The organism is Chryseobacterium sp. JAH, from assembly GCF_001507335.1.
GTDB lineage: Bacteria > Bacteroidota > Bacteroidia > Flavobacteriales > Weeksellaceae > Chryseobacterium.
The window spans coordinates 634,386-749,728 of the sequence record NZ_LMAH01000001.1 but is presented as its reverse complement, the minus strand read 5'-3'; the positions used below and the strand labels follow the sequence as shown (position 1 = coordinate 749,728).

Annotated in this window: 113 protein-coding genes and 1 tRNA gene (1 of these 114 only partly in view); 76 read left to right on the top strand and 38 right to left on the bottom strand. The window is 34.9% G+C overall.

Going from position 1 to position 115,343, the window contains the following annotated elements; genetic code table 11:
• Together AR685_RS03510 and AR685_RS03505 are read left to right on the top strand one after the other, a co-directional pair.
• Positions 1-742: the 3' end of a membrane dipeptidase gene (locus AR685_RS03510; protein WP_117584614.1), read on the top strand. The gene continues 833 nt to the left of window position 1, outside the view; the window shows 742 of its 1,575 coding nt (coding positions 834-1,575); the start codon falls outside the window, past its left edge; the stop codon is at positions 740-742.
• Between the two features lie 79 nt (positions 743-821).
• Entirely contained in the window at positions 822-1,613 is a 792-nt protein-coding gene (locus tag AR685_RS03505; protein WP_047446021.1) for a patatin-like phospholipase family protein, read from the top strand.
• Between the two features lie 13 nt (positions 1,614-1,626).
• On the opposite strand, the gene ade is transcribed toward AR685_RS03505, so the two are convergent.
• From ade to AR685_RS03480, 5 genes are all read right to left on the bottom strand, one after another.
• Entirely contained in the window at positions 1,627-3,258 is a 1,632-nt protein-coding gene (gene ade / locus AR685_RS03500; RefSeq protein ID WP_059123722.1) for an adenine deaminase, read from the bottom strand.
• A 67-nt stretch (positions 3,259-3,325) separates the two neighbouring features.
• Complete coding sequence (locus AR685_RS03495; RefSeq protein ID WP_059123721.1) at positions 3,326-3,778, bottom strand: hypothetical protein; 453 nt, start codon at positions 3,776-3,778, stop codon at positions 3,326-3,328.
• A gap of 55 nt (positions 3,779-3,833) precedes the next feature.
• The gene (locus AR685_RS03490; RefSeq protein ID WP_059123720.1) at positions 3,834-4,544 is read right to left on the bottom strand and encodes an ABC transporter ATP-binding protein; all 711 of its coding nucleotides are present in this window, start codon (positions 4,542-4,544) and stop codon (positions 3,834-3,836) included.
• An 85-nt stretch (positions 4,545-4,629) separates the two neighbouring features.
• Positions 4,630-5,202, bottom strand: coding sequence for a hypothetical protein (locus AR685_RS03485; RefSeq protein ID WP_047446443.1), 573 nt, complete (start codon positions 5,200-5,202; stop codon positions 4,630-4,632).
• A gap of 187 nt (positions 5,203-5,389) precedes the next feature.
• Positions 5,390-5,463, bottom strand: a tRNA-Arg gene (locus tag AR685_RS03480).
• A gap of 47 nt (positions 5,464-5,510) precedes the next feature.
• Between AR685_RS03480 and AR685_RS03475 the strand changes: the two genes are divergently transcribed.
• The 3 genes from AR685_RS03475 to AR685_RS03465 are packed head-to-tail and all read left to right on the top strand — an operon-like array spanning position 5,511 to position 9,289.
• Positions 5,511-6,557 (top strand): ABC transporter substrate-binding protein, encoded by a 1,047-nt coding sequence (locus tag AR685_RS03475; protein WP_047446025.1) that lies wholly within the window; start codon positions 5,511-5,513, stop codon positions 6,555-6,557.
• Between the two features lie 40 nt (positions 6,558-6,597).
• Positions 6,598-7,242 carry a monofunctional biosynthetic peptidoglycan transglycosylase gene (gene mtgA / locus AR685_RS03470; protein WP_047446027.1) on the top strand — a complete coding sequence of 215 codons (645 nt, stop codon included), beginning with the start codon at positions 6,598-6,600 and terminating at the stop codon, positions 7,240-7,242.
• A gap of 13 nt (positions 7,243-7,255) precedes the next feature.
• Positions 7,256-9,289: a recombinase gene (locus AR685_RS03465; protein ID WP_059123719.1), complete on the top strand. Its 2,034-nt coding sequence runs from the start codon at positions 7,256-7,258 to the stop codon at positions 9,287-9,289.
• Here AR685_RS03465 and AR685_RS03460 read toward each other — a convergent pair.
• The 3 genes from AR685_RS03460 to AR685_RS03450 all read right to left on the bottom strand — a co-directional run bounded on the left by AR685_RS03460 (position 9,267) and on the right by AR685_RS03450 (position 11,483).
• Positions 9,267-9,563 (bottom strand): hypothetical protein, encoded by a 297-nt coding sequence (locus AR685_RS03460; RefSeq protein ID WP_047446030.1) that lies wholly within the window; start codon positions 9,561-9,563, stop codon positions 9,267-9,269. The genes AR685_RS03465 and AR685_RS03460 overlap by 23 nt on opposite strands.
• Before the next feature lie 81 nt (positions 9,564-9,644).
• Complete coding sequence (recF, locus tag AR685_RS03455; RefSeq protein ID WP_047446032.1) at positions 9,645-10,724, bottom strand: DNA replication/repair protein RecF; 1,080 nt, start codon at positions 10,722-10,724, stop codon at positions 9,645-9,647.
• Positions 10,725-10,727: 3 nt separating this feature from the next.
• Positions 10,728-11,483, bottom strand: coding sequence for a hypothetical protein (locus AR685_RS03450; RefSeq protein WP_047446035.1), 756 nt, complete (start codon positions 11,481-11,483; stop codon positions 10,728-10,730).
• A gap of 18 nt (positions 11,484-11,501) precedes the next feature.
• Here AR685_RS03450 and AR685_RS03445 point away from each other — a divergent pair, with 18 nt between their 5' ends.
• The 17 genes from AR685_RS03445 (at position 11,502) to AR685_RS03365 (ending at position 29,116) form a co-directional block, all read left to right on the top strand.
• Positions 11,502-17,405 carry an alpha-2-macroglobulin family protein gene (locus AR685_RS03445; RefSeq protein WP_059123718.1) on the top strand — a complete coding sequence of 1,968 codons (5,904 nt, stop codon included), beginning with the start codon at positions 11,502-11,504 and terminating at the stop codon, positions 17,403-17,405.
• A gap of 42 nt (positions 17,406-17,447) precedes the next feature.
• Positions 17,448-17,939, top strand: coding sequence for a serine protease inhibitor ecotin (gene eco, locus AR685_RS03440; RefSeq protein ID WP_059123717.1), 492 nt, complete (start codon positions 17,448-17,450; stop codon positions 17,937-17,939).
• 165 nt (positions 17,940-18,104) lie between these two features.
• Positions 18,105-18,560, top strand: coding sequence for a DUF1569 domain-containing protein (locus AR685_RS03435; protein ID WP_047446040.1), 456 nt, complete (start codon positions 18,105-18,107; stop codon positions 18,558-18,560).
• A 540-nt stretch (positions 18,561-19,100) separates the two neighbouring features.
• On the top strand, positions 19,101-19,571 hold the full coding sequence (locus AR685_RS03430; RefSeq protein WP_059123716.1) for a hypothetical protein: 471 nt from the start codon (positions 19,101-19,103) through the stop codon (positions 19,569-19,571).
• A gap of 2 nt (positions 19,572-19,573) precedes the next feature.
• Complete coding sequence (locus tag AR685_RS03425; RefSeq protein ID WP_047446044.1) at positions 19,574-19,972, top strand: hypothetical protein; 399 nt, start codon at positions 19,574-19,576, stop codon at positions 19,970-19,972.
• Positions 19,973-20,150: 178 nt separating this feature from the next.
• Entirely contained in the window at positions 20,151-20,522 is a 372-nt protein-coding gene (locus AR685_RS03420) for a VOC family protein (RefSeq protein WP_059123715.1), read from the top strand.
• A gap of 71 nt (positions 20,523-20,593) precedes the next feature.
• A complete protein-coding gene (locus tag AR685_RS03415; RefSeq protein ID WP_059123714.1) occupies positions 20,594-21,040 on the top strand; it encodes a VOC family protein in 447 nt (148 codons plus the stop codon).
• A 192-nt stretch (positions 21,041-21,232) separates the two neighbouring features.
• Positions 21,233-21,907 (top strand): DUF2490 domain-containing protein, encoded by a 675-nt coding sequence (locus tag AR685_RS03410; RefSeq protein ID WP_059123713.1) that lies wholly within the window; start codon positions 21,233-21,235, stop codon positions 21,905-21,907.
• A gap of 20 nt (positions 21,908-21,927) precedes the next feature.
• Positions 21,928-22,932, top strand: coding sequence for a bestrophin family protein (locus AR685_RS03405; RefSeq protein ID WP_059123712.1), 1,005 nt, complete (start codon positions 21,928-21,930; stop codon positions 22,930-22,932).
• 51 nt (positions 22,933-22,983) lie between these two features.
• Positions 22,984-23,460 carry a hypothetical protein gene (locus AR685_RS03400; RefSeq protein ID WP_059123711.1) on the top strand — a complete coding sequence of 159 codons (477 nt, stop codon included), beginning with the start codon at positions 22,984-22,986 and terminating at the stop codon, positions 23,458-23,460.
• A gap of 73 nt (positions 23,461-23,533) precedes the next feature.
• Entirely contained in the window at positions 23,534-25,147 is a 1,614-nt protein-coding gene (locus AR685_RS03395) for a Na+/H+ antiporter (protein ID WP_059123710.1), read from the top strand.
• A 26-nt stretch (positions 25,148-25,173) separates the two neighbouring features.
• On the top strand, positions 25,174-25,599 hold the full coding sequence (locus AR685_RS03390) for an SRPBCC domain-containing protein (RefSeq protein WP_047446056.1): 426 nt from the start codon (positions 25,174-25,176) through the stop codon (positions 25,597-25,599).
• The gene (locus AR685_RS03385; protein ID WP_185113232.1) at positions 25,599-25,982 is read left to right on the top strand and encodes a VOC family protein; all 384 of its coding nucleotides are present in this window, start codon (positions 25,599-25,601) and stop codon (positions 25,980-25,982) included. The genes AR685_RS03390 and AR685_RS03385 overlap by 1 nt, the downstream gene beginning before the upstream one ends.
• 37 nt (positions 25,983-26,019) lie before the next feature.
• A complete protein-coding gene (locus tag AR685_RS03380; RefSeq protein WP_059123709.1) occupies positions 26,020-27,045 on the top strand; it encodes a glutaminyl-peptide cyclotransferase in 1,026 nt (341 codons plus the stop codon).
• A 79-nt stretch (positions 27,046-27,124) separates the two neighbouring features.
• The gene (locus AR685_RS03375; protein ID WP_059123776.1) at positions 27,125-28,030 is read left to right on the top strand and encodes a hypothetical protein; all 906 of its coding nucleotides are present in this window, start codon (positions 27,125-27,127) and stop codon (positions 28,028-28,030) included.
• 38 nt (positions 28,031-28,068) lie between these two features.
• Entirely contained in the window at positions 28,069-28,683 is a 615-nt protein-coding gene (locus AR685_RS03370; protein ID WP_047446061.1) for a deoxynucleoside kinase, read from the top strand.
• An 82-nt stretch (positions 28,684-28,765) separates the two neighbouring features.
• The gene (locus AR685_RS03365; RefSeq protein WP_047446063.1) at positions 28,766-29,116 is read left to right on the top strand and encodes an ArsC/Spx/MgsR family protein; all 351 of its coding nucleotides are present in this window, start codon (positions 28,766-28,768) and stop codon (positions 29,114-29,116) included.
• Positions 29,117-29,166: 50 nt separating this feature from the next.
• Here AR685_RS03365 and AR685_RS03360 read toward each other — a convergent pair whose 3' ends face one another.
• Together AR685_RS03360 and AR685_RS03355 are read right to left on the bottom strand one after the other, a co-directional pair.
• The gene (locus AR685_RS03360; RefSeq protein ID WP_047446065.1) at positions 29,167-29,472 is read right to left on the bottom strand and encodes a DUF493 family protein; all 306 of its coding nucleotides are present in this window, start codon (positions 29,470-29,472) and stop codon (positions 29,167-29,169) included.
• A gap of 38 nt (positions 29,473-29,510) precedes the next feature.
• Positions 29,511-30,194 (bottom strand): DUF4197 family protein, encoded by a 684-nt coding sequence (locus AR685_RS03355; protein ID WP_047446067.1) that lies wholly within the window; start codon positions 30,192-30,194, stop codon positions 29,511-29,513.
• Positions 30,195-30,627: 433 nt separating this feature from the next.
• Here AR685_RS03355 and AR685_RS03350 point away from each other — a divergent pair, with 433 nt between their 5' ends.
• From AR685_RS03350 to AR685_RS03305, 10 genes are all read left to right on the top strand, one after another.
• Positions 30,628-33,444, top strand: coding sequence for a SusC/RagA family TonB-linked outer membrane protein (locus tag AR685_RS03350; RefSeq protein WP_059123708.1), 2,817 nt, complete (start codon positions 30,628-30,630; stop codon positions 33,442-33,444).
• 10 nt (positions 33,445-33,454) lie between these two features.
• Positions 33,455-34,873, top strand: a complete 1,419-nt coding sequence (locus AR685_RS03345) for a RagB/SusD family nutrient uptake outer membrane protein (RefSeq protein WP_059123707.1) — start codon at positions 33,455-33,457, stop codon at positions 34,871-34,873.
• Positions 34,874-34,954: 81 nt separating this feature from the next.
• On the top strand, positions 34,955-36,331 hold the full coding sequence (locus AR685_RS03340; protein WP_059123706.1) for a glucoamylase family protein: 1,377 nt from the start codon (positions 34,955-34,957) through the stop codon (positions 36,329-36,331).
• Between the two features lie 254 nt (positions 36,332-36,585).
• On the top strand, positions 36,586-37,293 hold the full coding sequence (locus AR685_RS03335) for a prolyl oligopeptidase family serine peptidase (RefSeq protein WP_059123705.1): 708 nt from the start codon (positions 36,586-36,588) through the stop codon (positions 37,291-37,293).
• A 99-nt stretch (positions 37,294-37,392) separates the two neighbouring features.
• Positions 37,393-39,720 carry a beta-glucosidase BglX gene (bglX, locus tag AR685_RS03330; protein ID WP_059123704.1) on the top strand — a complete coding sequence of 776 codons (2,328 nt, stop codon included), beginning with the start codon at positions 37,393-37,395 and terminating at the stop codon, positions 39,718-39,720.
• Positions 39,721-40,121: 401 nt separating this feature from the next.
• On the top strand, positions 40,122-41,549 hold the full coding sequence (gene purB, locus AR685_RS03325; protein ID WP_047446080.1) for an adenylosuccinate lyase: 1,428 nt from the start codon (positions 40,122-40,124) through the stop codon (positions 41,547-41,549).
• Between the two features lie 232 nt (positions 41,550-41,781).
• A complete protein-coding gene (locus AR685_RS03320; protein ID WP_059123703.1) occupies positions 41,782-45,480 on the top strand; it encodes a phosphoribosylformylglycinamidine synthase in 3,699 nt (1,232 codons plus the stop codon).
• 118 nt (positions 45,481-45,598) lie between these two features.
• Positions 45,599-45,988, top strand: coding sequence for a ribonuclease inhibitor (locus AR685_RS03315; protein WP_228376380.1), 390 nt, complete (start codon positions 45,599-45,601; stop codon positions 45,986-45,988).
• A 13-nt stretch (positions 45,989-46,001) separates the two neighbouring features.
• Complete coding sequence (locus AR685_RS03310; RefSeq protein WP_047446084.1) at positions 46,002-46,619, top strand: SGNH/GDSL hydrolase family protein; 618 nt, start codon at positions 46,002-46,004, stop codon at positions 46,617-46,619.
• Positions 46,620-46,952: a gamma-glutamylcyclotransferase family protein gene (locus AR685_RS03305; RefSeq protein ID WP_059123701.1), complete on the top strand. Its 333-nt coding sequence runs from the start codon at positions 46,620-46,622 to the stop codon at positions 46,950-46,952. It abuts the gene before it with no gap.
• A 75-nt stretch (positions 46,953-47,027) separates the two neighbouring features.
• Here AR685_RS03305 and AR685_RS03300 read toward each other — a convergent pair whose 3' ends face one another.
• Entirely contained in the window at positions 47,028-47,384 is a 357-nt protein-coding gene (locus AR685_RS03300; protein WP_059123700.1) for a diacylglycerol kinase, read from the bottom strand.
• Positions 47,385-47,529: 145 nt separating this feature from the next.
• Between AR685_RS03300 and dnaN the strand changes: the two genes are divergently transcribed.
• The 3 genes from dnaN (at position 47,530) to AR685_RS03285 (ending at position 51,793) form a co-directional block, all read left to right on the top strand.
• Positions 47,530-48,660 (top strand): DNA polymerase III subunit beta, encoded by a 1,131-nt coding sequence (gene dnaN, locus AR685_RS03295; RefSeq protein ID WP_047446090.1) that lies wholly within the window; start codon positions 47,530-47,532, stop codon positions 48,658-48,660.
• 153 nt (positions 48,661-48,813) lie between these two features.
• Positions 48,814-51,216: a phenylalanine--tRNA ligase subunit beta gene (gene pheT, locus AR685_RS03290; protein ID WP_059123699.1), complete on the top strand. Its 2,403-nt coding sequence runs from the start codon at positions 48,814-48,816 to the stop codon at positions 51,214-51,216.
• Positions 51,217-51,382: 166 nt separating this feature from the next.
• Positions 51,383-51,793, top strand: coding sequence for an META domain-containing protein (locus AR685_RS03285; protein ID WP_059123698.1), 411 nt, complete (start codon positions 51,383-51,385; stop codon positions 51,791-51,793).
• 54 nt (positions 51,794-51,847) lie between these two features.
• Here AR685_RS03285 and AR685_RS03280 read toward each other — a convergent pair whose 3' ends face one another.
• From AR685_RS03280 to AR685_RS03245, 7 genes are all read right to left on the bottom strand, one after another.
• Positions 51,848-52,087: a hypothetical protein gene (locus AR685_RS03280; RefSeq protein WP_027380779.1), complete on the bottom strand. Its 240-nt coding sequence runs from the start codon at positions 52,085-52,087 to the stop codon at positions 51,848-51,850.
• A 37-nt stretch (positions 52,088-52,124) separates the two neighbouring features.
• On the bottom strand, positions 52,125-53,441 hold the full coding sequence (locus tag AR685_RS03275; RefSeq protein WP_047446096.1) for a hypothetical protein: 1,317 nt from the start codon (positions 53,439-53,441) through the stop codon (positions 52,125-52,127).
• Between the two features lie 103 nt (positions 53,442-53,544).
• A complete protein-coding gene (locus AR685_RS03270) occupies positions 53,545-54,435 on the bottom strand; it encodes a 3-hydroxybutyryl-CoA dehydrogenase (RefSeq protein WP_185113234.1) in 891 nt (296 codons plus the stop codon).
• A 24-nt stretch (positions 54,436-54,459) separates the two neighbouring features.
• On the bottom strand, positions 54,460-54,870 hold the full coding sequence (locus tag AR685_RS03265) for a hypothetical protein (protein WP_059123696.1): 411 nt from the start codon (positions 54,868-54,870) through the stop codon (positions 54,460-54,462).
• 78 nt (positions 54,871-54,948) lie between these two features.
• Positions 54,949-55,827, bottom strand: a complete 879-nt coding sequence (bla-A, locus tag AR685_RS03260) for a CGA/CIA family class A beta-lactamase (RefSeq protein WP_059123695.1) — start codon at positions 55,825-55,827, stop codon at positions 54,949-54,951.
• Positions 55,828-55,975: 148 nt separating this feature from the next.
• Complete coding sequence (locus AR685_RS03255) at positions 55,976-57,697, bottom strand: cellulase family glycosylhydrolase (protein ID WP_059123694.1); 1,722 nt, start codon at positions 57,695-57,697, stop codon at positions 55,976-55,978.
• Between the two features lie 488 nt (positions 57,698-58,185).
• On the bottom strand, positions 58,186-59,148 hold the full coding sequence (locus AR685_RS03245) for a Gfo/Idh/MocA family protein (RefSeq protein ID WP_059123692.1): 963 nt from the start codon (positions 59,146-59,148) through the stop codon (positions 58,186-58,188).
• Between the two features lie 136 nt (positions 59,149-59,284).
• On the opposite strand from AR685_RS03245, the gene AR685_RS03240 reads away from it, so the two are divergent.
• From AR685_RS03240 to AR685_RS03195, 9 genes are all read left to right on the top strand, one after another.
• Positions 59,285-59,935 carry a protein-L-isoaspartate(D-aspartate) O-methyltransferase gene (locus AR685_RS03240; RefSeq protein WP_047446110.1) on the top strand — a complete coding sequence of 217 codons (651 nt, stop codon included), beginning with the start codon at positions 59,285-59,287 and terminating at the stop codon, positions 59,933-59,935.
• Positions 59,936-60,382: 447 nt separating this feature from the next.
• A complete protein-coding gene (locus AR685_RS03230) occupies positions 60,383-60,778 on the top strand; it encodes a DUF1801 domain-containing protein (protein WP_059123691.1) in 396 nt (131 codons plus the stop codon).
• A 97-nt stretch (positions 60,779-60,875) separates the two neighbouring features.
• Positions 60,876-61,847 carry a 2-hydroxyacid dehydrogenase gene (locus tag AR685_RS03225; protein WP_059123690.1) on the top strand — a complete coding sequence of 324 codons (972 nt, stop codon included), beginning with the start codon at positions 60,876-60,878 and terminating at the stop codon, positions 61,845-61,847.
• 57 nt (positions 61,848-61,904) lie between these two features.
• Positions 61,905-62,204: a hypothetical protein gene (locus AR685_RS03220; RefSeq protein ID WP_047446118.1), complete on the top strand. Its 300-nt coding sequence runs from the start codon at positions 61,905-61,907 to the stop codon at positions 62,202-62,204.
• Positions 62,205-62,904: 700 nt separating this feature from the next.
• Positions 62,905-64,890 (top strand): urocanate hydratase, encoded by a 1,986-nt coding sequence (locus AR685_RS03210; RefSeq protein WP_059123688.1) that lies wholly within the window; start codon positions 62,905-62,907, stop codon positions 64,888-64,890.
• A gap of 139 nt (positions 64,891-65,029) precedes the next feature.
• Positions 65,030-65,323 (top strand): hypothetical protein, encoded by a 294-nt coding sequence (locus AR685_RS03205; RefSeq protein WP_228376379.1) that lies wholly within the window; start codon positions 65,030-65,032, stop codon positions 65,321-65,323.
• 787 nt (positions 65,324-66,110) lie between these two features.
• Positions 66,111-66,245 carry a hypothetical protein gene (locus AR685_RS18315; protein ID WP_262483871.1) on the top strand — a complete coding sequence of 45 codons (135 nt, stop codon included), beginning with the start codon at positions 66,111-66,113 and terminating at the stop codon, positions 66,243-66,245.
• Positions 66,246-66,564: 319 nt separating this feature from the next.
• The gene (locus AR685_RS03200; RefSeq protein WP_059123775.1) at positions 66,565-67,323 is read left to right on the top strand and encodes an NAD(P)-binding domain-containing protein; all 759 of its coding nucleotides are present in this window, start codon (positions 66,565-66,567) and stop codon (positions 67,321-67,323) included.
• Between the two features lie 84 nt (positions 67,324-67,407).
• Positions 67,408-68,154, top strand: coding sequence for a TonB-dependent receptor plug domain-containing protein (locus AR685_RS03195; RefSeq protein ID WP_059123686.1), 747 nt, complete (start codon positions 67,408-67,410; stop codon positions 68,152-68,154).
• 33 nt (positions 68,155-68,187) lie between these two features.
• On the opposite strand, the gene tpx (AR685_RS03190) is transcribed toward AR685_RS03195, so the two are convergent.
• Positions 68,188-68,760, bottom strand: coding sequence for a thiol peroxidase (gene tpx / locus AR685_RS03190; RefSeq protein ID WP_082002144.1), 573 nt, complete (start codon positions 68,758-68,760; stop codon positions 68,188-68,190).
• Positions 68,761-68,928: 168 nt separating this feature from the next.
• Between tpx (AR685_RS03190) and AR685_RS03185 the strand changes: the two genes are divergently transcribed.
• Positions 68,929-70,557 (top strand): NADP-dependent glyceraldehyde-3-phosphate dehydrogenase, encoded by a 1,629-nt coding sequence (locus AR685_RS03185; protein WP_059123685.1) that lies wholly within the window; start codon positions 68,929-68,931, stop codon positions 70,555-70,557.
• A gap of 172 nt (positions 70,558-70,729) precedes the next feature.
• Here the strand turns inward: AR685_RS03185 and AR685_RS03180 are convergent, their stop codons facing one another.
• The gene (locus AR685_RS03180; protein ID WP_047446133.1) at positions 70,730-71,230 is read right to left on the bottom strand and encodes a hypothetical protein; all 501 of its coding nucleotides are present in this window, start codon (positions 71,228-71,230) and stop codon (positions 70,730-70,732) included.
• 330 nt (positions 71,231-71,560) lie between these two features.
• Positions 71,561-72,391: an alpha/beta fold hydrolase gene (locus AR685_RS03175; protein ID WP_059123684.1), complete on the bottom strand. Its 831-nt coding sequence runs from the start codon at positions 72,389-72,391 to the stop codon at positions 71,561-71,563.
• Between the two features lie 289 nt (positions 72,392-72,680).
• Here AR685_RS03175 and AR685_RS03170 point away from each other — a divergent pair, with 289 nt between their 5' ends.
• Positions 72,681-73,169 (top strand): RNA polymerase sigma factor, encoded by a 489-nt coding sequence (locus tag AR685_RS03170; protein WP_185096010.1) that lies wholly within the window; start codon positions 72,681-72,683, stop codon positions 73,167-73,169.
• 70 nt (positions 73,170-73,239) lie between these two features.
• On the top strand, positions 73,240-73,839 hold the full coding sequence (locus tag AR685_RS03165) for a hypothetical protein (protein ID WP_059123683.1): 600 nt from the start codon (positions 73,240-73,242) through the stop codon (positions 73,837-73,839).
• Positions 73,840-73,897: 58 nt separating this feature from the next.
• Here the strand turns inward: AR685_RS03165 and AR685_RS03160 are convergent, their stop codons facing one another.
• Both AR685_RS03160 and AR685_RS03155 read right to left on the bottom strand, forming a co-directional pair.
• A complete protein-coding gene (locus AR685_RS03160; RefSeq protein ID WP_059123682.1) occupies positions 73,898-74,458 on the bottom strand; it encodes a YdcF family protein in 561 nt (186 codons plus the stop codon).
• Positions 74,455-76,005, bottom strand: a complete 1,551-nt coding sequence (locus AR685_RS03155; protein ID WP_059123681.1) for a S41 family peptidase — start codon at positions 76,003-76,005, stop codon at positions 74,455-74,457. Before AR685_RS03155 ends, AR685_RS03160 begins: the two co-directional genes overlap by 4 nt.
• Before the next feature lie 147 nt (positions 76,006-76,152).
• Between AR685_RS03155 and AR685_RS03150 the strand changes: the two genes are divergently transcribed.
• Entirely contained in the window at positions 76,153-77,244 is a 1,092-nt protein-coding gene (locus AR685_RS03150; protein ID WP_059123680.1) for an MBL fold metallo-hydrolase, read from the top strand.
• A gap of 4 nt (positions 77,245-77,248) precedes the next feature.
• On the opposite strand, the gene AR685_RS03145 is transcribed toward AR685_RS03150, so the two are convergent.
• Positions 77,249-77,536 (bottom strand): GNAT family N-acetyltransferase, encoded by a 288-nt coding sequence (locus AR685_RS03145; protein ID WP_047446458.1) that lies wholly within the window; start codon positions 77,534-77,536, stop codon positions 77,249-77,251.
• A gap of 326 nt (positions 77,537-77,862) precedes the next feature.
• On the opposite strand from AR685_RS03145, the gene AR685_RS03140 reads away from it, so the two are divergent.
• Together AR685_RS03140 and AR685_RS03135 are read left to right on the top strand one after the other, a co-directional pair.
• The gene (locus AR685_RS03140; protein WP_059123679.1) at positions 77,863-78,291 is read left to right on the top strand and encodes a hypothetical protein; all 429 of its coding nucleotides are present in this window, start codon (positions 77,863-77,865) and stop codon (positions 78,289-78,291) included.
• A gap of 136 nt (positions 78,292-78,427) precedes the next feature.
• Positions 78,428-79,618 carry an MFS transporter gene (locus AR685_RS03135; RefSeq protein WP_059123774.1) on the top strand — a complete coding sequence of 397 codons (1,191 nt, stop codon included), beginning with the start codon at positions 78,428-78,430 and terminating at the stop codon, positions 79,616-79,618.
• Between the two features lie 304 nt (positions 79,619-79,922).
• Here the strand turns inward: AR685_RS03135 and AR685_RS03130 are convergent, their stop codons facing one another.
• The 8 genes from AR685_RS03130 to AR685_RS03100 form a co-directional block, all read right to left on the bottom strand.
• Positions 79,923-80,315: a DoxX family protein gene (locus AR685_RS03130; protein ID WP_047446147.1), complete on the bottom strand. Its 393-nt coding sequence runs from the start codon at positions 80,313-80,315 to the stop codon at positions 79,923-79,925.
• Positions 80,316-80,473: 158 nt separating this feature from the next.
• Complete coding sequence (locus AR685_RS03125) at positions 80,474-81,247, bottom strand: DUF1223 domain-containing protein (RefSeq protein ID WP_059123678.1); 774 nt, start codon at positions 81,245-81,247, stop codon at positions 80,474-80,476.
• Positions 81,248-81,399: 152 nt separating this feature from the next.
• Positions 81,400-82,167, bottom strand: coding sequence for a LytR/AlgR family response regulator transcription factor (locus tag AR685_RS03120; RefSeq protein WP_059123677.1), 768 nt, complete (start codon positions 82,165-82,167; stop codon positions 81,400-81,402).
• Positions 82,148-83,164 (bottom strand): sensor histidine kinase, encoded by a 1,017-nt coding sequence (locus AR685_RS03115; RefSeq protein ID WP_059123676.1) that lies wholly within the window; start codon positions 83,162-83,164, stop codon positions 82,148-82,150. The genes AR685_RS03120 and AR685_RS03115 overlap by 20 nt, the downstream gene beginning before the upstream one ends.
• Positions 83,165-83,214: 50 nt before the next feature.
• On the bottom strand, positions 83,215-83,373 hold the full coding sequence (locus tag AR685_RS18055) for a hypothetical protein (RefSeq protein WP_156122551.1): 159 nt from the start codon (positions 83,371-83,373) through the stop codon (positions 83,215-83,217).
• A gap of 11 nt (positions 83,374-83,384) precedes the next feature.
• Entirely contained in the window at positions 83,385-83,825 is a 441-nt protein-coding gene (locus AR685_RS03110; protein WP_047446155.1) for a hypothetical protein, read from the bottom strand.
• Positions 83,825-84,808 carry a heme-binding domain-containing protein gene (locus AR685_RS03105; protein WP_059123675.1) on the bottom strand — a complete coding sequence of 328 codons (984 nt, stop codon included), beginning with the start codon at positions 84,806-84,808 and terminating at the stop codon, positions 83,825-83,827. Before AR685_RS03105 ends, AR685_RS03110 begins: the two co-directional genes overlap by 1 nt.
• Before the next feature lie 194 nt (positions 84,809-85,002).
• A complete protein-coding gene (locus AR685_RS03100; RefSeq protein ID WP_059123674.1) occupies positions 85,003-85,749 on the bottom strand; it encodes an SDR family oxidoreductase in 747 nt (248 codons plus the stop codon).
• Positions 85,750-85,852: 103 nt separating this feature from the next.
• On the opposite strand from AR685_RS03100, the gene AR685_RS03095 reads away from it, so the two are divergent.
• Positions 85,853-86,191 carry a winged helix-turn-helix transcriptional regulator gene (locus tag AR685_RS03095; protein WP_047446160.1) on the top strand — a complete coding sequence of 113 codons (339 nt, stop codon included), beginning with the start codon at positions 85,853-85,855 and terminating at the stop codon, positions 86,189-86,191.
• 199 nt (positions 86,192-86,390) lie between these two features.
• On the opposite strand, the gene AR685_RS03090 is transcribed toward AR685_RS03095, so the two are convergent.
• Positions 86,391-88,610 (bottom strand): NADP-dependent isocitrate dehydrogenase, encoded by a 2,220-nt coding sequence (locus AR685_RS03090; RefSeq protein ID WP_047446161.1) that lies wholly within the window; start codon positions 88,608-88,610, stop codon positions 86,391-86,393.
• 170 nt (positions 88,611-88,780) lie between these two features.
• On the opposite strand from AR685_RS03090, the gene tpx (AR685_RS03085) reads away from it, so the two are divergent.
• From tpx (AR685_RS03085) to AR685_RS02965, 24 genes are all read left to right on the top strand, one after another.
• Positions 88,781-89,278, top strand: coding sequence for a thiol peroxidase (tpx, locus tag AR685_RS03085; protein ID WP_047446162.1), 498 nt, complete (start codon positions 88,781-88,783; stop codon positions 89,276-89,278).
• A gap of 89 nt (positions 89,279-89,367) precedes the next feature.
• Positions 89,368-91,704, top strand: a complete 2,337-nt coding sequence (locus tag AR685_RS03080) for an adenylate/guanylate cyclase domain-containing protein (RefSeq protein WP_052188035.1) — start codon at positions 89,368-89,370, stop codon at positions 91,702-91,704.
• Between the two features lie 11 nt (positions 91,705-91,715).
• Positions 91,716-93,722 carry an adenylate/guanylate cyclase domain-containing protein gene (locus tag AR685_RS03075; RefSeq protein WP_052188036.1) on the top strand — a complete coding sequence of 669 codons (2,007 nt, stop codon included), beginning with the start codon at positions 91,716-91,718 and terminating at the stop codon, positions 93,720-93,722.
• Positions 93,723-93,851: 129 nt separating this feature from the next.
• Positions 93,852-94,436 carry an HD domain-containing protein gene (locus tag AR685_RS03070; RefSeq protein ID WP_047446163.1) on the top strand — a complete coding sequence of 195 codons (585 nt, stop codon included), beginning with the start codon at positions 93,852-93,854 and terminating at the stop codon, positions 94,434-94,436.
• 7 nt (positions 94,437-94,443) lie between these two features.
• Entirely contained in the window at positions 94,444-95,322 is an 879-nt protein-coding gene (locus AR685_RS03065) for a YitT family protein (RefSeq protein ID WP_047446164.1), read from the top strand.
• Positions 95,323-95,400: 78 nt separating this feature from the next.
• Positions 95,401-95,628 carry a hypothetical protein gene (locus AR685_RS03060; RefSeq protein WP_047446166.1) on the top strand — a complete coding sequence of 76 codons (228 nt, stop codon included), beginning with the start codon at positions 95,401-95,403 and terminating at the stop codon, positions 95,626-95,628.
• A 182-nt stretch (positions 95,629-95,810) separates the two neighbouring features.
• A complete protein-coding gene (locus AR685_RS03055) occupies positions 95,811-97,022 on the top strand; it encodes a DUF763 domain-containing protein (protein WP_059123673.1) in 1,212 nt (403 codons plus the stop codon).
• 217 nt (positions 97,023-97,239) lie between these two features.
• Complete coding sequence (locus AR685_RS03050; RefSeq protein ID WP_059123672.1) at positions 97,240-97,830, top strand: Crp/Fnr family transcriptional regulator; 591 nt, start codon at positions 97,240-97,242, stop codon at positions 97,828-97,830.
• A gap of 77 nt (positions 97,831-97,907) precedes the next feature.
• On the top strand, positions 97,908-98,318 hold the full coding sequence (locus AR685_RS03045) for a VOC family protein (RefSeq protein ID WP_059123671.1): 411 nt from the start codon (positions 97,908-97,910) through the stop codon (positions 98,316-98,318).
• A gap of 42 nt (positions 98,319-98,360) precedes the next feature.
• Entirely contained in the window at positions 98,361-98,768 is a 408-nt protein-coding gene (locus AR685_RS03040; RefSeq protein ID WP_059123670.1) for a VOC family protein, read from the top strand.
• A 3-nt stretch (positions 98,769-98,771) separates the two neighbouring features.
• The gene (locus AR685_RS03035) at positions 98,772-99,233 is read left to right on the top strand and encodes a hypothetical protein (protein ID WP_059123669.1); all 462 of its coding nucleotides are present in this window, start codon (positions 98,772-98,774) and stop codon (positions 99,231-99,233) included.
• A 108-nt stretch (positions 99,234-99,341) separates the two neighbouring features.
• A complete protein-coding gene (locus AR685_RS03030; RefSeq protein WP_047446175.1) occupies positions 99,342-99,866 on the top strand; it encodes a hypothetical protein in 525 nt (174 codons plus the stop codon).
• A 49-nt stretch (positions 99,867-99,915) separates the two neighbouring features.
• A complete protein-coding gene (locus AR685_RS03025) occupies positions 99,916-100,353 on the top strand; it encodes a VOC family protein (protein ID WP_047446177.1) in 438 nt (145 codons plus the stop codon).
• A 73-nt stretch (positions 100,354-100,426) separates the two neighbouring features.
• Positions 100,427-100,840, top strand: coding sequence for an SRPBCC family protein (locus AR685_RS03020; protein ID WP_047446179.1), 414 nt, complete (start codon positions 100,427-100,429; stop codon positions 100,838-100,840).
• 33 nt (positions 100,841-100,873) lie between these two features.
• Positions 100,874-101,119, top strand: a complete 246-nt coding sequence (locus tag AR685_RS03015; RefSeq protein WP_228376378.1) for a helix-hairpin-helix domain-containing protein — start codon at positions 100,874-100,876, stop codon at positions 101,117-101,119.
• Positions 101,120-101,141: 22 nt separating this feature from the next.
• On the top strand, positions 101,142-102,065 hold the full coding sequence (locus AR685_RS03010) for a VOC family protein (RefSeq protein ID WP_228376377.1): 924 nt from the start codon (positions 101,142-101,144) through the stop codon (positions 102,063-102,065).
• 113 nt (positions 102,066-102,178) lie between these two features.
• Complete coding sequence (locus AR685_RS03005) at positions 102,179-103,012, top strand: SDR family oxidoreductase (RefSeq protein WP_059123772.1); 834 nt, start codon at positions 102,179-102,181, stop codon at positions 103,010-103,012.
• 31 nt (positions 103,013-103,043) lie between these two features.
• Entirely contained in the window at positions 103,044-103,472 is a 429-nt protein-coding gene (locus tag AR685_RS03000; protein WP_047446184.1) for an SRPBCC domain-containing protein, read from the top strand.
• 106 nt (positions 103,473-103,578) lie between these two features.
• Positions 103,579-104,022 (top strand): SRPBCC family protein, encoded by a 444-nt coding sequence (locus AR685_RS02995; protein WP_047446186.1) that lies wholly within the window; start codon positions 103,579-103,581, stop codon positions 104,020-104,022.
• 179 nt (positions 104,023-104,201) lie between these two features.
• Positions 104,202-106,205 (top strand): alpha/beta hydrolase family protein, encoded by a 2,004-nt coding sequence (locus tag AR685_RS02990; RefSeq protein ID WP_059123668.1) that lies wholly within the window; start codon positions 104,202-104,204, stop codon positions 106,203-106,205.
• 381 nt (positions 106,206-106,586) lie between these two features.
• Complete coding sequence (locus AR685_RS02980; protein WP_117584617.1) at positions 106,587-107,141, top strand: RNA polymerase sigma factor; 555 nt, start codon at positions 106,587-106,589, stop codon at positions 107,139-107,141.
• An 11-nt stretch (positions 107,142-107,152) separates the two neighbouring features.
• Positions 107,153-107,491, top strand: a complete 339-nt coding sequence (locus AR685_RS02975) for a hypothetical protein (protein WP_047446190.1) — start codon at positions 107,153-107,155, stop codon at positions 107,489-107,491.
• A 234-nt stretch (positions 107,492-107,725) separates the two neighbouring features.
• The gene (locus AR685_RS02970; protein WP_047446192.1) at positions 107,726-107,995 is read left to right on the top strand and encodes a hypothetical protein; all 270 of its coding nucleotides are present in this window, start codon (positions 107,726-107,728) and stop codon (positions 107,993-107,995) included.
• Between the two features lie 337 nt (positions 107,996-108,332).
• Positions 108,333-108,980, top strand: a complete 648-nt coding sequence (locus AR685_RS02965) for a DnaJ domain-containing protein (protein WP_047446195.1) — start codon at positions 108,333-108,335, stop codon at positions 108,978-108,980.
• Positions 108,981-109,030: 50 nt separating this feature from the next.
• Here AR685_RS02965 and AR685_RS18050 read toward each other — a convergent pair whose 3' ends face one another.
• Positions 109,031-109,186: a hypothetical protein gene (locus AR685_RS18050; protein ID WP_164998597.1), complete on the bottom strand. Its 156-nt coding sequence runs from the start codon at positions 109,184-109,186 to the stop codon at positions 109,031-109,033.
• 479 nt (positions 109,187-109,665) lie between these two features.
• Here AR685_RS18050 and gcvP point away from each other — a divergent pair, with 479 nt between their 5' ends.
• Entirely contained in the window at positions 109,666-112,524 is a 2,859-nt protein-coding gene (gene gcvP, locus AR685_RS02960; protein WP_059123665.1) for an aminomethyl-transferring glycine dehydrogenase, read from the top strand.
• A gap of 88 nt (positions 112,525-112,612) precedes the next feature.
• Here gcvP and AR685_RS02955 read toward each other — a convergent pair whose 3' ends face one another.
• From AR685_RS02955 to AR685_RS02940, 4 genes are all read right to left on the bottom strand, one after another.
• Positions 112,613-112,975, bottom strand: coding sequence for a DUF1801 domain-containing protein (locus AR685_RS02955; protein ID WP_228376376.1), 363 nt, complete (start codon positions 112,973-112,975; stop codon positions 112,613-112,615).
• Positions 112,976-113,182: 207 nt separating this feature from the next.
• Positions 113,183-114,025 carry a transporter gene (locus AR685_RS02950; protein ID WP_047446201.1) on the bottom strand — a complete coding sequence of 281 codons (843 nt, stop codon included), beginning with the start codon at positions 114,023-114,025 and terminating at the stop codon, positions 113,183-113,185.
• Between the two features lie 31 nt (positions 114,026-114,056).
• Positions 114,057-114,278: a hypothetical protein gene (locus AR685_RS02945; protein ID WP_047446204.1), complete on the bottom strand. Its 222-nt coding sequence runs from the start codon at positions 114,276-114,278 to the stop codon at positions 114,057-114,059.
• 260 nt (positions 114,279-114,538) lie between these two features.
• Entirely contained in the window at positions 114,539-115,312 is a 774-nt protein-coding gene (locus tag AR685_RS02940; RefSeq protein ID WP_047446205.1) for a hypothetical protein, read from the bottom strand.
• Positions 115,313-115,343 lie beyond the last annotated feature (31 nt).

Below are 115,343 nucleotides of genomic sequence, written 5' to 3'. Positions count from 1 at the left end.
ACTTTCATTTAAAGATTGGGCGGGTCATATTCAGCTTAAAAAACCGCTATCCGGAGCGTTATATTTAGAAATTACCAAATCGCTACACACGAAAAATAATCCTAAAAGGCCAGGCTGCCCGACGTTCAACGCTTCCACCATTAACCTTTTTGATGAAGAGATTGTCTGGATTGTCAAAAACGTTGGCGTAATCGGAATTTCTCTGGATCGAAGAATCTTGGGCTATGTTGACAAACACGATGACGATCCAATTGGAATTACCGGAATGGAAAGAATTGTCGATAAAGAATATTTTTCTAAATCTGAATGGAATGCATTAGGAATTAAAGATTCTGAAATCGGAAAGTCAATCGATGATGATGACTGTCTTTTTATGACTGAGTTGGAAGAATGCACCGAAACAAGTATTCCGCAGCGTGACGAGTATTTCTATGACCATCTTTTGAATCATATCAAACATTATTTTCAGGTGTGCAAAAACAATGGGATTTCAATAGGTGTTGCTCAAAAACAGATTACCATTGGAACGGATTATGACGGTTTGATTAATCCATTTCTCAACATGCCGACCGTAAAAAGGATGGCTGATATCAAAAGTTACATTAGAATGAACTTCAATTATTTTCTTAAAGATCTTGATGATTCCGAAAAATGGGCAGAAGAACTGAATATCGATACTTTTGTGGAGGATCTTTTCTATAATAATGGATATCATTTTGTAAAATCAAGATTTCAAATGTAATGGAAAAATAAATAGGTTTACATAATTTTTTGCGCAGATTCATTCTATTTTTATGTTTAGATTTTATTAAATTTATTCAATGAATTTTGAAAAAACGGGTTTGGTTTTATCGGGAGGCGGTACTAAAGGTATTGCTCATGCAGGAGTTTTAAAGTTTTTAAGCGAAAAAAATATCGATGTAGACATTCTTTCATGTTGCAGTGCCGGGTCTATTGTTGGCTGTCTCTATGCCATCGGGAAAAAGCCTGAGGAGATTTTAGATTTCTTTCAGTCTATCTATTTTTTTAACTGGAAACATTTCACCTTCAATCAGCCAGGATTGGTTTCCTCCATCATATTTGCCAATTATTTAAAACCTATTTTTCAGGATATGAAAATCGGTGATTTAGATAAAGAAGTTAGAATTGTCGCAACAGAATTGGTTTCCGGAACCGAAAAAGTTTTTGATAAAGATTTCAAAGTCATCGATGCTATGATTGCATCATGTTCAATTCCCGGAATTACAACACCTTATATTTTGGGAGAGGAAATGTACTGTGACGGAGGAGTTCTTAATAATTTTCCGGCAGATATTATCAGAGATGACTGTGATAAACTGATTGGTGTTTTCGTTTCACCACCGCACGATATTAAAATCAGCGATCTGAAAACAATCAAGTCTATCGTTTCCCGTTCGTTCGATCTGTTTTCTTACCGAGTAGAAAAAGTAAAATTTGAATACTGCGACTGGCTGATCTCTTCAAAAGATCTCTCAGCTTTCGGAAATTTTGAAAGAAAAAAAGACCGTCTCGAACAAATCTACAATATCGGGTATGAAGCTGCCAAAAACAGTTTCGTGGAAAGCGATTTTCTTAACAAAATTGAAAATTAACAAAACAATCGTACTATTTCTTCACAAAAACATCCGTAAACTCAAAACTTTTACCGTTAAATAAACCTTTATCGCTCAGTTTCAGTTCAGGAATTACCAAAAGTGCCATGAAAGATAAACTCATGTACGGTGCTCTCAGCTTGCTTCCCAATTCTTTTGCTCTCCGGTCTAGTTTAATGTATAATTCAGCAACTTTCTCAGCGGGAAGGTCTGTCATAATACCTGTAATCGGTAATTCTAATACTAATTCTTCATTTGCTGTGGCTAAAGAGATTCCTCCTTTGGCTTTGATGATGGTGTTCACTGCTTTGCAGATATCTTCATCATTCGTTCCTACAACGACGATATTGTGGCAGTCGTGGGCCACACAAGATGCGATAGCTCCATCTTTTAAACCTATATTTTTAATAAAAGCGGTGGCTATAGGAGCGTCATGATATCTGTTCACCACTGCGATTTTTAGAATATCTTCGTCTGTATTTGACTCAGCAAAACCATTTTTTACTAAAGATTTTGTCTGAAGTTCGTGAGTGATCAACTGTCCGTCGAGAACCTCTATCACACGAATCAATTCATCTTCACTTTTAATTTTAAAATCTGAAGATTGTTTTAAGCTGCAGTTAAAATTATTGACAATCGGTGCTTCAACCGACTGAATAAATGACTGTCCGCTTTCTGCAACCAGTTTTCCATTGATATAGGTTTTTAAAATATTAAAATCATATAAACTATCAACTTCAATAAAATCGGCATTGTCTCCAACCTGTAACAAGCCAATCGGTAAATTGTAATGTTGAATTACATTGAGAGATGCCGCACGAAGTACATCATACAAATCATAACCTGCTTTCAAAGCACGTTTTACATGATCGTTGATATGAGATTCAATCAGGTTATCAGGATGTTTGTCGTCGCAGCAAAACATAATCTGCTTCGGAAACTCTTTCAGTAAGGGAATTAACGTGTCAAAATTTTTCGCGGCACTTCCTTCTCTGATCATGATTTTTACTCCATGCTTGAGTTTTTCAAATGCTTCAGTATGACCAAAACATTCGTGATCTGTGGTAATTCCTGCGTCGAAATACGTTTTCATACCTTCGCCCATCAATCCTGGAGCGTGACCGTCAATAGGTTTGTTGTGTTTTTTCGCAAATTCTAATTTTTTTAAAACTTCTTCATCTTTATAAATGACACCCGGAAAATTCATCATTTCAGCTAAGTAGACGATTTCTTTTCGGCTTAACAATTGGTCAATATCATCAGAATCAATAACCGCTCCTGCCGTTTCAAAATTTGTAGCCGGAACACAAGAAGGAGCGCCAAAATAAAAATGAAACGGAACCTGTCGAGCATTTTCAATCATATAATCAACACCGGAAATTCCTAAAACATTGGCAATCTCGTGCGGATCGGAAATAGTTCCTACCGTACCGTGCTTCACAGCGATTCGGGCAAATTCTGAAGGGACAAGCATACTGCTTTCGATATGAACGTGGGCATCGATAAAGCCTGGTAAAATATAGGTATTTAGTTGCTCCTCAATTCTTTTTATCGAAGCAATTTTTGCATTGAGTATCGATATTTCTGCGGGAAAAGTTTCTTTGGCAATAATATCGATTAGATTTGCTTTTACTGTAAATTCCATTCTGAATGATTAAAATAAAAAATTCCTAATCGTGAAATTAGGAATTATTATTTGATTTTGTTTTAAATTAATTTTTGACCACCTGCGCATCCTGTCTCACAATCGTTTCACCATTGCTGTCGATGACCACCAATGTATAAGGTGCTTTTTTCGTCGAGTTTGTTAAATAATTTCTCCAAACCTGATAAAGGGTTCCATTGTTATTAAATTCAAAATAATAGTTTCCGCCAGATCCATCAGGAATCACATCTCCGTCAGAGATAATCATGCTTGGTTTGGCAGATATCTTGGTATTGGCTCCCCAGGATTGATAAAGATAGTTTCCGTTGGGTTGCTTATCAATCTTTATTTTAAACTTTTTAGTTTTAATAATAACAGTCTTCGGAATTCTCTCCTGAAATTTCTTATCTCTGCTGTTGGCAATTTTTTCAGTTGGATTGCTGATTTCCGAATTATCTTTTGTATTGCTAAAAGATAAAAGAGGCACTAGGCATGCGCTCAGGATAATTTTCTTAATCATTGTATTGGTGTTATTTAAGATTATTCACCAAAGAGTTATCAAATTTAAAGCCAATTTAAGAAATTGGTTGTGTCTGCGTATAATTAGCAAAAGCCTCTTCCAAACTGTTGAATTTTCCTTTAAATTCTTCAATTGCACAGTCCTGAAGAATATTTCCTTTATGAATTAAAATCACTCTTGAACAAAGTGCCTCAACTTCCTGCATAATGTGTGTGGAAAGTAAAACAGTCTTTTCTCTGCCAATTTCTTTCACAACATTTCTGATTTCAAGAATCTGATTGGGATCTAAACCATTTGTTGGCTCATCCAAAATCAACAGATCAGGCTGATGAATAATTGCTTGAGCCAAACCGACTCTCTGTTTGTAGCCTTTCGAAAGCTGACCGATTTTTTTTGATTTTTCAGGAGTAATTCCTACCAACTCGATTACTTCATTCACTCTCTCCTCAGAAATTTTATGAATGTTTGCAACAAACTGCAGGTATTCTTTCACATACATTTCGAGATACAACGGATTGTTCTCCGGCAGGAAACCGATGTTTTTTTTGCTTTCAATTTCGTTTTCAGAAATATTTTTTCCGTTAAAAATAATTTCACCTTCATCAATTTTCAAGGCACCCACAATAGATTTCATCAACGTTGATTTTCCCGCACCGTTGGGACCGAGAAGACCGATGATTTCATTTTTTTCAATTGAAATGTTGATATTGTTGAGTGCAGTTTGTTCAGCAAACTTTTTGGTTAAATTGATTACTTGAAGAGACATAATTTTTGGATAATCTTTTTACAAAAATAAAATAAAAAAACTCATTCGCATGAATGAGTTGAGTATTGTTTAAAAAAAATAAGAATTATTTTCTTGATTTCTTTTTTGGTGTCGCTGTTTTTGTGGGTGTTGCCCCTTCATTGGTATGATTTTGAGTCGTTGCCATGTTAGAAACAGTATTTGTCTGCTGTCTTGGCTTGTTGTACAAAGCTGCTTTCGAAGTTCCTATTCCGAAAATTTTGTCAATCTGCTTTTTATTTAGAAATTGTGATTTCCCAACGTACTTTCTGTTTTTATTGATGAACTGGATAAACTGTACAGTTGGCTGTCCGTAGTTTTTTTCATAATGAAGCTCAATAATGTCATTTGGAAGTTCCAGTGTTACATTTCCAACTGGCTCATCGATGAAACCGTCGGTTACCATTTTATAAAGCCCAGCTACATCTCCATTTACATCCATAAAAGAGAACGATCTGAAAGTATTGAGATTACTAGTGTTAATATCCTGATAGTTAAATGTAAACCTGTTTTCTTTTTTATAAAGACCTACGGAGTTTTCCTTGCCGATTTCCACCAAGGTTTCATTCTTCAGTACTTTAATCTGCGAAAAAGCAGATATGCTGAACATGCAGGCAAATAGTAGAATTATTTTTCTCATGTGATTGTTTTTTCTATTAATGTGATATGGTAGTGCTAAATTAATTATTCTACCATAAACAACAACTTTTTCTCCGACAAAAATAGATTTTTTTTTTAACTCCAATTTTACAATGTTAAGATTGAGGTAATTTTGATTCTATTTTTAAAGATAAAAAAAACCGCTAATTAAAGCGGTTTAAAATTTGTGACCTCGACAGGATTCAAACCTGTAACCTTCTGAGCCGTAATCAGATGCGCTATTCAGTTGCGCCACGAGGCCTTTTTTAAAGGTTTGCAAATATAAGACTTTTTTGCTTTCTTTGAAAGATGAAAGTCAAATTTTTAGTATTTATTGCATTTTTATCGCTAATCGGCTGTAAACAAGAGCAAAAAAAATCACTCAATAATGTTGTTTCTTTATCTTCAAAAGTCAGCTATAAAGAAGAAGTCGGTAATTTTCATTTTGAGTCAGGAAAATTTAAATATGATTTCAAAGCCGATCAACTTCCTTTAAAGAAAGTTATTTTTCTGAATGCCAGCTTGTTGGGGTTTGTTTCTGAAATTGGGGCAGAAAATGCGGTTGTCGGAGTTGCAAGTCCTGAATATATTTATTCTGAAAAAATTAATAATTTGATAACACAGAGAAAAATTCAGAACATTGGAAACGAGCAAAAATATGATGTTGAAAGAATAATTTCTTTAAAACCCGACGCAATTTTTACAAACTACATCGCAAGTTTTGATAATACCTATCAGCTTTTAAAGAATAACGGTATTCAGGTTGTTTTTTTGGATGAATATCTGGAGCAAAATCCTTTAGAAAAAACTGCTTATATCAAGTTATTCGGAAAGCTTTTAGGAAAGCAGGAAATTGCAGAAAAGAGATATTTAGAGATTGAGAAAGATTATCAGGACTTAAAAAAAATAGCTTTTCAATCAAAGTCAAAACCCAAAGTTTTGGCGAACGAAATGTATGGTGATATTTGGTATATGCCAGGCGGAAAAACGTTTACTGCAAATTATATTGCCGATGCCAATGCAGATTATATCCTGAAAAATAATACTGATGAAAAAGCAGTTACCATGAGTTTTGAAGAAGTGTACTCAAAGTCAAAACAAACTCAATACTGGGTCAACGTTGGAAACCATCTTTCTAAAAAAGAACTGTTGAATATCAATCCTTATTACGATAAGCTTGACGTTTTTCACAAAGGAAAAATTTATGGTGTCACAGCAAAAGAAAAGAAGAAATCAAATGATTTTTTTGAAAGCGGAGTGGTGCGAGCAGATCTTATCCTAAAAGATTATATAAAGATCCTTCACCCAGACCTTTTGCCTAATTATCAGCTGACCTACATGAAAGAATTACAATAGATCGAAGGAATTTTTTATTTTTGCACTAGTTTTTTAGCATATGTGGAAGAAAATAAAGCAAATCATTTTTATCGTTCTTGTTCTGAACGTAGTATTCATCATCTGGGGAAGATTTTTTAATCCACCCATCACCATTACACAGATCGGTGGACTTTTCGAGTATGGAAAGCTGAACCGTGATTATATTTCCTACGACGAAATGGGAAATAATGTGAAGAAAGCGGTGATTGCATCCGAAGACCAAAAGTTTTTTAATCATAACGGATTTGATTATACGGCAATCGAAAAAGCGATGAAGAACAACGAAAAGGGCAAAAAACTCAGAGGTGGAAGTACCATTTCTCAGCAGACGGCAAAAAATGTTTTTCTTTGGCAGGGAAGGAGCTGGATTAGAAAAGGACTGGAAGCGATGTATACTTTCATTATCGAAAAAGTTTGGTCTAAAGACATCATTCTAGAAAGATATCTGAATTCTATTGAGATGGGGCAGGGAGTTTTCGGTGTAGAGGCAGCCTCACAATATTATTTTGGAAAGTCATCAAAAGATCTCAATACCTCAGAAGCAGCATGGATTGCGACGGTTTTACCGAATCCCAAAAAATATGATCCTAAAAATCCTTCAGCCTATCTAAGAAAGAAACATAACTGGATTATGCGACAAATGAGAAATGTGAGTTTGAAATAGTATCTTTGTACTAATGAAATTTCTCAGTTCAAGTACAAAAGATTTTGAATCTGTTCTTAAAAAATATTTTTCTTTTAAGAATGAAACCCTTTCTCTGGAACCTTTTGCAGAGTTTTTGGAGAGCATCAAGAAAGCCGATTTTACCGACGTTCTGAATTGCTTTAAAGAAAATCCTAACTTAGCTGAAAACTTCAGATATTATGTTCACAGCATCTTTGAAGGCCGACCCTTTAATTTATCTCTTACTGAAGCCAATATCTTATCTGAAAATGCCTTTTTCCCGGAATTAAAAAAAAGAATTCTTAATAAAATTCTGCCACCGGTAGAAAATGAGAAAACAGTTTGGTATTTGGTTGACAATATCAGTTTCAGACCTAAAAAAGATCTAGAGTATCTCCACAATCTTCCTGAAAATGAAATGGATGAATTTTTTCAGATTTTGGGGCTTACAGATTTTATCCAAAAACCTAAAGTTAAGAGGGAGCTTATTTTCTCTATGAATATTCTTTCATGGCGGGTTACAGGGATGGCTTTAGAAGTTGAAGTTGTAAGAATGGCACCAGAATATAGGAATTTTGATAACCCATTTTTAGCTTTACAAAATGAGTTGGAGGCTTTGGCTGAACAATTTAAGACTAATCCTGAGATTCAATTAAACTCAAAGGACAGCAGATACAAGCAGATAAAGATCTATATTGAGCAGTGTTTGGATTTTGTAAATATTGCCTTTAAAAACTCATCCAAATATGGTATTTCAGGGAAAATCAATCAGGCTCTTCTGAAAATTCGCCAGCAGACTCAAAGAATTTACGAGATTGTACAATTGCTTGTAATTGATCAGAACGAAGATGTTATCATTAAATCTAAACAGTTAATGTTTAATGTCTTAAGTTATAAATCTCACAAAAATAACATCTCAGAACTTTTCAATGACAGTACGAGGATGATTTCTCACCTCATTACCAATCATACTGCGGAGACAGGAAGTCATTACATCACCTCAAATCGCAAGCAGTACATGAAGATGTTTTATAAAGCAAGTGGGGGAGGCGTCATTGTAGGAGCGCTATGCGTTCTGAAAATGCTCTACGGTTTTATGCCCGGAAGCGACTTTTTCCATGCGTTTTTATATTCTTTAAATTATGCGATGGGATTTGTGATGATTTATTTGATGGGGTTTACGTTAGCAACAAAACAGCCAGCTATGACGGCTGCGACGATGACCAAGGTTCTTTCTGAACAGGGAAATACCAAAAGAAATAATACAGAATTTGCCGATTTGGTATCGAAATTATTCAGGAGTCAGTTTATTGCTTTTGTTGGGAATGTTTTATTTGCATTTCCCGTTGCTCTAGCAATTATTTACGGATTGGATGTGTTTTTCTCCCAAAATATCGCTGTCGAGAAATCCGAAAAACTTTTGAAAGATTTAGATCCTTTTAATTCTAAAGCGATTCTTCATGCAAGTATAGCCGGTTTTTATCTTTTTATCTCTGGAATTATATCGGGTAATATTGGAAATAACTCAATTTTTTTCCAGATTCCCGACAGAATTGCTAAAAATCAGTCAATTAAAAGAGTTTTCGGTGCTAAGTTTGCCAATAATCTCTCAAAATATTATGCTAAAAACTGGGCAGGCATTGTTTCCAATTTTTGGTTTGGGGTGTTTTTAGGAGCGACTGCTCCTGTAGGTCTGTTTTTCGGATTAGATTTAGATATCCGTCATATTACTTTTGCAGCCGGAAACTTTGCTTTAGGACTTTATGGAGAAGATTTCAATGTAGATTCCTACACTTTCTGGATTGCTTTGCTTACGGTTTTTATTATAGGATTCTTTAACTTTCTGGTAAGTTTCAGCCTTTCTATGTTTCTGGCGTTCAGATCTAGAAAGTTGAATTTTGGAGAGGTAAGTGAGATTTACAGAGAGATTTTCAGATATTTCCTGAAAAATCCACTGAAGTTTTTTATACCCTTGCGGTCACGTTTTGATTATAAAACAAATGACATGATGCAGAAGTCAATGCCTACAAAATTTGAAGATCAGTAAATTTATCTTCACCGAATTTATCCTGAAATTTTTTTAAATAAAAGGTTTTACGCATCTGGAAATCGTTCTTTAAAAGGGGAGATTCTATCCGAATGATAATGGTTTTGTCCTCAATATTGACGCTTTCAATTTCATTAAACAAACTTTCATCCAAATATTCTTCAAGAAAATCTTTAATCTCAAAAGCCAATAATTTATCTTCAAAACCATAAATTCTGGCAAAAGACTTTACCAACTCTGAGGATTGAAATTCGCGTTTTTTATTTCGTTTCATGTTAAGAGAAGGGTTTTAAGAGTTGTAAATGAAATTTGAAATTAAATATTAATTTCATAATTCTTTGAAAATCGGTGTGAGTTAAATTTCAAAAATGATACTCTCTTCATTAATCTTCTTTACCACATTTTCAGTACGTTCCCGATGGGTGTCTGTGATGAAAATCTGTCCGAAATTTTCCTGATTAACCAGTTTTATTAATTGTGCAACACGAGTATCATCCAGTTTGTCAAAAATATCATCCAACAAAAGGATGGGCGTTTTTCCGGTAAGTTCTTTTACCAGACTCATCTGAGCTAACTTTAATGAAATTAAAAATGATTTTTGCTGTCCCTGCGAACCTATTTTTTTAATAAGAACAGCATCCATTTCAAAAAGCAAATCATCTTTGTGAATTCCTTTGGAAGTGTAGGTAAGCATTCTGTCGCGTTCTAAACTTTCATTAAGCAGATTTTCAAAAGAGTCATTCAACAGGTGAGACTCATAAATTACTGAAACCGTCTCTTTCCCACCTGAGATAATCTGATAAAAATTCTGAACAATAGGATTTAATTTGGCGACAAACTCCTGTCTTTTATCAAATATTTTAGTCCCTGATTTTGTAATCGGATCGTCGTAAATTTCCAATGAATCTCTATCCCAGGTTCTGTTTTTTGCAAAATATTTCAGCAAAGCATTTCTCTGCTGAATTGTTTTCTGATACTGAATTAAATCAAAAAGATATCCTGAATCGGTCTGAGAAATCATAGAATCCAAAAACTTTCTTCTACTTTCCCCGGAATCTGAAATTAAATTGGAATCGTACGGAGAAATCATCACACTCGGCAAATAACCAATGTGATCAGCCATTCGGTCGTAGCTTTTATCATTTTTTTTAATTACTTTTTTAGCTTCTTTGGGTTGAGATATTTTGATGATGTCTTCGCTGTCATCATTTTGAATTTCAGCGTCAATTGTAAAGAAATCTTCTTCTTTTTTAATGTTATTGGTATCTGTATTTCCCAAAAAGCTTTTTCCAACAGAAAGATAGTGCAAGGCGTCTAGAATATTGGTTTTTCCGGCACCGTTATTTCCAACAAAACAGTTGATTTGCGGCGAAAACTCAAACTTTTTTTCAGAATGGTTTTTAAAATTGTAAAGGGTGAGTTTCCTGATAATCATTCGTCAAAAATACTCCATTATTATTAAAAATAAAAAAGGAAGTACAGAGCAGGTTTCAACCACAAAAGAAAAATAGAGGTCATCTCTTTTACTTTCAGAGAAATAGATGAGAATAAACGTGATGATTGATGTAAAGAAAAAACTAAAAGCAAACTGAGTTTGGAGATGAAAAACAGATAGAATTGTTGAAATAAAAACAAAGATATAGGCAAGGAATTTTGTGTTTTGAACACCAATTAATTTAGGAAAGGTCTGAACGGTATCGCTTTCCATATCCCGAATATCAAATGGCAGAACAAGTGCGGTCACAAAAAAGAAACTGATTAAAAATATTGACAAATTAAACTCAGGTAAAGTCAGCCAAGAGTTGACCAACGCCCAAACCAAGCCCACATAAAACACCTTCAGTAAGGGGATTTTCCGGATGTATGTTTCCAAAAAAAAACTGTTGTAGAGTAAGCCTAACATAACAATGATACTCCATTTAATCAGACGTATTTCATTATGATTAAAGATAATTAAAGCAGCAGAAACCAATCCTGTGATGATATTTAACAGAAAAATGCTGTAAAAATATTTTGTGTTCTGGTACTTGGTATACAGATATCCGCTAAAATAGGTGATAAAGATCAAAAGGACAGAGGGAAATCGGAATGTGTTTTGCTCAAGCATGAAAAATACTGCGAAAAAAGTTCCCATTAAGGATACGTAAAGTTGGCTGTCTATGACAGTTTTTTTCAGTACTTTTAAGCAATTCATTTAGTAAAAATAACACATATGCAAAGATATTCCAAGATTTTGTTCCTATTCCTTTTGTTGTTGAATTTTTCATTGTTTTTTTCACAAAACTACTACGACCAGCAGTGGAAAAAAGTTCAGGAAAATTCAGCCAAGGGAACTTATAAATCTAATCTGCCCATCATTTTAGACATACAGAACCAAGCCATGAAAGAAAATAATGCGCTGCAATTGATCCGCTCCTTAAAAGCAGAATTTATTATTGTCAATCAGATTTCCGATGATGATAAAAACAATTCAGCTTCCCAATTTTTTGTAAAACTTCAAAATGTGGAAAAAAAATTGAAAGGGGATGATCTCTTGTTTTATAAAGTTGTGCTATCGGGTTTTATGTTTGATTACTACAATGAGCATTCCTGGGAGATTAACGGAAGAACGAACATGAATTCTCAGGATGTTTCGCAAATTGAAACATGGAGCAAGCTTGATTTTAAAAATTATTTAAACAAAAATTTTAAAGAGCTCGATGAACAAAGCCAAGCAATGAAAAAAGTATCTTTTGCAAAATATAAAGATGCTTTTTCTAATACAAATGACATTGCATATTTCCCAACGTTGCTGGATTGGTATACGCTTAAAAAAGTGAGCTTTTTATCTGATAATGGATTGTTTACAAAAAATGAATTAGCCGAAAACAGAAGTACGATCAACACTATTTTTGATGAATTGATTACTCAAAATGAGGGAAATGCCAAGCTGTATTTTATGCATCAGAAGTTATCTGAAAACTGTCAGTTTGGTCGATGTAAAGATAAATTAGAGCAACTTCAGAATTTAGCTAAATCCAATATTGATGGCGATTACAAAGTTCTCGTGATGGAAGAAATCATGGGTGAATTAGTCATTAAAAACAAACAGAAAGAGGCGCTCGCAATTGCAAATCAAGCTAAAACTCAGTTTCCGAAATCTGCTTTTTTAGATAATATCAGAAATAAAGAAAATCAAATTATAAATCCATATTTAGGCATTAAATATGAACAGCAAACTCAACCAAACCTGCCTATTCATCTAGTTGCTGAGTTTAAAAATGTTTCTGAATTTTCTTTGAATATCTATGAAGTGAAAGATGATCTTTTATCTTTTATGCAGTATGCGAGAAATCCTTACAACAATGCTTTTGCAAAGGTCAAAAAAACTTTATTGAAAAAAGAAACTTTTAGTTTGTCTGACCCAAAAGATTATCAGATTCACAAAACTTCACTTGAAGTAAAATCTTTGCCTTCAGGAATTTATGTTGCAGAATATTCTGTTGCTGGGTCTGAAAAAAAAGATTTAGATTTTAACCAGAATTTTCTTTTTTTTGTTACAAATCGTAAGATTATCTATCAATCTAAAAATGACAGAAACCACTCATCGAATGAATTAAAATTAGTGAATGCAGAAAACGGAAAGCCAGTAAACAATGAAAATCTGACTTTCTATGAGTTTATAGAAAATAAAACTTTAAATAACATTGCAGGTAAAACTGATGAAAAAGGAGTTTTTAAATTTCCGGCAACAACAAGTACAGATTACTACAGAACATTTTTAATTCAACAACCGAAAACGAATGACTTTCAGATTATGGAAGTGTATGGCAATCGCGGAAATGTAGAAAATTACAACCCAAACAAGGAAACACGTATAAAAGCTCAGATTTTTACTGACAGAGCCATTTACAGACCAGGTCAAACAGTTTATTTTAAAGTCATCAATACCAAAATAGATAGGGAAATTGAATCAGTAGGATCTAATTTAAAGCAGAAAATCACTTTGAAAGATGCCAACAATCAGCAGGTTTCATTTCAGGATTTCACGACGAATGAATTTGGTTCTTATCACGGTAGTTTTGTTTTGCCTAAAGGAAAACTGAATGGTCAATTTTTTATTCAAACCGACGGCGGGACGAATGGTCATAAGTATTTTCAGGTAGAAGAATATAAACGCCCGAAATTTGAAGTCACTTTTGAACCGGTAAAAGAGGAATATAAATACGGACAAATCATTGAACTGAAAGGAAAAGCAATGATGTTTTCCGGAGTTGCATTAAGCAATACAAACGTTTCTTACGAAATCAAAAAGAAAAACATCCGTTGGAGATATTTCCCATGGTATCCCAACGATAGCGATAATGAGAACTCGATTCTTGGAGATGTGAAAACGAATGAGAAAGGAGAGTTTACCATAAAATTAGACCTTAAAAAAGATGAAAAATTAGAAGGGATTCAGATTGATAATTACCAAATCAACGCTTCGGCAACCGACATTAATGGAGAAACGCAAACTGCAGATACTAATCTGAAAGTTGCCTCAGTTTCTCATTACATCAAAGCAGAAGAAATTAAAAACACTTTTGGCGACGAAAGTGTGAAAGTAAAAGTTGAAACCAAAAATTACAACGAACAAAATCTGAAAAAATCTTATCAGGTGAAATTATCAAAACTGGAAGCTCCAAACAGGATTTTCAGAAGCAATTTTAAACATGAAATTCAGAATTTACCAAAATTCTCGAAAGATGAATTCATTAGCAAATTTCCTCATGATTTGTATGATAAAAATGATGAATTAAGAAACTGGAAAACTTCTTCTGTCATTCTGAATGGAGCACAGCGAAATGACGAATCTCTCGATTTAGGAAAACTGGAAGCCGGAGATTATCAATTGGAATTATATAATATTGAAGGTAAAGACACGATAAAATCTACTCAAAATTTCAGTGTTTGGGATAAAAAATCTTTAAAGCCGAATCAAAAAACTTTCTTAACAGTTTTAGAACTTAAAGATGAATTTGTAAGAGGAGAGAAGGCCAAAGTTTTTGTGTATTCTGCAATTCCAGATGCGTTGGTGAATGTTTTTGTACAAGATGGTGTGGGTAAAACAGTTTCTGAAGTGCATAAATTTAAGAATGGAATTTTAGAATATTCTGTTGATATCCCAAAAGATGAAAATGTGAACAGCTTGAATCTTCAGTTTCAGGTTGTTGTTTTCAATGATGTACAAACGGAAACGGTTGATTTAAAAATAAAAGATACCGAACAACCATTAAAAATAGAAACCACAACTTTTAGAGATAAATTAGAACCCAATTCTAAGGAAAAATGGTCGGTGAAAATCTCAGGAAATGAGAAAGAAAAGATCAATGCTGAGGTTTTAGCCAATATGTACGATATGTCTTTGGACCAGTTTTATGTAAATACTTTTTATTGGGAAAAATTGTATATGCCCTATTCTATTATAACTTCTTATGATATGACAGGAAATTTAGAACAAAAATATTATCAGAAAAAAATGAAATATCTGAATGGGAAATATTTAGATGTTCCGCAGTTTACTTGGTTTGATAGAAATGTAGCGTTCTCATTGCAAGGTAGAGTATCAGGGGTTTCTGTGACAAACAGCGCTGCTCCAGCGCCAATGGTCGCAGCAAAAAATTCAAGTTCTCCACCAATGAGATTAGAAGCTGTGAGAGTGGATGATGATGCTGCAATTAATATTTTGAATTCTGGAAGACAGTTGACAGAAGCTGAAAAAATGCAATATACAGATGGATTTGATCCCAATAAATTATTTGAAGCTGAACTTAGTAAAATCCCAGTCCGTCAAAACCTAAACGAAACCGCTTTCTTCTACCCAGATTTAAAAACAGATGCAGAAGGAAACGTCAACTTCGAATTCACTTCTCCTGAAGCTTTAACAAAATGGAAATTAATGTTCTTGGCTCACACAAAAGACGCAAGAGCGGCGACATTGGAAAAAGAAGTGGTAACGCAGAAAGAATTTTCGGTTACTCCAAACTATCCGAGATTTTTAAGAGAAGGAGATGAATTGAATTTGCAATCAAAATTATCAAATTTAACCAGCAAAAAATTAAACGGTTCGGCAAGTTTACAGATTCTTGATGCATTTACGAATGAAGATATTTCTTCAAAGTTTGGTTTAAATTCAAGCATTCAGAATTTTGATTTAAATGAAAATGGAAACTCAGCGTTAACATGGAAAGTCAAAGTTCCGAATAACGTTTCTTCAGTAATTTTAAAAGTGGTTGCAAAAGCCGGTCAATATTCTGACGGCGAACAAAAAGCAATCGCAATTTTGCCAAACAGAATGCTGGTGACCGATGCGGTTCCGATTTTTGTGAAAGAAGGCGAAACGAAAACTTTTGTTTTAGAAAACCTTAAAAATACCAATTCAACAACAATTTCAAATGTTTCAAATACTCTGGAACTGACAACCAATCCGATTTGGGAAATTATGTTTGCGCTTCCAAGTCTGAAAAATGACCAGAACAATTCTGCCGATGTGATTTTCAATAAATGGTTTGCCGATGTTTTGGCTTCGGAAATTTTCAAAGCCAATCCCAAGCTGAAAACGGTCTTTGAAGAATATCAAAGCAAAGGATTATTAAATTCAAATCTTGAAAAAAATCAGGAATTAAAACAACTTTTATTGGAAGAAACTCCTTGGGTTTTGGAAAGTAAAAACGAAGAAGAACAAATACAGAAACTGGCGTTGTTGTTTGATGCCAACACGATGAAAAATTCAATCAATCAGGATTGGGATGATTTCAAAAAACTGCAAAATCCGGATGGTGGTTTTTCTTGGTATCAGGGTTATCCGAGTTCTTACGGAACGTCGCTGTATATCCTTAAAAATTTAGGGAAAATAAACGTTTGGTTACAAGATAATGTGAAAGACTATCAATCTTCCGAACAGAAAGAACTGTTGACAAAACTGATTGGTTATGTTGATAATGAAATCAATAAATACACTGATGTTAAAAAAGAAAATGTAATCAATAACTGGACTTTAGATTATCTTGACACCCGAAATTATTGGGAAAAACAATATCCGTTAAAAGAAAAAGGAGCAACCTTAAAATCTTTGGTGAAACAAAAAGCCAAAACAACGAAAATTACGGAGTTTACATTCTTTGGACTGCATCGTGCAGCTTTATTGATGAGCGATTATGGCGTAAAAGATGTTTCGGATAAATTATTAAATTACTTAAAAGAAACTTCTGTAGACTCAAAAATGCAAGGCGTTTATTGGAAACAAAATCTTGATGATTGGGGTTGGTTTAGCTCAAAAGTAGTGAATCATGCAGGAGCTTTGGAAGCTTTCAATAAATTAAAACCAAACGATCAGAAATTTATCGAAGACATGAAAATCTGGTTGATCACACAAAAAGAAGTCAATTCTTGGGGAAGTTCAAGAGGAACTTCAGAAGTGATATTTACTATTTTAAATTCAGGAAAATCATGGACGTCTGCAGAAAGTGATAAAGCAACAATCATTTGGGGCGGAAAAGAATTGAAACCGGAAACTAAGGCAACTGGTTATGTGAAATCTGCTTTGAAAACTAATGTTTTAGATAAAAATTTAGCCACAGTTACAGTAACAAAATCCGGTGCGGGAATTGTTCAGGGCGGATTATTCTGGCAGTATTATGAAGATTTAGATAAAATAAAATCTTCTGAAAATTATATTTCTGTCGTAAAAGAACTGTATAAAAAAGTTAAAACGGTAAACGGCGAAGAACTGCAGAAAATTTCATCTCAAACGCCATTAAAAGTTGGCGATAAAGTGACTGTAAGAATGATTGTAAACACAGATCGTGCAATGGAATTTATTCATATCAAAGATATGAGAGCTGCAGGATTCGAGCCTTTGGAGGTGATTTCTGGTTATCAGTGGAAAAATAGTTTAGGCTATTATCAATCGACAAAAGATGCATCTACAAATTTCTATATTCAGTCGATGCCGAAAGGGAAATATGTTTTCGAATATGATTATGTTGCCAATGCATCAGGAAAATTCTCAAACGGAATTACAACCATTCAGAATTATTATGCGCCACAGATGAGTGCCCATACGAAAGGAACTCATGTAGAAATTGTGGAATAGTTTTTGACTGTAAGGAAATTGTAAATTTTAAACGAAACAATTATGAAATTTTTAAAAGCAGTATCTGTAGTATTGATGATGTTTGCAGTAAGTAATGTATGTGCTCAGAAAAAGAAAACCGAGAAGTTTGAAAAGCTTCAGATTGATATGTTTCCAAAAGCTAAAGAAGGATATAAACAAGTTTACATTCAATTGCCCATTGCAAAAAACGAAAATGATCTCAAAGTTGAATTTTTTGTTGGTGCGGAAAAATTACTCGACTGCAATAAACATTTTTTGATAGGGAAAGTCAACACGCAAGATGTACAAGGCTGGGGTTACAGCTATTATGAAGTTGAATCTAATGGAGAAACGGGCGGAACTTTGATGGGTTGTCCGGATCAGAAAAAGACCAAGAAATTTGTGTCTCTGCAGCCTGAGATTGTACGATACAACAGTAAATTGCCATTGGTTTTTTACATACCAAAGGATATGGAAGTGCGTTACAGAATATTGCGTCCCGATGCTGCGATGAAAAAAGCGGTTTCTAAATAATTCATCGATAATTAAAATATTCAGCTCCTTACAGATTTTTGTGAGGAGCTTTTTGTTATAATTTAAAAACAGTAACCATTAAAGAATTCGCAATTGAGAATTAAAAACAATTTTTAAAATCATCTGAAATAATATTATATTTGTTTCTATACAATTTGATAAACTATGGAAAACGTATTTGATGCGAAAGACGCTCAGAATTATATCAATAGAATAAATAATTTAGTGGAAGATACTCACGGTTTGTGGGGGAGAATGACGGTTGATCAGATGCTTGCACATTGCTGCATAACCTATGAAATGGTGTATGAGCCTGAAAAACATAAAAAACCAGGATCTATCGCAAAATTTATTTTAAAAAGATTCGTAAAACCTAAAGTGGTCGGAGAAAAAGCCTATCCTAGAGATTCTCCTACAGCACCTCAGTTTGTCATTACCGGAAGAAGAAGTTTTGATGATGAAAAGAAAAGATTGATTGGTTTTATACAGAAAACGCAGCAGTTGGGAGCTTCAGCTTTTCATGAGAAAGAATCTTTTTCTTTTGGCAAATTGAAATCTGACGAATGGAATAATATGTTTGCCAAGCATCTGAATCATCATTTGGCTCAGTTTGGAGTGTAAAGATTTTGATACAATAAAAATATTTCTATTCTTACTTTTTCCATTTTCACTTTCTATGCACAGTCAAATGATTTTCCTTTAAAAAATGAAGATTTCAGCAAAATAATTCTAAATGAAAAATTGGGTTTTGATGGTGAAATGAATAATGCGAAAATGGATGTCAAATTTGTGACAGTCATAAAAGATTCCAAAAAGCCGGAAAATTATCTTGTAAAAGGAGTTTACACATTGAGTGAGAAGCTTTGACGTGTTCAGGAAAACTCACTTTTAATTATGTATTTAATGTAAAAGATTGATCTGATCTAATGTTAGTTTTCGGTGATTTTCAATTAAACGGAACTCAGCCCGATATTGATGATGGTTTTTTAAAGGTAAGTTTAGAATTCAGACAGCAAAAGAAATGAGTGCCGTCCATAAATTTTGCAATACAACTTTTAAAGGAGTGTATGAAAACAATGACAGTGGTAAAAAGACGGACTTTTGGTTTGCTAATTTTTATCATACCAAAATTTCTAAAGTGATATTTAAATAAAAACTACAATGAAAAAACTTTTGTGCCTTCTCATCCTGACAGCCAATTTTGCTTTTGCACAAATGCCCAATATTGCTAATGTCTGGCTCAATCAGTCTGCACCTTATATCGGAACCATTGGAAACGATAATGAAGTAATCAGGCTAAAAGTGGAAATTTCTGAACAAAACAAAAAAAATGACCAGGAATATTTTGTTTCGGGATATTCTGTGGTTGACAATAATACAACGAAGTACGAAGGTAAATTAACCATTACGAAATACAAAGACGGGAAGAAGAAAGGAGTCGTGTACGGTGATTACGAATTGGCTGAAGAGAATAAAGGAAAACATTCAGGAGTTTTTAAAGGAAAATTTATCTACACTTTTAAGTGGAATAAAAAAACTGAAAAAGTAGAAAATCCTTACATAGAATGGATCGGAAACTGGAAAAGCTACGACGGTACTTTAGATTTTAAAACTAATTTAAAAAACCAATAATCATGTTAAGAATTATTTTGGGAGTTATTGCCGGAATTATTGCCGGTTCTATTTGCGTTTGGGGAGTAGAAACACTTAATCATATCTTGCATCCGTATCCGGCTGGGATGAAGGCGAATGATATGGAAGCTTTCAAATCGTATATTGAAAATTTACCTTTCTTGGGCAAATTTATGGTTATTATGGGATATGCTTTGGGTGCTTTATTTTCCGGTTTTATTTCTACAAAAATTGCAAAAAACGGAAAACCTACTGCCGCAATTATTTGCGGACTTATTTTTCTTTCTTTCACAATTTACAATATGATCGTTTTACCAACTCCAATCTGGTTCTGGGTTTTAGGAATCTTGGTTTGGGGATTGGTTTTAGCTGGATATAAATTGGCTTTAAGCAAAAAATAGGTTTTACCGTAAGTGAGACAAAATGTTTTCAATCATTCCGTTTAAAGGATACAAGTGACAACCCTTTGTTCTTTAATAAGTGAAGCGCCTATGCGAATTTAAAAATAGTTAGTTAAAAAAAACTTTCCGAGCTTTGCGTTTAAATTAATTCAACATACAACGAAGAAAACATCAAAATATGAAATTAGGAGCATTTTCCATCAGCTTAAGCGTTAAAGATTTAGAAAAGTCAAAGGTTTTCTATGAGAATTTAGGCTTCAGCACAATGGGTGGAAATACGGAAAGTAATTATCTGATCATGAAAAACGGAACTACTTTAATTGGGCTTTTTCAGGCAATGTTCGATGGGAATATGCTGACTTTCAACCCCGGTTGGGATGAGAATGCTAATAATATTGAAGTCTTTGATGATGTGCGCGATATTCAGAAACATTTAAAAGAAAATCAGGTGATACTGGAAAGAGAAGCCGACGAAGCCACTTCCGGACCTGAACATATTTTCCTCAAAGATCCTGACGGAAATATGATTCTGATTGATCAACATAGATAATAAGTAGCACGTATTGACTAATAACTTTAGCATCCAACATCTAGCATTTAACATTTACACATACTAAAATCATGGCAACAGTAAACATTTATTTGACATTCAACGGAGACTGCAGACAGGCTTTCGAATTTTACAGATCAGTCTTTGGCGGTGAATTTCCATACATCGGAACTTTTGGCGAAATGCCTCCACAGGAAGGAAAAGATTTGCCTGAAGAAGAAAAAGACAAAATTATGCATGTTACGCTTCCGATTTCTAAAGAAACAGTGTTAATGGGAAGTGATACCGGCGGAGAGTGGTCTTCTAATCTGAAAGTAGGAAACAATTTTTCGGTTTCAATCAATGCAGATTCTAAAGAAGAAGCCGATAAATTATTCAACGGATTGTCTCTGGACGGAGAAGTTACAATGCCTCTTGCAGATACATTCTGGGGTGCTTATTTCGGAATGTTTACCGACAAGTTCGGAATCAACTGGATGGTCAATTATGATGATCCGGCTAAAATGCAACATTCTTAATTTTTTACATTTTTATAAATTATCGTTAATAATAACCGACAGATTAATCTGTCGGTTATTATTTTATAATTGTGTATACAAATGAAATTTACGATGAAAGACAAATTAGAGTTCTGATTATTTATTTGTTATTATTGATTTAAAGTATTAATTTTGTTATTTGTGATAGATAATACTAATAAACAATAAAATATGAAGATTTTCGGAACGTTGGTTTTTTTGCTTCTTATCAGTTTTTCTGTACCTTTTAGTGCTCAAAACAGTGATTTGGGTGCATGGTATATGTATTTTGGAAACAACAAAATCAGTAAAAAACTTAATTTTCATAATGAAATTCAATACCGTAATTTTGACGGAATCGGAGATTTGGAACAACTCTTAATACGTACCGGAATTGGTTATGATCTTACAGAAAACAACAATAATATTTTGTTAGGATATGGTTTTATCTTGAGTCAGCCTTACGTGAATGGAGAAAAAACTGAAAATATTGAACATCGTATTTTCCAGCAATTTATTACAAAACAAAAATTCGGTCGTTTTAATATTCAGCATCGTTACCGTTTGGAAGAGCGTTTTTTAGAGGATGATTTCAGGATGAGGTTTCGTTATTATTTAGGTTTTAATGTTCCTGTTACCAGCAAAGAAATGTTGCCAAAAACTTTGTACATTTCAGCTTACAATGAAATTTTCCTGCATCTCGACAGTCCGGTTTTAGACAGAAACAGAGTTTACGGAGCTTTAGGTTTTGTCATCAACAAAAATATGAGAATCGAAGCGGGTTACATGAATCAGATTCAGGAAAACAAAAACCGCGGACAGGTACAGATAGGATTTTACAACAATATTCCATTTATCAGAAATTAAGATATTAAAAAACTAAGAAAATGCATTCAGGAAAAAGATTCGGACCGATAGAATTTATCATGTGGACAAGGAGAAGTCTGTACATTTTGTTTATCATGTCGGCAATTCCGACTGTTCTTTATTATTTAGGATTTACTTTTGTTTCGTTTCCGTGGCAGCCGATTGCCATCATGGGAACAGCCGTTGCTTTTATCGTCGGTTTCAAAAATAATGCGAGTTACAGCAGGCTTTGGGAAGCGCGGCAGATTTATGGCGCAATTATCAATGACAGCCGAAGTTTCGGATATATTCTGAGAGATTCTTTATCAGAAAAAAATTCAGATAAAGTAAAGATCATGTTTAAGCGTCATTATGGTTGGCTTACAGCGCTTCGTTTTCAACTTCGTGAATCCAGAAACTGGGAAAACATGAGTACAGCACAATTTAAAGAATATGCTCAGAAATATGAAATTCCTGAAAGACTTTCAACTCTCGAGACCGATTTAAAAGAATACCTTTCTGACGAAGAACTTCACTATGTATTAAGCAAAAAAAACAGAGCAACACAATTGGTTGCTTTGCAGAGTAAAGATCTGTCTGAGGCCTATAATAAGGGTGAGATCAATGATTTTCAATGGTCGCAGATTAATCATCAGCTTGTAAAATTTACAGATAATCAAGGAAAAGCAGAAAGAATTAAAAACTTTCCGTATCCGAGAAACTTCTCTTCGATTACAACGTATCTTTTGCTTTTGTTTATTGTATTCGTTCCGTTCGGATTGATTAAAGAGTTTGATAAAATGGGAGAGGGTACTGTTTTGGCAGATTACACCTTATGGTTTAATATTCCTTTTTCGTTATTAGTGACTTGGTGTTTTCATACTTTAGACAGCGTTGGTGAAGCTTCGGTAAACCCGTTTGAAGGAAGTCCGAATGACGTTCCGATCACTCAAATTAGCCGCACCATTGAAATTGATATGAGAGATATGCTGGATGAAACTGATCTTCCGGCTGCAATTGTTGCTAAAAATAATATTGTACTTTAAAGTAGCGAAATTTAATAAAATTCATGGTTTTAATTTATTAATCAAAATATTATGGAAGATTTTTATTTAAGTAAAAAACTTGATAACGATCAAATTATAAATACATTGTCCGAAGTTTTTTCTGATCTGACAGTTTTTTATTGTGATTTAAATAATGACCAACCGGAAAAATTAAATTTAGATAATCCAAATCATATTATTTTTAACACGCAAGAAGATTTTGGAATTCAAGAATTTAGTTTTGTCATATCAATATACAGAACTCCTGATACTTACCATGAACAAAGACAGCTTTATTTGGGTAAAATATTTTCAGATAAATATAAAATCAGAACGTTAGTACCATTTACAAAACCTGATGAACCGAATGAGCCATATTATGATATTGTTTTTGAAAATGGAAAAACATATCTAACTGATGATAGTGATATAGATTTTTCAAATAAAACCGGAGTGATTAAAATTCTCAAAGAATATGATTTACCTGTTATTAAATTTGATGAAAAAGCGGAATTTATAGATCACTGATTTAGATCAAGCACAGAAACACAAAGCGAAAAATTATTACTTAGAATTAAATAAAAATATTTAAAAAATTAATATGATTCACACATACGTCATTATATCCATTGCAGTTTTACTTTCTGTAATGATATTGGTAATGATTGGTCAAAAGCTCAAAGTGGCATATCCGATTTTCCTTGTGATTGCCGGATTGATTATCAGTCTCGTTCCGGGAATGCCGCATATAGAGATCGAGCCGGATTTGGTTTTCCTGATTTTCCTTCCGCCTATTTTGTTTGAAGCGGCCTGGTTTACTTCCTGGCAGGATTTTCATAAATGGAGAAAGCAGATTTTTTCAATGGCTTTCGGATTGGTTTTTCTGACCTCGATTGTAGTTGCTTACCTTTCTTCATCAATAATTCCGGGACTTACCGTGGCAATGGGATTTTTGTTGGGTGGAGTCAATTCTCCGCCGGATGCTGTTGCTGCAACTTCGGTTTTAAAACACATGAAAATTCCAAAGAAAATAACAAGTATTTTGGAAGGCGAAAGCTTAATCAACGATGCATCAAGTTTAATTGTATTTAAATTTGCTTTGGCGGCAGTTATTTCCGGACAGTTTATCTGGAGAGAAGCAATCGGTGATTTCTTCAGCATGGCAGTTGGCGGAATCGCAATCGGTGTTGCTGTCGGATTGCTTTTCGGATTCTTTTTAAGACTGATTCCTTCCAATTCAAATATTGATACAGTCATTACACTTATCGTTCCTTATATTTTGTATGTTGGTGCAGAACATTTTCATTTTTCGGGTGTTTTGGCGGTCGTTGCAGGTGGATTGTTGATGTCTTACAATTCGCATTGTTACTTGAGTCACACTTCGAGAATTCAGTCAGGAAACGTTTGGAGCGTCTTGATTTTCGTGATGAATACAATAATCTTTATTTTAATCGGCTTAGAATTACCTGTTGTTGTAGCAGCAATGAAAGATTACACCATTTCAGAAGGTATTTTTTACAGTATCGTCATTGGTGGCGCAATTATTTTGACAAGATTGTTGTATAGTTATTCCATCATGTATTTTCCTTGGTTTTTGTCTAAAAAGTTAAGATCTGAAAATCCGAAACCCGATTGGCGGGAACCGTTTATCATCAGTTTTGCAGCAATGCGTGGGGTGGTTTCATTAGCTGCGGCACTATCAATTCCCGCATTTTTACCAAACGGAGATGCTTTTCCACACCGTAATATTATTTTATTTGTGACTTTTGTGATTATTTTGATAACTTTAGTCGGGCAGGGTCTAATGTTGACTCCGATCCTGAAACTTCTGAAAATAGATGATGCCGGAAGCGATTTACCCGAAGAAAAACAGGAAGTCATTCTGATGAGAAAACTGAAAGAGACGGCTTTAAATAAGTTAGAATCTGACTTTTCTGAATTGGCAGTTACCAACAGCATGGTTCGTCATCAGAAACACAGACTAGAAAATGAAATGTTGATGATGGCAGACAAGTCACAGTGTATGGCTTCTACAGGAGACTATGTCACCGCTATGAATGAAAATAAAGATGTTGTAAGACAACTAATACAGGCGCAAAGAAATGAACTACACCGGATGAAACGTGAGAAAATATTTGACGATCACGTCATGAGAAGCATCGAGATGCAGCTTGATTTTGATGAAGCTAAAATTACAGGATTTGCGCACAGTTAGCTTTATGTAAATTTTAAAAATACAAAATGAAAACTCCAATTGTTGTCACAAAAAAGATCAATGCACCGATAGAAAAGGTTTGGAAAGCACTGGTAGATCAAAATGAAATGAGTTCGTGGTATTTTAATATTCCAGATTTTCACGCGGAAGTTGGAAGATCTTTTGATTTCTACGAACCGGGAGAAGAAAAAAAATATCTTCACAGAATCGAAATTCTAGAGATTATTGAGAATCAAAAATTGAGACATACGTGGTTTTATCCTTCATTTTCAGACCAGAAAACAACAGTAACCTGGGAACTTGAAACTGATGGAAACATGACTAAAGTGACACTGGTACACGAAGGAATAGAAAACCTAAGCGATTTGGGAGAAGGTTTTTCAATTGAAAATTTTACGCAGGGTTGGAATACAATCATTGGTCAAAGCCTGAAACTTTATCTCGAAAACTGATGATAAAATTCAATTCATTTTTTCCGGTAATCTGGACTGAGAATTTTGAGGAAACTATTGGGTTTTACATTCATATTTTAAAATTTGCATTGGTGGATGCAAATTCTGAGATGCAGTGGGCTTTTTTGCAAAAAGACAGTGTGAAAATGATGATTACAAAACCCAATGAGCACGAAAACTTTGATAAAATAGGTTTTTCGGGTTCATTCTATTTTAATGTAAATGACGTAAATGATCTTTGGCAAGACCTGAAAACAATTACCAAAATCTGTTACAAAATAGAAAACTTTGAGTGGGGAATGAGAGAATTTGCGATCTATGATAACAACGGTTATATTTTGCAATTTGGTCAACCCACAGCCGAAATTAGTAAAGAGGAATAAAATTTGCTATTTTTGGGGAAATATTTTAGAAATAATAATGAAAAATAAAATAATAACAGGTTTTGCAGCACTTCTGTTGTTCGTATCTTGTAGTAATGACGAAAAAATACTTAATTCTTTGGCTGATTACAACAATTCTATGGAAACCAAAGGGTATCATTTCGGTGACAAATTGGATCTTCCTAAGGATGTTTTAGATAATGCAGAAAGTATTTCAATCAGTTTTGGAGACAAAGAAACGTCAAGTCTTACCATAGATTCTAAATATTTTACGTTAGGCGATAATGCGGTTACTTTTACTATTAAAACGAAGGGCGGAGAGATTTTAAATCAAGATGCAACAATCAACGTTTTTGCAAAAAATCCTGAAGTGAAAATGGGTTATACTCTTGTGGCAGAATATCCTCATGATCCTAATAGTTTCACAGAAGGTTTTTATATGGAAGGAAATACAGTTTACGAAAGTGTGGGACTTGATGGTGCTTCTAAATTTATGAAATATGATCTTGGTAGTGAATCTGTAATAAAAGAAGCAAAACAACCGGATACCATTTTTTCTGAAGGAATTTCAAGCCTAGGCAATAAAATTTATCAGTTGACTTACAAAGCGAAAAAAGGTTTTATTTATGACAAAAATTCTTTTGAGCTTATTGGTGAGTTTCCTTATCCCAATGTAATCGGTGAAGGTTGGGGGATGACAACCGACGGAAAATATCTGATGGTTTCAGACGGAACTAAAAATATTTACTTCCTAAATCCGAATGATCCCTCAAAAATGGAAAAGTTTATTTCGGTGGCGGGAAATTCTGAAGTTTATGACCAGATCAATGAATTGGAATATCATAAAGGGTTTATCTACTCAAATGTCTGGCATAAAAATATAATTCTTAAAATAAATCCTGCAAATGGTGAAGTTGTAGGCAAATTTGACCTATCTCAAATTGCAGATCAGTACACAAAAGCAAACAGCGAAAATGTACTTAACGGAATTGCTTTTAAGGGTGATAATATGGTGATCACAGGTAAAAACTGGCCGAAGATATATGAACTTACAATCAAATAATTTCGAACAGGTTTTAAAATAAAAAAAATGTAAATTGGTAGCGTTCCCACGGAGCGCTATCGTTGGTAAAATAGATTTTTTGAAAATTTTCACATTCTTATTTGTTTTTATGATCTGTTCACTTTCTGCGCAGAGAGTTCTTCCTTTTGATACGTTGAGAATCAAAGAGGTGAGAGACTTGTTTGCGGATGATTATGGAAATATTTATCTCTATAAAAACAAAGATTTCAGTTTTACGAAGTATGATTCGCTGGGCAGGCAACTGGGTAAGTTAATGTTTACTGTTCCTTTTAAAGTTCAGGGAGTGCAGAACCCTTTGAGTATTGCCCTTTTTTCTGAAAATGCTCAGGAAATGAAATTTGTAGATCAGAATTTAAATGAAATACAAAAGATAGATTTTAAACAGAAATTCACGTACATCAAACATGCGTATGCTGAAGATTTGCAACAGATCTGGCTGCTCGATGAAAGTACTAAACGTCTGCTGCAATATAATTTCAGGAATGATACCACTATCAATTCATACCCATTTGACGCAAGTTTTGATGATTTGATTGATCTTTTGGTTTTTGAAAACAAAGTTTATGTTTTAACCAAAAATCAGTTTAGGATTTATAACCTGAAATTTGAAAAACTTTACGAAACTCCTGTAGAAAACGGAAAGCGCTTGAGGAGGGAAAACGAATTTGTTTTAATCATAGGAAAAAATTCGGTTTTTAAATATATTCCCGAGAAAGAACTCATCAAAATTTTCGAAGATCCAGATGTTCAAATTGTGGAAAAAAACTCCCTTGCATATTTTGAAATCAAAGGCAACAACCTTTATCTTTACAACCTCGAAAATACCAGAGATTCTGAAAAATCCACAGTGATTGAAAGTCCTCAAAATGACACTGAGAAAACTGTAGAAGAATTGATGAAAGAAAAGTCTGAAAAACCCGATATGCTGAAGCTTTTAGACGAGATTCAGAATCTTGGTTTTTAGAATCCATGATGTTTAAAAAATAATACAGAAGACAAAGTATGCACATTGCAGTTACCGGAAATATTGGAGCAGGAAAAACGACCTTAACGACGATGTTGGCAAAACATTACGGTTGGGATGCACAGTTTGAAGATGTAGATCACAACCCTTATTTGGAAGATTTTTACGCAGACATGAGTAAGTGGAGTTTTGCACTTCAGATTTACTTTTTGGGAAGCAGATTTCGTCAGGTAAAAGAAATCAGAGACAGCGGAAAAAATATTATTCAGGATCGTACGATTTATGAAGATGCTCATATTTTTGCGGAAAACCTAAATGATATGAAGCTATTGTCAGACAGAGATTATAAAAATTATGCTTCTCTATTTGATTTGATGAAAACTTTCGTGTCGGCTCCTGATTTATTGATTTATCTCAAATCTGATGTTCCTAATCTCGTAAAGAAAATTTACAAAAGAGGTAGAGAATATGAAGCGTCAATCAGTATCGAATATCTGTCTAAACTGAATCAGAAATACGAAAAATGGATTTCCAATTATACCGAGGGTAAACTTCTTATTATTGAAGTTGATGATCTAGATTTTGTAGAAAAACCTGAAGATTTCGGATTGATTTTAGAGAAGATTGAAACAGAACTAAACGGATTGTTTTAATCTTAGTTAAAAAAAATAATCCCATTGCGTTTTGGTTCTAAAATTGTTTTAGACTCACGAGACAAAATTAAATATAAATATAATGTTGGTAAAAGTTCTGCATAACGGAAACTGCTCAAAATCAAATGCCGTCTTAGAGTATCTGGACGAAAACGGAGTGCCGTTTGAAATCATCAACATCATGGAAGATCCTTTGACTGTTTTAGAACTGAAAACGGTTTTAAAAAAGCTTAATGAAGATGTTTTTCATATCATCAGAAAAGAAGAGAAGCTCTATTTGGAAAAGTACGCAGGGAAAAATTATAGTAATGATGAATGGCTGCAGATTTTATCAGAAAATCCTTCGTTAATTCAAAGACCGATTCTTATTAAAGGTTCCGTGGCAATGCTTGGAAGACCTGTAGAAAATGTAAAATTCTTTATAGAACAGTAATCTTAATAATTAAAAATAAAAAAAGTCAGCAATCGCTGACTTTTTTATTTCTATAATAAGATGACACCTTCTATGGTGGCAACTTCTTTGTAGATTCTTACTACCTGATCTGCATCCAGTACGAACGCATTGATATTGCAGGCAGTATATTTTCCGTTTTTACTCTCGCGGTTGCCCAATGTAAATTTGATTCCGTCAAAAACTTTATATATTTCTGTAAGCTTTGCCTCATCGGTCGGAATGATAAATTTAAAAAGATAATCCTCAGGAAAATCGTGATGATCTTCAAGTTTTTCTTTTAATGAAATGTAAAATTCTTCAGGATTAGCGTGCTGATTTCCTTGTAATATGTCCATTATTGCTACTTATTTATATAAATATAATGAAAAAATAATTATTTTCCAAGTGGTCCTAAAAGTGATGCAGAATTCTGCTTTTCATGATCTTCAATAATATTGAATAAACCATTGACAATCTGTTCTGAAGCCAACATACTCAAGCCACCAGCATTGACGTTGCTGTTGCTATTTCCACTACCCAAAAGACTTCCCAAAAGATTGCTTCCTGATAGAGCGGTATTGATTGTTTTTACAATTCCATATTTATTCAGTTCCTGCTCCACCTTCGGGGCGATCGCTGCAACAAGCTGCTGAGAAGTTTTCTCTTTTAAAATTAAAGTGGCTGTTCCTTTTTCTCCCTGAATAATTCTCGTTACATCCTGTGCATTCAAACTGTTTACAGCATTTTCTAAAATTGGTCTTGAGATATTCACTGTGTAAACCGCAGCATCAGCAATATATTCTCTTTCTTTAGCAACAAGCGAAGGCGCTATTTTCTCTAAAGTGGTATTAATATCACGTAATTGTTTTGGCAAGGCCTTATCTACGAGATTATTCTGCAGAAATGCTTCCTTATTACCATATATACTCATTCCTTTATTTATGCCTCCCAGCAAAACTCTTTTAATTACTGCCAGGCCCAGATCTGAGGTCGCGAGTGTAGAGCATGAGTTTAAGCTTGTAGTGATCACTGCGCCGGTTCCTAAAACCAATGCAATGGCTATGATATATTTTTTCATTTTCAATTTTTTTTAACCTTGTCAAATACTGCACCAAAGGTAAAGACAATTGTGTGTTTAACAAAAATTTACAACAATATTATGCAATCTCTGAAATTTTATTTTTTAAAGCTCCTGTCAATTTTTAGTCAACAAGATTGAGAATGTATGAAAATGAGACATTAAAACAGTTTTTCGGTGGGTATTTCAGTAAAATAAGGCTTTGCTTCAATGTGAAATATTCATTTATATTAAAATATTGTATTGTAGAATTTATTAAAATTTAGTTTTTTTTAAGATATTTCATATTTTAATACGTTGTTAATAAATTATTTAACTAAATTTAACATCATCTGATATTTTTTATATTTTTGAACAAAGTCTTCTTTTGAGAAAATATCTTTCCATTAAAAGATTTAACACATTTGATTTGTACAAGATAAAATTAAACTATATGAAACAAACTAATTTAAAGTATTCTTGTCTTATTGCTGTTCTCTACTTCGGTATGAACGTCAATGGACAGGTGACTCCTCAAGACACTCTTCCAAAAGAACAGAAGATAGAGGAGGTTGTAATGATTGGATATGGCTCTCAGAAAAAGGAAAATGTTACTGGAAGCATAGGGCTGGTTACAGCTAAAGATCTTGCTGATAAACCAAATTCAAATCCACTAAGTTCTATCCAAGGTAAATTGGCAGGGGTCAATGTAATTACTTCTGGTACACCCGGTGGATCGCCTCGAGTAGATATTAGAGGAATTGGCTCATTATCAGGAAATACAGTATTTATTGTTGATGGAATGTTAACGGAAGATATATCTTTTCTGAATCCACAAGATATAGAATCGATGAGTATTTTAAAAGATCCGTCTAGCTTAGCAATCTATGGTGCAAAAGCTGCTAACGGAGCGGTGATTATAAAAACTAAAACAGGAAAAGGAAAACCTATTTTCAATGTTAATTCCTATTTAGGAATTAAAACGGTTACTAACATTCCTGAAATGGTATATGCAGATCAATATATTGAGTTATATAACGAAAAATTAAGGAATGATAAAGTAACCGATCCGACTCAATTTATAACAAAAGCACAATATCCAGGTTCTACTGATTGGTTTAAAGAAATTTTTCGCACAAGCATTATCAATTCTAATGATTTTTCTGCATCGGGAAGTTTAGGTAAATTAAATTATTATGGTAGTATTGGTTATCTTCAAGATGAAGGTAATTTAGATGCTGGGAGGGAAATCAATTCGGGAAGTGGATTCAATAGATTCAATACAAAATTAAATCTGAGCTATAAGATCACTGATAATATTACAATTGGAGATAATTTCTCATTTTCTAAAACACGAACTGACGTTTCAAAAAACCCCTTGTTAGATGCTCGAAATGCACCTCCAGCTTATGATGTAATCAATCCAGCTACTGGAAGTTATCAAAATATTACACTAGTTAACGTGGCTAATCCAAGAGCACAATTAGATTTATATCGTTCTCAAGTACGACAAGAAAGATTACTTAATAATGTATGGGCGGAAGTGAAGTTTTTGAATGATTTTACTTTTAGAACTAGTTATACAAATGATAACTATAGTCCAACTCAATATGAGTATACGCCAACATTTTTTTATGCACCAGTTTCTAATCAAAAAGATCCAGTTTTAATTACTAGATCAAATAGATATAGAAATTATGTATGGGATAATACTATAAATTGGAAAAAAAGTTTAGGTAATCATAACTTAGATTTGTTGGCAGGTTTTACTAGAATTAGAGATTCTAGATCTGAAGAATATTCATCCGCAAACAATGTAATGTATGACGGAACAAATGCATCCTTAAATATTGCAAATGGAACTGATATTTTGTACTATAATGATACTAGAACTAATCCAGATGTGAATCAAGACCAAAAACGTATAGAATCTTTTTTTGGAAGGATTAATTATGATTTCGCAGGAAAATATCTTTTAAATGCGTCAGTTCGTAGAGATGCGACATCACAAATTTCTGTTGATAGATATAAAACTTTTCCAGCTGTAAGTGTAGGATGGGTTGTTTCTAAAGAAGGTTTTATGAGTGAGCAAAATGTTTTCAATCTACTAAAATTTAGAGCGAGTTGGGGTATGTTAGGAAATCCAAATGTTGGAAGAGCGTTTACTCAGAATGTAACTATTATCGGTGGTGGTGCTTACTATGGTAATAATGGCTATCCGGCAGCAACTATTGATACGGTTATAGATCCTACAATTGGTTGGGAAACGACGACAGGTAAAGATTTTGGTTTAGAAATGGCATTCCTCAATAATAAATTAAAAATTGAAGCTACTTATTACGATAAAGATTCGAAAGATGTAGTTTATGGAATTTTTCAAGGAACTATTTCTGGAGCTAGTAATTATAGAAATTTTGTTACAAACGCCTATTCTTTTAATAATAAAGGTTTTGAGGTTTCTGTAAATTATAATAAGGATATAACCGAAAATATAAAACTTGGAGTTTATGGTAATTTTACATCACTCAAAAACAGAATCACAGATGTATATGGAGGGTCCTTTTTAGAAACTGGAGCAAGCTTGTTTAATAATTCTATTATAAGGTTACAGACAGGACAGGCAGTTGGCTCTTATTATGGTTATCAAGTTGCTGGTGTTTTCCAGACTGATGCAGAAGCGGCAGCGTCAGGGCAAACTGATGCAAAAGCAGGCTGGTTCAAATTTGCAGATTTGGATGCAAATGGTGTAATTGATACTAGAGACAAGACTTTCTTAGGGAGTCCGATACCTAAAGGATCTTATGGTTTTGGAATTAATTTAAACGTATATTCAATTGATTTTGGAATTGATTTTCAAGGGGTATTTGGAAATAAAATCTATAACTATAATCGTGAACAGCGTTATGGAAACGAAAGCTGGGATTTAGATATGTATAATAATAGATGGAATGGAGCTGGTACATCAAATACTAATGCTATGATTACTTCAAATCAAGCAGTTATTTTACCTAATAGTTTTTATGTAGAAGATGGTAGCTATATCAGAATCAGAAATATTCAAGTTGGTTACAGTCTGCCTAAAGCACTTGCAGAAGCATTATCGGTTAAAAAATTAAGAATATATCTAAGTGCTCAAAATCCTTGGACAAGTTTTAAATATAATGGGTTCTCACCAGAAATTTTAAATACAGACAGGGTGCAAATGGGAGTTGATAATAATATCTATCCTATCTCTGCTATCTATACAATGGGTATGAATTTAACATTTTAATTAAAAAATCATGAAAAAAATATTTTTAACTCTTTCTATATTTTCATTAGTTACAAGTTGTAGTGATGACTTTGTAGATATAAAACAAGAAGGTGTAACCGTGGGGACAGATTTCTTCCAAACAGAAAATGATGCCATGCGAGCTACAAATGCAATATATAGTTTTCTTAGAAGTTGGGAAAATACAGGTTTTCCAGCTCAAAATATTCTAGGAGTAACAGGTGATGATGTAGTAAAGGGATCTAATCCAGGAGATGCATCATTTATTAATGATTTTGATCAATTTAAATATAACTTAAGCACAGATGGTGTAAATGGTTATTGGATTGGTCAATGGCAGGCAGTAAATAGAACCAACCAAGTAATTACAAAAGTTCCAAGCATAGAAATGGATGCTACACTTAGAAATAGATTAGTTGCTGAAGCAAAAATGCTAAGAGCTTATTTTTATTTTAATCTTGTAAGGGTTTATGGTGGTGTACCAATCTTTGATGGATTACAAACCAATTATAATATTCCGAGAAATTCTGCATCTGAAGTTTATAAATTTATTGTTAAAGATCTTATTGAAGCTTCATCGGTTTTACCTCAAACATATTCCGCCGCAGATTTAGGAAGAGTGACGCAGGGAGCTGCTTTAGGTTTACTTTCAAAGGTATATTTATATATGAAAGATTATCAAAAAGCTTATGATACATCAAATTTAGTTATTGGAATGGGTTATAGCTTAGATCCTGATTTCAATCATTTATTTAGACCGGCAGGTGAATTTGGTTCAGAATCTGTTTTTGAAGTGAATTGTGGCTGTTCGGCAGAATTTGGAGGTAGTCAATATGCAGAAGTACAAGGTGTTAGGAATCAATATGGTTGGGGGTTTTTTACACCATCACCAGCTTTGGAAAGTGCTTTTGAGCCTGGAGATATTAGGAAAGAATTAACGATCCTTCGTAATGGTGAAACAACTATTGAAGGTGATCTAATTGCTAAAGGAGATCCACAATCTGTTGACACTTATAATCAAAAAGTCTATGTACCATCTTCACTAAACAATTCTGCTTGTGGATACGGATCTATACAGAATCTAAGAATTCTTAGATTTGCAGATATTCTATTAATAAATGCAGAAGCAGCAAATGAATTAGGAAATACAGCTGTCGCAATTACAAATGTAAATAAAGTAAGAAATAGGGCGTCATTACCAAACACAACAGCATCTACTCAGGGTACACTAAGACCAGCTATTTGGCAGGAAAGAAGAGTGGAATTAGCTATGGAAATGGATAGGTTTTTAGATCTTGTGAGAACTGGGCAAGCAGTAACTTTCCTGGGGCCATTAGGTTTCACGGCTGGTAAAAACGAATTATTTCCTATACCTTTAAATGCAATTAATGACAGTAATAATATACTGACCCAGAACCCTGGTTACTAAGAGTTTTTATAAATAAAAATAACCAAAGTTTAACTTTGGTTATTTTTTTAACTAATTTTTTATTTTTAAATTGAAACTTATATGAAATCAAATATAATATCAATTTTGTCTTTTTCAGTATTAACTTTTAGTTGTACCACAACTTCATCGACCGCTCAAAACAAAGCTGTTGCGAGTAAGATTTCAGACGAGCAATTACTAGATAAAGTACAAAAAGATGCCTTAAAATACTTCTGGGATTACGCAGAACCTAATTCAAAGTTAGGTAGAGAGCGTTATCATGAAGACAATATTTATCCGGATAATGACAAACACGTCATTACCACCGGTGGTTCAGGATTTGGTTTAGCAACTATTTTAGTGGGTGTGGAAAGAGGCTTCATTTCACGAAAAGAGGCAGTGAAAAGATTGAACACGATGATGGATTTCCTTGCAAAAGCGGATCGTCATAAAGGAGCCTGGTCACATTGGATCAATGGAGAAACTAGGAAAACGGTTCCGTTTGGTAAGAAAGATAATGGTGGAGATTTAGTAGAAACTGCTTTTTTGACAACAGGAATTATTCAGGTTCGTGAATATTTCAAAAACGGAAATACCGAAGAAAAAGCTTTAGCAAAAAAGTGCGATGAGCTTTGGAAAGGAATTCAGTGGAACTGGTACACTAAAGGAGGAGAAAAAGTTTTATATTGGCATTGGTCACCCGACTACCAATGGGAAATGAATTTTCCGCTTCAGGGTTATAATGAATGTTTGATCACCTACATTCTGGCTGCTTCGTCGCCGACGTATTCCATCGATGCCGAAACCTATTACAAAGGCTGGACGAGAAATGGAACTTACCTTTCAGACAAAGAAAAATACGGAGTTCCTATGTATGTAAAGCACAACGGAGCCGAAGAATATGGAGGTCCCTTGTTTTGGGCACACTATTCTTACATCGGTTTAGATCCTACCGATTTATCAGATAAATTAATCAAAAATTACTTCGATTTAAATAAAAATCAGGTACTTATTGACTACAAATATTGTGTAGAAAACCCAAAACATTGGAAAGGCTATGGCGAGAACTACTGGGGATTAACGGCAAGCTACTCAAGGAACAAAGATGGCGGAGTAGGGTATGACGCGCATTTTCCACAAAATGACCACGGTGTCATCACGCCGACGGCTGCTTTGAGCAGTTTCCCATATACGCCAAAAGAATCTATGGACTTTCTAAGATTTATGTATACTAAAAAGCCAGAATTTATCGGTTCTGCAGGTCCTTACGATGCGACATCGATACATTACGACAACTGGACAACTCCAAGGTACCTAGCCATCGATCAGGGAACAATTGCTCCGATGATTGAAAATTACCGCACCGGATTTTTATGGAAATTATTTATGAATGCACCGGAAATCAAGCAGGGACTGAAAAAATTAAGTTTCAAATCAGACAAGTATAGCATAAAATAAGTTTTATACAACAGTCATTAAACGGATGCTTTCTAGGAGCTTAATCCCGCTATCCGCTCTATCTTTTTTGTCATTGCAGACCGAGTGAGAAAATGCGTTGAACTTTTCGCAAGTGCAATAACAAAAAAGGATGCCGCTTCTATCGGGGCTAATTTAGATATTTTGTCCCTACAGAACGAGTTAATAGAGAATAGAATGCAATCCTCTTAAAAAGTGTCCAGCATCAAACGGCTTTAGCCAAAATCTAAAGAAATATGAGTTTAAAACTAAAACATCTCCCACTTTTTCTTCTTCCGCTTTCTCTGGGCTTAAACGCTCAGGAAATGAAAACTACTTTCAGCAAAGAGGTTAAACGAACAGAGAAAATATCCTACATTCTCGATTATCCTCAAAATGTAAAAGGAAAGGTTCCGTTAATCGTTTTTCTTCACGGCTCCGGAGAAAGAGGGAACGATCTTGAAAAAGTAAAAGCGCACAGTCCTTTTACCTATAAGAATTTAATAAAAGGACCTGTTGCGATTCTAGCGCCACAATGCCCTGAAAATACCTGGTGGGATACGGTGACGGTGTATCATCTGATCAGAGAAATTCAGTCAAAATACAAAATTGACGACTCCAGAATTTACCTTACCGGACTTTCAATGGGCGGTTGGGGAACATTAAAATTAGCAATGGAGCATCCCGAAATGTTTGCTGCAGTCGTTTCTGTATGTGCACCGACCGACCGAGTGATGTACGCCAACATTCATCAGTACAAAAATCTCAACATGAAGATTTTTCATGGTGGAATGGACGATGTCGTTTTACCTGAAAATGCTTTTAATTTTTATCAAAAACTTCATCCTATCAATCCATCAGCAGAATTGACGATTTTCCCGAATGACAATCATAATTCATGGGATTCTACCTATTCAAACCCAGCTTTGTACGAATGGATGTTGAATAAAAGAAAAGAGAAATAATTGATTTTAATTATTTAAACAAAATTCTTTTCAGATTTTAAAAGGAAGAATCAGCTATATTAAAACAATAAGAAAAATATAATTTAAGAAGATAGATATATGAGAAAGTTAATTGTAATCGCCACTTTGGCACTTGCGCCAATGTTTTCGGCACAGGAAATGGTCACGAAGCCGGTTCAGTCTTATCAGACGGCCCAATATCAGGCAAAGAAAAAAGCGTTTGTTGATGCGCTTTTAGCTAAAATGACCTTAGATGAAAAAATAGGACAATTAAATTTACCAAGTTCAGGCGATTTTACCACAGGTTTGGCAAAAAGTTCAGACATCGGAAAAAAAGTTGAACAGGGATTAGTCGGTGGATTGTTCAATATAAAAGGTGCTGAAAAAATTAAAGCCGTTCAGAAAGTTGCGGTAGAAAACAGCCGTTTGAAAATTCCTTTGATTTTCGGAATGGATGTTATCCACGGTTATGAAACAACATTCCCGATTCCGTTAGGATTAGCGGCTTCTTGGGATATGAATTTGGTTCAGCAGTCTGCAAGAATTGCGGCAAGAGAAGCTGCAGCAGACGGAATTAACTGGACGTTTTCACCAATGGTAGATATTTCCAGAGAACCTAGATGGGGAAGGGTTTCCGAGGGTTCGGGTGAAGACCCATATTTAGGAAGTGAAATTTCTAAAAACATGGTGTACGGTTACCAAGGGAAAGACTTAGCCAACGGAACGAATATTTTAGCGTGTGTAAAGCACTTTGCATTATACGGCGCTGGTGAAGCGGGTAGAGATTATAATACCGTTGATATGAGTCATGTGAGAATGTTCAATGAGTATTTTCCACCTTACAAAGCAGCTGTTGATGCAGGTGTTGCTTCGGTAATGGCTTCTTTCAACGAAGTTGACGGAGTTCCGGCAACCGGAAACAGATGGCTGCAGACCGAAGTATTGAGAAATCAATGGAAATTCAAAGGTTTCGTGGTGACAGATTATACCGGAATCAACGAAATGGTCGACCATGGAATGGGAGATCTTCAGCAGGTTTCAGCCTTGGCTTTAAAAGCGGGTGTTGATATGGACATGGTAGGCGAAGGATTTTTAACCACATTAAAAAAATCTTTGGCTGAAGGAAAAGTGACTCAGGCTGAAATCGATATGGCAACAAAAAGAATTTTGGAAGCAAAATACGATTTAGGCCTATTTGATAATCCTTACAAACATGGTGATGTAAAACTGGCGGCCAAAGAAGTATACAGTATGGAAAACCGTAACATTGCCAGAAGCGCAGCAGCTCAGTCTATGGTTTTAATGAAAAATGAAAATCAGGTATTGCCATTGAAAAAGTCAGGAACGGTAGCGGTGATCGGCCCATTGGTGAACAACTCAATGAATATGCCGGGAACATGGAGTGTTGCTTCGAAACATGCCAATGCGATTAATTTGATGCAGGGTCTTCAGGCAAACTTCGGAAAAGAAGTGAAATTTATTTCTGCAAAAGGTGCGAATATTGATTACGATGCTAAACTCGAAGAAATCTACGCAGCGCACGGAAAGAAAACCGACAGAGACAACCGTTCGAAAGAAGCTTTATTGAAAGAAGCGGTTGATGTTGCGAATAAAGCGGATGTTATCGTTTTGGCCATTGGAGAATCTGCTGAAATGAGCGGAGAATCTTCTTCAAGAACTGAAATTACCATTCCTCAGTCTCAGGTAGATTTATTGAATGAATTGAAAAAAACCGGAAAACCAATTGCGATGATTCTTTTCACAGGCCGTCCGCTGGCTCTTACAAATGTAAAAGACACTCCAGATGCAATTCTTAATGTTTGGTTCCCGGGTTCAGAAGCAGGAAGCGCTATTTCTGATGTTCTTTTCGGAAAAGTAAACCCTTCAGGAAAACTTCCGATGACTTTCCCGAGAAGTTTAGGTCAGGTTCCGATCTATTACAATGCTAAAAATACAGGCCGACCACTAGACCAGAAATTGGTTGATAAGTGCGAATACCAGAGATTCCGTTCTAATTATATGGATGAATGTAACACACCGTTGTATCCATTTGGTTACGGTTTAAGTTATACTAAATTCAACTATTCAGACGTGACCGTTTCTAATGCGAATCCCAAAGGAAATCAGACCATTCAGGCTTCGGTAACAGTGACTAATTCTGGAAATTATGACGGAGCCGAAGTGGTTCAGCTATACATTAGAGATTGGGTAGGAACCATCACAAGACCTGTGAAAGAACTGAAAGGATTCCAAAAAGTAATGCTGAAAAAAGGTGAATCTAAAAAAGTAACTTTTGACATCACTCCGGAAAATCTTAAATTCTACAACGGAGATTTAAAATATGACTGGGAAGCAGGAGATTTTGACATCATGATCGGCACCAATTCCGAAGAGGTGAAACACTCAAAAATCAACTGGACAAAATAATTTATACACAAAGCCATTCGAAAGAGTGGCTTTTTTGTTATTGCGAGGCGTAAATCTTCACGGAAATCTCATTCTTGTGAAGTTGGTTCACGCTATCCACCCATATTCCTCGCAAGCCAGTCTGTCCTGAGCCTGTCTAAGGGCTTACTGTGGGGTAACCGTTTCTATCGTGGCTAGGATTTTAGTTTGTAATTGCAAGATTTGTCTTTGCGAAAAATGAAGTAAAAGAGTACGCTGATTTTTATGTTTTCTTTTGTAATAGATGAATAGAAATGAGCTTTAACCCATTTAGATAAAAGTAAATTTCCATTTGAATTTATACTAAACCTAAAACCATCCTCACAATTTTTCTCTCTCAATCAAAATCCGTATTTTTGTGCATCTAAAAAGTAAAAGAAAGAATGAATTCCTACAAAAATCCATTGGAAGAGCGTTACTCTAGCCAAGAAATGTTGTTTAACTTTTCTCACAATAACAAATTCCAGAATTGGAGAAAGCTTTGGATTGCTTTGGCTGAGATTGAAAAAGACTTGGGTCTTGACATCACAGATGAGCAAATTGCAGAGTTGAAGGCCAATGTTGATAATATCGATTACGATAAAGCGGCAGAGTATGAGAAAAAATTCCGTCATGATGTGATGGCTCACGTTCACGCTTATGGTGATGTGGCACCTTCTGCAAAGGGAATTATTCACTTGGGCGCAACTTCAGCTTTTGTAGGAGACAATACAGATTTAATTCAAATCCGTGACGGACTTTTAATTTTAAAGAAAAAGTTGGTTAATGTGATGAAAAATCTTGCTGATTTTTCAATTCAGTATAAAGATCTTCCAACTTTGGGATTTACACACTTTCAACCTGCTCAGTTAACGACTGTTGGAAAAAGAGCAACACTTTGGTTACAAAGTTTAGTTCTTGACATTGAAGAATTAGATTTCTTCCTTGAAACTTTACGTTTCAGAGGTGTAAAAGGAACAACCGGAACTGCGGCAAGTTTCTTGGAACTTTTCAACGGAGATTATTCTAAAGTAAAACATTTAGATAAAGAATTATCAAAGAGATTCGGTTTCGAAAAAGTTTTCGGAGTTTCCGGACAGACTTATGATAGAAAAATCGATGCAAAAGTGGTTGCTTTATTAGGAAATATCGCACAATCAGCACATAAATTCACCAACGATTTACGTTTGCTTCAAAATTTGAAAGAAATTGAAGAGCCATTCGAGAAAAACCAAATCGGTTCATCTGCAATGGCTTACAAACGTAACCCAATGAGAAGCGAAAGAATCGGAGCATTAGCAAAATACGTAATGTCTTTGACGACAAGTTCTGCAATGGTTGCTTCAACGCAATGGTTTGAAAGAACGCTAGATGACTCTGCAAACAAAAGATTGACAATTCCACAGGCATTCTTGGCAGTTGATGCAATCTTGTTGATTTGGAATAATATCATGAACGGAATTGTGGTATATCCAAACAGAATCAACAAACATATTATGGAAGAACTTCCTTTCATGGCGACAGAATACATCATCATGGAAGAGGTGAAAGCTGGTGGCGACCGTCAGGAAATCCACGAAGTAATCAGAGTTCACTCAATGGAAGCTTCCAAGCAGGTAAAAGAAGAAGGAAAAGAAAACGATTTGATCGAAAGAATCTTAAATGACCATTCTTTGAAGCTTGATAAATCAAAATTAAAAGAGGTTCTAGATCCTAAAAACTTTATCGGTTTTGCACCAATCCAAACGGAAGAATTCATTGCTAATGAAGTTCAACCGATTATTGATGCCAACAAAGAACTGATAGGTTTGGAGGCTGATCTTAGAGTATAAGTGATATGCAGTCTTTTGGGCTGCATTTTTTACTTTGTTTAATCTGTGATTAGCGAAGTTTGTGATAGAATGAAATTTAATAATTGGGGCAGCTTGATCCGCCTTCCGCTCCCGCTTTTTGCCTTTACTTCGTTTCGGCAAAAGAGCTCCGCTCAAGTCGGGCTGCGAGGTTTGTCGTTAAAATAAATTTCAGTTAAAATTAAAAATAAATCTAATAAATATCTGACATCTAATGTCTCAAAACAAAAGAATTTTCGTAGAAAAAAGAGGAATTTTCGATGTAGAAAGTCCAAAGATTTTTGATGAAGTAAAAGCGGTGGTTCCGTCGATCAAAAATGTAAAAGTGTACAATGTGTACGATATTTTCAATTTGAACGATGGTGAGTTCGAAAAAGTGGTCAACAGCACTTTCGTTGATCCGGTTACGGATATTTTAATCGAGGAAAATCCTGCAGAAGGAGTTTATTTCGCATTAGAATTTTTACCGGGACAATACGACCAACGTGCAGATTCTGCGCAGCAATGTATTGCTTTACTGACTGAAAATGAGAAGTCTAAAGTAAGAAGCGGTAAACTTATTGAATTTGAAGGAGTTTCTGAATCTGATTTAACTAAAATCAAGGATCTTTTGATTAATAAAGTGGAATCTCAGGAAAAAGATTTATCTATTTTGGATATTCCTGCAGAAGAAACGCCTTCAAAGGTTTTGGTTCACGAAAATTTCATCAGTTTTAATGATGCTCAGCTTGAAGAGTTCTTTAACAATCACGGTTTTGCATTAGGATTGGATGATTTGAAATTTATTCAGGAGTATTTTAAAACTGAAAAAAGAAATCCTACAGAAACTGAACTGAAAGTTTTAGACACCTATTGGAGTGACCATTGCCGTCACACAACGTTTGAAACAGAATTGTCAAACATTGAATTTGAAGGTCAGTTTAAACATACACTGGAAACCATTTTCAATGATTATATAGAAAAAAGAAAATTCTTAGGTCGCGAATTGAAACCCATCTCTTTAATGGATTTGGCAACTGTTTGCGGAAGATATTTCCATAAGACAGGTAATTTGGACAACTTGGTGGTTTCAGACGAAATCAACGCCTGTACAATTCAAATCGAAGCTGAATACGATGGTAAAAAAGAACCTTGGTATTTGTTATTTAAGAATGAAACACACAATCACCCAACGGAAATTGAACCTTTTGGCGGTGCTTCAACGTGTTTAGGTGGTGCTATCAGAGATCCTTTGTCCGGACGTTCTTTCGTATTTCAGGCCATGAGATTGACGGGTGCTGCTGATGTATTGGAACCGGTTGATAAAACGTTACCGGGGAAATTACCTCAAAAAACAATCACAAAACAGGCGGCAAACGGATATTCTTCTTACGGTAACCAAATAGGTTTGGCAACTACAATGGTTTCCGAAATCTACGATGAAGGCTACAAAGCAAAAAGAATGGAAGTTGGTTTCGTGACCGGCGCCGTTCCTGTAGATTGGGTAAGACGTGAAAAGCCTGAAGCTGGCGATTCTATCATCATTTTAGGTGGTGCAACTGGTCGTGATGGAGTTGGTGGAGCAAGTGGAAGTTCAAAAGAACAGGATGAAACTTCAATCCACACGATGAGTTCTGAGGTGCAGAAAGGAAATGCAGTAGAAGAGCGTAAAATTCAGAGATTGTTCAGAAATCCTGAAGTGACGAGATTGATCAAAAAATCAAATGACTTTGGAGCGGGTGGAGTTTCTGTTGCCATCGGAGAAATTGCTGATTCTTTGGAAGTTAATTTAGATGTTTTACCTTTGAAATACGAAGGTTTGAACGGAACTGAGCTTGCCATTTCTGAATCTCAGGAAAGAATGGCGGTTGTGGTTGAACAAAAAGATAAAGAGCAGTTCATTAAGTTTTGTGAAGCTGAAAACATTGTGGCTGTTGAAGTGGCAAAAGTGACAGATTCAGGTAGAATGCAAATGTTCTGGAAAGGTGATAAAATTGTTGACCTGTCAAGAGAATTTTTGGATACGAACGGATGTTCAAAAAGTCAGGAAGTTAAGATCACCCATCTTAATGAGGTTAAAGAAGAGACTCAGATTTTCAATGAAGAAAACTTCTTGAAAATATTAAGCGATAAAAATGTAGCTTCTCAAAAAGGTTTATTGGAGATGTTTGACTCATCGATTGGTGCGACTACGGTTGCGATGCCTTTGGGTGGGAAATATCAGCAGACTTTGATGGAAGGAAGCGCTCAGACGTTACCGATTTTAGGAGCAAAAGATATTGAAACCGTTTCCTTTGCAAGTTGGGGATTTGATGCTGAAATTTCAAAGCAAAACTCATTGTTGGGAGCTTCTTACGCAGTGGTTGAAAGCGTTGCGAAAATCGTTGCGATGGGTGGCGATTATAAAAATATCAGATTGAGTTTCCAGGAATATTTTGAAAAATTAGGTCAGAATCCTGAGAAATGGGGCAAGCCTTTGGCTTCACTTTTGGGCGCTTATGATGCGCAGATTAACCTTGGTTTGGCTGCTATCGGAGGTAAGGATTCTATGAGTGGAACATATCAGGATTTAAATGTTCCGCCAACGTTGATTTCATTCGCTTGTGCTAACGGTGAGAAGAAAAATGTGATCTCTCCGGAATTTAAACAGGCAGGAAATAAACTCTATTTCTTCAATCATATTCCACAGGAAAACGGACTTCCAAACTACGAAAATCTAAAGACAGTTTTTGAATTGATTTTCGAAAATATCAAGGCCGGAAAAATCGTTTCAGTGAAGACTGTGAAAGAAGGTGGAGTTGCCGTTGCTCTAGCAAAAATGAGTTTCGGAAACAGATTGGGAGCTGGAATTACTATTGCTGATGAGAACGTTTTACTGGCAAAAAATGTCGGAAGTTTGATCATCGAATCAACTGAAGAATTAAGTTCTGTTGATCTTCAATTAATCGGTGAAGTTAAAAATTCAAATATTCTCACAATCAGTGATTTGAATTTTGAAATAGGAAAACTACTTGAAGCAAATACAAAAACGTTTGAAAACCTTTTCTCAACAGTAGAAAAAGAAAAAATAACGGTTGAATTAGATTCAAAATTGAATTCTATCAACCCAAGAAATATCGTCATTAGGAAACACGGAATTGCTCAGCCAAGAGTTTTCGCACCGGTTTTTCCAGGAACAAATTGCGAATATGATACGCTGAATGCATTTCAAAAAGAAGGGGCAATTGTAAGCAGTTTACCTTTAATAAATATCAATCATCATCTGCTTGACGAAAGCATCGATGCGTGGGTGGAAGAAATTAAACAGTCTCAGATTTTAGCGTTCTCCGGAGGTTTCTCTGCAGGTGATGAACCGGATGGTTCTGCTAAATTTATCGTGAATGTTCTGAAGAATGAAAAGATGAGAAATGCCGTTCACGAATTGCTTGACAGAGACGGAATGATCATCGGAATCTGTAACGGTTTCCAGGCATTGGTGAAGTCAGGTTTGCTGCCTTACGGTAGAATTAAAGACTTGGACGAAAACTCTCCGACATTAGCACACAACGCCATTAGAAGACATATTTCTCAGATGGTGAATGTGAAAGTTCTCAACGACGAATCGCCTTGGTTAAAAGGAATGAAAGATCAGGTTTTCACCATACCAATTTCTCACGGTGAAGGTCGTTTTATGGCTTCGGAAGAAGAAATTCAGAAGTTGTACGAGAACGGACAGATTGCTACGCAATATTTAGATTTGGATGGAAACATCGCTCACGGAATGCCATTCAATCCTAATAATTCATTATTCGGAATAGAAGGAATTACAAGTCCATGTGGAAAAATTTATGGTAGAATGGGGCACCCTGAACGTTTTGCGGAAGGTCTGATGAAAAACATTCCGACTGCGAATTATCATAACATCTTTAAAAACGGAGTAGAATACTTTAAGTAAGCGGGTGGCTCTTGAAACTGGCAGCTGGCTTTTAGTTTAGAAATATAGCTTTCAAACCTAACGGGTTTTAAAATCCGTTAGGTTTTATTGTTAAACAATTTGTGTCATATTAAATCATTTGAGTATTATTCCAAATAACAATAACAGAAAAATGACGGTTATCAATGGTGACCGCTTTTCTGATTTGCAGGGTTTCTACGGAGAAGTTTCTCATGTTTTGATGAGAGATGAGGATTGGAAAGTCGGTACACTCGATGGGTTTGATGATATTTTGTATAGATTTGAAGGTGAGATTATCTGGAAGCATGCTCAAAAATCAAAGGAAGATTTAGGCTTTGAAGCAACAAAGAATTTTTACGAAAATAAAATCAGGCAGGGAAAGCCTTTCAATATTAATTTAGCCCAAGAAAAACTGGATGAATTGATCGAGGGAAACGGACAGACCTTGTATGAAATTCTGATTGAAATTATGGAATCGCATAAAAACATAACCTTAGTTTTAGATTAAAATCAAAAAGAAAATGATGTATGGATTATTTTTCGGCGACAGCATAACTTATGGCGAATACGATGGCGTTTTCGGAGGTTGGGTCGATATTCTAAAACGATATGCTTTGCAGAAATACAATGAAGGAGGTAATGAATTAATTCTCTTTAATCTTGGTGTCGGTGGCGAAACGTCAGAAGGTTTGGTTAAAAGAATTCGGAACGAAATGACGGCCAGAAATGCCGAGAATGGTAATGTTGTGTTCATCGGTTACGGAGCCAACGATTTGGCTGTAAAAGATCAGAAGCAAATTGTAAATCCTGAAGAATTCAAAGCTAATATTACAGAGGCTATTCAGCAAGCACAAGATTTCTCAAAAGAAATCTATCTGGTGAGTATTCTTCCTATTTCAGAAAAAATAGCTGGTGAAATTTCTGTAACTGGAAAGATTAGAATGAACGAAGATATTTTGGTTTACAATGAAGTTCTTAAAAATATTGCCAGTGAAAACTCTTTAATTTATATCGATTTTCATTCTGCTTTTTTTGCAGATAAAGAGGTTTTGCTTTCCAAAGATGGCGTTCACCCTAACGAGAAAGGCTACGGAATGATGGCTGAAATTGCGATTCCAATTATTGAAAAATATTTATAAATGCCAAACTTATTTTCTTACGGAACTTTACAGAAAGAGCAGGTTCAGCTCGAAACTTTTGGAAGAATATTAATGGGGGAACAAGATATTCTTGTCGGATATCGCTTGAAAATATTGGAAATTACTGATCCCGAAGTTTTACGCAAAAGCGATCAGAAATATCATCCGATTTTGGAATATTCGGGAAATGCTGCAGATGAAGTAGAAGGTGTTTTGTTTGAAGTGAGTAACGAGGAGATTCTTCAGGCTGATGATTATGAAGTGGACGACTACAAAAGAATCGAAACCGTTTTTAAATCCGGGAAGAAAGGATTTATCTATGTTGGAAAATAGTTTTAAAAAAAAAGTTTTTTTTATTTTGAACGAATGACAATATAAAAATCTGTGAAATCTGCGGGAAATAAAAATTTAACCGAAAATATATTTCCAATACACGAAAATACCCACAATAACAGAAGCTGCTGCAATTAAAGTCACTGCTCCTGCGGAAACATCTTTAATGAAACCGATTCTTTTATCAAATTCGGGATGAATGATATCGCAAATCTTTTCGATGGCTGTGTTGAAAGTTTCAGCGGCTAAAACTCCGATAGAAACCGTTAAAACCAAGATGGTATCAATTCCAGAAAGTTTTAGATAAAAAATCAGAAAAATATTAATCAGTAAAGCCACCACTTCAATCTGAAAATTTCTTTCAGAATTTAGCATCATCCAAATGCCCCGGAAGGAGTTGATGAAACTTTTATGAATGGGAGGTTTTCTCATTTTTAAAATTGATGTAGAGCAAAGATAGCTGATTAAATAATTCAGTAAAAAATAAATTCTTTTGATGGTTGTTAATAACTCTCAGTATTATTCTTTTCTATCTGTTTTCTATTTGTTATATTTGTAAAAACTTATTTTTAAATCTATGAAATTTATTATTTCAAGTGGTGAACTGCAGAAAGCATTGCAAACTGTAAGTGGCGTAATATCAAGCTCTCAATCGAGACCGATTTTAGAAAACTATCTTTTTGAGTTAAACGAAAATAACCTTACCATTACAGCGTCTGATGGCGAAACAACTTTGGTAACTTCATTAGATGTAAAATCTGATGATGCAGGTAAATTTGCGGTTCCTGCCAAAATTTTTCAGGATTTTATCAAGACTTATGGCGAACAGCCTCTGACGCTAGTTGTAAAAGACAATGCGGAAGGTACTGGTAGCCAACTTGAGATTTTAGATGAGAAAGATAATTTTGCGGTGGCATTAGACAACGCAGACGATTATCCTGAACTTCCGGAATTTGATGCTGCGCAAAGCGTAACAATGCCTGCGGGAGTTTTATCTGAAGCTTTAACCAACACACTTTTCGCTACGAGTAACGATTCTCTTCGTCCGGTAATGACAGGAGTTTTATTTCAGTTTGGTGAAAATGAAACGAACTTTGTTTCTACCGATTCTCACAGATTGGTGGTGTACAAAAGAACAGATTTGATGAATGCCGAGCCAATGGAATTCATCATGCCTAAAAAACCGCTTAACATTTTCAAAAATATTCTAGCTAGTTCGAATGAAGATATCACGATTGACTTCAACGAAAACATGGCTAAATTTACTTTCGGAAAACATATATGGATCTGTAGATTAATCGACGGAAAATATCCAAACTATACTGCGGTAATCCCTAAAGAAAATCCGAATGTTTTGACGATTAACAGAAACTTGCTGTTAGGAGCAATCAAAAGAGCTTCTATTATGTCAAACAAATCGACAAATCAGGTGAGATTTAAATTGTCTGCCAACATTCTTCATCTTCATGCAGAAGATACAGAATATGCAAACAAAGCAGATATGCAGATTCCTTGCGACTACAACGGTGAGGATATCAACATCGGTTTCAGTTCGAAATTCTTAACAGAAATGCTTGGTATTCTTGGTGCAGACGATATCACGATGAAAATGTCTCAGCCTAACAGACCGGGAATTATTGAACCGCTTGATGGTCTTGAAGAAAACGAAAATATCTTAATGTTATCAATGCCGGTCATCGGATTGTAAGATTATTTTAAATAAATTCTAAAAGAGGTTGATTTTTCAGCCTCTTTTTTTGTTTTTTAGACTCAGTTGAAAGGTTAAAAATTTCTCTGTTTCTCAAAAAAACACGACATTTGTAACTTGAAAAAATTCAAAATAAATTTTCAAAATTAAAGGATGAAAATATCAAATAACTGGCTGAAAGATTATATCAAAACAGAACTGAAATCTGAAAGAATTGGAGAGTTTCTTACAGATATCGGTCTTGAGGTAGAAGGAATAGAGAAGTTTGAAAGCATCAAAGGAAGTCTGGAAGGTGTGGTTGTAGGAAAAGTTTTGACCTGCGAAAAGCATCCGAATGCCGATAAATTAAAGAAAACAACCGTAGACGTTGGAGACGGAAAAGTTTTAAATATCGTTTGTGGAGCTCCTAATGTTGGAGAAGGACAAACGGTTCCCGTTGCAGTTGTAGGAACTAAAATCTACGATAAAACCGGAAACTTCTTTGAAATTAAAGAAGCTAAGATTAGAGGCGAAGTTTCTCAGGGAATGATTTGTGCAGAAGACGAATTAGGCTTAAGCGAAGATCACGGCGGAATCATGGTGTTAGACGAAACAAAATATGAAGTTGGAAAGAATTTTTCAGATTATTTTGAACTGACAAATGACGAAGTGTTCGAAATTGGTTTGACGCCAAACAGAACTGATGCAATGTCGCATTACGGTGTTGCAAGAGATTTATATGCATTTCTTTCAACGAATCAGCAAAAAGGTGATTTTGAAAAAGTATCTTCAGTTGCTTTAAATAATGAAGGAACGCACGAATTTACATTGGAAGTTGAAGACGCTGAACTTACTCCAAGATACATCGGAGCGGTGATTGAAAATGTAAAAGTTGCAGAATCTCCATCTTGGTTAAAAGACAGATTGAAAGCAATCGGTTTAAGCCCAATCAATAATATTGTAGATATTACCAACTATATTCTTCATGGTTTCGGTCAGCCGCTTCATGCTTTTGATGCAGATAAAATTGCGGACAAAAAAGTGAAAGTAGGAACTGTTGCCGAAGGAACAAAATTCACGACTTTAGATGGTGTTGAAAGAACTTTGAACGGTTCTGAAATCATCATCAAAGACGGACAAAATAACCCGATGTGTATTGCCGGAGTTTTCGGTGGTGCCAATTCCGGAGTTTCTACTGAGACTAAAACAATCTTCTTAGAAAGTGCTTATTTTAATCCGGTTGCGGTAAGAAAAGCGGCAAAAGCTCATGGTTTGAATACGGATGCTTCTTTCAGATTTGAAAGAGGAGTTGATCCTAATATCACAAGAACTGCAATCACTCATGCCATCCAGATGATTCAGGATTTGGCAGAAGGTAATCTGGTTGGAGATTTATTAGAAGAATATGCTAAGAAAATAGAAGACAATTATGTCATCATCAGATTTTCAAAAATAGAACAAATTTTAGGAACAAAAATTCACAAAGAGAAAGTAAAGGAAATTTTAAAAGCGCTAGAAATTCAGGTTTTAAACGAAATTCAAAATGGCTTTGAAATCTCTGTTCCTGCTTACAGAGCTGATGTAACAAGAGAAATCGACGTTATTGAAGAGATTTTAAGAATCTACGGATACAATAAAATTGAAGCTCCACAAAAGATTTCGTTCACACCAGTAAAACTAAATGCAAAAGATCAGGACGAATTGGAGAACAATTGGGCAAGAACGTTGCAAGGTTTAGGTTTCAACGAAGTAATGAACAATTCTTTAACTTCCGTGAAAGATGAAACTAATGCAGTGAAATTATTGAATCCTTTAAGCAATGATTTGGCGTTCATGAGAAAGTCATTATTGGAAGGTCTTTTGCAGAACGCAATCTACAATATTAACAGAAAAAATCAGGATATCAAGTTCTTCGAGTTCGGTAAGATTTACAATAAAAAAGAGAAGTACGAAGAGAGAAAACAGCTGGCTATTTTAGTTAGTGGAAGAAATGTTTCTGAAAACTGGTTACAGCCAAAATCGACAACTGATTTCTATAATTTAAAGGCTTTTGTAAAAGTTCTTTTAGAAAGATTGGCTATCAATTACCAAGAAGTAGCTTTGACGGATGATAGATTTTCGGATTCGCTAGCATACGAATCTGAAGGGGAAACTTTGGTGAGAATCGGAAAAGTAGCTCCTCAAATGCTTAAAGATTTTGATATTGATCAGGATTGTTTTTATGCGGAAATTGAATTGGAACTGGCCCAGAAATTACGTTTTAATAAGGAATTGAAATTTAATGATATTCCAAAATTCAACAAAATCAGAAGAGATCTGGCGTTGTTGATAGATAAAAATATTACGTATCAGGAATTGTATCAGACTGCTAAAAAGAACAAATCTCCCTTCATCAAAAATATCAATTTGTTTGATGTGTACGAAGGTAAAAATCTTCCGGAAGGCAAAAAGTCTTATGCAATGAGTTTTGAATTGTTAAACGAAGAGAAAACCTTAGAAGAAAAAGAAATTTCTGCAGTGATGGATTCTTTGATTAAATCTTTTCAGAAAGAATTTAATGCTGAGTTGAGATCGTAAGAAATAACTTTTAAGTATATAATATAACGGACTTTTGTCCGTTTTTTTTTGTGGAATTCTGTTAAGAAGTAATCATAAATAATATTATTTCCGTAAATTTGGTTTGAATCATAAAAGTGAAATGGAGCATCTGCTACATTTACTTTGACTAATAAAAAATCTAAAAATGAAAAATCTTTTTTTAAGTATATGTACAGTAGCTTTTCTTGCTTCTTGCGGAACAATGGCCAACTCTTCAGCATCAAAGGTAGGGAAGTCTCAGCCATCAATCTCAGCTACTAAGTGGGTATTGGCAGACAATGTAAAAGGTAAAACACCAACGCTTAATATTGAAGGATCAAAAGTAAATGGAAACGCAGGATGCAACAGTTATTTTGGAACTCTGTCTACAGATACTGCTTCAGGAAGCTTTAGTGCCTCTCAGTTGGGATCTACAAGAATGGCTTGTGACAACATGAGCGTTGAGCAGAACTTCATGAGCATGATGGGAAAAGTAAACAAGTATGTGGTCTCCGGAAATACGCTGGAGCTGTATCAGGATAATCTTTTATTATTAAAATTTAATAAATCTGAATAAAAATAAAAAAGGAACTCAAATCTGAGTTCCTTTTTTTATGGGTAAATAACTTTATTATTCTTCCTCTTCGTCGTCGTATTTTGCCAACTCTTCATCACACCATTTGAATGCAGCTTCTACTACTTTTGTAGCTTCATCTGCCATAGTTTCTTCATCGTCGCCTTCTAGATCATCCAACCATTCCACTTCTTCTTCCTCAACATTTAATATAAATCTTGGATATTCTGTATGAACTACGAATAAATCTTCAGGAAATTCCGAATTGTCTGCTAATAAAAACTTTGGTAATTTCATTTTTTTAATGTTTAAACTTTCTCAAAGATATATAAAATTATTGGTATTTGTTCTTGTCGATTTTAATTTTTTGTAAAACTTTATAATACGTTAACGTCTTTCTTTTTAAAGTATCAGAAGGCTTAAAAGTCAAATCAATATCAGGATTTACGGTGCTTATCAGTTCTGCAATCTGTATTTTTTCAAGATCTTCTCTGCTTTCCAAATAGTACAGTAACGAAGTTTTTTCAAGGTTCTCTTCTTTTAAAAATTTCGTTATTTCTTTTCGGTTTTCGAGATAATCACCTTTGGAAAGTATTGTAAATAAACCTCCCGAACAAAGACTCAAAAATCCTATTGCATAGACTTTGTAACCAAAAATTTCAAACAGTTTCTTAAAATATAATAACCAGATCATAAAGGAAAAAGGCGCAAGTAATCTGTAATCCAGTGGTGTAATGGAATAAAAGTACTGGATAAAGTAAGAAAAAATAATTCCGACAACTCCGATGAGTAAGATGAATTTTTCTGCTTCGCTTAAGTTTTTGCTTAAAAATAAGTAGATCATCAGTACTATATTGATGATTCCAATTCCGTAAATGGCGAAATTAATCTTTCCACCAGCAGGATTGGACATATGAATAAATGGATTGAAGGTGGTTGCCAATCCCTTGCCTAATTCCACAATGAGTTTGGATGTAGGGTGAAGGCCAATTTCTAGGAAGGCATTGACATAATTGGTGTTATAATAATCAATGAAAAGAAATTTATACCCAATAATATATACTACACCAACCAATGCGGAAAATACAAAGATTTTAGAATATGCTTTTTTCCAAAATAGCAATCCGAAAAGTCCGGCTCCACCAATGAAAAAAAGTGAACTGTATCTGATATTAAACAGGGCAATTAGTGAGACTGAAAGATAAAAAAAAGCTTTTCTACCTGTCAAAATTCCGTTTATAATTTGACTTGCACAGTAAGTAAAAAGGAAAACAAAAGGGAGTATCAGTGCTTCACTCATTGTGAAAGCAAATATCGACAGAAAGCCAAATAATGAACAAGTAACAATTGTTTCCTTCAGAAAGAAACTTTTTCGCCATGCAAAAATGATGATGAAAAAAAGTGAAAAAATACCAACTATTTTGCTCGACCAGAATTCGTCAGTTCCGAAAAAGGTAAAGAATTTGATGAAAAGCGGATAACCAAGCGGTGTCGTGGTATTATCAATTTCAGGAAATACATGTGCGAACCTCATATATCGGATAGAATCCGGACTTGTTCTACCTTTTTCATTGAGTAGAAAACGCAAAATGGTCATCACTAAAGTAATGATGACCATTGATATTTGAATGTATTTTTCTTTGAGTTTCATCGAAGAAAAGTAGTGAATTTTGCAATGCAAGTCAATTTTCTTCAGACTAAATTTATTTCAAGCTACTTTAATAATCCAGTATGAACATTTACCTACTGATTTCTTACTTTGAAAACATTTTTGACACTTTTTCTGCTTTTTTGCTTTCGGAGTAATCATAAAAACCTTCTCCTGATTTCACGCCTAATTTCCCAGCCATAACCATGTTGACCAATAATGGGTTTGGTGCATATTTTGGATTTTTAAAACCATCATACATCACATTTAAGATTGCCAAACATACGTCAAGACCAATGAAATCAGCCAACTGCAGCGGTCCCATAGGGTGAGCCATTCCCAGCTTCATAACTGTGTCTATTTCTTCAACTCCTGCAACACCGTTGTATAAAGTTTCTATTGACTCATTGATCATCGGCATCAAAATTCTGTTAGCCACAAAACCTGGATAATCATTGACTTCTACAGGAACTTTTCCTAAGGTTTTGCTCATTTCATAGATTGAGTCAAAGGTTTTTTTAGAAGTCGAGTAGCCTTTAATAATTTCTACCAATTTCATGATTGGAACAGGGTTCATAAAGTGCATGCCGATTACTTTATCTGCTCTTTTTGTAGCTGCAGCGATTTTAGTAATAGAGATTGATGATGTATTTGTAGATAAAATACAGTTTTCAGGAGCAAACTCGTCCATCTGAGCGAAGATTTTGAGCTTCAGATCCTGATTTTCTGTTGCAGCTTCTACCACCAAATCAGCATTCGTTACTGCGTCTTTCAGGGCTGTATAAGTCTTAATGTTTCCTAAAGTCTCTGATTTTTGTTCTTCTGTAAGGTTTCCCTTTGCAATTATTCTGTCAAGATTGGTGGTGATGGTTTTTATTCCTCTGTCTAAAGCGTCTTTAGATACATCAACCAAATTTACACTAAATCCGCTTTGTGCGAATGTATGTGCAATACCATTTCCCATGGTTCCGGCTCCGATAACTACAATGTTTTTGATCATTTTTCCTTATTTAGTTTTAAATTATTTTTTATAGATAATTAAGTTTTTAATTTTTAATAAATCTGCTTTCTTAACGACTTGAGAGGCTTCAAAATTGACAATTCCGTCACTGTTTTGATTTCGTCTGGTATTTTGTGCCGCGATTGCAGAATGTAGACCTTTTATAAAATTGGTTTTCTGACTTTTTGCAAGTTGGTCTGTGCTGATGTAGAGATTAAATTCACCTTCCCTTCCCATTCCCTGCTGTTGGAGGATTTCAAAAGCTTTTGTTTTATTTTTTTTCTGAAACTGTTTTACATAATTTGTCACCGGTATCGTAGAAGGTGTCCCGCAACAAATACTTGCGTAGCCGATCTGCAGATAGTTTTGATTCTTTTGAGCAAAGAAAAAAATGCTGCTGAAGATAAAGAAGACTAAGATTAATTGTTTCATAACTGAAATTTTAAATTACCAATAGATGATTGTATTGAATGATTGGCAATTTTCAAGCCTAAAAATAAGCTTTAAAATTTACTTATAAAAATGATCCCAAACCGCTTTCGAAATATCAGAAACAATCTTACAGTTTACCGCATCAGATTCTATGGAATTGCTTACAAATACGGCGATTGCATAATGTTTTCCATTAGGTAAAGTGACGATTGCGATCTCATTCTCTGCGCCTGTTAAGCCTGCGTCGTTCTTTCCTGAAGCTCCCGTTTTTCTTGCGACAGGAGTGCTTTTTGGAAGTTGCTCTACCATTTTATTCAGTCCGGTAGATGTTGAAAGCATCACTTTCATCAGATTATCTGTTGATTTTCTAGAAAGCAATTTTCCTTCATAAAATTTCTTTAAAACGTCGACTGCAGATTGTGTCGTGCTGTAATTTTCGTACTGCACGTTCCAATTTCTATGCATTTCCGCTTCGTTGTATTTTATTTGGAAACCTTTAACGCCTTTAGAATCCATAAATTTCTGCACAGTTTTCGGACCGCCTAAAAGTTTAAGCATAATATCGCAGCCATTATTATCGCTCTTTGCAACCGTTAATTCAAGGATTTCACTTAAAGGAATTCCTGCATTTCCATTGGGATATTTATCACGAAGTGGCGACCATGTATTTTCCAGTAAGTTTGATTTGTCCAAAACTATTTTCTGATCCAAAGACAGCTTTCGTTTTTCCACAAAGTCTAAAACGGCAGCAGCAATATGAAACTTAAAAACGCTCTGCATCGGAAGTTTTTTGTCTGAATTTTTATTGTACTTAAAATCATTTTCAATTCCTAAAACCGAAATTCCTACGGTTGCTTTTTTATCTTTTATGATCGAATTGATTTTTTGTTCTAACGCCGAGTTTTGCGCAAATGTAAATGCGGAAATTAGAAGAAATAGAAGTGCTGATTTTTTCATATGCAGATTTTATAGTTTTATGGACTGCCATCGCAGAGATTTTGGTCTGTATTTGTGATTAAGAAACCGCTACGATTTCTTAATTTTTTAGCTTTTAAAAAAATCCCTTTTTAGAGCTGAAAAGGGATTTGCAATTTAAGATATTTTCTTATTTCAATGTGAAAGAATTTAAATTTACGCCATTGTTTTCAAAATAAATTCTGATTTTATTTTCTCCTTTTTTAAGATGAATTCCTTTGGCAGAAACAGTTTTCCAGTTTTCATTTTCTCCGGTTGAACTTAATGACAAACTTCCCAATTGTTTTCCTGAAGCATCTTCAATCCCGATTTTTGCTTCAGTTTTACTTGAATATTGTACGTCAAAAGTATAAGTCTTCTCAGTTTTAGAATTGATGGTGTACTGTAGCCATTCTCCGCTTTCTGTTTTTCCGACGTAATATTGATTGTCTTTTGATTTATAAATATCAACACCGTCATTTCTCAACTGATTTCCAGAATTCCATTCTGATCTTTTTGCAGCATCACTTACCCAAAGATTGATGAAATCTTTATCTAAGTAAGCAGAGCCTATTCTTCCCAAATCATAATCTGTTGCGTTGATTTTTCCCGGAGCCTGTAGATTTTTAAAAGGCTTAGTAGAGCCATCTTTTGTCTGTCTGAACATGGCATCAATAACATCATTTTTGACTTCAACGTTCCTGAATTTGTAGTTTTCTGCAATCTGCATTAACGCTTTTGTTGCAGATTCTTTGGATGGTTTTTCTCCGTTGTTTTTCCAGTAATCTAAAAGTCTTTGATATTCGGGAGTGATTTTTACATTGGTAATTCCTGCGATATTATCGATTTTTTTCATTGGCCAAAAGGCATAACCGATATTGTGCTTATCCAGAAGCTGGATGAGTTCTGTAAACCAAACATTAGAATTTTCACCCGTTTCTCCTAACCAGATTGGCATATTGTGTTTTTCTCTGAGATCTAACGCAAATTTCAATGTCTCATCATTGTTATAATTCCAATATTTATGAAAACTGAATACCATATTTTTGTCCCAGATCGGAATTAATCCGTTATAATTATTTCCCCATCCGTTGCCTTCGAGAAAGATGATGTGTTTATTATCTACCTCACGGATCGCTTCAGTGATTTCTTTTTGTAGTTTCCAAAGAGGTGCATTAGACATTTCGTCTGTACCGTTCGGGTTTTTTCCCGTGAAATTGATATTCGGTTCGTTGATTAAATCATAACCTGCAATCCATGGTTCATCTTTATATCTTTCGGCTAACTTCTTCCAAAGCGCAATGGTCTTTTTCTGATTATCTTCGCTTGCCCACAGTGAAGGTTTTGTTTTATCATTGTCAGAGATATTTTCATCATTTCCCTGTCCGCCAGGAGCCGCATGAAGATCCAAAATCAAATAAATCTTGTTTTCTTTACACCATTGAAGCAGATCATCTGTCATTTTAAAACCTTCTTCAAGCCAAGTATTTTGTCCTTTTACCGTTTCTTTTTCGATGGGAAGCGTATACAAATTATAATGCATCGGCAGTCGCACAGAGTTAAATCCTGATTTTGCCAAAAAATCTATATCTTGTTTTGTAATTCCGTTTTTCAGATAGGCTTTGTAGAAATTTTCCATACCTTCCTGGCCAATCAGTTCTGCAATTTTCTCTTTAATCTTAAATTGCGGACCGGCAAAATCTGCAGTTTTAAGCATGTAGCCTTCCTGCAGCATCCAGCCTCCCAAGCCGAGACCTTTCAACTGAATATTGACACCTTTATCATTAACGATTTTCTTTCCGTCTGTTCTTAATAATTGTGATGTCCCAAATTGAGACAATAAAACTGCGGATAATAGGATGGCTCTTCTCATAGTTTTGATTATTTTAAATTTATGGGGGAGTTTTTAGTATTTAGATTGTAACAAATATATTTAAAAATTGTTGAAAATATTATCATTTAAAAATAAGTTCATCAAAAAAACGGAATTAGATAATTCCGTTTTAATTATTTTTTGATTGTAGATTTTAACCGTAAACTATCGAAAAACTGCTTTCCAAATTTAGCATGTAGATTATTATTCATCATCCTTTTATAACAGTCTTCATTTATTTGTGTCTGAGAAAAAGGTATACATCCTTGGGAATATAATGTGTCGAGAGTAATATGGTTCTCTTTCAGTATACGGCTGTACTCCTTTCTGTCAAAAATTTTATCGGATTGCAAATAATCATAATAAACAAATTTACTATTGTTAAAGTCATTTTTGGCTTTTTCATATTGTTGCTCACAAGAGAGGCTGCCAGTTTTATTACAGGCAACAGCGAGTATCAATATTATAAGGAAAAAACCTTTTTTCACTTAACTGATTAGTGTCATAATTTCCAATGCAACCTTCAAGGCCTCAGTTCCGTCTTCCAAAGAAACTTCCACATTTTTATCTTCCAGAATCGCATCTGCAAAAGAATTCAGCTCATCTAAAATTGCATTATTAGGCTGAATGTTTGGGTATTCAAATAAAATCTGGTTCTTTTCACCTTCCGCATTTTCAATAATCATATCAAACGGAGTTGGGTTTTCGGGAGCATCTTTCATTCGGATCACTTCTGCTTTTTTCTCTAAGAAGTCTACAGAAATATAAGCGTCTTTTTGGAAAAATCGGCTCTTTCTCATTGCTTTCATTGAGATTCTTGACGTTGTCAAATTTGCGACACATCCGTTTTCAAATTCAATTCTTGCATTAGCGATATCAGGGCTTTTACTCACCACGCAAACGCCGCTTGCGTGAATGTTTTTCACTTTAGATTTTACAACACTTAACAAGATGTCCAAATCGTGAATCATTAAATCCAAAACCACTGAAACATCAGTCCCACGAGGATTAAACTCAGCCAGACGGTGAATTTCAATAAACATTGGATTCTGAATATAATCTTTGGCTCCGATAAATGCAGGATTGTACCTCTCTACATGACCGACCTGAGCCTTGATACCGTGTTCCCGGCATTTATAAAGAATTTCTTGAGCTTGTTCAAGCGTTTGAGTAATCGGCTTTTCAATAAAAAAATGAAGACCTTTATCAATGGCTTTCAATGCGTAATCATAATGGTAAAGTGTTGGTGTTACAATATCCAACATATCGATTTGACTTAATAAATCTTCAAGATTTTCAAAATATTTATAACCAAATTCAGCTTCCAGTTTTTTACCGTTTTCAACGTCTTTATCATGAAAACCTATAAAGTCATATTTATCTGACTGATTCAGAAGACGTAAATGTATTTTTCCCAAATGTCCGGCACCTACCAAACCTGCTTTCAACATAAGTTTTTTATTTTTGTAAATATAGTAATTTTAGGTAATCGGAAACAGATGATAGGTTTTAGGTTGATAGATACTGATTGTTTTGCTATTTTTGTGAAAACTCTATTAACGAACACCTAATAACTACCGAATAATAATGCAGGATTCATTCGTACACAAAGGAAAAAGAAAAATTTTGGTTGAATATCTCCGTCAGAGAATCGGGATTTCAGATCCTCATGTGCTAACGGCGATGAATGAAGTTCCGAGACATCTTTTTATCGAAAGTATTTTCGAGGATTTTGCGTATGAGGACCGAGCATTTCCTATTTTGGCGCATCAGACGATTTCGCATCCCTCGACAGTAGCAGAACAGTCTGAACTTTTACAATTAAAAGCAGGCGAAAAAGTCTTAGAGATTGGTACGGGTTGTGGTTATCAGACTGCAGTTTTACTGGCAATGAAAGGATTGGTGTATACCGTTGAAAGACAGAAAGATTTATTTGATTATTCTAAAAAGAAATTCAGAGAATTACATTTGTACCCAAAATTTCAGAGTTTCGGTGATGGTTTTGCCGGTCTCCCGACTTTTGCACCATTCGACAAAATTATCGTCACTTGCGGAGCAGCAGTTTTACCGACAGAATTATTAAAGCAATTAAAAGTAGGCGGAAAAATGGTTATTCCATTAGGTCCCACTGATGAACAGGTTTTATACAGGTTTACAAAAATTTCTACGACAGAAATTGAAAAGGAAGAATTTGGAGCTTATAAATTTGTTCCGATGTTAAATAATACCAATCAGTAAAATAATGGTAAGTTGCTCATAACAGTAAAATAAGGATATTAATGATGAACCAGGAAAGAACGAATGCTGTAAAATCAATAATATTTTATATCGTATTACTATTGATTATTGTTGCAATAAATGTTTCTGGAAAATTCAAATCAGGACCATGCTCGCCCAGTCTAGATATTTTATCAGTTTTTGGTGGCATTATTATCAACATAACTTTATTGATCATTAATGGCATAAAAGCTTTTGTGATGAAAAGGGAAGCTCGACTTTCAACTTTTGTGCATTTTGCTGTCCTGATAATTTGGGTTATTTTAATTTTTGGAAAAATTGTTTGATTGCAGATCAACATTTCATACGATATCAATTTCTCTTTCGAGATGGAACTAATTCACCAAAAATTACATAGATTTATTACTCATAAAAGTTTTTGTAACTATATAAAAATAATGCAGTGATATGATTAATCCCGATATTCTTGATTACAACGAAAAGCAATCTGATACAGATCAGGAGATCTGTGCTTTGCTTTCAAAAATTATTGATGCACACTTAGGAGATTCAGAAAATAAAATCTGGCATGCTCATCCTGTTTGGTTTCTCGAAGGTAATCCGATTCTGGGCTATAGCAGACAGAAAAAAGGGATTCGCCTGATGTTTTGGAGCGGGAAATCTTTTAGTGAAGAAAAATTGAATATTGAAGGAGAGAAATTTCAGGATGCATCCATCTTTTTTAATGATAAAGATGAAATTGACGAAACTGATTTGAAGCGATGGCTCGAAAAATCTGTAACAATTCAGTGGGATTATAAAAATATTGTAAAGCGAAAAGGTGAATTAATAAGATTAAAATGACTTTTTCGGAATGAAAATTGAAGTAATTGGCCATATTACTGAACCTCACTTTTAAAAGTTGTGAGGTTTTTTATTTGAAATAATTAATCATAAAAGTATGAAAGTATTCATTAATAAAAGAATTCCGGAAATCGGTCTACAGATGCTGAACGAAGCAGGCCTTGATCTAACGATCCCCGAAAATCAGAATTTATCTCCCGAAGAATGGTTAAGATATTGCCAGGATGCTGATGCCATTCTGAATGTCGGACAAAACAAATATGACCAGAGTTTTTTTGAAAGCTGTCCTAATGTAAAGGCGATTGCATTATTTTCTGTGGGTTTTGATGCTGTAAATATTGATGAGGCAAATAAAAGAAATATTCCTGTGGGAAATACACCTGATGTTTTGAGCAGAGCCACTTCGGATATTGCTTTTTTACTGATGCAATCGGTTGCAAGAAGAGCAAGTTTTAATTTTGAAAAAGTAAAAGCAGGAGAGTGGGGAGATTTTGATCCTCTGCATGCTTTAGGTCAGGAATTGTATGGAAAGACTTTAGGAGTTTTCGGACTTGGGAGAATAGGTTTTGAAATGGCTGAAAAGAGCAAAAAGGCTTTTGATATGAATATTATCTACCATAACAGAAGTCATAACGAAGAAGCTGAAAAAGAATTGGGAGCAAAATATGTTTCTTTCGAAGAATTGGTGAGTCAATCGGATGTCTTGAGTATTCATGCAAGTTTCACACAGGAGCATGCAGATCTTTTTAATCAAGCAGTTTTTGAAAAGATGAAGCCGAATGCAATCTTTGTCAATACGGCAAGAGGTGGTTTTCATAATCAGACTGATCTGTACAATGCTTTGATCGAAAAGAAAATTTGGGGTGCCGGATTGGATGTGACAAATCCAGAGCCTATTTTGCATGACGATCCCATTTTGGGCCTTTCAAACGTCTGCGTGTTACCGCACATCGGCTCAGCGACTGTCGAGGCGAGAAACGGAATGGCAAAGTTTGCGGCTGAGAATCTGATTGCTTTTTCTAAAGGTGAAAAAATGCCACATTGTGCAAATCCTGAAGTTTATCAATAATAATGGAAGGTTGGAATCATTTTTGTCTCACTACTATTAACAATAAAAAATAATATTATGACTCCACATGACAATACTGAAGAGCAGGAAAGAAATCTAGAAGAAATGGATTATAATCCGGCAGAAGATATTTTCAATAAAGAAAAACATATTCCTCTGGATGGTGATGGAAATCCTATTATCAATCCTAATCACGCCAATGACGGCATGCCTTACGGCCTAGATATTCCGGGTGCTGAAGATGATGACAATTTTGAACAGATTACCGATCAGCTTCCTGATGAAGAAAATGAATTCTACAGCAGAAGCGATAATGAAGATGATCATGAAGAAGAAAATGACGATATTGTTAGCTAGTAAGATTTCAACATTATACCTAAAACCTCATTGACTGTTAGTGAGGTTTTGTTATTTTTAATACTTATCAGAATCAAAATTCCCCTGCCTTGGAGAGGTGGATTGGGGCGTAGGACAAAGACGGCGTGCTCAAACCACCCCGGCGAAAATTCGAAGAATTTTTGACACGTTTCAAAGGTGGGGAATTCGCTTACCTTGTATATTTTCAAAGAGAAGTTGCAGGAATTTTCTAATTTGAATATCTTTAAAACTTTGAAAACCGAAACTTCACGATGAGAAAACTTTTTACAAAATATTTCTTCGCTGTATTTCTCATTCCCATTTTGGTATTGGCATTTTTTTATTTTTTTGGAACAAAAGTCGAAGGTGAAACTTATAGTGTAAATAGAAGAATAAGCTTTGGAATTGATATCGATGGAATTTTGAGAAATCCTGTGTACAACATTCTTATTTTTTATGGTACATATCCAGTCTATCTTTTATGTTATTTTATTGTTTTTCTACTTCGAAGACATACAAACTTTATATTGTCGATAATGAATTTCATGATAGTTACTATGAACTTTTATTTGATTTGTGAGAATCCAGAAAATAGAATTCTAATTCCACTGACAATGTTTGGGTTTATATTTTTCATTTTTAATATCTTTAAAACCACAAAAAAGCTAACAACAATCAACCAACAACAATCAACTATATAATGACTTTCAAGGAACAGATACAGCAGGGGATTCCAACAGAATTACCTCAGCCAAAACCATACGAATCCCAAATCAACCACGCACCGAAACGTAAAGAAATTCTTTCAGATGAAGAGAAAAACCTCGCTCTGAAAAACGCTTTACGCTATTTCGAACCCAAATTCCACGCAGAATTGTTGCCTGAATTCAGAGAAGAACTGGAAAAATATGGCAGAATTTATATGTACCGCTTCCGTCCGGATTATGAGATGAAAGCAAGAGACATTGCCGAATATCCCGGAAAATCTGAGCAGGCAAAAGCCATTATGCTGATGATTCAGAACAATCTGGATTATGCTGTGGCGCAACATCCCCACGAACTGATTACGTACGGTGGAAATGGTGCGGTGTTCAGCAACTGGGCGCAATATCTTCTGACCATGAAATATCTTTCGGAAATGACGGACGAACAGACGCTGACGATGTATTCCGGTCATCCGATGGGATTGTTTCCCTCGCACAAAGATGCGCCGAGAGTGGTCGTGACAAACGGAATGATGATTCCAAATTATTCCAAGCCGGATGACTGGGAAAAATTCAATGCGTTAGGCGTTACGCAGTATGGACAAATGACGGCAGGATCTTATATGTACATCGGTCCGCAGGGAATTGTGCACGGAACGACGATTACCGTTTTAAATGCTTTCAGAAAAATCAACAAAGAACCAAAAGGCGGATTATTCGTCACTTCAGGTTTGGGCGGAATGTCCGGAGCTCAGCCAAAAGCCGGAAATATCGCAGGTTGCATTACGGTGATTGCCGAAGTGAATCCGAAGATTACCAAAATCCGTCACGAACAGAAATGGGTCAATGAAATCCACGAAAATCTGGATGAATTGGTGGCAAGAGTAAGAAAAGCTCAGGAAAATCAGGAAACGGTTTCTCTGGCTTACCTTGGAAATATCGTCGATATCTGGGAGAAATTTGATGAAGAAAATTTAAGAATTGATATTGGTTCAGACCAGACTTCGCTTCACAATCCGTGGGCGGGCGGTTATTATCCGGTCGGACAAACCTTTGAGGAATCCAATACGATGATGGCAGAAAACCCTCAATTATTTAAAGCAAAAGTTCAGGAAACCTTGAGAAGACACGCTTCCGCCATCAATAAACATACTGCGAAAGGTACCTATTTCTTCGATTACGGAAATGCCTTTTTACTCGAAGCTTCCAGAGCCGGAGCTGATGTAATGTCAGAAAACCCTACGATTGGAAGGGAGTTCAAATATCCATCTTATGTTCAGGATATTATGGGACCGATGTGTTTTGATTATGGTTTCGGGCCGTTCCGTTGGATTTGTACCAGCGGAAAACCGGAAGATTTGCAGAAAACGGATGATATTGCGTGTGCGGTTTTAGAGGAAATGATCAAAACATCGCCAGAAGAAATTCAACAACAGATGAAAGACAATATCACTTGGATTAAAGGCGCTCAGGAAAACAATCTGGTCGTTGGTTCGCAGGCGAGAATTCTGTACGCCGATGCGGAAGGAAGAATGAAAATCGCTGAAGCCTTCAACAAAGCCATTGCCAACGGAGAAATCGGAGCGGTGGTTTTGGGAAGAGACCATCACGATGTTTCGGGGACTGATTCTCCGTACAGAGAGACTTCCAACATTTATGACGGCTCGAGATTTACGGCAGATATGGCGATTCACAATGTGATTGGCGACAGTTTCCGTGGCGCGACCTGGGTGAGCATTCACAACGGTGGTGGCGTTGGTTGGGGCGAAGTCATCAACGGTGGTTTCGGTATGTTGCTCGATGGTAGCGATGATGCCGACAGAAGATTAAAATCTATGCTGTTCTGGGACGTCAACAATGGAATTTCCCGAAGAAGCTGGGCAAGAAATGAAGGTGCTGTTTTTGCGATTAAACGTGCAATGGAAGCGGAACCGAATTTGAAGGTGACGCTGCCTAATTTTGTGGATGAGAGTTTGTTTTAATTTGAAAATTTGAAAATGAGTTAATTTGAAAATGAATATTCACAGTCAATTTACAAATACATACTTTCTGCTTTTGTTGATAGTTTTTATTGTCATTATTCTTGTTATTTTAATATTTAAAAAGCAAAATTGGAAAGTTTTGTTTGATTGGAAAGTGATAGCAACTGCTTTTGTCATTACGTTATTGGGGTTGTTGTATTCTGAATCTTCAAAATCAGATGATTGGCTTATTGAAACTTCCGGTTTTCCAAAATATTTCTATATGAAAAAATATTCTTTAGGAAAAGATGCTTTTATGGATTGGGGAATTGTACAGTTTGATTATAGAAGTTTCTTGCAAAATTTTATTCTCATTTTTCTTTTATTAGATATTTTTAAACTCATATTTAAAAAGAAGTTTCAAAACACAAAACCACTAAAAGTAAATAATTAAGTAAAAAATACATCTTCAGAAGCTTGGCAAAAAGATGCTATTTTGCCATCAAAAGAGCAATGGAAGGCGAGCCGAATTTGAGAATAACGTTGGCGAATTTTGTAGATGAGAATCTTTTTTAATTTGAAAATGGGTTAATTTGAAAATACTAAAAACGTCCCCGTCACTTCGAGTAGAGTTTTGCAAAAACTCGTATCAAGAAGTTGTTGAATCACAAGATATTTTTAGTTCACTGGGTTCTCGATACATTTTTCCAAGCTTTGCTCAGAAAAACACTCGAACTGACGGAGCTTTGAAATTTATTCATTGATTTTAAATAAGATTTTCACTTCGTCACTTCGAGTAGCTTTTGAAAAAAGCGTATCGAGAAGTTTATGATTTAAAATATGAAAACCTGCTGTGAGGCAGGTTTTTTTATGTGAATAATTTTAAAGTTTTTAAAATTGGATTTGTAATATTTTTCGCAAATATTTTAATCTCTATTTCCAAACACAGATGGCGCGGATTTAAAATCCGTGTTTTTGCATCTTTTTGCAAATGCTTACGGATTGCAAATCTGCGAGATCGGTTTTTTTTGCTTGCTGAAATCACTGCTGTTAACCGCAAAGTTTTCGACATACTCACCTGACACAGTATAATCATGCATCTTGTATTAGATTTGTCAGTCTGAGCCTGTCGAGAACTTATTGATTTTGAGTTAAGAATTAAATTTTCAAAAATATTCTGCAATATTCAATTTTTTTATATTTGATTACTAATTAATTTATTAATCAAAAACGCAAAACGTATGAAAATTGCACTCACTAAGCTGAGCACTACAGATCTTGCGACTCTGGCTCAAAGAATTATTTCAAACATTCAGTCAGGAAAATATCCTGTGATTTCCAACCATCCTATTACCGCAACTCTGGAGAATTCTTAGACGAATAAGATATAGTCTACACCAAGCAAATTGTATAACCATTCCGTTCTCAATCTACTGTCGAATCCATCAAGCGCGAGTAAGGGAACTTTCGTGCGGCTGATTATTTGATCACGATAACAATTTTTAATGTAAACAGTATTTTTCATTGGCTTGGCCGAATCTTTGATTTGGTAAAAAATCTAAAAGACTAATCAGTGGAAATGATTTCTAATACGATGCTGAGCTCCTACGGGATGACAAACTTTGTGGAAATAAATTGATATTTTTAGAATTCTTAAAACGACACACCAATTATTAAAAATATTAAATGTTTAAAATGAAAAAACTAGGAATCATCGGATGCGGCTGGCTCGGAAATAAGATTGCAGAACGCTTATCAAATCAATACGATATATATGCAACAACAACGACGGAAGCGAAAGTTGAAGAATTTCATTCTAAAGGATACCATGCAACAATGGTCAACTTCGCAAATGAACTGGATGCCGAAATGAAAGAATGGGAAGCTGCATCAGACTTAGATGCGATTATCATCAGCGTGCCGTTTTCCGGAATCAGAGGTGCGCAAATTCCGATGAATGACAAACGGGAAAACTTGTTGAAGTTTATTGGAGATTTTAAAGGCCAGCTTTTTCTGACGAGTTCTACAGGAGTGTATGCTCAGGAGGAAAAAGAATTTACAGAAGATGATCAGCCTGCGAAAGATGTGGAGAGTGAAAGTTTCATTCTTGAAAAATTCCCTCAAACTAATATTTTAAGATTAGCAGGGTTAATGGGAGATCAAAGATTATTGAAGAATTATGATTTATCCAATTTAAACCAGTTGGTCAATCATATCCATTACGCTGATATCTGTTCGGTAATTGAAAAGATGCTCAACAACCAATCTCAATCTAAAGTGTATAATGTGGTTGCACCTGTTCATCCGAATAAACAAGAAGTCATTAACGCACAGAAAGATTTACCTTATGATGGCGAAAGAACAACAGTTGGAAGAACGATTTCACCTGTAAAATTGATTAAAGAGCTGGACTTTAAATTTCAATATCCTGATCCGAGGTATTTTCATTTATAATTTTTTAAATAAGTTTATTATAGAAAAATCTACTGTCTTTCCAACCTTTCATCTGAACTATGCATCTTTATATAAAAAGAGGCAATGAAAATTACTGTACCAGATCCATGTAAAGAAAACTGGGAAATGATGACTCCTGAAGAAAAAGGAAGATTTTGTTCTGTCTGTTCTAAAACAGTCAGAGATTTTACTGTAGCTTCTGATGCTGAAATAGTCGAGGCTTTTTCAACTTCTGCAGAAAATATTTGCGGTAATTTTTATGAATCACAGCTCAATAGAAATCTGCAATATTCTTATATCAATTCATTGTTTACAAAATTTGCAGTAGGTTTTATCCTGTCATCTGGAGGTTTTGTTTCGGTAAATGCACAACAGAATATATCAATAGATACTTTAAAGGTTGAAGAAATAGGGGAAGTAGTGATTTTTCCGGCATTTAGTAAAGTGACTACCCAGAGAATGTTTGTCGGTGCATCTACGGTAGTATCGGATGAAGCGTTGAGAAATCCTCAGAAAAACAACATCGCAGAAATTTCAGACAAATCACCAGGATTTATTCCCATTACAAAAGACAGTCCTGAAAAAAGACAAATGACGATCGGTGAAGCAAATTCAAGTATCTCCGGTAACTCAGATCCATTAATAGTGATGAATGAAAAAATAATAAGTTTGAAGGAGTTTAAAGAACTGGATTCCAACTCTATAAAAAGTATAAATATTCTGAAAGGTGAGTCTGCAACGACAGTATATGGTGAAAAAGGTAAAAATGGAGTTATTTTGATAACTAAGAAAAAGAATTGGAATTCAAAAAAAAGAACCTCTAGCAATTAATTACCAGAGGTTTATTTATTTTTAATGTAAATCTTAATTTTTCACCGCGTTAATCGCAGCTTCATAATTTGGCTCATGGCCAATGTCGTCAACCTGTTCTTCATAGACGATCTTCCCTGATGGATCAATCACAACCACAGCTCTGCTTAAAAGTCCTTTCATGGCAGAATCTGTCAATTCTACACCATAGGTTTTTCCGAAATCTGAACGGAAATCTGAAAGCATCACTACATTTTTGATCCCTTCTGCACCGCAGAATCTCTTTTGGGCAAAAGGTAAATCTTTAGAAATACAAAGCACAACCGTATTCGGAATATTCCCTGCATCTTGGTTGAAATGATGTACTGAAGCCGAACAGACTCCGGTATCGACGCTCGGGAATATATTGAGAATCACAAATTTTCCTTTGTAAGATTCTAAAGTCTGCTCTTTCATCGAAATATCTGTCAATGTAAATTTTGGAGCCTGCTTATTTACTGGCGGTAATTTTGCATAGGTATGTACAGGCTTTCCTCCCATCATTACGGTGTTCGCTGTATTAGAACTTTGAGCGAAAGTGGATACTGAGAAGCATAATAATGCACTGAAAACTAATTTTGAAAACATAAATTTTATTTTAAACAAAATTATTCTTTTTTTCAGAGCGCAACATTAATTTTAATTCAAAACACCATTAAATAGAGCAAATCTATGAGTTTGCTATTCCTAAAGTCGATCTTTAGCTCTAACTTTATTCTTTCAAATCTTCAAATTATTAAAAAAAGAAAACAATTTATGAGTTCAGCGAATACAGAAACATTTAAGGACATTTTTAAAAGTGAAAACGACATTCCGCAAGAATATAAAGTTGAGGAGATTCACCAGAGAGTTTACCTTCTCAATGGCGAACTGGTAGAGTGGAAGGGAGAAGTTACCGAAATCCATTCGCCGGTATGCATCAGAACCGAAAAAGGATTAGAAAGAAAACTGTTGGGCAGCATTCCCAATATCGGACCCGGCGACGCTATGGAAATTCTTGATGCATCAGTGAAAGCCTATAACAACGGTCTTGGTGAGTGGCCAACTATGTCTGTGGAAGGTCGCATTAAGTGTATGCAGAAATTTGTGTATTTAATGATCAAAGAGCGTGACCTCATCATTAAATTACTGATGTGGGAAATTGGGAAAACCTTACCTGATTCTACCAAAGAATTTGACCGCACGGTAGATTATATCAACCAAACCATCGATGCTCTAAAAGATCTTGACCGTGAATCTTCACGTTTCCAGCAGGCAGAAGGTACGATTGCTCAGATCAGAAGAGCACCGCTTGGAGTAGTTTTAAGCATGGGACCTTTCAATTATCCTTTAAACGAAATTTTTACAACATTGATTCCTGCATTAATTATGGGGAATACAATTATCTTTAAACTTCCTAAACACGGAGTTTTAGCGCATTATCCATTGCTGAATGCGTTCAAAGAAGCTTTCCCGAAAGGGACGGTGAATACTTTATATGGCAAAGGTTCAGAAATTATCACTCCGATTATGGAGAGTGGTAAAGTGAATGTTCTTGCGTTTATCGGTTCGAGTAAAGTGGCCAACGGCCTGAAAAAACTACACCCAAAAGTGAACAGACTTCGCGCAATTTTAAGTTTAGATGCAAAAAATGCAGCTATCGTCACTAAAAATGCCAATCTGGATATTGCTGTTAGCGAGATTATTCTCGGGGCACTTTCTTTCAACGGACAGCGTTGTACGGCGCTGAAACTGATTTTTGTGCAGAAAGATGTTGCTGAGGAGTTTACCACTAAATTAACTAAAGCCGTTTCAGAATTAAAAGCAGGTTTACCCTGGGAAAAAGACGTGAAAATCACACCGCTTCCGGAAGTCAACAAGCCCCCTTATCTTCAGGAATGTATTGAAGATGCATTGTCAAAAGGTGCCAAAGTTCTTAATGAAAACGGTGGATATAATGAAGAATCATTTGTTTTCCCGGCTGTGGTTTATCCGGTGAACAGTGATATGAAACTGTATCATGAAGAGCAGTTCGGTCCGGTTATTCCCGTAGTTTCTTTTGAATCGATTGATGAGCCGATCGATTATCAGGTGAATGCCGATCATGGGATGCAGGTAAGTATTTTCAGTGAAGATCCTCAGGAAGTGTCAAAATTGATTGATCCTTTCGTGAATCTGGTGAGCAGAGTAAATATCAACTGCCAGGCGCAGCGTGGTCCCGATGTTTTTCCATTTACCGGAAGAAAAGATTCCGCCGAAGGTACACTTTCCGTGTTTGATGCGCTTCGTTCGTTCTCGATCAGATCATTGGTTGCGGCAAAATCTACAGAATCTAATAAGAATTTACTAAATACGATAGTGAGAGATCATGATTCTAATTTCTTGAGCACAGATTATTTGTTTTAAAATTTAGCAAAGAGAAATTTTCATTCGCCATTCTTTATTTCGACAGACTCATCATAGAAGACGAAGGATAAGGACATAAAATTATTCTTTTTGGGCTTTTCGAAATTAATTTGCTGCATTTCAAGGATATATCAAATTAGCAAAAACCTGCTTTGAGGCAGGTTTTGTTAATTTATTTATTGATTAATATTTTTTCAATCGCATCTACAATCTCTTTTTCTATGCTTTCATCATCCAGACTTTCAAGCGTATAAGTTTGCTCTTTCAATGCTGCTGTTCCGGTGCCGTTCTGGAAAATGGTATCCAGATGAATACCAATTTTTTTATAGTATTTATCAGCTGTGAACATAATATGCGGAAACTTATTGTTGGTATAAAAATTAGAATCCACATTTCTGGAGATCTGAAGTTTGATATTGGGCTGGGCATTAATTCCAGTTCCGTTTTTGCTTTCTTCGTTCAGGGTGATTTTGCAGCCGTAGCCGTTTTGTCTCAGCATTCTTCTGAACTCCTGCATTTTCGGGTCGATGAGGTTTCTGCAAAGATTTTTGAAACTTTCAATAAATAAATCTTCTTCACTTTTCTGCTTCTCTTGGCTCTCTTTGAGTTTTTGTTCTTCCGTTCTTAAGTTTGAAAACAGAGAATTCAATTTATCTATATTTTCTTCTTTCATTTGATTATTTAAATAGTGTACCAAATATAAATAAAATCTTGATGGCAAAGAATGATGATAAAAATAAAACCTGCTCCGGCAGGTTTTATTTGTTTACGATGATTGCCTTGTGTCTGTCGTTCTTACCTCATGTATTTTAAAAAGCAAAAGTTGGCAGTAATGCATGAAAAGCAGTTGCCATTATCCATAATTTGTTACAGTAGAAAGTAGTTTCTCAAATATTTATACAATTTATCACTATCGGGATGAATCAGCCCATTCCAGAATAAACATAAAAAAAAATGGGCAGTCAAATATTTAACTGCCCATTTATCTTTTGAGAATATATTTTTAGCTGGTTGTTAAAAACTGAACCAAAACATTGTTTAACTTATCCGCATGCGTCACATTTAGTCCGTGAGGTGCGCCTTCGATTACAATAAAATCATTGTCTGGAATTGCCTGTGCTGCCTGTTTTCCTGAGGTTGCGATAGGAACTATTTTATCATCATCACCATGTACAATTAATGTTTTCACGGTTACATTCTGTAATTCGGGACGAAAATCTGTGTTTGCCCAGCTTTCAGCACATTTTATGGTTGCGATAGGAGAGGCACATGAAGCGATGCTCCAGTCGTAATCTAGTTGTGCCTGGCTTACAGTCTGTGACAATAGTCCGTAATTGTAAAAGTTTTTGTGGAACGTTTCAAGGAAAGTCACTCTGTCATTTTTCAGATTGTCCATAATGCCGTCTAAATCTTTCTGAGGAACGCCATCCGGATTGTCTTCTTTCTGTTTTACAATAGGAATAATCGAAGAAATAAGTGCAATTTTATCTACATTTTCAGGACCGTAATTAGTTAAGTAGCGTACCACCTCGCCGCCACCCATTGAGAAGCCGAAAAGGATGATATTTTTAAGTTCTAATTGTGTGATTAATTCGTGAAGATCGGCGGTCAGTCCGTTGTAGTCGTATCCGTCAAGTGTTGGTGCTGACTTTCCGAAGCCTCTTCTATCGTAAGTGATGACACGGTAGCCGAGTTTCAAAAGAACAGGAACCTGAAGTTCCCAAGATTTACCACTCAATGGCCAACCATGAATTAAAATAATCGGTTGGCCGGTACCGTAGTCTTCGTAATACAGCTCAAAATTTTTGCTGTTTTGTTTTGTAATGTAAGGCATATTAATATTTTTTGCGATGTGACTTTGCAAACACAAAATTTGCGCCACCGAAGTTGTGAATAAGAGATGTGGTATCTTTTAACAATGATTTTTTTTACAAAAGCTTATATGAACTTATATAGTACATACTGAATGTTTTTTTAGAAATAATACTTTGTTGAGGTTATTTCGTGGCGAACAGTGAGCTGGAAAGGTTTGATCATCAGATAGGGATTGTTTTTTTAGATAAACTCAAAAAATAGTGTAACATTTATTTTAAAATACTACTAACTCCATAGAGTTGAAAGCCATGATCTCACTAGAACAAGAATTTGTACATAAAATCGAAAAGCATAAAGGAATCATTTTTAAGATTTCTAAAATGTACATGGATAATAAAGACGACCGAGACGATCTTTTCCAGGAAATCACTTATCAGGTTTGGAAAGCATATTCCGGTTTCAGAGGTGAAAGTGAATTTTCAACCTGGCTATATAGAATTGCCCTGAATACGGCAATTGTCTTCTTAAAATCTGAAAAGAAAAGAAGCTTCATCAACAACGAGGATTTTACAGATTATAAAATTGTACAGGACGAGTACGATCTTGAAAAAGAAGAAAAACTTTCTGTCATGTATAAAGCGATTAATCAACTGAATCCCATAGACAAAGCTTTTATCTTTTATTATCTGGAAGATTTCTCGGGCAAGGAAATAGCAGACCAAATGGGAATTTCAGAAGGAAATGTACGTGTGAAAATGAACCGCGCGAAAAACAAACTGAAAGATATTTTAAAATAATAAATAGTTTCGAGATAGGGATTGGAGTTCTCCAACGCATCCCGTAACCCTAACCTAAAAATAAAACATTATGAATATAGACGACCTTAAAAATACGTGGAATGATGATGTTTCAGACGAAACACCCGAAATCAGCATTGAGCATAAAAATAAAATCAATCTTCCGTTGGAAAAGATCAGAAGAAATATGAGAATGGAATTTTGGTCAACCGTAGGCATCTTGCTTTTTGGCTTTGCGATTGTTTGGATTCCGGTTGCTGAAGCTCCTTTTAAATTTAAATTTTACCTGACGGTGTTGCTGTTTTCAATGGTGATTGTGGTTTCTTTTTTCTTCAGCAAGTTTTTTAAACTTTACAAAGACATCAGCAGCCCCATGATGAAAACTTATGATTCTCTGAAGGATTTGATGTATCAGTTTGACCTGAATAAGCAGTATTATCTATCCTTTATGCTTTCTTTTGTCCCATTTCTCGTGTGTGAACTGATTATTGTTATCGAGTTTCTTCCGCACCGAAAACCATTGAGTGATCTGCAGGTGGCAACGACAATTATTTCAATGCTTGCTGTGGGACTTTTCGGACTTTTCCTGCTTGGGAAATATTGGTACAGGATTTTTTACGGAAAATATGTGAAGCAGATTGAAAGTCTTTTGGCTGAGTTTAAAAAATAGATTTTGATTTTACAAAGGTTTCGGCGGGCTCTTGAGCCCGCCGAAACCTTTGTAAAACTTACTGTGTATAAAAAGCTGGAAATTCTCTCAGGATAGAATAAAAATCCCGCCATTCGAAGTAGTGCGGACTTACACTGACTACATTCTCCAACCCTTTGTCTCTGAATAATTTTTTGGTTCGTGTCACATGGAAGTACTGTGAAACAACAATAATACTTGTAAAATGATACTTTTTCTGAATCGCTAAAGTATTTTCGACAGTCAATCTTGTATTATTTCCTTTATTATCAACGATAATTATAGAGTCAGAAACGTTATTCTTGATGAGGTATTCTTTCATTTTGTCCCCTTCGTAGAAACCTTCTTTACCTAATCCGCCACTTACAATTATTTTCTTGATGAGATGATTATGATAAAGTTCAAGTCCGGTTTCGAGACGCTTTTCAAGTCTCGCAGATAATGTACCGTCTTCATTTACTTTATTTCCTAAAATTACTGCAACATCAGCTGTCCTTCCGTCATCATACAAACCGTCAGCTACAACATAGACGGTGTGAATTATACACCAAAGAATGATCAGGTAAGCGATGATTTTTAATGATTGAATTAATTTTTTCATGAGTCCGAAACTTTACTTTTCTCTTTCTCCTTTGAGATTTCCCCCTTCACCCAATCCAGCTGAACATCTTTTCTATCTAAGATATCATGCATCGTCTGAATGATTTCAATATCTGGAGTTACACCTTTTTTTGTATTTGTAAAATCAATATTCGGCTGAACCAAAAGCAATCCGATGGGTAAATCTATTTTGGAGTTGGGAAGTTTTTGGTAAGAGTAAAACCCTGCAACCGTTCCGTCATTTGCTCCGCCAGTTTCTTCACCGACTAAAGTTACACGTTTGTCAAACTTTAATTTAGATGAAATAATCGATGAAGCGGAAAAACTTCCGCCGTTAATTAAAACATATACCTTTCCTTTGAATGAATCTTTCTTCGGTTTTGTAGGCTTGTTTTCTTTCGTTTTATAGTAAGCAATTCCATTTTTCCCTTTGTAGACACTGAAAGCCTGTGAGAAGAAATATCCAGGGTAAAGCAAACCTTTCAGTGTGTACTGCAAAGGATTTGACTTTCTGAAATAATTGGTTTTCAAAGGGGTAATTCGCGAGGTTATTTGCGAAGGTTTAATTAAAACAAATGGTTCCGGAGCAAGATAAGAATACAGTTGATTGATTTCATAGAGTGAACCTCCATAATTATTTCGGATGTCAATGATGAGGTAAGGTGATTCTGCATTTTTTATTTTCGCAAATGATTCTTTGTAAAACCGGTCAGAAAAACTCCTCGAAAAACTCTGAATTTTTATGTATGCAATGGTGCTGTCTTTGTCTAGAAATTTGAAATTTCTGTTATAGGAACTCGTTGAGACTACATAATCATTGACTTTCTTTTCTTCGGTTCGTTTTTTTTCAATTTTATCTTTTTCGAGTTCTTTTTTGCTTTTCGATTCGCGTTTCAGGTGCACAATTTTTCTTTGGTTGTTAAAAAGGGTTTCAACTTGTGCACTGTCCATGATTCCTTTTTCGGCAACATAAAAATTGAAAAATACATCTTTCAGATAATAATTCTGAAAGGTAGTATTATAGCCGTCGCTGCTGATTAGTTTACGGTATTTTTTAAGATAATCTGAAACCGGTATTTTATTAATACTTAAAATCTCAGTTCCTGGTTTTATATTTTCTAGGGAATCTCTATTTTCAATGATGTACAAATGATCATCTTCTACAAAATATTCAAAACGACCGAAAAGACCTTTTTTATTTTTTAAAACCTTAATTTCTTTTCTGTTAAATTTTTTAGCGGGTATTCTTAAAGATAAATGACCTTCTCTGATTTGCGCAATGAAAGGTTGAATCTTAAAATAAAACTGGACGGGTGTAAGCGGTCGGTTGATTGTTTTTTTAAGGCTGTCAAATTTATAATCCAATTCTTTTTTTGAAATATACCAATTCAGTTTTGGGTGCATTTCCTGAAGTTTAAGGTAGGTAAAATCGATGTCTTCATGTAGTTTTTCGGGAATGACAGTCGATAGAGTACGTTTGTTTTCCTTTTTTATGGATGCGCATGAAGCCAAAATGACTAAGAAAACCAGGGCTATAAAATGTCTCAAAGCTGATCAGTTATTTTAAAAGCTAAATTAGAAAGTTTCAGATAATTACATTAAAAAAAAGTAATATTTATTCTCAAACGTCAAGATAGAACCACTGTATGTAAATAGTGTGGAAATTTATACATTTAAAGCTTATACCATTTATCAATGATTTATCTAATTATCATAGCAATTGTTATTGCACTGTATTTTGTAATAACATCTCAGCAGGTTTTCGGAGCAGAACCAAAAGGAAAACGTCTCGAAAGAATGCAGAAATCTGAACATTACAAAAATAATCAGTTTCAAAATTTGAACTTTACTCCTTCTCTTGCGGAAGGTTACAGTATGCCAAAGGTACTGTATGATTTTCTTTTCGCTAAAAAAGATCCTTTTTTAAAGCCTCAGCAAAATGTTCCTGCAATTCATACGGATTTAAAAAATATCCCTAAAAATGAAGATGTTTTTATCTGGATGGGGCATTCTTCATATTTTATTCAGATTGATGGCATTTCTTTTCTCGTTGATCCGGTTTTAAGTACCTACGGTTCTCCTTTCAAATTTTTTAATAAAGCTTTTGCTGGTGCAGATCTTTTTAAGCCGGAAGATGTTCCGTATATTGATTATCTGGTAATTACACATGATCATTATGACCATCTGGATTATCCAACCATCAAATCCATTCAGTCAAAGGTCGGAGAGGTCATCATGCCTCTGGGAGTAGGTGCACATTTTGAACGTTGGGGTTACAATGAAAGTCAGCTTTTGGAAGAAGAGTGGGGAGCTATGCTAACGCTTAAAAATAATTTTAAAATGACATTTACTCCTGCGAGACATTTTTCGGGAAGAAAATTTCACAGAAATGGTACACTCTGGACTTCTTATGTTTTGGAAACTCCGACAAAAAAAATGTTTCTTGGGGGTGACAGTGGTTACGATTCCCATTTTAAAATGATTGGTGAAAAGTATGGGCCATTTGATTACGCCATCATGGAAAACGGACAATACAACCCAGCCTGGAAATATATCCATGCTTTGCCGGAAGATGTTATTCAGGCAAGTTTAGATATTCAGGCAGAGAATATTATTCCGGTTCATTCGGGCAAATTTGCATTGGCTCTGCATCCATGGAATGAGCCTCTACAGAAAGTGACAGCATTAGGCAAAGAGAAAAACTTGCACATACTTACCCCTAAAATAGGTGAAATTTTAGATTTAAATAAAACGGATAATCAGTTTCCTGTTTGGTGGGAGAATTAATTTTTCACTCGTGCCAGATTCCTCTGTATCTTTTAGGATGGTTTTCTAGTTGCTGTCTTACAAAATCGCATTCAGGATCAATCATGAGGTCTTTTTCTTCAGCATAATTTACCAATTTATCCAAAAGTAGTTTGGCGTAGCCATGACCTTCCAGGTCTTCATTAATTTTTGTATAGTACACATTTAGCAGTCTTCCGTCTACCGAAATTGACATATAACCCACTTTTTTACCATCGATTAATATTTGCAGCTCGTCCTGATAGGGTGATATTTCAAATTTTATATTTTCCATAATTTTTGGTTTTGGTTTGTGTGAGGAGAGTTATTTGGGGGATTCTCTCATTTAAAATTACAAATTAAAATGATATGACGTAACGGTTTTATAGGATCTTAACGTAATTTATATTTAATTAAAATTAAAATCAGAATGTGAAGATTATTTAAAATCTCTTCATCGCTCTGAACCAAGTAATGCGGAGTTTAACTTAAATGGTGAAATGCTAATTGTGTAGATATTTCTTTGTCATGATATTATTTTGGTAAAAATTATGAACCATCATTGTGTATTTGGCATCTATATTGACAATGTATATAGATAACCCTTAAAAATTTACGAAAATGAAAAAAATATTAATCACAGTATTATTCATCGCAACTTTTGGTGTAGGATATGCACAGTCAGTTTATTATAATGACTATAGAAGAAGTGTAACCGAGGTAAACTGGCGAACCGTAGTTGCGGATCTTTTGTTATCTACGACGCAGGCAAACCAGTTGTATGCGTTAAATAATCGATATGCCGATTACAATGGTTGGAATAGAGTATATGCCAATAATCCTAATCAATGGTCTATAGATCGTTATCGGGAAATCGAAAGAATTTTGGGAAGAGATAAATATGTAAAGTTTAAAACTAAATATTATAAAGGGCAAAATCCGGTGGCCGTCTACAATCGTAATAAAAATAATGATAAAAGATATAAACACATGGATAAAAAAGTAAAAGTCTACAAATCTAATAGTGGCAAAGCCCATAAAAACAAATAATCAGTTCAATAGAATATTTTAAAAAATAGAATGACTGTTCGAAAGTTCAGTCATTTTTTGTTTTTTTATATAAAGTTATCAATCTACCTTTGCAGTCGCAAAATCTTTCTTAGAAAGAGATCGAATGCCATCTTCAATGAAAAATATACAATCAAAAAATCAGTTTATTGCCACCATATTGGCTTTTGCAGTGATTCCAATGTCGGGTTTAGCGACAGATATTTATCTGCCGTCAATGCCGAGTATGGCAACGGAACTTCATCAGCCTGAAAGCAGTATTCAGCTTACCCTATCTTTATTCTTAATCAGCTATGGTCTTACTCAGTTTTTTGCTGGAAGTGTAGTTGATTCTTTTGGACGGTTTCGCGTCTCAGCAATTTCTTTGGTGCTGTTTGTGGTAAGCTTTTTAATCACAGCATTAACGAAAGATATGATGGTTATTTACGCAATGCGTGTTTTGCAGGGGATTTTATCAGGATTTGCGGTCGTTTCGAAGCGGGCTTTTTTTGTTGATGTTTACGAGGGTGAAAAGAGAAAACACTATCTGAGCATTATGACGATAGTTTGGTCGGTAGGTCCCATCGTCGCTCCTTTTATTGGTGGTTATCTTCAGAAATTATTTGGCTGGCAGTCTAATTTCTATGTTCTTGCAGGGTACAGTTTTGTTTTGTTGATTTTGGAATTATTATTTTCTGGTGAAACCTTAAAAATTAAAAAACCATTTCAGATCAACTATGTAATGAAAGAGTATAATCTTATGTTTAGAACCAAAGATTTTTTCTACGGAATGCTGATGTGTGGTGTGAGTTATGCAATGGTTATTTTCTTTAATCTTTGCGGATCTTTTATCATTGAACATAAAATGGGATATTCTGAAGTCGTTGCAGGCTATGTTTCATTGATTTTGGGCTTTGCATGGATGACAGGAGGATTTTTAGGGAAAGCATTGATTAAAAGAGCGTTCCTCCCGAAAATAAGATATGCAAACTTTATTCAGATATTTTTAGTTGTATTAATGATTTTCTGTTCTTTTTTTCTGAATAATATGTACAGCTTGGTTGCGTTCGCATTTGCTATTCATGTGACGGCAGGTTTTATTTTCAATAACTATTTTGCATACTGCATAGGAAGATTTCCAAATTCTGCGGGTGTAGCTGGAGGTTTGACAGGTGGTGTGGCATTCATTCTTACGTCAGCCATCAGTTATGGAATTGTAGCAATCATCAGACCCGAAATTCAGCTTGAAGTTGCAGAAGGATATTTTGTTTTGGGAGTTTTGGGATTCATTATTTTAAGTATTAGCAAATTGAGAAAAGCACATATTTAGTTCTGAAAAGAAGAGAGCTTTAAAAAAAATGTGGAAGAATTTTACATTTTGTTCCTTTTTCAAAAAATATTGCAGCTTAAAAAGTGATTCGATTTCTCAGGATTTAAAACAAAAGACAGATTTCATTTTATGAATTACAGGGACGTGAATTTTCGCTGATGCAATAACATGATTTCTGTTAAAAAGAATAATTTTTCCATTCATAATTTCAAAGATAAATCCTCTCGTTTCCGGGAGGATATTATTTTTAACATAAGAGTAATTTGAACATTGATATTTAAATCAAGTATGGTAGCTTTTTAGATTATACTTTTTCTAAAAAAAGATTTTGTGTATACCATTTTCTAAACATAAAATAAGTGACGGAAAGTACCGTAAACGCTACAATTGCATCAACCGTTGACGGGAAACCAAACACTGCAATTTTTGAAAAGAATGCAAAAATTATATCGAAGAACATGCCTGCAAATACCCATTCTTTTAATCTTAAAAGTCGATTGGGCAGCAATAGCACAATCATTCCGGATAATTTAAAAACTCCGAGAATGTAAATAAAGTGTGGTGGATAACCTAATTGTTGCGTTATATCCCAAACAACAGGGTTTTTTGTCAGCTCAAAAAAGCCACTCGCTCCGAACCATAATGACATGAAGATTACCCCTGACCAGTACATAATTTTTGTTGTTTTTGTTTTCATTTTTATTATTTTAAGTTGTTTGTATTTTAATTCTTTGAATTCTTGTCATTAGCTACGCCGACTTTTCAATTTCTAACGAAGGAAGACTATCTTTAAAGTAAAATTCTTCATATGGCTGCTCTACCCAGAATGACAAAAAGACTGCAGACTGTGGGTATTTAAAAAGACACTTTCTCAGAGCCTAGAATTTCCCCGGATTTTACATTCTGAATCATTCCGATAATTTCCCAATTGGTGGCATCGAAATTCTCGGGAAGTTTAAAATCGGTTGTTCCTTCTGAGGTTTTTTCTAAAGAAATTTGATTCTGCTGATGAACAATCTGCCAGTGCACAAGGTGGCGACCTTCATTTTCTCCTCGCTGAATAGCATTCGACGCTTTTTTCTTGATCAAGGTAATGAGGATTTTGTATTGGGAAGTATTTTGCGCGGTTTTATATTTTACAGTAATATTTTTCTGTGAAATATTTGCAGATAAATCAATCTTTGAATTGGAAGACGTCAATAACGCTTTTTGTATTGCCTTTTCGACAGCATATCTGTCAGAACCTACAAACTCTTTTTTACCATTTATAACCAATTGAGGGGTGTAAATCTGTGTTTGCAAAGTTTGGCTGTAATGCAGTTGACGTTTAGAATTCTCTGCACTGCTGAATTTGTCTTTCCAACCCAAATTATTCCAGTAATCAACATGATAGGAGAGGATATAAAGATGTTGATTTTTGTATTGTTTTTCAATTTCACCCAGCAATTGATCGGCGGGCGGACAACTCGAACAACCTTCTGAAGTGAACAATTCCAAAACGGCAAAACCTTTGTTTTCTGAAGGTAAATTTTTATGAGTTTCTTCATTTTTACTGTTATAAGCAAACGCTGAGACGATGAACATTAATGCTACAATAACAGCTGTTCCGATTAAGTTTTTTAGTATCATTTCTTTTAATTTTATTCAAAAGTAGATACCTTACGATTGTAAAAGAATACAAAAAAGGTTCAACCGGACAAATTGAAAGGTGAACCTGTATTTTATGACATTGATGCTTTTAAGCTGGTTAATGTTGGAAACTTGAAGATCAGGTTCTGAGCTTAGCGGTCTTCCAGCCATGCAAAAAAAGTGGGAGATTTTTCTTTATTAATCAAGAGTTGATCGGGCGTTTCGATTATTAATTTAACCAAAATTTTCCGCTGAAAATAATGCTCCATCTCTTTGATGGCAGTGAAATTTACAATGTATTGCCGATTGACTCTGAAAAACTGCTTCTGAGAAACCTGTTCCGAGATTTGTCCCAATGTTTGTGTAAGCTGAAACTGCTGCTTATCAAAAGTCATTAAATGCGTGATCTCATTATGAATGAAAAAGTAAGCAATATTTTCAGTGGAAATGGTGGTGTATTTTTGATTTTTAAAAACTAAAAAACTGCTTTTCGAAGGAATTTGTGGCTGAGTAATTTTCTGGAAAAGAGCTTCTAGCTCGGGCAATTCATTTTTTTGGAAGAATTTTTTCAATTCATCTACTTTTCTCAGCGCTTCTGCAATGTCTTCACGTGAAAATGGTTTCAGCACATAATCGACTCCTTTGCTTTTAAAGGCATCCAACATATAGTGGTCGAAAGCGGTACAAAAAATGACCGGGCAAGTGATTTCCACCTGTTTGAAAATTTCAAAGGAAAGTCCGTCTGAGAGATGAATATCCATGAAAATAAGATCAGGTTTTATGCCTTTTGATAAAAATTCAACACTTGTTTCAATGCTGTCATAAATTCCTGTGATTTTAGATTCAGGTTTTAATTCTGCAATTATGGTTTGAAGGGATTTTGCAGCTCTAAATTCGTCTTCAATGATGATGATATTCATGGATGAAAGGTAGTTTTATTTGAAAAATTTTTTCGTCTGATGTAATTTGAATTTCCTGTTCCAAAAGATGTTTGTAGCGGGATTTTACATTATCAAGTCCGATTCCCAGTGAATCTTCTACGGTCATTTTTTTCTGAATGGGATTTTCGATAACGATAGTATTTTCAGAATTATAGATTCTAATGTGTAAAGGTTTACTTTGCGAAACAATGTTATGTTTAATACAGTTTTCAACTAATAACTGTAAAGTAAAAGGTGGAATTAAAGTTTTTAAAACCTCATTATTTAATTCGTTGGTAAGCGTAATTCCATCTCCAAAACGGGCTTTTTGTAAGAAAATGTATGAGTCGATTATTTTTATTTCTTCTTGTACGGTAATCAGATCTAGTTTTCTGCTTTCCAATGTAAAACGATAAAAATCAGAGAGTTTTATCACGAAATCTACAGTTTCTGAATCATTTGTTTCTGCCATAGATTTCAAAGTATTCAAACTATTAAACAAAAAATGCGGATTGATTTGCTGCTTTAATAATTCAAACTGAGCGCTCAGGTTATCGCTTTTTACTTTTTCCAATTCAAGCTGAATCTGCTGCCCGGCGTAATTATTTTGCAGTAAAGTTAAAAACATGTAACAGACAAGATTAATCAATATTCCCCTAACTTCGACCATCAGCATGGTTGTGCCGAAATTGATATGTGATAAAATTAATTGTTGAATCCAAGCCAGTACAAACATGACCACCATTCCGAAAGCCAGCACAATCATCAGTTTAGCGTAGGAAATATTTTGTCTCCTTTTTACGGAGTTACGGTTCAGCATGTAAATGTTGAGATACCACATGATCACAGAGAAAGTTGCGGTTATTATTGAGTTTACTACCGCCTCCTGCCAGTTGAAAGCATGTGAAGCGAGCTGTGGAACCGATGATAAAAGTCCCAAAAATATGGAACTCACCCAGATGACGGTTTGGGAAATTTTTATTTTTTGCTGCTGCATGAGAACCGTAGATTTTAATGATGTTAAGGTAATATTTTTTGCTGATAATTTTATGAGTTGTCAATCATCGTGAATTCGCTTCGATTGTGAATTTTTTTCACTTTTATAAGTTGACTTGTGACGCTAATTTTCATCATTCCCCAAATACCATTGACAGTACAGTCTGCAAAAATCCAGAGCTGTTTCCCAACTCCGGATCGTACTTTCATTTTCCCTACCGTTACGGTCTTGAAACGGGTTTGTAACTCATGATATATTGTATTCTTTGTTCTTTGTTTGGTGGGTTGATTTCGGTTTTCGAATTATTTTTAAACTGATAAGAAAACTTTCCATGTTTATCGCTTTTAAAGGTTTCAACACTTAGTAATTCTCCTGTAATGGTACCTCCGATGTATTGTGGATTTTCATGATACTTCCAGGTCACCAATTTTACTATAGAATTGGGTTTTGGCTGATGGGTTTCACTTTGCAAAGATTCTAAAGCTTCCTGATTTCCGTACAAAGCAGAGCTCGTCTCTTTTTCAGTATTCAATGAAGTTGAAATGAATTTTAAATTTCCGGGATCGAAAACAACACGATGTAAATCTTTATCAGGTTCGTCAATTTTACACGCAGTGAATAAAGCGCATATTGATAGTACGATAAATAATATTTTTTTCATTATTTCTGAAGGTTTTTAATTAATCTGTCTGTATTTACTTTCATTGGAACATCAAATAAATATCCAGTTTTTTCAGCTAACTGACGGTGGCAAGCGATACATGATTCTTTTGCAAACGAAGCCGTTTTTCCTGTCGGATGAAGATCTTTTCCTGAAAATTTTGCAAATCCCCAGCCTTCGGTATCAGTATATTTTTTTGAATCTTTAACCATAAATTGAGCATTTACAAATTCTCCAGGTCTGACTTCTCCGTCGGCTAATTTTTCCTGTTTCCAAACAGATTTTACGACGATACTTCCGTTTGGCCAAGGATGAAAATCTTCCGTTTCGATCGCTTTTACGGCAATATCATTTCCGTAAATAACACGGATTGAATTGTCGAAAAGTGTACTCATGCTAATGACTTTCCAGTTTTTATAATCGTCTGTATATTTTACACCGTTTGGAGAAACCGGAAATTTTACAGTTTCATCGCTCTTTGAAATTTCAACATTTTGATGACTATTTTTTATTTCTTTTATTGCAGGAGCATTGCCGGATAATGAAAGTGTATATTTTTTAATTACATCAATATCTTTTTGTGTGATTTTTGCTGATGGATGTAGAATTGTATATTCATGAAGCGGCATTTTCCCGCTCTGCATCATGTTCAAAATGGCATACATCTTTCCTTTGTGTTCGCCTTCCGAATAGTTCCATTCTGAAAAATTTAAAACTTCTCTGGCTCTTTCAATATCTTTGTTTACAGCCCAAGAAACGGGTGCAATTTTATCATACCAACTCAAATTTTGTTGATTTGAATGGCAATTAAAACAAGAGTTTTCTAAAATAGAAAGAACTTCACGAGGAGCTCCAATCTTTTTTGCAGCTGGCTTTCCTTCTAATGGTTTGTTGAAAAACTGTAAAAAGGCAAAGCCTACCAGAATAGCTAAAAATACAATAGCTATTGGTTTTGTGGTTGTTTTTTTCTCTATTTGGTCCATAATGTATCTATTTTTTTATGGGTCAAAAGTACTTTTTTGATGGATGCTTCGGAATTTGAAATTAGGTAAACCGGACAAATCGGTAGGTGAAAATGGAATTTTGGAAATTAAAAACGTTAGAAGCTGGATGATGGAAGGCGAAAGTCTGTCGCCTCCTTGCACAAACTTCCAGCCTCCAGCTTCAATTCTTCCGTTTACAGCACCATTCCACCGTCAATCAGAATTTCGGTTCCTGTCATAAAACTAGCCATATTATTGTCGGATAAATAGACAACTGCTTTGGCTACATCTTCTGCGGTTCCCATTTTTTTTAGAGGGATAGAATTAATAAGCCAATCGTTAAGACCTTCTAATGTAGCTTCATCCAATCCAGCTTTAGACATGATTTCTGTTTTTGTAGGTCCCGGACTTACCATATTTACCCGAATTTTTCTGGGTGCTAATTCCGCAGCTGCAGTTTTTGCAATAGAATTTAGAGCAGCTTTGCTTGCCTGATACACTGAGCTGTTTGGTTTGTAGGTCGTGGCCACATTTGAAGATAGAAAAACAACAGAAGCACCGTCGTTTAAAAGAGGTGTAAATTTGCTTAAAGTGAAATAAGCTCCTCTGAAATTAATGTTCATCACTTGATCAAAGTTTTCTGCAGTCATGTTTTCAATTAATCCTAAAGACCCTGTAATCCCTGCGTTGATGAATAAAATGTCAACTTTTCCATATTGATTTTCAACTTTCGTCTTCAAAAACTCAATATCCTCCAATTTTCCCTGATCTGCCACGAAAGGAATTGCTCCCAATTCTTCAGCCGCCTTTTCTACAGCTTCTTTTCTTCTTCCTGTGATGATTACTTTTGCTCCATGAGCAATTAATTCTTTTGCGGTTGCGTAACCGATTCCGCTGTTTCCTCCGGTTACGATGGCTAATTTGTTTCTGAATGTATTCATTTCTTTAAAATTTTTGACAAAGTTACTTCAAATTGGTATACTTTTGTAATCAGTATCACAGAGTATATCAGTATCATCAATTATATCACTTAAATTTGTAAACATGGAAAGAGATCAAAGCGAAGAATTAAGAGCGCTACAGGATACCCTTTATTTCATTGGCGGAAAGTGGAGAATTCCGGTTATTAATGCTATTTGTAACGGTAATAAACGCTTTCGTGAAATTGAAAGAAGCATCCCCGGAATCACGACAAGAATGCTTTCAAAAGAATTGAAAGATATGGAAATGAATAAGCTGGTAAAACGAACTGTCTATCCAGATACTCCTGTTTTAATCGAATATGAACCAACAGCCTATTGCAGAACTTTTGGAAACATTATTTCTGAGATGATCAATTGGGGTAGAGAACATAGAAAGGTGATTGTGGAGGATAGGATTTAAAAATTTAATTGATTTAAAGATTTAAAAATTCAAGAAATCAAATCAATAGCGATTTTTTGATTTCTAATGACAAATAAAGTGATTATCATATTGTCGCTATAGATTGTATTATTTGTGAAAAAGCTTCATGCTATTCGTGTTTGAAAATAAAAAAAGCTCCTTTTTTAAAGGAGCTTTCAATTTATATTAAAACCAAAAATTAGATTCCGTCAATAATTTCATTTAAAACGGTACTTGGTCTCATCGCTTCATACGTTTTGTAAGTGTCAGTTTTGAAGTAACCGTCAATATTTTGAGGTTTACCCTGAGCACCGATCAATTCAGAATTGATTACTTCTTCATTTTCCTGCATTGCTTCTGCAACCGGAGCAAATTGTTGAGCTAATTCTGCATCAGCTGTTTGATTTGCTAAAGCTTCAGCCCAGTACATAGCTAAATAGAAGTGAGAACCTCTGTTGTCGATTTGTCCAACTTTTCTTGCTGGAGATTTATCAGTCGCTAAGAATTTAGCATTTGCTTCATCCAATGCATCTGCTAAAACTTGAGCTTTCGTATTTCCCTGAGTTTGTGCTAAATGCTCTAAAGAAGCCTGTAAAGCTAAGAATTCCCCAAGAGAATCCCATCTTAAATACCCTTCTTCTAAGAATTGCTCTACGTGTTTTGGAGCAGAACCTCCAGCTCCAGTTTCGAACAAACCACCTCCATTCATCAATGGAACGATAGAAAGCATTTTTGCAGAAGTTCCAAGCTCTAAGATTGGGAAAAGATCCGTTAAATAATCTCTCAATACATTTCCTGAAACAGAAATTGTATCTTTTCCTTCTCTAGCTCTTTTCAATGTTTCTGTCATTGCGTCTTTTACATCAAGAATTTTGATGTCTAATCCGTTAGTATCGTGATCAGCTAAATATTTCTCAACTTTTTTGATCATTTCTCTATCGTGAGCTCTTCCTTTATCTAACCAGAAAATTGCAGGGGTATCAGAAAGTTTTGCTCTGTTAACCGCTAGTTTTACCCAGTCCTGAATTGGAGCGTCTTTTGTCTGACACATTCTGAAAATATCTCCTTTTTCAACTTTTTGAGAAAGAAGAGCATTTCCTGTTTCGTCTTGAACTTCAATTGTTCCTTCAGCAGTAGCTTGGAACGTTTTATCATGAGATCCATATTCTTCAGCTTTTTGAGCCATCAAACCAACATTCGGAACAGAACCCATTGTAGAAGGGTCTAATTTTCCGTGTGCTTTCATATCGTCAATAACAGACTGATAAAAACCTGCATAAGAACGATCCGGAATGATACACACTGTATCTTCTTCTTTACCTTCTTTATTCCACATTTTACCGCCACCTCTTACCAAAGCAGCCATAGAAGCGTCAACGATAATGTCAGAAGGAACGTGGAAGTTGGTAATGCCTTTATCAGAGTTTACCATTGCCACTCGCGGTCCGTTTGCCAAAGCAGCTTCAATATCAGCTTTGATCTCAGCTTCCTGAGCGTTTCCTTTAATTTTATCTAAAAGATCAGCAAGTCCGTTATTTGGGTTTACGTCTAAAGAATCGAATACTTCAGCATATTTAGCAAAAACATCTTTAAAGAAAGTCTCAACAATTGCTCCGAAGACGATGGGATCAGAGATTTTCATCATCGTTGCTTTGAGGTGAGCAGAAAGAAGTACGTTTCTGTTTTTAGCTTCTTCGATTGCCTCCTGTACGAAAGCTTTCAAAGAGTTTAAATTCATTACAGAAGAATCAATCACTTCTCCGGCTTGAAGACCTGCAAAATCTTTTAATAAAGTTTCGGCACCGTCATTTCCTTTGAAAACGATTTTATATTTAGTAGCATTCTCCAGAGTAGTTGAAGTTTCAGTTCCGTAGAAATCTCCGGTGTTCATGTGAGCAACATCAGTCTTGCTATCAGAAGCCCAATCACCCATTCTGTGAGGGTTTACTTTAGCATAGTTTTTAACGGCCTTTGGAGCACGTCTGTCAGAATTTCCTTCTCTTAATACAGGGTTTACAGCACTTCCTAATACTTTAGCATATTTTGCTTTGATTGCTTTTTCTTCATCATTTTTAGGCTCAGCAGGATAATTTGGAACTGCAAAACCTTTAGATTGTAATTCAGCGATTGCAGCGTCCAATTGTGGCGCAGATGCTGAAATGTTTGGTAATTTTATAATGTTTGCATCAGGTTGAGTAGCCAATTCACCTAATTGAGCTAAAGCATCATTAATCTTCTGGCTATCTTCTAAAAACTCAGGGAAGTTTGCTAAAATTCTTCCTGCCAAAGAAATATCCGGAACGGCGATTTCAATGTTCGCTGGTTTTGTAAACGCTTTTACAATCGGTAAAAACGAGTGTGTTGCCAACATTGGAGCCTCATCTGTAAGTGTGTAATAGATTTTTGATTTTTCTGACATTATACTGTTATTTATTATTTAAAGTTTTAGTTTCACAAATTTAGTTAAATTTTAATTTTTTCCACTTTAATAATCAATGAGTTTTTCCACTTTAAGATTAATTTAACCTTTATTTCATGAGAGAAGTTTTCATTTTGAGTAAATTTGATGAAACTTTAAAAAATTAAAATATGTCAAGTATAACATTAAAAGGGAACGAAGTACATACATTGGGAAAACTTCCTGAAGTAGGGTTCACCATCAAAGAGTTTGCTTTGGTAGATTCTGGTCTCAATGTGAAAACGTTAGAAAGCTACGAAGGAAAGAAAAAAGTATTTAATATTTTCCCAAGTATCGATACACCAACTTGTGCATCTTCTGCAAGAAAATTTAATGAAGAAGCTAATCAATTAGAAAATACTGTTGTCATCAATGTTTCTAAAGATTTGCCTTTTGCATTAACAAGATTCTGTGCTGCTGAAGGTTTGAATAATGTAGAGACACTTTCAGATTTTAGAGGAACTTTTGGTGATGATTATGAAGTAACCATTACTGATTCTCCAATGAAAGGTCTTTTGAGCCGTGCCGTAATTGTAACCGATGAAAATAATAAAGTGCTTTACACAGAACAGGTTTCTGAGATTGCCAACGAGCCAAATTATAGCGCTGCTTTAGAAGCTTTGAAGTAAAATATAATTATTTCTCACCAATTTGAATCATTCTGTTATTTAATAGAATGATTTTTTTATTTTTGTAAGTGAACGTAACCATCTCGCTATTGAAAAATAAATTGACCTCTATCGCAATATTCTGTATTTTCTTTTCGGGAAATACAGTTTTCAAAGCGCAGGATTCTGCTGGGATTCTAGAACTGAAAAGTAAGTTAGCTTTTGCAAATAGCGACAGAAATAAAGCTAAAATCTACGTTGATCTCGGAAATTTATATTTAGATAATAAAAAAGCTGATAGTGCAATAGCTTATTCAAAATTAAGCTTACCTATTTATGAGAGATTAAATGATACTGAACAAATTGGAAGAACGAATCTTTTTATTGGTAGTTTACTAGTTGAAAAAATGGATCTTGTAAACAGCGAAAAATATTTACTTGAAGGAGAAAAGTATCTCAATAAAACTGAAAATTTCGACAAAAGAGCCTTGGTCTATTATTTATTAGCTACCGTAAATTCAGTCAATAAAAAAAATGAAGTAGCAAATAATTACTGCAATCAAATTTTGAATCTTTATAGTCAAAATAAAATTAAAGATAAAAAAGTGGTCTTGATGGCGTATCAAAGATTGTTTCAAAATAACTTTTTGCAAGAAAGCGCTGTAGATGCATACAAATCTCTGAATACATACATTGAGTTTACAAAAAGTAATTTTCCAGAATATTTATATGATGCTTATTTTTTCGCAGGGAGCTTCTATCTTTCAAATAAAGATTTTAAAAAATCGCTAGACTACTATCAAAAATCTCTTGGCATTGCAAAAAAGAATAAAAACCAACAACAAGTTGCGAATTCTAAAATGTTGATAGGCAATATCTACTCTGAAACCAAACAATTTGAGACAGCAAAACCTTTCTTAAATGATGCTAAAAATTACTTTGAAAATCATCAGTTGAATGATAATTTGAAGCTTGTGTACTACTATTTTTCTGATATACATTATAAACAAAAAGAGTATACAAATGCTCTGATCTACATTAATAAAGCTTTAAAATTAAGTAAGGAGCAAGATCCAATGTATCGTTACTTTACGCACCAAAAGGGATTGATTGATCTGAAAACTCTGATTGATGATGAAGCAGATTTTGGTCAAGACATTGCAAAAGCTCAGGAACTTCAAAAACTTACAATTAAACAGTCTGAAAATTTAGATTATTTTTTGAATTTAAAAACAGTGGTTCCTGCTGAAGTTTTTATTCAAAATTATGAGATTTTGCAGGAAGCCTATGAAAAATTGGGAGATTATAAAAAGTCTCTATTTTACTTAAAAAAGGGAAAAGATAAAAGGGAAGAGACATACGGTTTGGATAACATGAGAAGTCTTTATGATATACAATCGCAAACCGAACTCGCCAGCGAACGATCAAGAATAAAACTCGAAGAAGAGAACAAACGGATCCAACTTCAGCAAGAAATCGAATTAAAAGCACTTCGTTTTGAATACGAGAAAAAACAGGCGGCTGCAAAAACAGAAGAAGAACGAAAAAGACTTTTATTGGAAGAAAATGCGAAGAGAAATGAAATTGAACTTAGTTATGCTTACCAGAAAAAGGAGGCTGAACAAAAATATATGCAGGAGAAGAAGTTAGCGAATATCAATCAGGAGAAAAAAGATGCCGTTGCCAAAGCTGATTTAGAAAGTTCTAAGACTCAGAAAAATATGTGGGCAGTCGGAGCCGGATTATCACTTCTCTTATTAGGCTTTGCAGGGTTTTCTTATAATCAGAAACGGAAAGACAACAAAAAAATCGCTGAAGAAAAACAAAAATCTGATGATTTGTTGCTGAATATTCTTCCCTACGAAGTTGCTGAAGAGCTTAAAGAAAAAGGAAAAACCAATGCAAAACACTATGATGAAGTTTCGGTTTTATTTACAGATTTCGTCAACTTTACAGCGAATTCAGAAAGAATTGGTGTACAGGAAGTTCTCAATGAGCTGAATATCTGCTTTACAGAGTTTGACAGAATCATGGAGAAATACAATTTAGAAAAGATAAAAACCATTGGTGACGCTTATTTAGCGGTAAGTGGTTTGCCGGTGTCTAACGATCAACACGCAAAAAATGCGGTGAATGCAAGTCTGGAAATTCTTTCTTATATTCAGCATCGCAAACAGGAGAATCCCAATGCTTTGGATATAAGAATCGGAATTCATTCCGGACCTGTGATTGCAGGAATTGTGGGAGTAAAAAAATTCGCTTACGATATTTGGGGAGATACAGTAAATACAGCGGCAAGAATGGAGCAGAACAGTTCTTTAGGGAAATTAAATGTTTCTGAAGCAACGTACCAGATAATAAAGGATGACTTTTCTTTTGAATATCGCGGAAAAATCGAGACCAAAGGAAAGGGCGCAATGGAGATGTATTTTGTTAATCAAATTTAATTTTAATAATTGTGAAAAAAAATCTACTCTTTACATTTTTATTTTTTGCTTTAATTGCATTACAAAATTTATGTTTTGCACAAAATTCTTTTGATAAACCCAGAATCTTTACTGAAAAAGATATAGAATCAGGTGCAGCCATTGAAGAAAGTAAATTTATTGCAGGTGATAATCAGGCTTTTGCATTGCCTAAATTCGATGATTCTGCATGGGAAAGTACGGACATCAGTTCAAAAAAATCATACAAAAAAGATCAGGTTTATTGGATTCGTTACTATTTTAAAATAGATTCCGCATCTTTTAACAAATCTTTGTGTTTTGATATAAAACAGACTGGAGCTTCAGAAATTTATCTGAATGGTAAAAAAATCGAAACAATCGGAAAAATCGGAAAAGGAGCTTTAAGAGAATTTAAAATAAAAAATGAACTTCCCGAACTTTTCTCATTAAATAATACGGAAGTCAACGTTTTAGCCATTCGTTTTTTACCCGCTGTTGGAGGTAAGAAAATGATCATCAATTACAGTCCTGTAGTGTTAGACGTAGAATTGGCTTCAGCCAAAGAGTTTTTGGATGAAAAAGTAGAAATGACCGAAGGATTCAATTTCATCACGATGCTCATTTGTGGCGTTTTTTCTGCTTTAGGTTTTATTCATCTCCTCTTATTTTTGTTTTACAGAAAAGCGGTTTACAATCTGTATTTCTCAATATACAATCTCTCGATTGGTCTGTTGAGCTATATGATTCTTTTGTTTTATGAAATGGATGATCCGGCAAGTATAGATTCGTATGGTTTCTTTACATTCCTTTCAATAGTAGCTTTTGGGGCATCACTTACGGGTTTTGTCAATACTTTGTTTGGAAGAAGTAAGATCAGATTAAAAATTTTGCTGGTTATCGCTGCTTTACTTCTTATTGTCTTTTATTTCAGTGCGGCAGCGGCAATAAGTACTGTTTTTTTCTATCTGTTTTTCGTCTGGTTTGAATCTCTTTATCTCATTATCAGAGCAATGATTAGAAGAGAAAAATCTGCCTATATTGTTGGTGGAGGAATTCTTACATTCTTTGCAATTATTATTCTTATCATCATTTTTAATATTTTAGAATCATTAAATATTGCAACTCCTCAAATGCTTTCAAGTGATGAATTTGGATTGTATCTGCTTGTTTTGGTTATTGTAAGTTTTCCAATTTCAATTTCAGCTTATCTTGGATGGCAGTTTGCGTCAACCAATTTAAGTTTGGTAAAACAGTTGGACGAAGTCAACCGACTTTCTGATGTTAATTTAAAACAGGAACAGGAAAAACAACAGATTCTGCAGGATCAAAATGACTTATTAGAAAAGCAGGTCGGCGAAAGAACATTTGAATTGCAGAAAGAAAAACAGAAGACTGAAAATTTATTACTCAATATTCTTCCTCATGAAGTGGCAGAAGAATTAAAGGAAAACGGAAGTTCTGAAGCCAAATATTATGATGAAGTAAGCGTTTTATTTACCGATTTTGTTAATTTTACCCAGAGTTCTGAGAAAATGGGGGCAGAGAAAATGCTGGTTGAGCTTAATGAATGCTTCACGGCTTTCGATTTAATCATGGAAAAGCATGGTTTGGAAAAAATTAAAACGATCGGTGATGCCTATCTGGCGGTTTGCGGTTTGCCGCTTAAAAATGAATGCCATGCCTATCAGACTGTTTTGGTAGCTTTGGATATTATTGATTTTATTCAGGAAAGGAAAAAGACGCATCCGGAAGCTCTTGATATAAGAATCGGAATTAATTCAGGATCTTTGATTGCAGGGATTGTCGGAGTGAAAAAATTCGCTTACGATATTTGGGGAGACACTGTAAACACAGCGGCTAGAATGGAACAGAACAGCGAAAAGGGAAAAATAAATATCTCAGAATCGACATATCAATTGGTTAAAGATAGAGTTCAATGCGAATACAGAGGTAAAATTCATACAAAAGGAAAAGGCGAAATGGATATGTATTTTGCGATTGAAACTAAAAAGGATTAACAACAAAAGTTTTGTCGGCTTTGCTGAGTGAAACGTCTTTGCGAAAGTAAATTTGCAGAATAACATTCAAAGAAATCCTTGCGCACTTTGCGTTTAAATAAACAAGAAACACATTTTCTATTTTAAAATATGGAATACGAAAAATTAAATAAAATAATAATAAAAAGACTCAGAGAAAATCTCCCTGAGCATCTTTCCTATCACAGCGTGATGCACGTAAAAGACGTTATCGATTCTGTCGAAAAAATTGCAAAATCTGAGGAGGTAAACGATGAAGATTTGTTGTTGCTGAAAACAGCAGCCTTATTTCATGATACAGGATTTTTATTCGGTTCAAAAAACCATGAAGAAAAATCATGCGAAATTGCAGCTGAATATCTTTTAGAATACGGATACTCTCAGGAGCAACTCGATAAAATCAAAGGAATGATCATGGCAACAAAAATTCCTCAGACGCCGCACAATCATTTGGAACAGATTTTAGCGGATGCCGATTTGGATTATTTAGGGAGAAACGATTTCTTTGTCATTGGAGACAAATTATTTGAAGAACTTTCGATGTTTGGAATCGTCAATTCTGAACGCGACTGGAATCTGTTGCAGGAAAAATTCCTGGAAAGCCATCATTATTTTACCGAAACTGCCATCAACAGCAGGAAAGACAAAAAACAGGATAACCTGAATATTATTAAAACAAAACTAAAAAACGACTAACCCTTTTATGAGCTCAGCAACTAAACATGGCCCGCTTTTTACCATTTCAGATATTATTTATCTCGTTTTAGGTGTAATTTCTGCGAGTTTTGCTCTAAAATCTTTCCTCGTTCCCAACCACTTTTTAGATGGCGGCGTAACGGGAATTTCACTTTTAATGCACGAAGTTTATCATTGGAATTTGGGTGTTGTTTTATTAATTTTAAATACTCCTTTCATCATTTTAGCCTATTTTCAGATTGGAAAACATTTTGCTATCAGAAGCTTTTTGACAATTTTATTAATTATTATAACAATCTCTTTCGTTCCTTTTCCGGAAATGACACATGATAAATTATTGGTCGCTATGTTTGGCGGATTTTTCATGGGAATCGGAATTGGTTTATCCATGCGTGGCGGCGGAACTTTCGACGGAATGGAGGTTTTGGCTCTTTTAACATTCAAAAAAAGCAGTTTCAGTATTACCGAGATTATTTTGGGAATGAACGTCATCATTTTTATTATTGCCGCAGTTTTCTTGAAAGTGGAAACCGCATTGTATGCGATTATGACGTATCTGGTAGCAAGTCAGATTACCAAATATGTGATAGAAGGTATTGAAGCTTACACGGGGGTAACAATTGTTTCGGGAAACAGCGAAGAAATAAAAAAAGCTTTGGTTTTAACGATGAATAGAGGAATCACTGTATATAAAGGAGAAAGAGGTTTTATGAAAGAATCTTTTGAACAAAGTACAGAAGCAGATATTATTTTTACGATTGTAACTCGTCTGGAAGTCAGGAAATTACAGAATATCGTTCGGGCAATCGATCCGAAAGCATTTATTTTCACCCAAACCGTAAGAGAACCTCAGGGAGGAATTGTAAAGGAAATTATCAAGCATTAAAATTTAATCATTTATGTGTAAAGTTTCTTTTAGAGTTGAGTTTTCTCCAGATTAAAAAAAATTAATTAAACTAAAAAAATGACGAACAGATCTACCTATTTTAAAATGACATTTATATCCGTTTCTACCGGACTTTTTGCAGGAATTCTGGTTTTCGGGTTATTTGATATCGACTTTTCAGATAAGGAAGCATTAAAAAATCTGTTTCTAAAATCTTTAGTGATAGCCGTCGGAACAGGATTAATTTTGGGTATTCTGAATATGTTTTTAAAAATTGGTAATTTCCAGAAAAAAGGAAATTCCTGAAATCTGATCCGGTCTCCAAAAAATTTATTTAAAAAATAAAAAATATGTTCCAAGCCTTATAGATTTTATTTATAAGGCTTTAATTTTGTACATCAATCATCAATCATCAATCATCAATCATCAATCATCAATCATCAATCGTCAATCAACAATCAACAATCAACAATCATCAATCATAAAAAATGAAACGCTCCGGAACCGCCACTTTACCACTTCACTACGGAAAAGTACCACCTTGGTTGTACGAAAGGATGGCCGTGCTCGGACTTTCCATCGTTGAAGTCATCTTAGCAGATTATGGAAAAAATGAAGTTCTGAGAAGACTTGCAGATCCTTTTTGGTTCCAAAGTTTTGGTGCAGTGATGGGAATGGATTGGCATTCTTCAGGCATCACCACTTCCGTGATGGGTGCTTTAAAACGAAGTATCAATCCAAATTCAAAAGAACTCGGTATTTATATTTGTGGCGGAAAAGGCAGATTCTCCAAAGAAACTCCGAACGAACTTCTTGTTATCGCAGATAAAACGGGTTTAAATGGAACTGATTTAGTTCGGGCAAGCAAGCTTTCTGCAAAAGTTGATAATACCGCAATTCAGGATGGTTATCAATTGTATCTCCATAATTTTATTTTGTCGGATGAAGGGAATTGGGCGGTCGTACAGCAAGGAATGAACGATTCAGACGGAACCGCACGCCGTTACCACTGGCATTCAGAAAATATGGAATCATTTGTTGATGAACCGCACAAAGGAATTCAGGGTATTAACCGTGGACACATTTTAAATTTAACAGCTCATGAAGCTCTAGACAGCAGAAAAGGTATTTTAGATATTTCACATACCAATTCAGAGAAAATAATGCAGGATTTTGCCAATCTGATTCTACCCGCTCATCATGATGTTTGCGCTTCTGATGTCGATTTGCAAAAACTGGGAACACTTCTGTATATGACTAGAGAAAATCCGCCAGAAAATTTTGAAGAATTACTTTTGTTAAAAGGTGTTGGTCCGCGAACTTTACAGAGTCTCGCGTTGGTAAGCGAAGTCATTCACGGTGCACCGTCAAGATTCCGAGATCCCGCAAGATTTTCCTTTGCCAATGGCGGAAAAGATGGTCATCCGTTTCCAGTCCCGATCAATGTTTACGACGAAACAATCAATATTTTAAAGAAAGGAATTGAGAAATCTAAGTTGGGGAATTCAGATAAGTTAGAGTCAATCAATAAACTTCATAACATCATTTCTGAGGCTGAGAAAAATTTTACGCCTAATTTCGATATCAATGATGTAATTGAAGAAGAACGTAAGAATTCATGGCGCTTCGGAGGGAAGACTGTCTTCGGTGATGCTGAGAAGCCATCAAAATCAAAACCGATTCAGCTTTCTCTTTTTTAAACTTGTAATAAAATAAGCATAAAATGACGCTTCGAAAAGCTCAGCCTGACACTTCAATCATATTTTGTTTTATGCGATGTCACGCTGAGCCTGTCGAGGCGTTCGTATTAAAAGCGTATTTTTTTTGTTTAAATTCTGATGTTCTAATCTGAAAATTTTCTCTCCAATATTCAAATAAAAATTTTAATTTTAAAACTTTAACACAAATATTCATTCAATGACCAGCAAAGCCTTCGAAGTATATTCAGATTTTCCTTTCTTTTTCGAGGAAGAGCTTGCAGAAATCTTTCTGGCACATGAGAAAGTGGTCTTTCAAAAGGGAGAATTTATTTTAGAAGAAGGAAAAACGGCCAATGAATATTATATTTTAGTGAGAGGTTTGGCTAGGTCATTTGTAACAGATTTTAATGGGAATGACGTTACGACACACTTTTTTGTGGAAAATGAAATCGTGATTGAGGTTTCCTCACTTTTTCAGAGAATTCCCACACAGGAAAACATTGTCTGCATTACAGATTGTGAGTTGTTAAAAATAGATTTCGATACGTTTCAGAAATTGTATCATAAAATACAGAACCTCAGTGAATGGGGTAGAGCATGGATGTCACAGGAACTTTTTGCCTATAAGCAGCGTTCTGTGGAAATGTTTACGCTATCGGCCACGAAACGTTATCTCAATCTTTTGGAACAGAAGCCACAGGTTGTACAATTTGCTCCGTTAAAGCAAATCGCTTCCTACCTCGGTGTTACAGACACTTCACTCAGCAGAATCCGTAAAGAAATAGTTTCACATCCGAGAAAAGTTTAAATCTTGCCTTATGGCAAGTTGATTTTCAATCCGACTTGGTAATTTTGGTTAAAAGTTTAACACTAAAAAATTACAAAATGGAAATCACGGATATTTATGTCAACCTTCCCGTAAAAGATGTTCAGAAAACAAGAGAATTCTGGACGAAATTAGGTTTCTCTATCAATGAACAGTTTTCGGACGAGAAAGCAATTTGTGTGATTATGAAAGAAAATCATATTTACACCATGTTTCTTCAGGAAGAATTTTTCAAAACCTTTACCGACCGACCGGTTGCAAACGGGCAGACCACGCAAACACTATTGGCTATTGGTGTCGGCAGCCGTAATCAAGTAGATACAATAGTGAAAATAGCCACAGAAAACGGAGGTTCAGAATACAGTGAACCGAGAGATCATGGCTGGATGTATCAGAGTGCATTTGCAGATCCCGATGGACATCAGTGGGAAGTAATGTACGGAGACGTTTCTCAGATTCCCTCAGAATAAAAAATTCTCAAAACTTTAAAATTAAATCATTAAAAAACAATCATGAAAGCAAATTATATATATGTCAATCTTCCGGTGAAAGATATTCCAAAAACAAAGGAATTCTGGACAAATATAGGTTTCGGAATCAACGAAGAAATTTCCAATGACAGCGCCGTTTGCGTTAATCTAAGTGAAAATATGTTTGTCATGTTTCTTACAGAGGAATTTTTCCAGACATTCTCGGAAAGACCTGTTCCGAAAGGTGATACCACTCAGGTTTTGGTCGCTATTGGTATGGACAGTCGAGAAGAAGTTGATCATATCGTCAATGCAGCAGTTGCAAACGGTGCTACCCAACATGAGGAAGCTCAGGATCATGGGTGGATGTATCAGAATTCTTTCTGGGATATCAACGGTCATGGCTGGAATGTGATGTTTACAGATCTATCACAACTTCCTCAAGGATAAAAAATGGTAACCAAATCAAAAGATATTGAAATTTTAGAATGCCTTGTAAATAGCAATTACAAAGTAATTTCAATGAATATCAATGATGTTTCTGATGAAGAATCTATAATTTTTCCTAATGGAGAAGCTAACTGCATGAATTGGATTTTAGGACATTTAATTTATATCAGAAATGTATTTCTACATGTTTTGGGTGAAGAAGCAGTTTGGGATAACGACAACTTTTCATTCTACAACAGAGGCGAAATTCCGTTAAACAGGAAAGATGAGTTTATAAGTTTTGAAGAATTAAAATCTTATTTAAAAGAATCTCAGAATAAGTTGGAAACAAGACTCGCCAGCCTTGAAACAATAGATTCTGCACTGATTGATGATGTTTCAGGATTATGTCTTCACGAAATTTATCACAATGGTCAGTTTGGATACCTGAGACGGATTCTCGGTAAACAAGGAGCCATAAAATAAAGTAGGCAAAAGAAAACAGACACTATTTCAAAGAATGTTTTCACGAATAACCCTTATCATCTGTGAATCTTTGAAATCCTTTGGTAAAATAAAAAAAAATCAAATAAAATGGATACACCAAAATCAAAAAAATTAGACATTATTATTCCTGCATTTCGCGGTCACAGTCAAAATTTTGTCATGGTTCTTAACGGAATTTCAGAAGAAGACGCGCTGAAAAGAATTGATGGCAGAACGAATCATATCATTTGGATGGTAGGGAATTTTCTCGACATGCGTTACGCATTGGGAAATATACTCGGACTGAAGGAGAAATTTGAATTCAAAGAATATTTCTCTGAAGGAAAAGCGTTGGATGAAAGCTTTAAATATCCAACACTTGAGCAACTCAAAAAGAGTTTTCATCACATATCTCCTTTGGTTTACAATAAATTATTGGAAGCAACAGATGAAGATTTAAATAAAGATTTCCCGATGGGAATGAACATAGAATTCTTCCCAGAAAACCTCCTGAATTTTGTAGGAATGTGTATTGGTCGGGAAGATTATCTATCCGGACAGATTGGTTTAATGCGTAGGATCCTTAACTACGAAGGCATGAAGTATGACTTTGATGAGCATATGAAATATTAGAATAACCATAACTAAGCTTTAATTTCAACATTAACTTAAATTTAAAATCATGGCAAAATTAAATCCATACCTCAATTTTGATGGTACAGCAGAAGAAGCATTCAATTTTTATAAAACTGTTTTCGGTGGCGAATTCGTTGGTGGAATTCATAAGATGGGCAATGCCCCGGGAACTGAGAACCTTTCGGACGAAGAGAAAAACAGAGTTATGCACATTGCGCTTCCTGTTGGTGGCGATTTGCTGATGGCATCAGACATTGTACCGTCATTTGGACAGAATCTTACGGTGGGAAATAACAATTATGTTTCTGTTTTCCCGGATTCCAGAGAAGATGCCGACCGAATATTCAAAGCACTTTCTGAAGGCGGAAATATTGAAATGCCATTGGAAGATCAATTTTGGGGCGATTATTTCGGAAGTTTTCAGGATAAATTTGGTGTTTACTGGATGATCAATTTTTCTACCGATCAAGGCTACGAAGGCTAAAAATATTTCTACCTTTAATGAATGAAATGGTAAGTGAATTTACCGTGACCTTAATACAAAAAAACAAAAGCAAATGGATCAGATCAAAATAGATATTACAATTTTAGCACCGGTAAAAAAAGTCTGGGATTACTATAACGAACCTAAACATATCATGAAGTGGAATTTTGCTCACGAAAGCTGGGAATGTCCCAGTTCTGAAAATGATCTTAGAGTCGGCGGGAAATTTAACAACAGAATGGAAGCCAAAGATGGGAGTTTCGGATTTGATTTTGCTGGAATTTACGATGAAGTGGTAGAATACGAATTGATTAAATACCATATGGAAGACGGCAGGAATGTAGAAATCGTTTTTGAAAAAATAGATGATAATACAACGAAAGTAAAGATCAGTTTTGATCCTGAAAAACAGAATTCTGTAGAGATGCAGAGGGACGGTTGGTATGCGATTTTGAATAATTTCCACAAGTACGTGGAGAATAATTAGTGCAATTTTTTTCTCATGATCAATCTGATAATTATGGCAAAATATATAAGTCCTGTTTGTAATGATCAACATGAGGTTTCAAATGACTTTCTAAAAGGAGTTATTGCAATGCCCGCGCGAAGAATGCTTGAAAGAGAAAAGATAGATTCTCTGGATAAGCTTGCCGATTATTCTGAAGAAGAACTGATGCAGTTTCATGGTTTTGGAAAAAGCACGGTACAGCGGCTGAAAATTTATATGAAAGACAATCATTTTTCTTTTAAATCATCATTAAAATAATATAACCAAAAACACAGTTCTGTTGAAAATTTCAATACGATATGTGATGAAATTTGACGAACTTGTACTAAAATCTAAAACAATGAACAATGATATTTTCCCATGTCTCTGGCACAATGAAGACGCAAAAGAAGCCGCAGAATTTTATTGTAAAGTTTTCAATGGCAAGATCACGGCTGACACTCCAGTAGTGATGAATATTGAACTTTTTGGCCAGAAATTAATGCTTTTAAATGGAGGTCCGCAGTTTGAACGAAATGCTTCAATCTCGTTTATGGTATTGTGTGAAACTGAGGATGAGGTTCAAAATTACTGGAATAAACTTTCAGATGGAGGGATAGTATTGATGGAGCTTGGAGAATACCCTTGGAGTAAAAAATACGGGTGGGTTCGTGATCAATTTGGAACCACGTGGCAATTGTATTTGGGTGAAAAACAAGGCGAGCAGAAACTGATTCCTACACTCATGTTCATTCATGAAAACAACGGGAAAGCAGCTGAAGCAATGAAATTATACACTGATATTTTTCCTAACTCAACAATTGGCGGTGTGTTGAAGTATGGAGATGGTGTCGGAAATGAAACTCATGAAGTTCCGGAAAATGTACAGCATGCTCACTTCGAGATTGATGGCTATAGCTTTTTCTGCATGGATAATTCTTACGATCACAAGTTTGATTTCAACGAAGGAATTTCTATCGTAGTGATGACCGAGAGCCAACATGAAACCGATCATCTATGGAATTCGTTGACGGAAAACGGTGGTAGAGAAAGTATGTGTGGCTGGCTGAAGGATAAGTACGGAATGAGCTGGCAAATCGTACCGAAAAAACTAATTCAGTTAATGAGTGATCCGGATCAGGAAAAGGCACAGAAAGTAGTTCAGGCCATGATGAAAATGCAGAAAATTGTCATTCAGAATCTGGAAGAAGCGTATCATTCTTAAGTTTCGCGCTGGAAACTTGGTGATGAGAGCGGAAGATTAAAGGAAGCTTAAAACATCTTACCTTTTCATCTTCGGCTTGCTGTTTGTTGGGATTAATGAAAAAAGATTTGCTTATGAAGACGCAGAACAAGTCAAAATCATTATCGAAAGTTCCGAAAGACGGATTGTATCCTGAAATTATCCGCACAAATTATTTGGGAAGTAAAAAATTACTCAACAAAAAAGCCATCATCACCGGTGGTGACAGCGGAATTGGGCAGGCAGTGGCAGTACACTTTGCAAGAGAAGGTGCGGACGTAGCTATTATTTATCAGAAAAATGATCAAGATGCGAAGGAGACTTTAAAATTGGTTGAAAAAGAAGGTCAGCAATGTATTTTGATGAAGGGTGATATTTCCAAAAAGACGTTTAGAACCAAATGTCTTGAGCGAATTAAGAAACAGTGGCAAACCTTTGATGTTTTAGTCAATAATGCAGGAATTCAGTTTCCGAAAACAGACGTTGAAAAAATATCAGACGACCAAATTACTAAAACATTTGATGTTAATATTATTTCAATGATTTCGTTTACACGAGATTGTTTGAATGTAATCAGTAAAAACGGCAGAATCATTTGCACAACCTCAGTTACAGCTTACCGCGGAAGTGATCATCTTGTTGATTATTCTGCTACGAAAGGAGCAATTGCGACTTTTATCCGATCACTTTCTGTAAATCTTGCTGCAAAGAAAATTTTGGTGAACGGAGTTGCTCCAGGCCCTATCTGGACGCCATTAGTGAAAGAAACTTTTGAAGATATTGCTTCTTTTGGGAAAGACACTCCATTGAAGAGAGCAGGTCAGCCGTCAGAAGTTGCTCCAGCTTACGTTTTTCTTGCTTCTGAAGATTCAAGTTTTATCACTGGAGAAATTATTCACATCAACGGCGGCGATTTTGTTGGGGGATGATTAATTTAAACACTTAACACCTAAAAAATATATGGAAACCTTAGAATTTACGATTGAAATTAATGCCACTCCTGAAAAAGTCTGGACTGTTTTGTGGGATGACACGAGCTACAGACAATGGACTTCCGCTTTCACAAAAGGATCATTTTATGTAGGTACTTGGGAAGAAGATAGCATGATGAAGTTTTTTGATCCTAATAATAATGGAATGTACAGCCGTGTTCTTAAAAATGATCCTAATAAAGAAATGGTTTTTCTTCATTTGGGAGAAATATTTGATGGAATTGAAGTTCCTCAGGATTGGGGCGATGCTACAGAATCTTACTTGCTGGAAGAAACTGAAGAAGGCACAAAGTTGATTGCAAAAATTAAAACTTCTGAAGAGTTTAAGGGCTTTTTTGAAGATAAATTTCCCAACGCACTTCAAAATGTGAAAAATTTAGCTGAAAATCAATTATAATAAAGTACAAATTTAGCTGATTATCTACACGAATATTCACAAGTATCATTGGTACAGAAAGTGAGTAGTCTTCATATTTACATTAAAATCAAAAAAAATAAAAGTTATGGAAACATTATCATACGAAATCATCGTTGATGCATCCAAACAAAAAGTTTGGGATGTTCTATTTGGAAAAGAAACGTACAGCGAATGGACCCAATTTTTTGGTCCAGGTTCGCAAATGAAAACCGACTGGAAAGTGGGTGGAAAAACCTATTTTGTAAATCCGGAAGGTGCCGGGATGATTTCTACCATCGACAGTATTGAAGAACCGGATCAGATGATTTTTAAACATCTCGGAATGGTTGATGAAAATGGAGTTGAAGACACCGAAAGTATGGAAATCAAGCAGTGGAGCGGTTGCTTTGAAAAATATATACTGATCGACTATGATGGTAAAACCAAACTTCATGTAGAAGTACAGACCGAGAAAGATTGGGAAGAGCACATGCAAAATGGTTTTACCAAAGGTTTGCAAGTGGTGAAAAATTTGGCTGAAGCCAAATAAATCACTTATCATCTTTAAAATAGTTAAAAACGGAGAGTATCTTACTTTTCGTTTTTATTTTATAGGAACTTTACAATAAAGAGAAATGGTTGTAACATTTTTATACTTTTAGTTGTCTAATAGAGATAAGATTATTTATTGAAATAATTGATTATTTTAAAACCAAATCCATAATTATGATGACTATTAATACTAAAATTTTTGCGACCGCTCAGGTTGTTATTTCAACCATAATGATGAATGCACAGACTTCCACAACGAAATTACCGGGTGATCCAACATTGGTTTCCTCAAAGGCTACCTTAGAAAAATTAATCACCTATGATAAAGGGAATTTTAAATACAAGGTTGAAGATTACTTTGCGAGACCAAAGGCTTCACAATTTAAAATCTCACCAAACGGGAAATATTTGTCGTATAAAGAAAAAGATAAGGATAGCAAGAATCATGTTTATGTCAAAGACCTTGCAACCGGAAAAATTACTAAAGCACTTGTTGAAAAAGAGGATTTGATTAGAAGTTACGGCTGGCTAAATAAACAACGTCTTTTTTATACACAGGATAAAAGCGGAAATGAAAATCTTCATTTATACGCAGCCGATATTGACGGTAAAAACCTTAAAGACCTTACTCCTTTCGATGGTGTAACGATTGGTTTGGTGCAGATCATAAAAGATACAGATTATGTGGTGGTAACCATGAATAAAAATAATAAGCAGATTTTTGAGCCTTTCAAAATAAACTTTGTAACAGGTGAAATGGCTCAGCTTTTTGAAAATAAAGACTCGAAAAATCCTATTGACGGCTATCTTTTTGATAAAGAGGGAAATTTGAGAGGCTATACGATTTTAGAAAACGGATTAACAACAAAGACCTATTATAAGAATTTACAATCGGGTAAGTTTGATCTTATTAAATCGACAGACTGGAAAGATACTTTCAGTATCATGAGGTTCAATGATAACTCAAAAAATAAAGATGAGGCTTATGTTGTTACAAATCTGGAGAGCGACAAATCAAGAATTGTTCTGTATGATTTAAAGAAAAATGCGGTCATCAAAGAGGTTTATTCTAATCCGACTTTTGATGTAGGTTCTGTAAGCATGGCTGGTAAAAACAGAAATTATGAGTTGGATTATATCAGTTATAACGGAATCAAAAATGAAATCATTCCTGTAAGTCCATTTTATAAAGAAGTCGATGCGCAGTTGAAATCCGAATTTGGTGACAAACAGTTTTATGTAGTTTCTTCCGATGACAGCGATTCTAAGCTTTTAGTGGTTGTTGACAGTGACAAATTGTACGGGAAATATTACGAGTACGACACCAAATCTAAAAAATTAAAACTTCTTGTCGATCTTATGCCTCAGTTGAAAGAAGAAGATATGGCAGAAATGAGACCTATCGAATTCAAAAGCAGGGATGGGCTGACCATTCATGGCTATATTACATTGCCAAAAGCGGCTGTAGCTGGTCAGAACGTTCCTCTGATTGTAAATCCTCACGGCGGTCCGCAGGGAATCAGAGATGATTGGGGATTCAATCCGGAGACCCAATTGTTTGCAAGTCGTGGGTATGCAACTTTACAGGTTAACTTCAGAATTTCTGGTGGATATGGTAAAGAATTTCAGAATTCAGGCTACAAACAGATTGGCAGAAAAGCAATGGATGATGTGGAAGACGGAGTAAAATATGCCATCTCGCAAGGTTGGGTAGATAAAGATAAAATTGCCATATATGGAGGAAGTCACGGTGGTTATGCCACTTTGATGGGATTGATTAAAACACCGGATTTATATTCTTGCGGTGTTGATTACGTGGGTGTTTCAAACATTTTTACATTCTTTGATTCTTTCCCTGAATATTGGAAACCGTACAAAGAAATGGTAAAACAGATATGGTACGATTTAGATAATCCTGAAGAAGCTAAAATTGCGAAAGAAGTTTCACCTGTTTTTCAGATTGATAAAATTAAAAAGCCATTATTTGTGGTTCAGGGAGCAAATGATCCGAGAGTGAATATTAATGAATCAGATCAAATTGTAAAAGCTTTGAGAAATAAAGGCTTTGAAGTTCCGTACATGGTAAAATACGATGAAGGACACGGATTTGGAAAAGAACCTAACAGACTTGAATTGTATAAATATATGCTGGGTTTCTTCGCTCAAAATTTTAATAATTAAACTTCAACAGAAACATATAAAAAGGAACGGAAAGTATTTTGCTTTCCGTTTTTTTGTTGAATAATAACACAATTTCTCACAATATTTCAACATACAGAATTCCACTCCTCTGGAGGGATGGATCAATTTTCAAAGAAAACTGAGACGTGGTGGTTGTTTAGCCCGGATAGAAACGGCTACCCCACAGCAAGCAATGGGAAAGCGGAGGAGCGAGGAGTAATAGTGGATAGCCGGATAAGTAAGCTCCCGAAAAAAAATCTTGTGACAAAAACACGATCAACAAACGAAAAATTGTAATGTCAAAAAAAATCTTTACATTCATTAAAGTAAAACAAAAAGTACAATCGTCATAGCAATATGGAGATTGCCGAGAAAATAACAATGCCACAGAAGGAAAAGGAAAACATTATTTCGCAAACCGTATCAAACTACGGCGGAAAACTGATGTCTTTCATTCGCCCGAAAGTGAAAAATACCGAAGATGCGGAAGATATTCTGCAGGAAGTTTGGTATCAGTTCAGCAGTTTGACCAATCTTTCGGAAATTGTAAATGTCGGCGGATGGTTATACCGTGTTACATCAAACAAAATCATCGATAAATACCGAAAAAAGAAAACCGAAAACCTTGAAGACTTTGTCTACGAAGATGAAGACGGATCGTTTTCGATAAAGGATATTTTGTTGTTGGACGACAGCGCCGGACCCGATGTGAAAATGTTTCAGGATGAAATTTGGAAAAAACTGTTTGAAGCTTTAGAAGAACTTCCCGAAAAACAAAAACTGGTTTACATGGAAAATGAACTCAATGATAAAACTTTACAGGAAATCTCTGATGAACAGGGAGAAAATATAAAAACCATCATCAGTAGAAAAAATTATGCAGTGAAGCATTTGAGAAACAGATTGAGACAATTGTACGAAGATTTAAATAATTAGAAATAAATAAAATGAACAATAAATATAAAAAAAGCTGGGCACTTTTAATTTTATGTCCGCCCTTGATTTTCCTTGCCGTTGCATTAATTGTCATGTGGCTTTGGAACTGCATTTTACCAGAAGTTATTGGTGTTAAAAGTATCAATTACTGGCAGGCGATGGGAATTTTGGTGTTGAGTAAAATTCTTTTCGGAGGTTTTCACGGGAAATTCGGGAGAGGAATGAGAGATATGAAAGAGAAACATCTGCAACATAAAATGGAAGGAATGTCTGACGAGGAGAAAGAAAAATTCAAAGAAGTGTGGAGACAGAAATGTTCGAGCGGATTCTTTAACAGAAATAACGAATAGTTTAAAATTTTTGAAGTAGTAAAGTAAAAACTAAAACGAATTCGTCTCTATAAAAAAGGAAGTAGTTGTCTTGTTAATAATATAAACTCTGTGTCCTTAGCTGAGTGGAACGCCTTTGCGAAACTTAAAAACAGTTAGCTGGTAAAAAAAACTTTGCGGACTTTGCGTTAAATATTTTGATTTTAGTAAGACATATTTAAAAACCAGAAGTAGTAAAATTTAAAATTTAAGAAAATGAAAAATTCAGTATTAAAAGGCATTCTTGGAGCACTTGCCGTTGCCGGAGTTGCAATAGCTGCCAAAAAAGTAATTGAAAGAAAAAGATTTGTAAGAGGTATTTTCAATGAATACGGAATCAAAGAAAAATCACCTTTCGGATTGGCAGACAAAATCAGAGAAATGGATGAGGAGAAATACCAAGAATTAAAAGGAAAGTTCAAGAAGGAATTTGCTTCAAAATGCTGCAGAAAGGATCCTAGAAAAGAAGATTTTGCGGAAGCATAATTAGAAAGTAACTAAATGAAATTGTTAAATTCCGATACAAATATGTGTCGGAATTTTTTTGCCACGAATGCACGAATTTTTTATTCATTTAAATTAGCATAAAGTTTGTCGTTCCGGAGGAATCCCGGCAACGAATCTAAAAAATATCTTAGATTCCTGCGGATTGATAAACACGGTGATTATTATTACTAGATAAGTTTTGCTTTGCTGAGTGAAACGTCTTTGCGAACGAAAAATATGCGCAAAGAATTTAAAAAAATCTTAGCGAACTTTGCGTTAAAAAAGAGATTGCTACGTTTGGGTTACATCAACAAAATCCTTATTTTTGTTAGGCAAAATGAAAGACTACTACTATTTTCTCGGGATTTCTCGTGATGCTTCGGATGAAGACATCAAAAAATCCTACAGAAAACTTTCATTAAAGTATCATCCCGATAAAAACCAGAATGACGATTTTTTTGCTGACCGATTTAAAGAAATTCAGGAAGCCTATGAAACGCTGAGTGATAAAGGGAGAAGAATAACCTATGATCAGAATTTAGAAAGTTTACAGAAAAGTTTCAGATATACCGTTCCGCCTACAATTAAGACTTTTTCGGCGAATAAAATTCATGCGAAAAAAGGAGAGGAGATTATCATTACGTGGCAGACACAGAATGCCGATGTTGTGAAAGTTTTACCGTTTGGTTTGGAAAAGGCGTACGGAGAAAGAATTTTTAAGATTACAGAATTTAAAAACGGAAAATTCCAGCTGTTGCTGCATGCAACCAATTCACTTTTGCACAAAACGGTCGTTCAGGGAATTACAATAACAGAGGTTTTTGAATCTGATGGAGAAAAATTCAGAGACAGAGCGGAGGAATTATTTAAATCACAACCTAGAACAGTCATCAACAGAAGAGGCTATCCAAAGATTATGCTGTTGATTTGGGGAATCATTATTCTTGCGATTGCCATTTATTTTGCGGTAAGCAATTTTACATAGAATTAAGAGCTCGAAAACATCGATCTTCCAGCATCTTACATCCAAAAGAATTAAGCCAGTTTCTTATTTCCTGGGCATTTTTTGCAACGTTTCCCTTTTTTAAATTTTTTACAGCAAGATTTCTTGTCGCCACAGAACATTTCTTCATTCTTGAAAGAAAATACCGGAGTCAATGGCGGAACTTTAAACGGAGTGATGATATTCATACTGCAAATATATTAATTTAGAATAAATATAATTAATAAAATTTCAACTTTCTTTAAATGTTGATTGACAGGTGATTTGAAAATATATTTGCATTAAATTCCATAAGTATCTTAATTTTTTTATTACAAAACTTCGAGCTTTTATAAGTGAAATTGAAGATTCGACGCAGTCGAACGGCTTTGTGAAACTTAAAAACAGTCAATAGTAGAAAAACTTAGCGCACCTTGTGTCAAAATTTGTAAAGAGCATTAATGAAAGGGTCCTCAAAAAAAACAATTTGTCAACCCAAATCGTTTTGATAGAAGATTTAAATATATTGCACTTTATCACCTGCAATCACACATCACGAAGATTCAAAACCACTATTTTAAAGCCAATTGCAAAAAGCCAATCTCCAACAGTCACTTAGGTTGTGAAATCATTTTAAAAATCGTAATTTTACGAATCTTTTTTTTCAAACAAAATCTAATATATAAAAATGAATACAGAGCAGTTTGTGAGCCGTCACATTTCCCTAAACGAAGCCGATAAACAGGCAATGTTGGAAAAAGTGGGCGTTTCAAGTATCGAAGAATTGATTTCTCAAACCATTCCATCATCAATCCGTTTAGAAAATGATCTGAACATTTCAGAACCACTTTCAGAATATCAGATGCTTAATCATTCGAAAGAATTGGCGGCAAAGAACACTGATTATACAAGCTATATCGGTTTTGGATATCACAATACCCTGTTGCCATCGGCGATTCAGAGAAATATTTTTGAAAACCCAAGCTGGTACACAGCGTACACGCCTTACCAGGCAGAGATCGCGCAGGGAAGATTAGAAGCTTTGCTTAATTATCAGACTGTGGTATGCGATTTGACAGGTTTTGCTTTGGCTAACGCATCTTTGTTGGATGAATCTACAGCTGCCGCAGAAGCGATGCACATGTTCTTCAACAACAGAACTAAAGATCAGAAAAAAGCAGGAGCTAATAGGTTCTTTATTTCTGATTTGGTTTTACCTCAAACCGTTTCTGTTTTAAAAACAAAAGCTGAAGGTTTAGCAATTGAAATCGTTGAAGGTGACCACAAAACTCACCAGTTCGACGAATCTTACTATGGAGTTTTACTACAATATCCAGGTAAAAACGGAATCGTTTTAGATTACACTGAAGATATTGTTGAATACAAAAAATTAGATTTGCAGGTTGTTGTAGCTTGTGATCCTATGGCTTTGGTTAAATTGAAATCTCCTGCATCAATGGGCGCTGACTGTGCAGTTGGTACTTCGCAGAGATTCGGTATTCCATTAGGTTATGGTGGTCCTCACGCAGCATTTTTCTCTTGTAAAGAAGATTACAAAAGAGATATTCCGGGAAGAATTATCGGAGTTTCTCAGGATATGTACGGTAAACGTGCACTGAGAATGGCTTTGCAGACAAGAGAGCAGCACATTAAAAGAGAAAGAGCGACTTCAAACATCTGTACTGCTCAGGTTCTTTTAGCAGTTATGGCTGGAATGTATGCTGTGTATCACGGTCCGAAAGGATTAAATTACATCGCTGACCAAATTCACTTTAAAGCAAATGCTTTGAAAGGCGGATTGAAAGCGCTAGGTTATCAAACGGTTGAAGAGCCTATCTTTGATACGGTAAAAATCGTAATGTCTGAAGACGAGAAAGCAAGATTAATGAGAATGATGCTTGATCACAGATTAAACCTAAACTATTTCACAGAAGGTGTCATAAGCATTGCCATCAACGAAAGTACAACGCTGGAAAAACTGAATGTTTTGATGGCTTCTTTTGCTCAGTTCAAAGACAAACAGACTTTCAAATTAGAAATTAAAGAAGGATACAGCATTCCTGAAGAAAATCTTAGAAAAGATGAGATTTTGACGGAAGAAGTATTCAACAAATACCATACAGAGACAGAATTGATGCGTTACATCAAGCGTCTTGAAAGAAAAGATTTATCACTAACCCACTCAATGATTTCGTTGGGTTCTTGTACTATGAAACTGAATGCTGCGACTCAGATGTTGCCGCTATCATGGGCAGAATGGGGCAGTATTCACCCATTTGTACCGGTAAATCAGGCAGGCGGTTATCAGGAAATGATTAAAGAATTAGAGAAAGATCTTTCTGAAATCACTGGTTTTGCAGGAACTTCTCTTCAGCCAAACTCTGGTGCACAAGGAGAATATGCAGGATTAATGGTGATTAGAGAATATCACATCTCAAGAGGTGAAGGTCACAGAAATGTGGTATTGATTCCTCAGTCTGCACACGGAACAAACCCGGCTTCTGCAGCGATGGCAGGAATGAAGATTGTTGTTGTTAAAAATCTTGAAAGTGGAGAAATTGATTTCGAAGACTTCAAAGCTAAAACTGAACAGCACTCTGAAAACCTTTCTTGTGTAATGATCACGTATCCGTCAACTTACGGGTTCTTTGATGCCAACATTAAAGAAATTACTCAATTGGTTCACGATCATGGCGGACAGGTTTATATGGACGGTGCAAACATGAACGCTCAGGTTGGATATACAAGTCCAGGAAACATCGGAGCAGACGTTTGTCACTTAAATCTTCACAAAACTTTCGCAATTCCTCACGGAGGTGGAGGTCCTGGTGTTGGTCCGATCTGTGTTGCAAAACATTTGGTTCCTTTCTTGCCTACGAATGCTAACATTAAAGTAGGTTCAAAAGAAGCGATCGAAGGAATTTCAGCTGCACCTTACGGTTCTGGATTAATTCTTAATATTTCTTACGCTTACATCAAAATGTTGGGAACTTCAGGTTTGAAAAAAGCAACTGAGCATGCGATTTTAAATGCAAACTATTTAAAGGAAATTTTAGCAGAACATTTCCCTATTTTATATTCAAATACAGAAGGTAGAGTAGCGCACGAATGTATCGTAGATTTCCGTCAGTTCAAATCTTTAGGAATTGAAGTGGCTGATGTTGCAAAAAGATTGATGGACTATGGTTTCCATGCACCTACAGTTTCTTTCCCGGTTGCTGGAACATTGATGATTGAGCCTACAGAATCTGAAAGCAAGTCTGAAATCGACCGTTTTGCAGAAGCTCTTATCGCTATCAAACATGAGATCGATGAGATTGCTAACGGAGAAGCTGATCAGGCAAACAACGTATTGAAAAATGCTCCTCACACTGAGCAATTGGTGATTTCTGATTCTTGGGACAAACCATACAGCAGAGAAAAAGCAGCTTATCCTTTAGACTGGGTTAGAGAGCATAAATTCTTTGCTTCAGTTTCCAGAGTTGATGAAGCTTACGGAGACAGAAACTTAGTTTGCACTTGTGAGCCGATTGAAGCTTATATGTAATTAAAAGTTTTTTATACAACTAATCCCTTTCAGTTTTGAGAGGGATTTTTGTTTTAGAATTTAAATTAAAAAATCTTAAATTTTATAATTAAGATTTTTGTTCATTTATATATCGAATTACCTCTTCAAGTACTTTAATGTCAATGTCTTTCAGTGTTTTAAATTTGATGCAGTAACCACTGATACTCGCTTTTCCGATCTTTTTACCATACGTCTCTGCCAAGAATTTTTTATCTTCAATCCCCATGACATAGATAGAAATTCCGGTTGTGTTTGCACTGATCCCGATTTGATAGAACTCTTTTGTGGTTCCATTTGCATATCTGATAGTATGAACACCGTATCCTATATTTGGGTTGGAGACAATTTTGCCTTCATTGTCTTTACCATCAAGAAACCATAATTTTGAATCAGGCATTATGTATAAAATGCTCTCATGCAATTTTTGCATTTCACTGCGTTTTGGTTCGGATTGAGTGTTTATATATTCTTGAATTTGTTCTACAATGATCATCTTTTTTTCATTAATAAGTAATAAAGTAAAAATAATTTATTTTCTAAATATAAAAATTCTCTTTCAGATTTTGAAAGAGAATTCTATTTTCTGTTGTTATTTTTGCTAAGTTATTTCAGTTGAAAAATACTTATTTTCTATTCTTTAATGACGATAGGATGCGCCTATAAAGAATTGCTTTTCCGAATCATGCTGAAGTCCATAATTAATTCCGGCATCAAGTTTAAAGTCTTTTATGATTTCCATCTGAATTGCTGCATTTAAAAAATTAGAGAATTGATGAGCTTTAAAATCATAAGTATAATAAGTTTCTGCAATCCCATCAACATTTTTTAAGATTTGATGACTTAGAGTCAGTGTCTGCAAAAATTCTGTGTGCATGCTTGGTTGATCCTGATCTTTAAGTCTGTCAACTTCCACTTGGAATCCCAGATTCCACTCTCCCGGCAGTTTGTAGCTCATTGGTACAATTAGACCACCTTCAAAACGACTTTCTGCATCATATTTTGAAGTCGGAAATTTAATATAAGGTAACAATGCTATAGCAAAATTCCCATTATCATTTCCCATTAAATTCTGTTTAATTCTCAGAGTTATGTCACCATAACCATACGTTACTTCTGTAGTTCCAGAAACAATGTCGATTTCTTTCTGCCTTCCATAAGTCTGAAAACCTATCTGTATTGCTGTACTTCCGGTAAGTCCGATTTTAAGGTTTGCCTGATTGATCAATAATGTGTTGGTCTTTTGCATTTCAGATTTTTCTTTTATCAGTCTTACAAAGTCCGTTTCATATTGGAAATGTCCAGCATCTACTGTAAAAGGAGATTCTGTCACATCTGGACGATCTGTTTCCATTTCCCTCATAAGGGATCGGGGTACTGGATTAAACAGTGAGTAATTTTGATGCAATTCCTGTTGTCCGTAGCATATGAAAGGTAGAAACAATGCGCCGAAAAATATCTTGGAAATATGATTTTTTTTCATGGCTTCTGTGATTTAAGCTGTTTTACTACAACTAAAAATTAACTCTTATATCTTGTGGATTTTCCATGATGATTTTAATTTGTATAAGATCATCGATGATTTCCGCATCTATCTCGGCAAGAGTACCATCATCATTTTTCTTTTGTAATTTGACATCTCCAAAACCTATTTCATCTTTTGGAATTTCCAGGAGATATCTACCTTTTTTTTTGTCCAGAATAAAATGTTCTTTTTTGAATTCAATAAATTGCATAATAATATTTTTTAGTGGTGTTATACATTATTTCAGAAATTTTATCTAAGATCTGATCACTTTTCAAACGTTGATCTTAAATTTAAAAATGCTTTATTTTTCGTAACGCAATAACGAAGCCACACCGCTAAAAATTCGTAGAGTTCTCTGATCCTGCTTAATTATCTGTAGTATATTATATTATCTGTTGCATTTTCATTGTCATATCATTTTGAAATCGAAAGAATTTTAATAAGAAAACCGCAATGGCTTAGTTTTTTTTAATCTTCATGATAATCTGTTTCTTTTGTTGGTTTCGTGAATTTTATTCTTTGTCCTGCCCAGACTGTTGAATTTCCGGAGGCATCCATAAATGAAAATTCTACCTCAAAATTATTTCCATTTTCAAAGTTAAAAGCTCCTGAACACATACCATGTCCAATCACAATTTTTTTGCCATCAGGTTGAATATAATATGTGGTTTCTTTTTTGGTTTTTAAGTTTTTAACTGTCGTTTTAATTACTATTTCTGATTTGTCTTTGGCTGGATTTGTAAAAACGACTTCAATAGAAGGACCGCAACCAAAATGGATAAGTCCTTTACTTATTTCTTTGGGTTTCGAAGAAAGATTTGGTTTCTCATGATCGTTTTCGGGAAGTGTTTTATATTTTATTAGGTCGTATTTTTCAGTGATATTATTGTACTTACCAAATTTTTCAAATTCTGGCAAATTATCCACATGCATAGTATATTCAAGCCCTATTTTAAGTTCCTTTTCAGGTTTTAATATTGCTTGAGTTAAATGAAATTGACCCACATAAGTTTCTGTAACTAAAAGTTTTATTTTCTGTTGTCCACTTTTTAAATAGATGTCATGTTTTTTGTTTAATTGTAAAATAATTTCCTGACTGTTTGCGTAACCTTCAATGATAAATATTGTATTTTGCTTAATAGTATTTCCCTTTGGAAATACCCAAAGTCCATTTCCTGCACAATCAGCATAGACATTACCTGTACAGAAAAATGCAATTATAAATATCAGTAGTTGTCTCATAAATTTATAGGTTTGATTATTAAGTATCCAG

What these genes read in the sequence shown, in the direction of transcription:
- AR685_RS03505 (WP_047446021.1), top strand. Translation starts at nt 822, where the DNA reads ATGAATTTTGAAAAAACGGGTTTGGTTTTATCGGGAGGCGGTACTAAA.
- ade (WP_059123722.1), bottom strand. Translation starts at nt 3,258, where the DNA reads ATGGAATTTACAGTAAAAGCAAATCTAATCGATATTATTGCCAAAGAA.
- AR685_RS03495 (WP_059123721.1), bottom strand. Translation starts at nt 3,778, where the DNA reads ATGATTAAGAAAATTATCCTGAGCGCATGCCTAGTGCCTCTTTTATCT.
- AR685_RS03490 (WP_059123720.1), bottom strand. Translation starts at nt 4,544, where the DNA reads ATGTCTCTTCAAGTAATCAATTTAACCAAAAAGTTTGCTGAACAAACT.
- AR685_RS03485 (WP_047446443.1), bottom strand. Translation starts at nt 5,202, where the DNA reads ATGAGAAAAATAATTCTACTATTTGCCTGCATGTTCAGCATATCTGCT.
- AR685_RS03475 (WP_047446025.1), top strand. Translation starts at nt 5,511, where the DNA reads ATGAAAGTCAAATTTTTAGTATTTATTGCATTTTTATCGCTAATCGGC.
- mtgA (WP_047446027.1), top strand. Translation starts at nt 6,598, where the DNA reads ATGTGGAAGAAAATAAAGCAAATCATTTTTATCGTTCTTGTTCTGAAC.
- AR685_RS03465 (WP_059123719.1), top strand. Translation starts at nt 7,256, where the DNA reads ATGAAATTTCTCAGTTCAAGTACAAAAGATTTTGAATCTGTTCTTAAA.
- AR685_RS03460 (WP_047446030.1), bottom strand. Translation starts at nt 9,563, where the DNA reads ATGAAACGAAATAAAAAACGCGAATTTCAATCCTCAGAGTTGGTAAAG.
- recF (WP_047446032.1), bottom strand. Translation starts at nt 10,724, where the DNA reads ATGATTATCAGGAAACTCACCCTTTACAATTTTAAAAACCATTCTGAA.
- AR685_RS03450 (WP_047446035.1), bottom strand. Translation starts at nt 11,483, where the DNA reads ATGAATTGCTTAAAAGTACTGAAAAAAACTGTCATAGACAGCCAACTT.
- AR685_RS03445 (WP_059123718.1), top strand. Translation starts at nt 11,502, where the DNA reads ATGCAAAGATATTCCAAGATTTTGTTCCTATTCCTTTTGTTGTTGAAT.
- eco (WP_059123717.1), top strand. Translation starts at nt 17,448, where the DNA reads ATGAAATTTTTAAAAGCAGTATCTGTAGTATTGATGATGTTTGCAGTA.
- AR685_RS03435 (WP_047446040.1), top strand. Translation starts at nt 18,105, where the DNA reads ATGGAAAACGTATTTGATGCGAAAGACGCTCAGAATTATATCAATAGA.
- AR685_RS03430 (WP_059123716.1), top strand. Translation starts at nt 19,101, where the DNA reads ATGAAAAAACTTTTGTGCCTTCTCATCCTGACAGCCAATTTTGCTTTT.
- AR685_RS03425 (WP_047446044.1), top strand. Translation starts at nt 19,574, where the DNA reads ATGTTAAGAATTATTTTGGGAGTTATTGCCGGAATTATTGCCGGTTCT.
- AR685_RS03420 (WP_059123715.1), top strand. Translation starts at nt 20,151, where the DNA reads ATGAAATTAGGAGCATTTTCCATCAGCTTAAGCGTTAAAGATTTAGAA.
- AR685_RS03415 (WP_059123714.1), top strand. Translation starts at nt 20,594, where the DNA reads ATGGCAACAGTAAACATTTATTTGACATTCAACGGAGACTGCAGACAG.
- AR685_RS03410 (WP_059123713.1), top strand. Translation starts at nt 21,233, where the DNA reads ATGAAGATTTTCGGAACGTTGGTTTTTTTGCTTCTTATCAGTTTTTCT.
- AR685_RS03405 (WP_059123712.1), top strand. Translation starts at nt 21,928, where the DNA reads ATGCATTCAGGAAAAAGATTCGGACCGATAGAATTTATCATGTGGACA.
- AR685_RS03400 (WP_059123711.1), top strand. Translation starts at nt 22,984, where the DNA reads ATGGAAGATTTTTATTTAAGTAAAAAACTTGATAACGATCAAATTATA.
- AR685_RS03395 (WP_059123710.1), top strand. Translation starts at nt 23,534, where the DNA reads ATGATTCACACATACGTCATTATATCCATTGCAGTTTTACTTTCTGTA.
- AR685_RS03390 (WP_047446056.1), top strand. Translation starts at nt 25,174, where the DNA reads ATGAAAACTCCAATTGTTGTCACAAAAAAGATCAATGCACCGATAGAA.
- AR685_RS03385 (WP_185113232.1), top strand. Translation starts at nt 25,599, where the DNA reads ATGATAAAATTCAATTCATTTTTTCCGGTAATCTGGACTGAGAATTTT.
- AR685_RS03380 (WP_059123709.1), top strand. Translation starts at nt 26,020, where the DNA reads ATGAAAAATAAAATAATAACAGGTTTTGCAGCACTTCTGTTGTTCGTA.
- AR685_RS03370 (WP_047446061.1), top strand. Translation starts at nt 28,069, where the DNA reads ATGCACATTGCAGTTACCGGAAATATTGGAGCAGGAAAAACGACCTTA.
- AR685_RS03365 (WP_047446063.1), top strand. Translation starts at nt 28,766, where the DNA reads ATGTTGGTAAAAGTTCTGCATAACGGAAACTGCTCAAAATCAAATGCC.
- AR685_RS03360 (WP_047446065.1), bottom strand. Translation starts at nt 29,472, where the DNA reads ATGGACATATTACAAGGAAATCAGCACGCTAATCCTGAAGAATTTTAC.
- AR685_RS03355 (WP_047446067.1), bottom strand. Translation starts at nt 30,194, where the DNA reads ATGAAAAAATATATCATAGCCATTGCATTGGTTTTAGGAACCGGCGCA.
- AR685_RS03350 (WP_059123708.1), top strand. Translation starts at nt 30,628, where the DNA reads ATGAAACAAACTAATTTAAAGTATTCTTGTCTTATTGCTGTTCTCTAC.
- AR685_RS03345 (WP_059123707.1), top strand. Translation starts at nt 33,455, where the DNA reads ATGAAAAAAATATTTTTAACTCTTTCTATATTTTCATTAGTTACAAGT.
- AR685_RS03340 (WP_059123706.1), top strand. Translation starts at nt 34,955, where the DNA reads ATGAAATCAAATATAATATCAATTTTGTCTTTTTCAGTATTAACTTTT.
- AR685_RS03335 (WP_059123705.1), top strand. Translation starts at nt 36,586, where the DNA reads ATGAGTTTAAAACTAAAACATCTCCCACTTTTTCTTCTTCCGCTTTCT.
- bglX (WP_059123704.1), top strand. Translation starts at nt 37,393, where the DNA reads ATGAGAAAGTTAATTGTAATCGCCACTTTGGCACTTGCGCCAATGTTT.
- purB (WP_047446080.1), top strand. Translation starts at nt 40,122, where the DNA reads ATGAATTCCTACAAAAATCCATTGGAAGAGCGTTACTCTAGCCAAGAA.
- AR685_RS03320 (WP_059123703.1), top strand. Translation starts at nt 41,782, where the DNA reads ATGTCTCAAAACAAAAGAATTTTCGTAGAAAAAAGAGGAATTTTCGAT.
- AR685_RS03310 (WP_047446084.1), top strand. Translation starts at nt 46,002, where the DNA reads ATGATGTATGGATTATTTTTCGGCGACAGCATAACTTATGGCGAATAC.
- AR685_RS03305 (WP_059123701.1), top strand. Translation starts at nt 46,620, where the DNA reads ATGCCAAACTTATTTTCTTACGGAACTTTACAGAAAGAGCAGGTTCAG.
- AR685_RS03300 (WP_059123700.1), bottom strand. Translation starts at nt 47,384, where the DNA reads ATGAGAAAACCTCCCATTCATAAAAGTTTCATCAACTCCTTCCGGGGC.
- dnaN (WP_047446090.1), top strand. Translation starts at nt 47,530, where the DNA reads ATGAAATTTATTATTTCAAGTGGTGAACTGCAGAAAGCATTGCAAACT.
- pheT (WP_059123699.1), top strand. Translation starts at nt 48,814, where the DNA reads ATGAAAATATCAAATAACTGGCTGAAAGATTATATCAAAACAGAACTG.
- AR685_RS03285 (WP_059123698.1), top strand. Translation starts at nt 51,383, where the DNA reads ATGAAAAATCTTTTTTTAAGTATATGTACAGTAGCTTTTCTTGCTTCT.
- AR685_RS03280 (WP_027380779.1), bottom strand. Translation starts at nt 52,087, where the DNA reads ATGAAATTACCAAAGTTTTTATTAGCAGACAATTCGGAATTTCCTGAA.
- AR685_RS03275 (WP_047446096.1), bottom strand. Translation starts at nt 53,441, where the DNA reads ATGAAACTCAAAGAAAAATACATTCAAATATCAATGGTCATCATTACT.
- AR685_RS03265 (WP_059123696.1), bottom strand. Translation starts at nt 54,870, where the DNA reads ATGAAACAATTAATCTTAGTCTTCTTTATCTTCAGCAGCATTTTTTTC.
- bla-A (WP_059123695.1), bottom strand. Translation starts at nt 55,827, where the DNA reads ATGAAAAAATCAGCACTTCTATTTCTTCTAATTTCCGCATTTACATTT.
- AR685_RS03255 (WP_059123694.1), bottom strand. Translation starts at nt 57,697, where the DNA reads ATGAGAAGAGCCATCCTATTATCCGCAGTTTTATTGTCTCAATTTGGG.
- AR685_RS03245 (WP_059123692.1), bottom strand. Translation starts at nt 59,148, where the DNA reads ATGTTGAAAGCAGGTTTGGTAGGTGCCGGACATTTGGGAAAAATACAT.
- AR685_RS03240 (WP_047446110.1), top strand. Translation starts at nt 59,285, where the DNA reads ATGCAGGATTCATTCGTACACAAAGGAAAAAGAAAAATTTTGGTTGAA.
- AR685_RS03230 (WP_059123691.1), top strand. Translation starts at nt 60,383, where the DNA reads ATGATTAATCCCGATATTCTTGATTACAACGAAAAGCAATCTGATACA.
- AR685_RS03225 (WP_059123690.1), top strand. Translation starts at nt 60,876, where the DNA reads ATGAAAGTATTCATTAATAAAAGAATTCCGGAAATCGGTCTACAGATG.
- AR685_RS03220 (WP_047446118.1), top strand. Translation starts at nt 61,905, where the DNA reads ATGACTCCACATGACAATACTGAAGAGCAGGAAAGAAATCTAGAAGAA.
- AR685_RS03210 (WP_059123688.1), top strand. Translation starts at nt 62,905, where the DNA reads ATGACTTTCAAGGAACAGATACAGCAGGGGATTCCAACAGAATTACCT.
- AR685_RS18315 (WP_262483871.1), top strand. Translation starts at nt 66,111, where the DNA reads ATGAAAATTGCACTCACTAAGCTGAGCACTACAGATCTTGCGACTCTG.
- AR685_RS03200 (WP_059123775.1), top strand. Translation starts at nt 66,565, where the DNA reads ATGAAAAAACTAGGAATCATCGGATGCGGCTGGCTCGGAAATAAGATT.
- AR685_RS03195 (WP_059123686.1), top strand. Translation starts at nt 67,408, where the DNA reads ATGAAAATTACTGTACCAGATCCATGTAAAGAAAACTGGGAAATGATG.
- tpx (WP_082002144.1), bottom strand. Translation starts at nt 68,760, where the DNA reads ATGTTTTCAAAATTAGTTTTCAGTGCATTATTATGCTTCTCAGTATCC.
- AR685_RS03185 (WP_059123685.1), top strand. Translation starts at nt 68,929, where the DNA reads ATGAGTTCAGCGAATACAGAAACATTTAAGGACATTTTTAAAAGTGAA.
- AR685_RS03180 (WP_047446133.1), bottom strand. Translation starts at nt 71,230, where the DNA reads ATGAAAGAAGAAAATATAGATAAATTGAATTCTCTGTTTTCAAACTTA.
- AR685_RS03175 (WP_059123684.1), bottom strand. Translation starts at nt 72,391, where the DNA reads ATGCCTTACATTACAAAACAAAACAGCAAAAATTTTGAGCTGTATTAC.
- AR685_RS03170 (WP_185096010.1), top strand. Translation starts at nt 72,681, where the DNA reads ATGATCTCACTAGAACAAGAATTTGTACATAAAATCGAAAAGCATAAA.
- AR685_RS03165 (WP_059123683.1), top strand. Translation starts at nt 73,240, where the DNA reads ATGAATATAGACGACCTTAAAAATACGTGGAATGATGATGTTTCAGAC.
- AR685_RS03160 (WP_059123682.1), bottom strand. Translation starts at nt 74,458, where the DNA reads ATGAAAAAATTAATTCAATCATTAAAAATCATCGCTTACCTGATCATT.
- AR685_RS03150 (WP_059123680.1), top strand. Translation starts at nt 76,153, where the DNA reads ATGATTTATCTAATTATCATAGCAATTGTTATTGCACTGTATTTTGTA.
- AR685_RS03145 (WP_047446458.1), bottom strand. Translation starts at nt 77,536, where the DNA reads ATGGAAAATATAAAATTTGAAATATCACCCTATCAGGACGAGCTGCAA.
- AR685_RS03140 (WP_059123679.1), top strand. Translation starts at nt 77,863, where the DNA reads ATGAAAAAAATATTAATCACAGTATTATTCATCGCAACTTTTGGTGTA.
- AR685_RS03135 (WP_059123774.1), top strand. Translation starts at nt 78,428, where the DNA reads ATGAAAAATATACAATCAAAAAATCAGTTTATTGCCACCATATTGGCT.
- AR685_RS03130 (WP_047446147.1), bottom strand. Translation starts at nt 80,315, where the DNA reads ATGAAAACAAAAACAACAAAAATTATGTACTGGTCAGGGGTAATCTTC.
- AR685_RS03125 (WP_059123678.1), bottom strand. Translation starts at nt 81,247, where the DNA reads ATGATACTAAAAAACTTAATCGGAACAGCTGTTATTGTAGCATTAATG.
- AR685_RS03120 (WP_059123677.1), bottom strand. Translation starts at nt 82,167, where the DNA reads ATGAATATCATCATCATTGAAGACGAATTTAGAGCTGCAAAATCCCTT.
- AR685_RS03115 (WP_059123676.1), bottom strand. Translation starts at nt 83,164, where the DNA reads ATGCAGCAGCAAAAAATAAAAATTTCCCAAACCGTCATCTGGGTGAGT.
- AR685_RS18055 (WP_156122551.1), bottom strand. Translation starts at nt 83,373, where the DNA reads ATGAAAGTACGATCCGGAGTTGGGAAACAGCTCTGGATTTTTGCAGAC.
- AR685_RS03110 (WP_047446155.1), bottom strand. Translation starts at nt 83,825, where the DNA reads ATGAAAAAAATATTATTTATCGTACTATCAATATGCGCTTTATTCACT.
- AR685_RS03105 (WP_059123675.1), bottom strand. Translation starts at nt 84,808, where the DNA reads ATGGACCAAATAGAGAAAAAAACAACCACAAAACCAATAGCTATTGTA.
- AR685_RS03100 (WP_059123674.1), bottom strand. Translation starts at nt 85,749, where the DNA reads ATGAATACATTCAGAAACAAATTAGCCATCGTAACCGGAGGAAACAGC.
- AR685_RS03095 (WP_047446160.1), top strand. Translation starts at nt 85,853, where the DNA reads ATGGAAAGAGATCAAAGCGAAGAATTAAGAGCGCTACAGGATACCCTT.
- AR685_RS03090 (WP_047446161.1), bottom strand. Translation starts at nt 88,610, where the DNA reads ATGTCAGAAAAATCAAAAATCTATTACACACTTACAGATGAGGCTCCA.
- tpx (WP_047446162.1), top strand. Translation starts at nt 88,781, where the DNA reads ATGTCAAGTATAACATTAAAAGGGAACGAAGTACATACATTGGGAAAA.
- AR685_RS03070 (WP_047446163.1), top strand. Translation starts at nt 93,852, where the DNA reads ATGGAATACGAAAAATTAAATAAAATAATAATAAAAAGACTCAGAGAA.
- AR685_RS03065 (WP_047446164.1), top strand. Translation starts at nt 94,444, where the DNA reads ATGAGCTCAGCAACTAAACATGGCCCGCTTTTTACCATTTCAGATATT.
- AR685_RS03060 (WP_047446166.1), top strand. Translation starts at nt 95,401, where the DNA reads ATGACGAACAGATCTACCTATTTTAAAATGACATTTATATCCGTTTCT.
- AR685_RS03055 (WP_059123673.1), top strand. Translation starts at nt 95,811, where the DNA reads ATGAAACGCTCCGGAACCGCCACTTTACCACTTCACTACGGAAAAGTA.
- AR685_RS03050 (WP_059123672.1), top strand. Translation starts at nt 97,240, where the DNA reads ATGACCAGCAAAGCCTTCGAAGTATATTCAGATTTTCCTTTCTTTTTC.
- AR685_RS03045 (WP_059123671.1), top strand. Translation starts at nt 97,908, where the DNA reads ATGGAAATCACGGATATTTATGTCAACCTTCCCGTAAAAGATGTTCAG.
- AR685_RS03040 (WP_059123670.1), top strand. Translation starts at nt 98,361, where the DNA reads ATGAAAGCAAATTATATATATGTCAATCTTCCGGTGAAAGATATTCCA.
- AR685_RS03035 (WP_059123669.1), top strand. Translation starts at nt 98,772, where the DNA reads ATGGTAACCAAATCAAAAGATATTGAAATTTTAGAATGCCTTGTAAAT.
- AR685_RS03030 (WP_047446175.1), top strand. Translation starts at nt 99,342, where the DNA reads ATGGATACACCAAAATCAAAAAAATTAGACATTATTATTCCTGCATTT.
- AR685_RS03025 (WP_047446177.1), top strand. Translation starts at nt 99,916, where the DNA reads ATGGCAAAATTAAATCCATACCTCAATTTTGATGGTACAGCAGAAGAA.
- AR685_RS03020 (WP_047446179.1), top strand. Translation starts at nt 100,427, where the DNA reads ATGGATCAGATCAAAATAGATATTACAATTTTAGCACCGGTAAAAAAA.
- AR685_RS03015 (WP_228376378.1), top strand. Translation starts at nt 100,874, where the DNA reads ATGGCAAAATATATAAGTCCTGTTTGTAATGATCAACATGAGGTTTCA.
- AR685_RS03005 (WP_059123772.1), top strand. Translation starts at nt 102,179, where the DNA reads ATGAAGACGCAGAACAAGTCAAAATCATTATCGAAAGTTCCGAAAGAC.
- AR685_RS03000 (WP_047446184.1), top strand. Translation starts at nt 103,044, where the DNA reads ATGGAAACCTTAGAATTTACGATTGAAATTAATGCCACTCCTGAAAAA.
- AR685_RS02995 (WP_047446186.1), top strand. Translation starts at nt 103,579, where the DNA reads ATGGAAACATTATCATACGAAATCATCGTTGATGCATCCAAACAAAAA.
- AR685_RS02990 (WP_059123668.1), top strand. Translation starts at nt 104,202, where the DNA reads ATGACTATTAATACTAAAATTTTTGCGACCGCTCAGGTTGTTATTTCA.
- AR685_RS02980 (WP_117584617.1), top strand. Translation starts at nt 106,587, where the DNA reads ATGCCACAGAAGGAAAAGGAAAACATTATTTCGCAAACCGTATCAAAC.
- AR685_RS02975 (WP_047446190.1), top strand. Translation starts at nt 107,153, where the DNA reads ATGAACAATAAATATAAAAAAAGCTGGGCACTTTTAATTTTATGTCCG.
- AR685_RS02970 (WP_047446192.1), top strand. Translation starts at nt 107,726, where the DNA reads ATGAAAAATTCAGTATTAAAAGGCATTCTTGGAGCACTTGCCGTTGCC.
- AR685_RS02965 (WP_047446195.1), top strand. Translation starts at nt 108,333, where the DNA reads ATGAAAGACTACTACTATTTTCTCGGGATTTCTCGTGATGCTTCGGAT.
- AR685_RS18050 (WP_164998597.1), bottom strand. Translation starts at nt 109,186, where the DNA reads ATGAATATCATCACTCCGTTTAAAGTTCCGCCATTGACTCCGGTATTT.
- gcvP (WP_059123665.1), top strand. Translation starts at nt 109,666, where the DNA reads ATGAATACAGAGCAGTTTGTGAGCCGTCACATTTCCCTAAACGAAGCC.
- AR685_RS02955 (WP_228376376.1), bottom strand. Translation starts at nt 112,975, where the DNA reads ATGCAAAAATTGCATGAGAGCATTTTATACATAATGCCTGATTCAAAA.
- AR685_RS02950 (WP_047446201.1), bottom strand. Translation starts at nt 114,025, where the DNA reads ATGAAAAAAAATCATATTTCCAAGATATTTTTCGGCGCATTGTTTCTA.
- AR685_RS02945 (WP_047446204.1), bottom strand. Translation starts at nt 114,278, where the DNA reads ATGCAATTTATTGAATTCAAAAAAGAACATTTTATTCTGGACAAAAAA.
- AR685_RS02940 (WP_047446205.1), bottom strand. Translation starts at nt 115,312, where the DNA reads ATGAGACAACTACTGATATTTATAATTGCATTTTTCTGTACAGGTAAT.